The following is a 113,232-nucleotide window of genomic DNA, read 5'->3' on the forward strand; positions in this document are numbered from 1 at the left end:
GGCCGGCCCCCCCCCCCGGGGGTTGGGCCCTCTTGTGGTGGGGGTGCTGCCGCCCCCCCCCACCTCTCGTGTGCGGTTGACGCGTGCGCTAGTCAGTAGGTCTTGACGACGCTGTACGCCCCGTCGGCCACCTCGAGAACTGCGAGTCCGCCCAGTTCGACCGAGCCGTGGAACTCCGGGGTGTAGGTGTAGATCGCGTTGACGCCGACGACCGCCTGCGTGTTGTTCTCGAGCGAGTCGCGGATGGCGTCACGGGTGGCCTGGACATCCGCCGGGTCATGCTCTGCGGCGGCCTCGATGGCGTTGACGAGCAGGATGGAGCCATCCCAGCCGTTGGCGGCGTACTGGCCCGCCACCTCCCCGTAGGCCTCCTCGAAGGTGTCAACGAGAGTATTGGTCACCTCGTACTGCGGGTCGCCGGCTTCGAGCGAACTGGCCGCGAGCACGACCGAACCCTGGACGAACGTCCCGTCGGCAGCAGACCCGGCGTTCTCGATGTAGGCCTGCGAGCCCGCACCTGGGGAGTTGAAGAGCACGGGCTCGAAGTTGATCGACTCCGCGCTCTTGGCCACGACGGCGTTGGCGGGGTTCACGGCCCACACGAGCACGGCTTGCGGATTGCCCTCGCTCAGCGTCCCCAACTGGGCTGTCACATCGGTCGCCGTAGCGTCGAACGCCTCGATGCCGGTGACCTCGATACCGACCTCTGCAGCCACCGCCTCGATGTTGTTGGCCGGGTCCTGCCCATAGCCGTCGTTGGTGTGCAGCAGGCCGACGCTCGTCCAACCCTGAGCCGCCGCGAACTCCAACTGTGCCCGGAGCGACTCGTTGGTGCCGGAGTACTGCTTGAAGATGTAGCCCGCCTCCGCTGCCGGCTCGACGATGCTGCTCGAGGACGCCAAGGCGATCGTCGGGACCTGCAGGTCGCCGCTGAACGGGCGCAGGGCGATGGACTCGCCGCTCGAACTCGGTCCGAGGATGGCATGGACGTTCTCCTCGATGGCCAGCTTCCGGAACTGGTTGACCGCGTTGCTCTCATCGCTGCCACTGTCGAGCACCACAAGCTCGACAGGTCGGCCGTCGATGCCGCCGCCGTCGTTGATCTGCTCGAAGTACAGCTCGATCGCCTGCTGTTCCGGGACACCGAGCGCGGCATAGCTCCCGGTGAGACCGACCAGGACTCCGATCCTGTAGGGGTCGTCGCCGCCGTCGGTGTTGCCGGGGGTGTCGCCGCCGCAGGCCACGGTTCCGAGCATGAGGGCGGCGGCGCCCAGCATGGTGACTACTCGACGCCTGCTCGGCGTCCGGGTGCTCATCTTCATTGATCAGGCCCTTCGATGTTGTGGAGGGGTTCTTACGGTTGGTGGGGGAGGGAGCTTCGGTCGGACCGGCTGGACGAGGCGAGATGATCCATTGACATCCTGATCGCCGTCGGCATACCGTTCATCCAAGCGAACAATCGTTCGTACGTCAAGGTACGATCTGACATCCATCCACAGAACCCGTGCTCCCAGCGGTGGCCAAAGGAGGCTTCAGTTGGACGTCCTCATGCAGTCGGTGCTCACCGCACTCGCGCTCGGCGCCCTCTACGGTGCGCTGGGTATCGGATTCGTCATCGTCCACCGCCTGACGGGGATGGTGAACTTCGCCATGGGCGACATCGCCGTCGCCGGGGCGTTCGGAGCCGTCGTGGCCTCGTCCGTGCTGCCGCCCCTGGCCGCCATCGGCGTCGGCGCCCTCACCGGCGCGGTGGTGAGCGTGCTCATGTACCACCTCGCGATCCACCCGCTCCGGCACCAGAGCCTGATGGTCCAGACGATCGTGACCCTCGGCGTCGGCATTGCGATCCGGTCCGCGATCCAGCTGATCTTCGGCACCGGGCCGCGCCAGTTCGAACCGATCACCTCGGGCAGCTCGCTGACCATTCTGGGCGGGAGCATCCCCCTACAGTCCCTGTGGCTCGTCGGCCTGACCGTCGTCGGCTACCTCGGGCTCGCATTCTTCTTCGACCGCACACTCTCGGGCAAGGCGCTCAGCGCGTTCTCGGTCAACGCGTACGCCGCCGGCGTGGTGGGCATCTCACTGACCGTCATGGCCACGATCGCGTTCGCCCTCTCCGGAGCGATCGCCGGCGGCGTGCTCGCCGCGCAGGTGCCGACGTCGTTCATCACCGCCGGTGCCGGTCTCGCCCTGGGCCTCAAGGGGTTCATCGCCGCCATCCTGGGGGGCTTCGAGAAGCTCGGCCTGACCCTGGTCGGTGGCTTCATCGTGGCGCTGGTCGAAGTCCTCGTGGCCCGGAACGTCTCAGCGGCCCAGGCGTCGACGATCGTGTTCCTCCTCCTCATCGTCCTGCTCGTCGTGCGCCCGCAGGGCCTCACGCGGAAGGTGGCTGCAGACCGTGTCTGAACTCCGTTCCCCGCTCACCCTCTCCTGGCGCCACGGCGTCGCCGCCGCGGTCTGGATCGGCATCGTCCTGCTATTCGCGGGCCTCGCGAACGCCTACTACGCCGGCCTGGGCGCCACGGTGGGGATTCTCGCCCTCCTGGCCCTCGGGATGGTGCTCGTAACGGGCTACGCGGGTCAGTTCTCCCTCGCGGTCGGCGCGTTCTACGGCATCGGCGCCTACGGCTCGACCCTGCTGACCGTCAAGTACGGCTGGTACGGGCTCGTCGCGCTGGTCCTCGCCGCGACCGTCGCCGGCGTGCTGGGCTACGCCATCGCCCGTCCTCTGTTCCGTCTTCGCGGTCACTTCCTCGCGATGGCCACGTTGGCCCTGACCGAGGTCTTCTACCTCTCGGTCAACAACGCCGGCTTCACGGGCGGGTCGACCGGCATGGGTGGCATCCAGCCGCTCGACCTCTTCGGGTTCTCGCTAAGCAGCAGCGCCAGCCACGTCGTCGTCAACTGGGTCGTCGTCGGGCTCGTCGTGTGGGGCATCCTCACCCTGCGCAAAGGCCGCGAGGGCCGTGCTTTGCTGGCGATCCGTGGTCACGAGGCCGCGGCAGCCGCTGCCGGTGTCAACATCCCGTCCGCCAAGGCCCGGGTGTTCACGGCGTCCGCGGTCATCAGCGCCGTGGCCGGGTCGCTGTACGCGCACCAGTATCTGTACGTGAATCCGCCGCCGTTCGGGCTGCAGACCGCGATCGACGTGCTGATGATCGCCGTCCTCGGCGGCATGCGCAGCCCGTGGGGCGCCGTCATCGGCGCCATCGCCCTCGAAGTCATCTACCAGGGCATTGAAGCCATCCTGCCGGGCCTATTGGGCACGGGCGCGGTCGGTGCCGGGCAGCAGCTCATCATCGGACTGCTCCTCGTGGTGATCCTCGTCGTCCGTCCCGACGGCATCGCGGGCGCTCTCGGGGATCTGATCGGATTCGTCCGCCGTCGTCTGGGCGGGGACCGCGCGCCGGAGGCAGTGGCGCCGACGACCACCCAGACCAGCACCGACATGCGTGCGCTGCGCCGCCAGGAGGACGAGGCCGGCCCAGTCAGCCCGGGCTCCGTCGTGCTCTCCGCCCGCGGGCTGCTCAAGCGGTACGGCGGCGTCACCGCCGTCGACGACGTCGACCTCGACATCCACGAGGGCGAGGTCCTGGCCGTGATCGGCCCCAACGGTGCCGGCAAGTCCACGCTGGTCAACATGCTCTCGGGTAACACCCCGCCGACGGCAGGGACCGTGACGATCGGCAACGTCGAGACGACCAGCATGCGCGCCCACGAGGTGGCCCGGCACAGGCTCAGCCGCACGTTCCAGACCCCGTGCCTCTTCGAGGGGATGGACGTCGCCGCCACCGTCAAGGTCGGTGCCCACCTGCGCGGCAACGTCGGCATGCTCCGCTCCTCGATCCCGACGCCCGCCGCCGTCCGCGAGGAACGACGGCTGGCGGACGAGACACAGGCCGTTCTGACCCGGCTCGACCTGGCCCACCTCGCCGACCGCGACGCGAAGAACCTCTCGCTCGGTCAACAGAAGATCGTCGAGGTTGCCCGCGCCCTGGTCGGCCAACCGCGGCTCATACTCCTCGACGAGCCGTGCGCGGGGCTCAACAAAGCCGAGAAGGCCTCGCTGATGCAGCTGCTGCGGGCATTGGGGCGTGAGGGGCTCGCCGTGCTCGTCATCGAGCACGACATGGAGTTCGTCATGGCGAGCGCCGACCGGGTCCACGTCCTCAACTTCGGCAAAACTCTCCGGGTCGGCACGCCGGACGAGGTGCAGAACGACCACGCCGTCATCGATGCCTACCTGGGCGTCGCGACCGACGCCGACGAGGCCGCAGAGTCCGTGGAGGTGACTCACTGATGTCCGATGCCCTGGCTGTCAGCAACCTGTCCTTCTACTACGGTCGTGCCCAGGTTCTCGACGACCTCTCCTTCACGGTCGCCGCAGGGGAGATCGTCACGATCATCGGCCCGAACGGTGCCGGTAAGTCCACCCTGCTCAACGTCATCGCCCGCAGCCACCGACTGCGCCGCGGCGCGGTGGCAGTCGCCGGGACGAGCACATCCCGCATGAGCCAGAGCCAGGTGGTCCGCACCGGATGCAGCCTCGTGCCGGAGGGCCGGCAGGTCTTCTCCACGCTGTCCGTCGCGGACAACCTCCTGCTCGGCGGATACACGCGGCGCCGGGACAACACGACCAAGAAGCTCCTGCGCGAGGTCTACGACCTGTTTCCACGGTTGGAGGAACGCTCGCACCAACTGGCCGGCACGCTCTCCGGTGGCGAGCAGCAGATGCTCGCCGTCGGCCGCGCCTACATGAGCCAGCCCAAGGTCATGCTCCTGGACGAGCCGAGCCTCGGCCTGTCACCTCAGATGACCGAACTCGTCATGAAAGTACTCAAGCGGATGCGCGACGAGAACGGCCTGACGATCGTCCTCGTCGAGCAGAACGCCCGCGCCGCGCTGGCCCTCGCCGACCGCGGCTACCTCCTCAACGCCGGAAAGTTCGTCCTGGAGGGCACCGCCGCTGCCCTGCGCGGCGACCCCGCCGTCAAACACATCTACCTCGGCGGCGCGAGCTCGACCGAACAGGTCGAGGGCCCGCTGGCGGACTCGCTCGCGGCGGAGCTCGCAGAGTGAACGACGCAGCGGGCGTCGTCACCGCGACCAGCCTGGCCCAGCGGGCAGCCTGGCGACGGCGGGAGGCACCCGCGGTGGAACAGGTGCGCCCGGGGGTATGGGCCATCCCGGTGCCCGTGCCCAACCCGATCCGGTTCACATACGCCTACCTCGTGCGTGGGGCCCGCGAGAGCGTCCTGATCGACCCGGGTGCCGACACCGACACCGCGTGGGCAGCGCTCACGAACGCCTTCGCCGCAATCGGGTTCGATACGGCGAACCTCACCGGCATCGTCGTCACCCACTTCCACTTCGACCATTGGGAGATGGCGGACCGGCTCGCGGCCGCGACCGGTGCGTGGATCGCCCTCAGCCGCACGGAGCGGGACTGGATCGCCGGTATGACCGCGGCTGATCTCAGCCACGAGACCGCCTACGAGCGGTTCCGCCACTGGGGCGCTCCAGAGGCGGAGGCCACCGCGCTCGCCGGCAGTGAGGACTACGCCGAGACGCTGCGCTACACCGTGCCCACCTTGCTGCTCGAACACGACCAGCGCCTCCCGATCGCGGGCACCGACCTGAAGGTCCTGCTCACCCCCGGTCACAGCCCGGGCCATCTGTGCCTGGTGGACACCGAGCGCAACCTGCTCTTCGCCGGCGACCACGTCCTCCCGGGCATCACCCCTCATGTAGCGCTCAACCCGTTCGGCTCCGAGGACCCCCTCGGGGAGTACCTCGAGAGCCTGAACCTCCTCCTGCCACACCACGGCGCGGAGGTTCTTCCCGCGCACGAGTACCGCTTCGTCGGTGTGGCCGCGCGCGTGCGTGAGCTTCGCCGAGCGGTCGACGACCGGCTCGACGAGCTGCACGGCCTGGTCGCCGAAAACCCCACCGCGAGCGTGTGGGATCTCGCCCATGCGCTGACGTGGTCGCGTGGCTGGGACGGGCTGAACACGCTGGGGCGCCGCATGGCGATGGGCGAGACCGCCGCCCACCTGAACCACCTCGCCCGCGGATATCCCTTACCCACCGCCCAGCAGGCCAGGGCGTCCCTGCCCTGACCGTCCGCGCACCCCTCGCGGCACCCCTCAGCACCAAGGAGAATCACCCATGGCCAGCAAGGCACCGCCCCGGCTCTTCGAGCCGCTCACCCTGCGCGACCTCACCGTCGCGCACCGCCTGTGGGTGGCCGCCATGTGCCAGTACTCCGCGGTCGACGGCGTACCTCAGCCCTGGCACCTCGCCCATCTGGGATCTTTCGCGATCGGCCGCGCGGGCCTGATCCTCACTGAGGCGACCGCCGTCGCCCCGGAGGGCCGCATCTCGAGCAGCGACGCCGGCATCTGGACGGACGAACAGGCCGGGGCCTGGGCTCCGATCGTGGGGTTCGTCCACAGCCAGGACGTTCCCATCGTCGTACAGCTCGCGCACGCGGGCCGGAAAGCCTCGACCAAGCCGCCCTACCTCGGCCGCGGCTACCAGCCGCCCGAGGAAGGCGGCTGGGAGACCGTCGGCCCTTCTCCATCCGCCTACGGCCGGCTCCCCGCGCCCCGGGCATTGACGAAGCCCGAGATCGCAGTCGCCGTCGAACTGTTCGTTGCGGCGGCCCGACGGTCCGTCGCCGCGGGGTTCGACGGCGTCGAGTTGCACGCCGCGCACGGTTACCTCTTCCACCAGTTCCTCTCTCCGCGCTCCAACCAGCGCGAGGATGAGTACGGCGGGTCCTTCGAGAATCGCGCCCGGTTCCTCCTCGAGGTGGTCGACGGCGTGCGCGCGGTCCTGCCGGCGGGCATGCCGCTGTTCGTGCGACTCTCCGCCACCGACTGGGTCGAGGAGGGGTGGGACGGTGCGGACTCTGCTCGGTTGGCCCCCCTGCTCGAGGAGCGTGGCGTCGACTTCCTCAGCATCTCCTCGGCTGGTAACGACCATCGTCAGGAGATCCCGGTCGGTCCCGGATACCAGCTTCCACTTGCTCGTCAGGTGAGGGCCGCCGCCTCGGTGCCGGTCGGAGCCGCGGGCCTGATCACCTCACCGGTGCAGGCGGAAAGCGCGATCGTCGACGGCGCCACGGACGTCGTCCTGGTCGCGCGGCAGTTCCTCCGCGAGCCAGGCTTCGCCCTGCGCGCGGCCGCCGAGCTCGGCGGGGAGTTGGAGTGGCCGCGGCAGTACCGGATGGCCAAGTTCGACGGGAGCATCCCGTGACCCCCCGCGCCGATGCAGGCGAACGGACGTCTGCTCGACTAACCTCGTCTGCATATAGCGCAGCAGCCAGGACGAGCGAGGGACGGACCGTGAGGACCACGCAGAACGGGCAGCAGACCGCGGACGCCATCCGCCGGGAGGCCGCCGAACTCTTCGCGACCAAGGGCTACGACGCCACCACGCTGCGCGACGTCGCCGCCCGCGTGGGCATCAAGGTCGGTAGCCTGTACAACCACATCGCCAGCAAGGAGGAGCTCCTCCTGTCGGTGATGGGGCACACCATGGACGACCTCGCCGGCCAGATGGAGCGCGCGCTCGCGGGCCACACCGAATCGGTGGATCGGCTCATCGCGTTCCTCGAGTGCCATATCCGTTTCCACGCGGAGAACGCCCAGCAGGTCTTCATCGGCAACACCGAGTTGCGCTCGCTCCACGACGACTTCCGGCGCTCCATCACCGAGAAGCGGCGCGCCTACCGCAAGCAGCTCGAAGAGCTGATCGAGCAGGTGGGGATCGACGACAAGGGTGAGGTGCTCAACTCCCGCCTGCACGCGTTCAGCATCGTCGCCGTCGGGACGCACGTATCGGGCTGGTACCGACCCGACGGCGTCTTCTCTCTCGACGAGATCATCGAGACCTACACCAAGATCATCCTCCGGAGCCTGCAGATCGAGAACGCGGACCACCTGGTCGAGTCGGCCCTCGCGGTCTGACCGCGTGGCGTGGCACGTCTGAGTTCGCACCAGGAAAGCAAGCACGCCAACCCGACCCGAAGCACCGGCCGTACCGCTGCCCTGCACGCTGGCCTAACCACCTTCACCCTTGCCCCACGACCCTCTCTGGTCGTACTCTGACCGGAGACGAACGATCGTCCGTTCGTTTAGTACTCTGGGAGACGCGATGACGCACACCATCGGAGACTGGACCCGCATCAACGCGCGGCGCCAACCCGCCCGGGAGGCGTTCGTCGGGGTGGACGGCCGGGTCACGTTCGGCGAGGCCGCCGAGCGCGCGTCGCAACTCGGCCGAGGGCTGCGCGCCGCCGGCGTCGGTGCCGGCGACACGGTCGGCGTCCTGGGAGGCAACACCGTCTTCAACGCCGAGGCGTTCCTGGGGATCGCAGTCTCCGGCGGTCTCTACACCGCGTACAACTGGCGCTGGGCACCCGAGGAACTCGCGGCCGGCATCCGGGAGAGCCGGACGCATCTCATCCTCGTCGAGGAGCGCTTCAGGGTGCAGCTCGACACCGCGCTCAATATCCTCGCCGCCGACCCGGAGACCACCGCCCTGCCACGCGTGCTCGAGCAGGCAGAAGTCGAGTCCCTGCGAACCGGCACCGGCGCGCTGGCCGACGTCATCACCCCCGAGGACGGTCTCTGCCTCATCTACACCGGAGGGAGCACCGGCACATCGAAGGCGGTGGTGCTCTCCCACCGCGCTGCCACGGCGAACGCCATCAACGAGTACGTCGATGCCAAGGTCGGGGCGCACCCGGAGGATCGCGGCCTCATGATCACGCCGATGTTCCACTCCGCCGGCGTCATCACCTGGCTTGTCACGCACTTCTTCGCCGGCAAGACCACCATCCTCGTGGACCGCTTCGACGAGGAGAACTTCACCGAGTGGGTCGGCCGCGAACGAGCCACCAACAGCTTCATGATCCCTAACATGATGCGCCGTCTCATGCAGGCCGGTGCCTTCGCCGATGCCGGGGTCCAGCAGCACTTCCGCGCACTGCACACCGGCGCCGGGCTGCTCCGCATGCCCGACAAGCAGCGCTTCCTCGACACCCTGCCCAAGGCCGAACTCTACTTCCGCTACGGACTCACCGAGGCCGGCCCGATGGTCACCCGGCTGCTCCACCGCGACATCCTCGACCCGAGGGCAGACGGTTCCATCGGTCAGGAATACCACCTCACCGAGGCCGAGCTGTTCAGCCTCGAGGACGACGGGCGCATCGTCGAGCCCGGTGAACTCGGCGAGATCTGCGTGCGCGGCCCGAACGTGATGACCGGCTATTTCGGTCGCCCGGACGCCACCGCCCAGACGATCCGGGACGGCTGGCTGCACACCGGCGACCTCGCCACTCGGGACGAGAAGGGCTACTTCTTCTTCAAGGACCGGATGAAGGAGATGATCAAGACCGGTGGCGAGAACGTCTACTGCGTCGAGATCGAGCAGGTTCTCTACCTCCACCCCGCAGTGCTTGAGGCAGCCGTCGTCGGGGTGGACAGCGAGCAGTGGGGCGAGGAGGTCCGCGTCGTCATCTCGCTGCGGGACGGCCAGAGCACGACGGGCGCCGAGCTCGAGGCGTTCCTTCGCCAGCACATCGCCGGTTACAAGGTCCCCAAGCAGTTCGCGTTCATGAGCGCCGACCGGCTGCCGCGGTCCGGCGCCGGGAAGCTCGTGAAGCACCGACTCAAGCAGGAACTCGGGTGGGTCTGACCGCCCGTTCCGGACCCACCACCCATCCGCAGGACGCGGCACCGACGAAGGACTGAAGCATGTTCACAAAGATCCTTGTGGCCAACCGTGGCGAGATCGCCGTCCGCATCTTTCGGACGTGCGCCGATCTCGGCGTCGCCGCCGTCGCCGTGCACTCGAGCGCCGACGCCGGCGCGCTGCACGTGCGCACCGCGGACGAGGCGGTGGACCTCGGCGACGGACCGGCGTCGGAGAACTACCTCAACATCGCCAAGATCGTCCAGGCCGCCGTCGACCACGGTGCCGAGGCCGTGCACCCCGGCTACGGGTTCCTCGCCGAGAACGCCGCCTTCGCGCAGGCCGTCACGGACGCCGGCCTGGTGTTCATCGGCCCTTCGGCCCACGCCATCACCACCATGGGTGAGAAGGTCGCGGCACGCGCCGTCGCCGCTGCCGCCGCGGTGCCGCTGCTGCCCGGGTCCGCCGGTGCCGTCGCCGATGAGGACGAGGTCACTCGGTTCGGCGAGGCACACGGCTATCCATTGCTCATCAAGGCTTCCTTCGGCGGTGGCGGGCGTGGCATGCGTCAGGTGCCCGGGCCGGACGAGGTGACCGATGCCTACGCCTCCGCCGTCCGCGAGGCCACCGCGGCCTTCGGCGACGGCGAGGTCTACGTCGAGCGATTCCTCGTCGACGCCCGCCACGTCGAGGTTCAGGTCTTCGGCGACTCGTACGCCAACGCCGTCTACCTAGGCGATCGTGACTGCTCCGTCCAACGTCGCCACCAGAAACTCATCGAGGAGGCACCCGCCGCCGGCCTGAGCGACGCCATGCGCGCGGCGATGGGTGAGGCCGCGCTGCGCCTCGTGCGCGAGGTCGGCTACGTCGGCGCCGGCACGGTCGAGTTCCTCGTCGAGGGCGAGAGTTTCTACTTCCTCGAGATGAACACCCGCATCCAGGTCGAGCACCCAGTCACCGAGCTGGTCACTGGCATGGACCTCATTGCGGAACAGCTTCGCGTCGCGGCCGGTGAACCTCTCTCGCGCACCGAGTCCGGGGTGACCAACGGCGCCGCCATCGAGGCCCGCATCAACGCCGAGGACCCCGCCGGCGGGCTCTTCCGCCCCGCCCCCGGCCCGATCTACTCCATCACGGCACCCCAGGGCGAACACCTGCGCTGGGATGCCGGGTACGAGTCCGGCGACGAGGTCCTACCGCTCTACGACAGCCTCGTCGGCAAGCTCATCGCCTGGGGCCCCGACCGGGACACGGCGATCGACACCCTGCTCGTGGGTCTGGACGGGCTCAAGATCGAGGGCATCGCGACGACGGTCTCAGCCGCCGCGCACATTCTCGCCACCGAGGATTTCCGTTCGGCGAACATCAGCACCCGGTGGCTCGAGACGAGCGTGACGCTCCCCGAGCCGGAGCCCGCGGAGGAGCCACTCGGCCGGGACGAGGTGTACGTGCAGGGCCGCTACTTCCGGATCCCGGTGTTCAGCGACGGCGTCCGGTCCGGCGCCGTCGTGACGGCGGCGCACGAGGACTCGGGCAACGGTGAGCGCCGCAGTACCGCGCGCCGCGGGCCCGGCCGCACGAAGGTCGCCGGGGACGGCACCCTCAAGGCCCCCATGCAGGGCACGATCGTCGAGGTCAAGGTCGCCGCTGGCGATTCCGTCGTGGCCGGGCAGCTGCTCTTCGTACTCGAGGCCATGAAGATGGAGAACCCGATCCACGCCCCACACGACGGCGTCATCTCCACCGTCTCCGTCGCCCAGGGCGACTCGCTCCCCGCAGGCAGCCTGCTCGCCGAGTACGCCGAGGCGGTCTGACATGCGAGCCGTGCGATCGCTGCTGTTCGTGCCCGGCCATAAGGCGGACTGGATCCTGAAGGCGCTCCGGTCCGAGGCAGACGGGATCATCATCGACCTGGAGGACTCCGTCCCCGACCAGGAGAAGGGCCACGCCCGGGCCAACGCCCGCGCCGCGATCCTCGACTACCCGGGCGACAAGGCGGTACTCGTCCGCCCGAACGGGCTCGCCACCGAACACTTCGGCCGGGACCTCGCCGTCGTGACCGTCCCCGGACTGGATGCCTACCTCCTGCCGATGCTGACCGGCCGGGACGACGTCGTCGCGTTCGACGCCGTCATCACCGCGGGCGAGCTCGCGAACGGCGTTCCCCGCGGCACCGTCGGGGTGGTGCCGTCGTTCGAGACGGCGGCGGCCATCAATCGCGTGGACGAGATCGTGACCGCACCCCGCGTCGCCGGAGTGATGGCGGCGGCAGCCAAGGACGCCGACGTGTCCCGCAGCATCGGGTTTCGGTGGAGCGCCGAGGGCCTCGAGACGCTGTACCTGCGCAGCAAGATCGTCGTGGCCGCCCGCGCCGCGGGGCTCACGAACATCGTGGTGGGCCTGTGGCAGGACGTGCGGGACCTCGACGGCATGCGCACCTTCGCCCGGGACAACGCCGGCCTCGGCTACACCGGCCAGGTCCTGATCCACCCCTCGCACGCCCCGATCGCCAACGAGGAGTACGGCCTCTCGGAGGCACAGGCCGACTACTACCAGCGTCTGGTCGCGGCCTTCGAGGAGGGCCGGCGCAACGGCCACGGCGCGGTGAGTTTCGAGGGTGAACACATCGACCTCGCCCACGCCAACTACGCCCGCGAACGGCTGGCCACGGCCGGCTACGAGATGGAGGCACGATGAGCATGTACTACGAGGACTTCGTCATCGGCGAGGTCATCAAGCACGCGGTGACCCGGACGGTGACGGAAACCGACAACCTGCTTTTCACGACGCTGACGATGAACGTTCAGCCGCTGCATCTGGACGCCGAGTTCGCGGCCAAGAGTATGTATGGCGAGCGCATCGTCAACAGCGTGTTCACCCTAGGGGTCGCGACCGGCATCCCGGTGCAGGAGACGACGCTGGGTACCACTCTCGGCAACCTCGGGTTCCGGGACATCGAGTTCCCCAAGCCGGTACTCATCGGCGACACCCTGCGGGTGGAGACCGAGGCGCTCGACAAGCGCGTGTCCAAGTCGCGCCCGGAGACCGGCATCATCGGGATCGAGCACCGTGCCTTCAACCAACGCGGGGAGCTGGTGTGCCGGGTGCGCCGGACGGCGCTGATGAAGCGGCGGGAGTCCGAAGTGTCGGTGGAGGCGACGACGTGACCCCACGGAACGTGCTCGTCACGGGCGCAGCCGGCGGCATGTGTGGCGGCATCAACGCGCGCCTGGCCCGCGCGGGGCACACGCTGCTATGCGCTGATCTGAACCTGGCGGCGGCGGAGACCGCGGCCGAGACCGTGCGGGCGGTGGGCGGGACGGCGCATGCGTTTACCGTCGACGTCACGGACGCCGAGTCGATCCGTGACATGGATGCCGCAGCGGAGGACGCCGTCGGGCGGGTGGACGTGGTCGTCAACGCGGCCGGGATCCTGGATCGCAAGTACCTGGTCGACCATGACGACGCCAGTTTCGAGCGGGCGCTCGGCGTCAACCTCGTGGGCCCGTTCCGCATGATCCAACGGTTCACGCCCGGGATGGTCGAGCGCGGGTGGGGTCGCATCATCAACATCTCTTCGATCGCCGGTGTCACCGGGTATCCGTACCCGAGCTACGCGGCCTCCAAGGCCGGCCTGTCCAACCTCACGCGCTCGCTCGTGATCGACCTGTGGGGCACGGGCGTGACGGTGAACGCCATCTGTCCGGGCGTCGTCGACACCCCGATGGTGATCGAGGACGTCAGGCGGCAGGTCCCGAGGAAGGTCCCGACGGAGCGTGTGATCGACCCGGAGGAGATCGGCGCACTGGCAACATTCCTCATCTCCGACGACGCGCGCAGCATCAACGGCGCGGACCTGCTCGTCGACGGCGGGGCCACCGGGTACTTCCAGCTGTTCGATCGCCCGTGAGACCTGCCCACCCGTGGACGGACTGAGAGTGTCGAAGCGAATCACCTACCTCGAGCGCCGGGACGGCATGACCCCTGCGGACTTCTCGTCATACTGGCGCGGCCGGCACGCACCGATCGCCGTCGACCTGCCGGGCGTGGTCTGCTACCGGCAGAACCACGTCATCCCGGGGTCGGTGGCCGAGGGTGCGGCCTACGCCGTCGACGGCATCGTGGAGCTGTGGTTCGCCTCCGATCACGACGCGCAGGCGGGCCTGACCACGGACGTGTCCGACCGGCTCATCGTGGACGAACCGAACTTCCTCGCGGGGCTGACCGGCGGGCCGGTAGATGGTCCGGCTCCGGCTGCTCCGGCTCCCGCAATGCTGTGGGTGCTCGCCCGATGGCGGCACAAGAGCCCCGATCGCCAGGTGCTGGAGCGGCTGCGGACCCTTCGAATTCCGGGCACCCGCGGCCTCTCGGTCAACCTGTTGGACCAGTCGCGTCCGCTCCTCGTGCGAGACGCACTACGTCGCATGACCACAATCCCTGACCTCGCCATCAGCGCCGGCTTTGACACCCGGGACGCCGCCGTTGCGGGACGGCGCACGCTGCAGGAGTCGCTCGCACCGCTCGTCGGCGACCTCCGTGACGTCCAGACGATGCTCTCCAGCACGGTTTCGATCGTGGAGGCCGCGCGATAGGCGCTGCCCGGCGCCACGGTGACCCGGACGGCCACCACCCACTCCGCCCGGCGAGCCAGACCAGCGATGGTGACCCTCCGCCGTCGGGCCATGCCCAGGTGCCCGGGCACGAGGGTGACGCCGCCAGCTCGCCGACACCTCAGGAAGAGGTTCGCGCGCGACGGCGGGCCTCTTCGGTGAACGTCTCCAGGGCCGCGTTCGGCACCCGCTCCAGCACATCGCCGGCCGTGCGTCGAAGCTCGATCAGGCCCAGGTGGTTCCAGTGGTTGTCCACGCTGTCGGTGGCGTCGCGGTAGGCCCAGTCGATCAGGGACAGGAACGGGAACCAGGTGTAGCCGACCACCGGGATGCCGGCGTCGCGGAGCTGGTCGAGGGCTCCGAGGGACTCGGTGAGCCAGCCGATCTTGGCCTCGGGCGACTCGTTCCGGGAGGTCTCCGTGATCGCGATCGGCAGGTGGTAGCGGTCGTGGTAGGCCTGCACCAGGTCGACGAGGCCGTCCACCCCGCCTTCGCCGGGCACCTCGATGCCGTCCGCGTCGAACGAGATCGTGGTGAACCCGGGGTAGTAGTTCACCCCGATGACGTCCGGCTGCTGCGCGTTCGCCTGGAACCAGTCGAGCCGCTCGGCGCTGACCCCGTGCTCACGCAGGTAGCCGTGCATCGGATGCTCCGCCGAGACGCGCCCGAGGAGCAGGTCGGTGGCGACGAAGCGCCACTCCTCCAGGTGCTCCCGGGACAGACCCGGAAACCGGGTGCCGGACCAGCGGAACCCGGCGTCGACCAGGACGATCTCGCTCTCCGGGGCCACGCTCAGGATGGCCGCCTGCGCCCGGGACATGCCCTCGGCCACCGCGGTGACCACCTTCACGAAGCCGTCCTCGCCGGTGAGGTACGGCGGCCAGCGGCCGTCGCGGCCGCACCACTGTGCGTTCACCAGCGGTTCGTTCGCGGGCGTGTAGGAGGTGAACACGCCTCGGTACCGTTCGGCCACCGCGCCGGCGTACCGGGCGAAGACCTGCGGGTACTGGCTGTTGATGAACGAGTTCTCCAGCCAGAGCGGGGTGCCGTAGTGCAGCAGGTCCACCACGCAGTGCAGTCCGAGTGAGGTCATGTGGGCCACGACCTCGTCCACCCAGGAGAAGTCGAACCCGCCGGGGGAGGGCTCGACGCGGTACCAGGGGATGCCCCACCGGACGAACTCGGCGCCGGCCTCCGCGGCCCGCGTGAGGTCCTCGCGCCAGTGGTGGTAGTGCTGGGTGAGCTCGTACTCGTCCAGGCGCCGGTGGCCAGGGCGCTCCTGCGGGATGAAGGTGTCCTCGATCCCGACGCCCAGGGCCATCCGGTCGGTGCTGAAGAAATGTGACATGGGTGGTTGCGATGTCCTTTGGTTACTTGAGGCCGGTGGTCGCGATACCCGCGACGAACGTCCGCTGGATGAGGAGGAAGAAGAGGATCAGGGGGATAAGCGCGAGTACCGAGCCGGCCATCAGGAGGCCGTACTCCACCACGTGCTGGCCGGCGAACAGCGCCAGCCCGGCCGGCAGCGTCGCGCCGGCGATGTTGTTGGACATCACCAGGGGCCAGAGCAGGTCGTTCCAGTTGAACTGGAAGTGGAAGAGCCCCAGCGTGAGCAGGGCAGGCGTGGTTAGGGGCAGCATCACCCGGGTGAAGATCTTCCACTCGTTCGCGCCGTCGATCCGGGCGGCCTCCTCGAGGTTTCGGGGGAGCGCGAGGAAGAACTGCCGCATGAAGAACACGCCGAAGGCGTTCGCCGTGCGGGGGATGATCATCCCGGCCATGCTCTGGCCGAGACCCAGGCTGTGGACCAGGTCGTACAGCGGGATGATGACCGCCTGGTACGGGATCATCAGCATCACGATGATGGCGATGAACGCGGCGGTCCGTCCGCGGAACTCGAAGCGCGCGAGCGCGTACCCGGCCATCGTGTCGAAGGTCAGCGAGAGGACCATGACGACGCCGGCGAACAGGATGGTGTTCCCGTAGAGCTGCGCGAACGGGATCGCCGACCAGATCTCGACGAAGTTCTCGAGCGTCCACGTCTGCGGGAGCAGGGTGGGCGACGCCGACGCCGCCTCCGAGTTGGGCTTGAACGCCGTGAAGAACGACCAGACGATCGGGAAGACCATCACCAGGCCGATCGCCACCATGGCGATGGTCAGCGCGATCTTCCAGGCCTGCTGGAGGCCGTGGTCCAGCCCACGCGATCGGACTGCGGTGCGCTGCGCCATCAGTAACGCACCTGCCGACGGCCGAAGTAGAGGTACTGGGCCAGGGAGAGGATCAGGATGAGCACGAGCAGGATCACCGAGACCGCCGAGCCGTACCCGAATTCGAGGTTGTTGATCCCCACCCGGTTCACCAGCACCACGAGGGTCTCCGTGCTCATTGCCGGACCGCCATTCGTCATCACCTTGATCTGATCGAAGACCTGGAAACTCGCCGTCGCCGCAAGGATGCTGACCAACATCGTCTGGTTGCTCAGCAGCGGAAGCGTGACCGCGCGGAAGCGCTGCAGCCGGCTCGTGCCGTCCAGCTGCGCCGCCTCATACAACTCGCGCGGGATCGACTGCAGGCCGGCCAGGAACATCACCATGTAGAACCCGACGTTCTTCCAGACGCCCACCAGCATCACCGCCGCCATCGCGGTGTGCGGTTGTGCGAGGGCGCCCTGCTGCGGTGCCAGGCCGATCGCCGAGAGCCAGTGCGTGACCAGGCCGTAGTTCGGGTCCAGGAGGAACCGGAACGCGATCGAGATGACGGCGAGGGAGACCACGAACGGGACGAACACCGCTGTCCGCACGAGGGTCCGGGCGAAGAAGCGCTCGTTGAGGGCGAGGGCGAACAGCATCGCCAGGCCGATGGTCACCGGCGTCACCACGACTGCGTAGAGCAGCGTGTTGCCGAAGGCGTTCATCACCTGGGGGTCGGCCAGCAGTTCGCGGTAGTTGTCCAGGCCCACCCACTCCGGTGGGGTGAGCAGGTTGTAGTCGGTCAGGGACAGGTACACGGTGCGCAGCAACGGCCACGCCGTGAAGATCGTCAGGAGCAGCAGGCCGGGCGCCAGGAACATCCAGGCGGCGCGGGCCTGTCGGTGGTGGATGGACATGGTGGAACGTGCACTCATTTCAGTTCCCGTCTCCAGTCGGGTGCGGGCTCGCGCTCGCGGGCCCGCACCCATCGGTCAGGAGGCGTCGTCGAGGATCGCCTGCACCTGCTCGCCCGCCGGCGGGAACAGGTCCGCGACCTCGCCCGTGCCGTTCAGGGCCGACTGCAGTGCCGGGGTGAAGATGTCGTCGTTGATCTCGCCGGAGCTCGGCACACCGGTCAGGTAGGGCCGGACGCTGTCGAGGATCTCCGGCGCACCGAAGATGGCCGCCCATTCGTTGGTGACCGCGCCGTCGGGCATGTCGGTGCGTACGGCCGGGAAGCCGGTCTCGTTCGCCCAGGTGGTCTGACTCTCGACGGACTCCCAGTACGCGAAGAAGGTGAAGGCGGCATCCGTCTCGGCCTCGTCCAGGCGCTGCGAGATCGTCATCGAGACCACGTCACCGAGGATGTCGTCACCGTCCGGGCCGGCGAACGGGCGGGTGACGCCGTAGTCGAGCCCAGCCTCGGTCAGCCCGGTGGTGAGCCACGGGCCGTTGAGGGTCAGGGCGGCCAACTGGGACTGGAAGAGCTGGTCGGCGTCCGCTCCCGACATGCCGACGGGGGTGATCCGGTCCTCGCGGACCAGGTCCACCCAGTACTGCGCAGCATCCACGGTGGCCGGGTCGCCGAGCATGGACGACGTACCGTCATCGGAGACCACGCCACCGCCACCGTTCCAGAGGAACGTCGGAAAGACCGGGACCGTGGAGTGGTCGCCGACGGCGAGCGGGTATTGCTCCGGTGAGCCGTCACCGTTCTCGTCCACGGTGAGGGCCGGGAGCATCCCCTCGAACTCCTCCCAGGTGGTGGGCGGCGCCTCGGGGTCCAGACCCGCTTCGGCGAAGAGGGCCTTGTTCCAGTAGAGCAGCACGGGGCCCAGGTTGAGCGGCACCCCGTAGTTGACGCCGTCGTACATCGAAGCCTGCACCGCACCGTCGGCGAGCACGGACGTGTCCATATAGGTGGTGTCGGCGTAGAAGTCGTCCGTCGGCGCGAGGACACCCTGCTCGGCGTACTGCGCGAGGCGGGAACCGCTCATCGCGACGATGTCGGGCCCGTCGTCGGAGGTCGCCGCGGTCAGGAACTGCTGATAGAGCGAGTCCCAGGGCAGCACCTCGGTCTCGATGGTGATCTCGTCCTGGGAGTCGTTGAACTCGTCGACGACCTGCTGGAAGGCCGGGCCGTCCGGACCGGTGAGCCCGTGCCAGAACGTCAGGGTGACGGGACCATCGGTGGACCCTCCGCCGTCGCCGCAGGCCGCCGTGCCTACTGCCAACGCGAGGGCCACGACCGCTGCGCCGGTGGCGCGCGTGGTTCTGCTCATGTCTGCCTCCTCAGGTGGGAACGCTTCTTGCAACGTTGAAAGACGGTGTCACCATATACATGCATCTCAGATCATGCAACGATGCAAGAGGAGAGGGGATCCATGGCAACTCTGAAGGACGTCGCGCGCCTTGCCGGTGTCTCGGCGCGCACCGTGAGCAACGTGGTCAACGACCAGCCGTACGTGGCCGAGGCGACGCGAGCGCGGGTGGTCGCTGCGCTTGCCGCGCTGGACTATCAGCCGAACCAGGTGGCGAAGAGTCTGCGCACCGGTCGCATCGGGCTGCTCGGCTTCGTCGTTCCGGACCTGTCCCAGTCACACTTCGCCCGGCTGGCCTCCGACATCGTCGAAGCGGCCACGGCCCGCGGGTTCACGGTGGCCGTGGACCAGACCCATGGTGATCTTGAGCGCGAGCGGCGCCTGATCCAGCTCGGACCGCGTGGCGCGATGTTCGACGGCGCGATCTTCCATCCCGAGGCGCTCCGCGCGGAGGACATCGAGCACCGCGAGTCGCAGTTCCCGCTGGTGCTGATCGGCGAGCGGGTCGCCGGCGACCGTCTCGACCACGTCTATATCGACGACCGCGCCGCCGCGTACGAAGCGACCCGGCGGCTGATCGACGACGGGCACCGCAGGATCGCGGCCATCGGCCTACGTCGCGCGGCCTATGCGCGCACCGCGCACCTACGCGAGGAGGGCATGCGGCAGGCGCTCGACGAAGCCGGCGATCAGGTGCAGCAGGGCCGTCACCAGTATGTGGAGCGCTACGAGGTCAGCGACGGGTACGAGGCGATGGCCAACCTGGTCGAGTCCGCCGAACGCCCGGACGCGGTCATCTGCTTCGCGGACATGCTCGCGATCGGCGCGCTCCACCGCCTGCACGAGCTGCGGGTCGCGGTCCCCGAGGACATGGCGGTCGTCGGGTTCGATGACATCACCGAGGCGAGCTTTTCCTACCCGCCGCTGTCGACGATCGCAGCCGATCATGCGGAGATCGCCACGACTGCTGTGAACGCCCTGATCGAGCGGATCACGAATCCGGGCGCTCCGATCCGCGAGTACGTGGTGTCGCATCGCCTCGTCATTCGCCAATCGACGAGGACGGACTCGACGCCAGAGGTCCGCAACTGACGGGACGGCCGGGTTACCGCGCGGCGTGGATCGGCGACGCAGGAACGAACTGCCCATGAGGTTCATCCGCGATGAACGCTCGGTCGCGGACGACGATTCGTCCCCGAACCAGCACCGTGACCGGCAGGCCGCGGAGCGGCCTGCCCTCGTAGGGCGTGTAGTCGGTGGCCATGTGCAGGTCCGACGAACGCACGGTGGCGGTGGCCTGCGGGTCCCAGAGCACGAGGTCGGCGTCCGACCCGGGTGCGATCAGACCCTTGCGCGGGTAGAGCCCGTTCAGGCGAGCGGGGGAGGTGGCCGTCAGGTCCACGAACTGGGTGACCGGCATCAGACCCGAGGAGACAAACTCGCTGAACGCCACCGGAAGGCGCGTCTCCACGCCCGGCAAGCCGTTGGGCATCGCCCGCACGTCATGCTTCGCCGCGACCTTCTGCCCGGTGTCGTAGCAGCAGTGGTCGCTCCCGATGGTCGAGAGTGCCCCGGTCACGAGCTTCTGGCGCAGACCCTGGACCGTGTGCGCTGAACGTAGCGGGGGGCAGCAGACGAATCGCTCGGGGTGGTCCGAGGCGTACGCACCCTGGTCCAGGGTGAGGTGGTGCACCACCACCTCACCGTAGGCACGGCGCCCCTCCCGGCGTGCTCGCTCGACCAGCGCCACCGCCTCCGGGGTGGACTGGTGCACGAAGTACACGGGGGCATCGGCGTGTTCGGCCAGGGCGAGCACCGCCGCCACCGCCGCGGACTCGGAGAGCTCGGGGCGGGTCTCGTGGTGCCGGTGGGCGCTGATGTCACCGCCGGCTGCCACCACGTTCTGGGTGTCCTCGACGATCGTGTTCGACTCACAGTGGATGTAGACCATGCCGCCGAGGGTGCGCAGGTGCTTCATCGTGCGCAGGATGGTCTCCTCGTCGGCCATCGTCTCGTCGCGGTAGGTGGTGAACATCTTCACCGTGACGACACCCTCACCGGCAAGCTGATCGAGCTGGCCGCCGGTGGTCTCGTCCCAGTCCACCACGCAGGCGTGCAGCCCGCTGTCGCAGTATCCCCGCGGAGCCTGCTCACGCTGACGGTGGACCGCGTCGACCACTCGTTCGCCGGGCACCGGGATGCCGAAGTCCACGATCGTGGTCGTACCACCGTGCACCGCCGCCCTGGTGGCCGCCGGGTAGTCGTCGAGCGTGGTGAACTCGCCCGACGTGAACCCCACGTGGCAGTGCGGGTCCACCCCACCGGGCAGCACGAGCAGCCCCGTCGCGTCGACCTCGTGCTCGGCCGGTGGCGCCGCGCCCGGCTCGGTCAGTGCGCTGACCCGGCCCCGGCTCACGCAGATATCGGCGCGCACCACCGAGTCGGCGTTGACGACGTCCCCGCCCCGGATCACCAGATCCGGAGCGCTCACGCGTTCTCCCGGGCTGCCAGGTAGGCGTGCCAACCGCCGTGACCGGTGATATCGAGGGTGTCCGGCCCGCCGATCGCGTCCGCTCGCATCACCATGGACAGCGAGCCGCTCCCGTCCGCGAGCTCGATGATGCTCAACTCCAGCTCCGGTGGTTCCAGTGGCAGCAGCTGGCTACGGAGGCCGGCGTAGGACACCTCGTACAGCTCTCCGGCGATCGCGGCACCCCCGTCGGCCACCCAGGAGAGCCCTGGAAACTCCGCCCGGACGGAGTAGAACCGGTAGCTGGGAGCGGTACTCGCAGCGCCGAGGAACCGCGCACCGCGCAGTCCCGTACTGATCGAGCCGCCGGACATCGCCTGCCCGTTCACGAACATCTTCACCAGGTCCATCACAACTCCCTTTCGTGCCTCAGCGCTGGTGCGCCACGGCGTCGAGTACCAACCGATCCACACCCAGGTCCGCGACCGGTTCCAGCGGACTGTTGCCCTCCACCAGATCTCGGAGCACCAGGCCCCACAGCGGGGCCAGGGTGAACGCGTAGGTGCCGCCGGCAACGAAGAAGCCAGGGCTGGAGGGGACCTCGCCGATCACCGGCATCTCATCCGGGGTGGCTGCCAACGGGCCGGCCCAGGTGCGCAGCAGCCGCAGGTCCCGCAGCAGCGGAAGCACCGCCGCCGCCTGGTGCAGGTTGCCGCTGATGCTGTCCGTGGCGACCCGGCTGCGACCGTGAGCCCGGAACGCCTCGGCCGGCCACCCCCCGCCGATGAGGATGTTGCCGGCGCCCACCTGCTTCACGGACATCCCGGCGCCGATGTGCTGCACCAAGCAGGTCAAGGTGCCAAGAGGCATCCGCGTGGTGATGTGCATCTGGATCGCCACCGGGCTCATGTCGAGCCGGATGCCGGCCAGTGCCGCCACGTCGGCGATCCATGGACCAGCGGTGTCGATCACGACACCGGCGGACCACTCACGGTGACCCGACCGGACCACGTACGCTCCGCCGTCGTGCTCGATCCCGGTGACCGGGCTGAAAGCCTCCACCTGCGCCCCGTATCGGCGCGCGGCGCCCAGGTAGGCGGGCGTCACCAGGAGCGGGTTGGCGTAGCCGTCCTCCGCGCACCACTCGGCGGCGATCACCGTCTCCGACAGGGCCGGCATCCGCCGCCGTGCCTCGTCGCCCGAGACGATCTCGCAGGTCAGGCCGAGCTGCGTCTCCAGGTCGAACTTCTGGTGCAGCTCCTGCACCTGCTCCGGGGTCTCGGCGACCATGAAGCCGCCGTTGCGGGTGAGCTCGAGATCCGCGTCGAGCTCGTCCGGCAACTGGGACCACAGCGTCGAGGCGGTGCGCTGCAGCGGCAGGAATCTCAGGTTGTCGGCCGCGACGGCCTGCCCGGGACGCCTCGTGTGGATGCCCTGGATGTGCAGATTGCCTGCGGTGGTGCCCGAGCCCTCGCGGTTGGGTGCACCGCGTTCGAGCACGGTGACGCGGTGGCCCGCTCGGGCGAGCTGGTACGCGGTGGAGGCGCCGAGGATGCCGCCGCCGATCACCACGATGTCGGTGGTCGTCACGCGATCTCCTCCTCGAGGGCCATGGCGGCCGAGACCGGGATCGGCTTCACCGGCATCCGGGCCGGCTGGCAGCCGACCGGCTCTCCGGTGCAAGCGGACACGAGGCCCGAGACGGTGGCGGCACACTCCCGCCCCTGGCAGAGCCCCATGCCGGCGCGGGTGGCCCCCTTCACGGAGTTGCGGTCGTTCCATCCCAACCGTGCGGCTGCCCGGATCTCGCCGGCGGTGACACTCTCGCAGCGGCACACCATGGTGTGGTCGGGCATCTGTAGCAGCGCGCGCCGGTCGTGGGCATAGAGCTCGCTGCTCAGCGTGGCGAATGCGTCCAGGCGAGCGGACCGCCGTAGGTGCGCGCGCATCTGCTGGGCCGACGGCGTGGGAAGACCGAGCCTGTCCCGGATCGCCGCCGCGGCGAGCCAGCCGCGCACGCGGGCCGCCTTGTTGCCGGCGATGCCACGCGACTCGCCGACCGCGTAGACCCCGGGGACGCTGGTGGCGCCGTGGGCATCGGTGACGGGTAGCGGGACGCCCAGCGTCGCGTCGACCGTGCAGTCCACCTCGAGCAACTGCAGCAACTCGGTGGCCGGGCGGAACCCGAACGCGGTAGCGAGCGTGTCCACCTCGAACGTGCGGGTCACTTGGCCGTGGGTGATGGCAACGGCGCCGAGGTGCCCGTTCCCCTGGGCGAGTGCCTCATGCACTCGGGCGCCCTGGATGATCGGTACCCGGTGCTTGGCCAGGATGGTCAGGTAGCGGGCCAGGTCAGCGAGCATGCCCGGGTGGCGCAGTGATCCTGCTGCCCGCAGGGATGGCCGGAGTGGTCGGCCCGCTTCGACGACCGCCGCCACCTCGGTTCCGGAGGCGAGCAGCGCGCACGCCACGGGCAGCAGGAAGGGACCGCTTCCGGCCAGCAGCACCCTGTTTCCCACGCGCACGGCGTCAGTCGTGGCGAGATGCATCGCGTGCCCGGGCGTCATCACGCCGGGCAGCTGCCAGCCGGGGAACGGCACCACGTGCTCGGTCGCGCCGGCGGCCACGACGATCGCACGGGCTGAGAACCGGACCGCATCCGGGCTGGTCGTGGAGGTGGTCAGCAGCGACCGGTCCGTGGAGGTTCCCCAGACCAGTCGGTTCGTGAACACCTCGACGCCCGCGTGGCGCACCTGCGCGATGAGTGACGTCCCGTCCGGTCGGTAGTCGCCGTACTGGGCGAGCACCTGACCGCGGCGGCGCTTGTAGTACTGGCCGCCGAGCTCCGAGTTCTCCTCGATCAGCGCGACGCGGGCGCCGGCGGTGGCCAGCTCGCGGGCGGCCACCAGGCCGGACGGGCCCCCGCCGACCACGACGGCGTCGAAGTCCAGCCGGCTCGGCGCGACGGTGTCCTCAGACGCGGCCACGTGCCACCCCCTCGGTCCGGACCACAAGGCCCGGCTCCACCTCGGCCATGCATGCACGCGTCTCGGCCGAGCCCTCGACGTGCAGTTCGCACTCGTAGCACACGCCCATGCCGCAGAACGGCGCACGCGGGGAACCGTCCACCTTGTTCGCGCGCCAGGTACGGATGCCGGCGGCCTCCAAAGCGCCCGCAAGGGACTGACCGACAAGTGCGGGTACCGCCTCGCCGTCCACCATGATCGTGGTGCCGCGCGGTGCACGGTCTCGGCTCATACCAGCTGTCCGAGGAACTTGCAGGCGCGCTCGGTCTTGGGGTTGTCGAAGAAGTCCGCGGGACTGGCCTCCTCGACGATCTCGCCGGCGTCCATGAAGATGACGCGGTCGGCGGCCGCCCTGGCGAAGGACATCTCGTGGCTGACCACGATCATGGTCATGCCGTCCCTGCGCAGGTTGACGAGGGTCTCCAGGACCTCCTTGACCATCTCCGGGTCGAGCGCCGAGGTGGGCTCGTCGAACAGCATGATGTCCGGGCGCATGGCGAGGGCGCGGGCGATCGCGACCCGCTGCTGCTGACCGCCGGAGAGGTGGATGGGGTAGTTCGAGCCCTTGTCCGGCAGGCCGACCATCGCCAGCAGTTCCTTGGCGGCCGCGGTGGCCTCACGCTTGGACTTGCCCTCGACGTGGATGGGGCCGGCGGCCACGTTCTCCAGGGCGGTCATGTTGGGGAAGAGGTTGAACTGCTGGAACACCATGCCGGTCCGGCGGCGTTGCTCAGCGATGCGGCTCTCCCGAAGCGGTCGCAGGCCCTTGGCCGTGACGCGCTGGCCCATCAGCTCGTCGCTGATGGTGATCTCGCCGGAGTCGATCGTCTCCAGCACGTTCAAGGTGCGAAGCAGGGTGGACTTCCCGCTCCCGGAGGGCCCGAGGAGCAGCACGACCTCGCCCTTGTGTATCTCCAGGTTGATGTTCTTGAGGACCTGCAAGGTGCCGAAGGACTTGTTGACGTCGACGACGCGCGCCACGATCTCGGTCTGCCCCATCTGAGCCTTGGGCTTCATCGCCAGAGCGCTCATCGACTCACTCCTTCCAGTTCGGACTCCAGTTTCAGATCTGTCGCCCCGCCCTGGTCCGGCGCGGCCCGGTGGCTCTTGTTCAGCACGGACTCGATTCGGCCCTGGATCAGCGTCCAGATCGAGGTCATCAGCAGGAAGTACAGGGCCGCAGCGACCAGGCCCTCGAGAACCCGGAAGTCCACCTGGACGGCGTACTGGGTGCGCCGGAGGAGCTCTTCCACGGAGATGACCGAGACCAGGGTGGTGGTCTTGAGCATCCCGTTCAGGCTGTTGCCCAGTGGCGGGATCATGATCCGGAACGCCTGCGGCAGTACCACCACGCGCATCACCTTCACGGGGCTCATCCCCAAGGCTCGGGCCGCCTCGTACTGGCCCTTGGCCACCGACATGATGCCTCCGCGGACCACCTCGGAGAGATAGGCCGCCTCGTTCAGGGACAGGCCGATGATCGCGCACCAGATCGGGGAGAGCTTGATCCCCAGCTGCGGCAGACCGGTGTAGATGATGATGAGTTGCACCAGCACGGGGGTGCCGCGGAACAGCCAGATGTAGAAGTTGCCGAACCAGCGCAGCGGCCGGACCCGGGTTCCGCGCATGACGGCCAGCATCAGACCGAGAACGAGCCCCAGGGCCATGGTGATGACGGTCAGCCAGATGGTGGTGACGGCCCCCTCTCGCAGCGTCTCCGCGGTGAGGTAGGTGAAGAACGCATCCCAGGACCACATGTCAGGCGTCACCACCTTCGACGGTGATCGGACCGGTCGTGACTTCGTACGGACCGGGGTAGGGGGTGACCCCGTAGCTGGCGAAGAGCTCCTCGACGAAGCCGTCCTCAACCATCTCGGCGTAGGTCTGCGCCACGAGGTCGGCCAGCCCGTCGTTGTCCTGAGCGAATCCGAAGGCCAGCGGCCCGGGGTGCAGCCCGGAGATGGCCGTAGCGAACCGGCCGTCCTCCTGGTAGAAGGTCGTGACGGCCTCCACGATGGCCACGCCGTCGATCTGCCCGGCCGAGAGGGCTTGGAAGGCGTCGGCGTTGGTCAGGGAGGTGTTGATGGTGATCGCCTCGTGGCCGGCCGCGACGAGTTCGTCGTTCACGGCGTTGACTGAGTCGAACTCGTATCCGGGCGCTTCAACGCCGATGGTCAGGCCGGCGAGATCCTCCACGGACTGGATGTCGCTCTCCGAGCCGTCGCTGACCGAGATCGCCACGGCTTGCACCTCGTAGGGCACCAGGGCGAGGGTCTCGGCGCGCTCCTCGGTGTAGAACATGCCGGTGTTGATCATGTCCCAGCGGCCGCTCTGTACGCCGGGAATCTGGGTGTCGAACGGAACGTTCATGACCTCGGTCTCGAGGCAGAGCCGGGTGGCGATCTCCTCCACGAGCTCCACCCGCATGCCGACCACCTCATCGCCGTCCACGTACTGCATCGGCGGAAGGGTGGCGTTGGTGGAGAAGGTCAGGGTGCCCGGGGTGATCAGCAGGTCGTCCGAGACCGCCGGTTCGCACCCGCTCAGATCTGCGGTTTCATCCCCCTCGCTGGAACAGGAGGCGAGGACGAGAGCGGCAACGATGGCACTGACGGGCAGAAGGCGGTTGGTTCGCATGGTCACTCCTTGTGAGTGGGCTGGTGAGGCGGGAGTCCGGCACGGCCCAAGGCGTGGGCGAGGTCGGCGCGGTTCTCCTCGGCCATGGGCAGCAGCGGCGGACGGACCTCTCCGCCGGGCTGACCGAGGATGTTCATCGCGGCTTTGAGCTGCGACGTGGGTGAGGCGAACTTCGAGCTGTAGTCCGCGTTGACCAGGAGGGAGACGAGCTGCTCGTACTGCTTGCCGAAGCCCCGGGCGGCGTCGAGGTCGCCGGCGAACACGGCGTCGTAGTACGGCACCGCGAACGGGGCACCCAGACCGCCCCCGTCGATGTTCCCGTCCCCGCCGACGCCGAGCATGAACGCCATCCCACGGGGATGGATGAACCTGCCGAAGGCGCGGACCCGATCGGCCACGGCTTCCACGGTGGCCATGCACTTGAGCTCGTCGCCGGTGCTGTCCTTGATAGCCACGACGTTCGGCAGGTCCGCCAGCCGGGAAGCAGTCTCCACGGAGATGTCCACCGCGGTCCCGCGGGGCCAGTTGTAGGCCATCCACGGAATCTCGACGGCGGTCGTGACCGTCTCGTAGAAGGCGTAGATCTCCGCTTGGGACGGGTGTGCGTACGGGGGCGGCGTGGTCAGCGCCCCGTCGGCACCGATCGCCTTGACCTCCTCGGCCAGGTCGATGGTCTCGGCGGGCGTGTAGGAGGTGCAGCCGATGACCACCGGAATCCGCCCGGCCACCGTGGCGACCGCGATCTCGGCGACCGTGCGGCGCTCGGTACGGGTCTGGGAGAACCACTCGCCGGTGGTGCCGTTGATCAGCACGCCGTGGACGCCCTGGTCCACGTACATGGAGATCATCTCGGCGAGGCCATCCTGGTCGAGCCGGCCGTCAGCGGTGTACGGGGTGGGTGCGGCGGGCCAGTAGCCCCGCCACGGCACATCGTTGCGTTCCATGAGTCCTCACTGACTTTGGGATCGATCCCAGGAATCAAAGCAGCATCGACGACACGGCGTCAAGCGGTCACGTGCGGCATGCGGAGATACGCTAGTGTTCCCAGCGGAAAGTCAATGGAGTCTGGAGTCGCGACGATGGCATCGATCCCAATCCGACGGGCAACGCTCGTGGATGTGGCAGCCGCAGCGGGCGTGTCACGCAGCACCGCGAGCAGGGTGCTGAGTGGCGAGGGTGCCGTCTCGGCGGAAACGGAAGCGCGCGTGCGCGCCGCTGCCGCCGAGGTGGGTTACCTGCTCAACAGCGCAGCCAGGACGCTGCGCACCAGCCGCACCATGCTCACCGGCCTGGTGCTGAACAACTTGGTGAACGCCACCTTCCACGTTGTTGCGGAGATCGTGCAGCAGCGACTGGCCTTGGCGGGATACCGGATGATCCTCTGCGTGACCGGGGGGCAGGCCGCGGAGGAGGCGGATTACCTGCAGACCCTGGCCGAGCAGGGCGTGGACGGGATCATCGTGGCCGGCAGTGGTGCCAACATCGACCAGCTCAACACGATCCACGCCAACGGAACGGCCATCGTCAACCTGATCCGCGCCGGAAAGGGAGCGCCGGGTGACCGCGTCCTGGCCTCGGACCGAGATGGCGCCGTCCTGGCGACCCAGGAGCTGCTCGACCTCGGCCATCGCAGGATCGGCTACATCGGTGGTCCGGCGCAGACCAACTCGGGGCGCGAGCGCTTCCACGGCTATCGAAGTACGTTGCGGACGGCGGGGGCCTTCGCTGACGACCTGGTGCTCCGAGGGCCGTTCAGCCCCGACTTCGGAGCGGAGGCGATCAAGGCGATTCTGCGCGCGCCCGAGCCACCGAGTGCGGTCTACATCGCGAACCATGAGGCGTCCTTCGGTGCGCTGCCCACGCTGAGGGATCTCAAGGTCCGCCTGCCGGACGATCTATCCCTGATCGCGCACGACGAACCGTCCTGGTTCCAGTACTGGGACCCGGCGGTGAGCATCGTCGATAGCGGCGCGACAGAGTTGGCCGAACTGGCGGCGAGCCGGCTCATCGCCGCCATGCGACCGGGCGGCACCGATGACAAGCCCCGTGAGTTCCGCGTCGGAGCGCGGTTGGTGACCCGTGGGTCGAGTGCTCCGGTGACGCCCCGGGCTTAGGTCCGCGACGCCGGACTCCGACGGCCGAAGTGTGGTTGTTCGGCTCGATAGAGGATGGTTGCTGCCGCTGCAGGATGAGCCCGGGTGTCGATGTCAGCGTGTCGGCGTCAATGCGCGGACCTCGTCGACACCGGGCCAGTAGGCCACCGGGTGCCTGGTTCCGACCGCGAACTTCGGCTTGTCGACTATCAGCCCGAGGTACTTGTCCTCCCGGCCGAGGAACTGGTGCCCGTCGGGGGTGTGCACCCGGTAGGTGATCGTGTACAGGTGCCGACTGTTCACGATCCGATACCGGAACTTCCGGTCCTCGACCACGCCCTGGCCAACCGGGGCGTCCTGGTAGGGCAACGCGGCTGCGGCCTGCCTACCGCGCCGCAGGCGCAGCACCACCAGGATGATGACGACGAGTGCCGCGATCCAGATCAGGTTCGCAGCGATGAGTACGGCTGGCGACGTTGCGGCGTCTGCGGAGATCCCCTGGTCGAGCACCCGAACACCCTACGTGAGTGCCGCCACCGGCTGAGCCGGGTGTCGCTGTGAGGCGTGCGAGTCAGCGGGTCAGTTGACCGCCATCTCACCCAACTCGTGCCAGTCGTCGCCCTCCATGACGACGTTGCGTACCTTGGGGGTCTCCTGGAGCAGGGGCGGCAGGTCCTGCTGTGCCTTGACGAAGTGGGCGCTCTTGACATGGGCCTCGGCTGCGTCGTCTCGGAACGCCTCCACGAGGACGTACTCGTTGGGGTCCTCAACGTTGCGTGACCAGTCGAACCACAGGCAGCCCGGTTCGGCCCGGGTGCCGTGCGTGAACTCACGCACGTGCTCCGGCCAGGCGTCGGCGAACTCTGGTTTGACCTTGAACTTGGCGGCGATGAAGATCACGGCAGATCCTTCCGGTCGAACGAGCGGGAACTCCACCCTCGCACACGGTCCGAGTTCATCAAGCGCGAGGATCATCTTGCGGCGGAGAGTTCGACCGGTCGCCATCGAGTCCGGGGAGCGAGCGCGCCACCTCCTCCTGGTTCAAGTCCGCGATAGCTTGCTCGAATGCCTCGAGGTCGGTGGGGTTGTCGTAGATGACGGTGATCTTGGTGGTCATTGTCCGACCGGGCGCGTCAGTGTCCGAACTGGATCTGCTTGAAATCGATGAACTTCAGGGACTTCTTGGGTGCCGTGGCGTCGGTGGGGTGACTGACGGACTGGGTGGTCTCAATGGCTTCCAACCGGATCTGCGTGCTGCCCTGCGAGAGTCGGATGTGGTACTGGCTCCTGGTCGCGGTCACGATGGGGCTGACGCTGTTGGCGTGGTTCTTTGCGGCCACGATGAGTTGGTCGCCGGCCTGCACCGCGGCGATGACGTTCCTGCCCTTGGTGATCGCGGCGGAGTTGCTCTCCGGGACGAGGATCCTGGGGGAGGCGTTGGTGATGACCTGGTTGTGGGCGTCGTGGCTGTTGTAATACCTGCTCAGATCCTTGCCGTCGGCCTTCTGCCCGGGAAGTCTCAGGTTCACGGCCCGCTCGGCCAGGTCGTTCAGGGCTTCGGTGAGGTTGTCGAATCCGTCCCGAAGGTCGAGGATCCGCACATCCCTGCGCTGCAGCCGCTGATGTTCCGAGTCCAGTCCCTTGAGTTCCTGCTGGAGAGCCTTCTTCCCTTCCAGGCCCTTGGTGTCGAGGTGATCACGGATATGGATGATCGCGTCTGAGGTAGTCACGGTTCGCTTGCTGGTAGCGGACCTGAGGTTCGCGGCGGCGATCCGCTCGGCCTGGTACGTGACCGTGATGGTGTCGAACAGCTTTTCGAGTTCTGCTCTGTTCTCGAGGCACGTCTTCGTCCGGACGGCCTGCTGCAGTTTCTGGTCTGCGGTGCGGAAGGCCGCCGCCAGTCCAGGACGGTTCATCACCCCGCCGGCCAGTTGCACCCCGACGTAGGGTGCCCACTTGTCCTTCAGGTCCCGCATGGCCGCGTACTCGTGGTGTCGCTTGGCCTGCTGCTGCGCCTTTGTCTTCGTCGGGTCGACCGGGGGCGGCGCCTTCGACAGGCCCTCGGCCTCGATCCGCCGCCGCAACCGCCGACGCGCTTCGCTGACGATGCCTACCTGGGCGAGTTCCGCCGTCGTCCCCGTGATGGCGTCGAGGAGCCGCGCCAAGCGTGAGACGTTCATCAGGTCGAAGTGGTACTCCTTGCCGTTGAACCTGATGACGTCGCGCCCACCCACCGGTTGACCGCCGTCAGGCTCGGTCACGGTGCTCGAGCCGCCAGGATCCGGGTCAGGGTCCGGGCTGCCGGTACGGGTGCGACCGCCCCGGAGCGTCAACACCAGGTGCCGTGGCTCCGTCGGAGCCTCCTGCGTGATCGTCTCGGTGATTCGTTGCAGGGAACCGCGAGCGGCCATGGCGCGGGTCACGGCCGCATTCCCCAGCGCACGCTGCAGCGCCGCCAGGTCGGTCGGCGCCAGCGAGGCGGGCGCTGTGACGACCCGTTGCACGGCAAGCGCGCTTCGAGTCGGTGCGGCTGCCGGAAGGAAGTCACGATAGGCGCCGGTGCCGAGCACGTCGAGGTGACGTCGAGCGACCATGGGGACCCTCCCGCGGCGGACCAGCGTCGTGTCCGAGCCGGCTCCTCAGGCTATCGGCCGGTCGTCGGCTGGAACAAGGCTTGGGCGGGACACCCTTGGTCACGACGCGGTAGGCCGGTGGGACCTACCGGGCGCTTCGGACCGACTCCAGGTCGGAGTAGGCAGTGACCTTCGAGATGCCCAGCCGGGACGAGACGCGGTCGACGGCGCGCTTGATGTGGAACGCCCCGTGCTCCTCGAGGATCCGGAGAACCTTGATCCGGTCCGCCTTGGTCATCAGGCCGACGGGCTTGCCGACGGATCTGATCGCGGTATCGATCATGTCCTCGAGGACCATGTGGATGTCCGGTCCGACGATCTCCTGCGGTGCCGACTGGCCGTCCGCCGGCAGCAGTGCGGCCAGGATCGCCTGCGCGTTCTGGACCGCGGTCAGGTCGACGTTGATGCACAGCGAGGCGATCACCGAGCCCGCCCGGTTGCGGTAGTAGACCGACGAGCAGTGCAGGTCCCGGCCGTCGGACGTCCGACCGTGGTAGCCGAAGGCGTCATGGTTGGCCTGCTCGTCCTGGAGCATGCCGAGGCCGAGGTTCGTCGAGGGCCCGCCCACGGCCCGTCCGGTGACGTCCCCGTTCTCGATCGCGTAGATGGTGCTCTCCATCGATCGCGTCGTGAGGTCATGCAGCACCACCTCGCAGTGCGGGCCGACGGCACCGGTGATGGCCCGCATCACCGGGTGCAGCACGGCGTACAGCTCGGCGATGTCTTCGAAGGTCGGCGTGATCCCCGCTGGTCGGGGCCTCTCCACATCGGCGTCGGTCATCAGGGAGCCCCTTCTCGGTGTCTTTGACAGCATTGTCCATCGTACTGTAGAAATTCCGTTAAGTTGATAGAAGTTCCATTAGGTCGCCACGGCCGGCAGCGTCCGCCGGCCGACAACGAGGTCAGACCCCCCACCAATGGAGGAAACATGAGTATGCGGTACCGGCGTAGCTGGATGCTCGCGGCCACGGCTGCCACCGGAGCGATGGTGCTGGCAGGGTGTGCCGGCGGCGGCAATGAGGACACGATCAACATTGCCGTGGCGAACCACCCCTGGACCGACGCCGTGCTGGCCAACGTCGAGGAGTTCGAGGCCGAGACCGGCCTGAACGTCGAGGTGACCTCCTACACGGAGGACCAGCTCTCCCAGCAGCTCAACGTCCGGCTGAACGCCAACGCCGACGACATCGACGTGATGATGGTCCGACCCCTCCAGGAGATCCGTACCTTCGACCGCAACGGCTGGCTCGCGGACCTCACCGAACAGGCCACCTCGGACGAGGAGTGGGACTGGGCCGACTTCCAGGAAGGGCCGCAGGAGTCGGTCACCCTGGATGACCGGGTCCTCGGGGTGCCGCTGGCCACCGAACGCGAGGTGCTCTACTACCGCACGGACCTGCTGGAGGCGGCCGGCCTCGACGTCCCGCAGACGCTCGAGGAGCTGGAGACGGCTGCACAGACGATCCAGGATCAGAACCCGGACGTCTACGGGTTCGTCTCCCGTGGCGCACGCGCCGCCGCCGTCACCCAGTTCTCCAGCTTCCTCTACAGCTACGGGGCGGACTGGGTGGCCGAGGACGGCTCCTCGGGCATCGGCACCCCGGAGGCCCGTGAGGCCTACACGTTCTACGGCGACATGCTCCGCAACTACGGCCCGCCCGGAGTCACGAACATGAGCTGGCCCGAGGCGATGGGCATCTTCACCCAGGGCCGTGCGGCCTTCTACACCGAGGCCGACAGCCTGTACACGAACGCCACCGACCCTTCGAACTCCACCGTCAGTGACGTGGTGGGCTTCGCCCAGTTCCCGGAGGGTCCAGCCGGCTCGCGCCCGACCAACGTGCCGTCCTGGGCGCTCGCTGTCCCGGCCAGCTCCAACAACCAGGACTCCGCCTGGGAGTTCATCCGCTGGGCCACGAACCAGGAGAACACCATCGTCGCGCAGGAGAACGGGGTCATCGGCGCAAGGGCCTCGGCCTGGGAGACCGAGATGCCGGACATCCCGGCGGACCTCGCTGCCGCACAGCGCACCAGCGCCGAGGTGGGCGTCGGTTACAGCCACCCGGTGGTGCTGAACGTCAGCCGCGCTCGCGACATCGTCGGCGATCCGATCGTGACCGCGATCGAAGGCGGCGACGTCGATGCGGCGCTCGACTCGGCCGATCGGGCGTTCACCGAGTTCCTCGCCAGCGAGAACGAATGAGATCCCGGTCCCTGGTCGCCCACGGGCGGTTGCAGCGACCCGATGTGAGACGAGGAGGTGAGTTCCGATGAGCGCAGTGGCGACCGGTAAGCGAGGTTCGCTCTGGCAGGGACTCTCGGACTGGGCGAACCGGCACCGCAAATGGGTGCTCGCCGCACCGGCGATCATCTTCGTGATCGCACTGATGGTGGTGCCGCTGCTCTACACCCTGGTGCTGAGCTTCACCGACGCGCAAGGTTCCATCCAACGGGCCTTCGACTTCGTCTGGTTCGAGAACTACATCAGCATCCTCGGCGACACCGCCCGGTTCTGGCCGGCGGTCTGGCGCACGGTGATCTTCACCGCGGTGGCCGTGACCCTGGAGATGACCATCGGCATGGCCGTGGCGCTGCTGTTGCGGCGCCCGTTCATGGGGCGCGGGCTGGTGCGGGTGGTCATGCTGCTGCCCCTGGTCGCGACGCCGGTCGCGGTGGCGATGATGTGGCTGCTGATCTTCGAGCCGACGGTCGGGTTCGCCAATCAGGTACTCGGCTGGCTCGGGCTGCCCGCGCAGGGCTGGATCTCGGACCCGTCGACGGCGTTGCCGACCCTGATGCTCGTGGACGTGTGGCAATGGACACCGATGGTGATCCTGATCCTGCTGGCCGGACTCGTCGGGCTCCCGGAGGAGCAGCAGGAGGCGGCCCGCATCGACGGTGCCTCGACCTGGCAGCGTTTCTGGCACGTGACCCTGCCGATGCTGAAGACGACCGTCATCGCCGCGCTACTCCTGCGCAGCATCGACGCGATGAAGACCTTCGACCTGCTCTACGTGACGAAGGGCACCGGCGGCGGGTCCTCGCACGAGGTCGAGACCCTGAACATCTACGCGTACGCACTGAGCTTCGACTACAACGAGTACGGGATGGCGGCGGCCCTGGTGCTGATCTACTTCCTGATCATCGTCGGCGTGCTCGTGGTGCTCAACATGCGTCGGAAGGAGAACCGCCGGTGACCACGCGTTCACTCGAGTCCAGAGGTTTCGTCGGGCTTCGGGCCGTGCTCCTGATCGTGTTCGGGCTGATCTGCCTGGCCCCGATCGTCTGGATGGTGCTGGCCTCGTTCAAGACGAACATCGACATCTACGACCCGTCCAGCACGTTCTCGTTCACACCGACGCTGCAGAACTACTCGGCCGTGTTCGCGCAGGCCGACTTCCTCCAGTTCTTCATCAACAGCCTCATCATCGGCGTGGGCTCGACCGGGCTCGCCCTGCTCATCGGCGTGCCGGCCGCGTTCTCCATGCAGCGGTTCGGGATGGCGAAGTCATCCGGTCTGGTGCTGTTGTCCCGGGTGATCCCGCACGTCACCCTGCTGGTGCCGTGGTACTTCATCTTCGCCTCGTTGCAGATGGTGGGCGGCTACAGCTCGCTGGTCATCTCGCACATGTTCATCTCGGTCCCGCTGATCGTCTGGGTGATGATCGGCGTGTTCGAGGGCGTGCCCGAGGAGCTCGAGGAGGCCGCCCGCGTGGACGGCCTGACCCACATCGGGGCCTTCCGCAGGATCGTGATTCCACTGGTGGTCCCCGGTATCGCGACCTCGGCGATCCTGTCCTTCATCTTCTCGTGGAACAACTTCGTGTTCGCGCTGGTCCTGTCCGGGAACAGCACCCGCACCCTGCCGGTGGCGATCTTCAACTTCATCGGGTACGCGAGCATCGACTGGGGCGCGCTCATGGCCGCCTGCGTGAGCATCACGGCGCCGATGATCGTGATGGCGCTGCTCGGACAGAAGTACGTGGTCGCCGGAATGACGGCGGGAGCGGTCAAGGGCTGATGGCAACGCGGATGGGTGACAAGAGCACGATGAACACGGATGCAACGGCACTGCTCTCGGACCTGGTGTCCATCCCGAGCGTGAACCCACGCGGCGGTGCGGAGCCGGCCGAGACCCCGGTGGCCCGGCGAATCGCCGACTGGTGCGCCGAACAGGGAATCACCGCCGAACTCGATCAGGTGGTCGATGGCCGCTGCAACGTGGTCGCCATCGTTCCGGGACGGGACCCGAGGGCCGCCGTGCTCTTCGAGTCGCACCTGGACACGGTCGAGGTGGAGCACATGAACACCCCGCCGTTCACACCCACGGTGCGAGACGGTCGCCTCTACGGTCGTGGCGCGTGCGACGCGAAGGGACCGCTGGCCGCGTTCCTGATTGCGCTCCGCGACATCGCCCGAGCCCCGGAACCACCGGCACAGACCGTGATCGTGGCCGGAGTGGCGGACGAGGAGCACGAGTACAAGGGCGTGCTCCGCCTGCTGGAGAACCTTGCTGGTGAGGCCACTCGGACGGTGACCGGCGCCGTCGTGGGCGAACCCACGGACCTGCGGGTGGTGGTTGCCCACAAGGGCGTGATGCGGTGCCGGATCGTGGTGGCCGGACCCGGAGGGCACAGCTCGCGGCCGTGGGGCCTGGAGAACCCGATCGAGACCATCGCGCGGGTGGTGACGTTCCTCGCCGAGGAGGTCACGCCCTCGCTCACCGCCGCCGCGCATCCGCTCGTGGGTCCGGCCTCCCTCGTGCCCTCCTTGATCAGCGGCGGGACCGGGCCGAACACCGTGCCGAACGAGTGCGCAGTGAGCCTCGACCGACGCACGCTGCCCGGCGAGGACCCCGAGCAGGTGTGGCGTGAGTTGCGCGATCGGATCACGGGCCGGTTCGGCCCGAGCGTCACCGTGGAGCCGCCGTTCCTCACCGACCTGGCCCTGGACAACGACCCCGCCGATCCCTTCGTCGCGGGTGTCCGTGACGTGCTCGGCCGGGCGGGCCGCGACTCGTCGGCGATCGGCACCGGCTGGGGGAGCGACGCGAGCAAGATCGCCGCGGCGGGGATCCCCTCGGTGGTGTTGGGGCCAGGCTCGATCGGCGATGCGCACACGCCGAACGAGTCCATCGATCTGGCCGAGCTCGCCGAGGCGGTCGAGATCGCTCGCGCGCTCATGCGGCTGCCGGCGCCCGCCGGCCTGAGCTGACCGAACATCGAAGCGAACGGAGGGACCACACGCATGGACGACGACGGCGGCTTCACCGGAACGGTGTTCGAGCCCGGCTCAGGGGTCGAGTGGCCGGCGCTCCTGCTGAAGGAGTCGGCGTTGCGGCACAACGCCGACCTGATGGCACGGTTCTGTGCCGATCGCGGCGTCTCGCTGGCCCCGCACGGGAAGACGGCCGTGTCCCCGGAGCTCTGGCAGTTCCAGGCGCAGGCGGGAGCCTGGGGCGTCAGCGTCGCCACGCCGGCTCAGGCGCGCGTGTTCCGGCGAGCGGGTGCCCGGCGCATCCTGATGGCCAACCAGCTGGTCGATGCGGCGTTCGCCCGCTGGGCGCAGGACGAACTCGCCGCAGGCGTCGGGTTCGAGTTCTTCTGCTACGTGGATTCGGTGGCCGGGGTTCGGCTGCTGGAGGCGGCGCTGGACCCCGCCGGCCCGGCGCTGCCGGTGCTCCTCGAGGTGGGCCACGCCGGCGGGCGTACCGGATGCCGGACCCAACACGCCGTCGACGAGGTCGCCCGAGCGGCGGCCGCGTCGGATGCACTGGCCCTGGTGGGCCTCGCCGGCTACGAGGGCAGCGTCAGCCACTCCCGCGACGCCGAGGCGCTCGGTGCCGTGGCCGCCTACTTGAGGGACGTCGTCGGGCACTTCGAGCGGCTTGCCGCGGCAGGCCTGCTCGACGGCGGTGCTTCCGAATACCTGCTCAGTGCCGGCGGGAGTCTGTACTTCGACGTGGTCGCGGAGGTGTTCGCTCCGGTCCGCGTGGCCGGCCATGCCGTGCGCACCGTGCTGCGCAGTGGCGCGTACCTGACGCATGACCACGGCCTCTACGAGCGGCTCTCACCTCTGGGCGCCGCCGAGGGCGGCGGCTTCGTCGCCGCAGGTGAGGTGTGGGCGCAGGTGCTGTCCGTTCCGGAGCCGGGCCTGGTGATCCTCAATGCCGGACGGCGCGACCTGCCCTACGACCAGGGCCTGCCGACCCCGCTGGGGCACGGCACCGGCAATGATCTCCGGCCGCTCGAGGGTGCCGAGATCGTCGAACTCAACGACCAGCACGCCTTCATGCGCACAGCGGCGGGCGCCGAGCCCGCCGTGGGCAGCCTGGTGGTGCTGGGCACGTCCCATCCCTGCACGCTCCACGACAAGTGGCCCCGTGCTCTCCTGGTGGACGACCAGTACCGCCAGGTGGGCACCGTCCACTCGTACTTCTGAACCATCCGTTCATCCCACAATCCGGCGATCCCGTCGGAGGCAACCCATGCACGACCCACTGGAGGTTGGTCATCATCGTGAAGAAGGCGCTCTCGACTACGAAGGCACCTGCCGCAGCTCACTCCTTCTCGCAAGGAGTGCACGCGGGGGACATCGTTCAGGTCTCCGGGCAGGGCCCGCAGGATCCCGAGACGGGGCAGTACCTGCACGCCGGAGACGTCGGCAGGCAGACCACCCAGACGCTGGAGAACGTGCGGCACGTGGTCGAGGCGTCGGGCGGAACGTTCGATGACGTCGTCTCCCTTCGCGTGTTCCTGACGGACCAGTCGAACTTCGCCGGGATGAACGAGGCGTACGAGGCGTTCGTGAAGGAACACGTGCCCTCTGGCGCACTGCCCGCACGCACCACCGTGTTCGTCGGTCTGCCGTGGCCCGAGATGCTGGTCGAGATCGACGGGATGGCCGTGCTGGAGCGCTGACGCCGGCCGGACCGACACCCGCGCCGACCTACTGACGGCTGCTTGCCTCGCATCGGCGAAGGATCTCGTCGACGACCTGCTCGATCGGTGCGGTGGCATCGATGGCAACGCCGTCCGCTGGGACGTCCTCGTTCGTCTGGTGCCAGCGGATGATGAGGGCGCGTTCCGTGGGCTGTCCGCCACCCCACTCCTCGTCCGGTCGCTCGTCGAGCCGCCGAGTCAGGGTGGCGAGGTCGACGTGGAGGACGAAGACGCCGTCGAACAGGTCGATGAACTTCGGGAAGTTCCGGGAGCCGCCACAGAAGAAGGTGGCGGCGTGGTCCCGGTCGGCGACCAGGGCTCTGACCTTGCAGACGTCCCAGATGTGGTGCTCGTGCCCGAAGCCCGCCGTGGGTTCACCGGTCTCCGGGTCCCCTCGGTAGGCCAGCTCCCGGTCGCCGTGGATCGCGTGGTGTCCGCGCCGCTGCAGCTCGTCGCACACGGTGGTCTTGCCGGTGCCGGAGAGACCCTCGATCAGATAGTTCCGCCTGCCCATGGGCCGGAACGTAGCACCGGGGGCTCACCGGGGTCACCGGGAATTGCCTCGGCCGCCTCCACCCGGAGAGGCGCAACGATCCGCACCCCCGCGGGACCTAACTGCTGGGACAAGCCTGCCACTGTGCCCAGAGCGCCTTGGCGGCGCGCTCGTCGGCCCCCGCGATGATCGCGCTGCCGACGGGGTGCGGGTTGGGGTTGCCGTCGTCGTCGAGCACCGTGCCGCCCGCCTCGAGGACCACCAGCGCGGCGGCCGCGTGATCGAGCGGGCTGTATCGGTGGATGATCGCCGCGACCCCGCGACCCATCGCGATCCCGGACAGGGTTGCGGTGCCGGAGCCGGGGATCCGGACCGTGCAGTCGCGCTCGCCAAGGGCATCGATCAGGTCGTGCATCCCGGGCCACGTTCGAGCACCGTTGAGTTCGGTGATCACCAGTGCACCCGAGAGGGGGTCGGCGCCATCCGTCGGTGTCGTCGTCAGGCGTCGTCCGGCTCGCCAGGTGCCCCGGCCCTCGACGGCGAGCACCGGGACCGGCGCGGCGACGCCGTCGACCGTTCCGCCGACCGGGTCGAACACGACCCCGACCACGGGCCGACCATGCTCCACGAGCGCCAGCGAGAAGCTGGTCCAGGGGAAGCCGTTGGCCAGGTTGGCGGTGCCGTCGACCGGGTCGAGGTACCAGCACGGCCGAGTGCCGTTCGCGGACCCGCCGTACTCCTCACCGACCACGTCGTGCTCAGGGAACTGCGCGCGCAGCACGGCTTGCACCCAGCGCTCGATGCCGCGGTCGACCTCGGTGACGTGATCGGCGGGACCGGTCTTCGTCTCGACGGTCTGGATACCGTCACGGCGGGCGTGCGCAGTCATTTCGGCGGCTTGCTCGGCCAGTTCGAGTGCGATCGCGGTCTGCCGGGCGCGTTGGTCGACCGCATCCGCCTCGGTGCCGGCGCGGACCGTGAGGGCTCGGTTCGTGGTGATCGAATCCACGCCGAGCGCCGCCAGATGGGCCGCCTGCGCCGGGTCGTCGACAGTCCACACCGCGACCTCGACGCCGTGTGTGTGCACGGCGTCGACGAAAGCAGCTCCGACCAACAGGTGTTGCGCGTTGACGACGCTGACGCCGTCGAGGTCCTCCGCCGCGGGCGGCTCGGGGGAGTACCACGCCGTCCAGATCGCCGCGGCAGGGTGCTGCTCCTTGATGCGTGCCATCGCCTGTGGGTCACCGCACCACGCGATACCGGCATCGGTGGGGGTCTCGGCGACCACGCGAGCGGCCGGCCCGGCGACATCGGGGTCGTCGATGTCGATCAGCAGGGTGCAGCCGGTCCCGTGCAGCGCCCGGAGCGCGTCGGAGAGCAGCGGGATGCGCCGGTCGCCGCCGCCGAGCTCGACGACCTCGTCGAGCGTGACGTCGGTGATGGCGCGCGGATCTGACCAGAGGCGTTCCAAGGTGGCGTCGTGCAGCAGCACCACGGCGCCGTCGCGGGTGACGCGGACGTCGATCTCGATCCACGTGAGGCCGGCGCCGATCGCGGCGGCAACGGCGGCGAGCGTGTTCTCCCGCGCGCCGCCGTCGGCTTCGGCGTGCAGGCCGCGGTGGGCGACGAGGCGAGGGGAGCCGCTCACGCCGACACCGTCACGGGTGCTTCGTCCAACGTGCCGTTGCGGTAGCGGAGCGCGCGGGTGATCCGCACACCGACCTCGTCGCCCGGTGCCGGTGCCTCGCCGGTCACGAACGCGCGGAGATCGGTGCCGCGGACCTCGATGGCGACCTCGGAGTAGTGCCCGTGGGGGAGAACCCGGGTGACGACGCCGGGCATGCCCTCGGGGTCGACGCGCACGTCCTCCGGTCGCACCACCCACTCGACGCCGGGCTCACCCTCGCCGAGGTCGAGCGCGCGAACCTTGTTGCTCGAGCCGATGAAGCCGGCCACGAACTCCGTGGCCGGCGCCCGATACAGCTCGGCGGGTGTGGAGACCTGCTCGATCTTGCCTTCGCTCATCACGGCCACCCGGTCGGAGATGGACAGGGCCTCCTCCTGATCGTGCGTCACCAACACCGTGGTGATGCCCATCCGCTGCTGGATGTCCCGGATCTCCTCACGCACGCGCACGCGCAACTTGGCGTCGAGGTTGGACAGCGGCTCGTCGAGCAGGAGCAGCTTGGGGCGTTGCACGAGCGCGCGGGCCAGCGCCGCGCGCTGCTGCTCACCGCCCGAGATGTGAGCCGGGCGGGAGTCGGCGTGGTGCGACAGCCCCACGAGTTCCAGGACCTCCGCCACCCGCTCCTTGATCTGCGCTCGCGGGACTCGAGCGACCTTCAGCGGGAAGGCGACGTTCTTCGTGATCGTCATGTGGGGCCACAGTGCGTAGTTCTGGAAGACCATTGCGCTTGGTCGGCGCTCCGGTCCGAGTGAGGTGATCTCGGCGCCGTCGACCTCGACCCTGCCCTGATCGGGGAGCAGGAACCCCGCGATCAGGCGCAGTGTGGTGGTCTTGCCGCAGCCCGAGGGGCCCAGCAGCGACACCATCTCGCCGGGGGCGATGTCCAGGTTCAGGTCGTCGACGATCGTGCGTCCGCCGAGCACTTTGGAGATGCCGGACAGCCGCAGGCCGGGCACCGTGGACCCACCGGGGTCGGTGCTCACGGGTGTGGCAGCGGACGCGGCCGTGGAAGGGATCGTCACATCGGTCCTAACGGATCTGGAAGCCCTCGGCCAACTGCCCGCCCATGATGTATCGGCGGGTCAGCAGCAGCAGGACCACGGAGGGGATCGACAGCAGGAGCGCGAACACGGCCGCGACCTGCGTTGGGTAGTTGAGCACCAGCGAGTACATCTCGGTGGGCATCGTCATGTACGACGGCGCCCCCACCAGGTAGGTGCCCTGGGCCTCGTCGAAGGAGGCCAGGAAGCTCATCACGCAAGCGACGAGGATGCCGGGCAGTGCCAGCGGCAGGGTCACGGTCCTGAACACCCGGATCTTGCCGGCACCGGCATCACGGGCCGCCTCCTCGAGTGATCGCGGCACCGAGGAGAAGGCCGCCGCCGGGATCCAGGTCATGAACACCACGGTGCCGATCAGGTGCACGATCACGATGCCGAGCGTGGTCTCCATCAGGTTGAGCCCGTAGAACACGGTCGCCATCGCGACGAACAGGCCCATCTTCGGGAAGGCGTTGGTGGCGAAAAGGCCAACCAGGAAGATCCTGCGCCCGGGAAATGAGAACCGCGAGAACGCGTAGGCCGCCGGAAGGCAGACGATCGCGGACAGCAACACGGTGACCGGTGCGAAGAACAGCGTGTTCTGCATCGCCGCGAACAGCTCGGGCTCGGCGAACACCACCCGCCACCAGTCGAGCGTGAGGCCGTCGGGGAGCAGGTTCGGGTAACGCCAGCGGGTCGCGAACGCGTGCATGCCGAGCCAGATCAAGGGACCGAGGATGAACCCCGCGACCAGCACGATGAGTCCGGCGGTGAGGATCCGACCGCCCAGGTTGCGCGCCATGGTCGGCATCAGACGCGTCCTTCCTGCTTGGCGGAACGGAAGTTCGCCCACACGTACATGGCCGCCACACCGGAGGCGACCACGAACACGATCACGGCGACGGCCGCCGCCTGCTGCGGCTGGTTGAAGGACTGGAAATACTTGCTGATGTCCACACCCAGCTGTTGCGGCGCGTTCGGACCGGTGAAGTACGGCACCGTGAACTGCCCCAGCACACCGATCGCGGTGAAGGTTCCGGCGATGATCAACGGGATGGCGGCCATCGGCACCAGCACGCGGGCCACGATCGTTGCCGTGCCCGCGCCGGCATCGCGTGCGGCGTCGATGAGGGCATCGGGGACACCCTGCATCCCCGAGGCGGCCATCAGCAGCGCGAACGGCAGATTCACCCAGACCGAGGCGATGATCACGCCCGTCACGGTGAACCCGAAGATCGGAGCCTCGGCCCCGAACTGTGCGAACAGGCTGCGCACGAAGCCATCGCCCGAGTAGAAGTTCAGGATCGCCCAGGAGGCGATCACGACCGGGATGAACAACGGAATCACTCCCAGGCCGGAGAGCATCGTGGACGCCCAGCCGGCCCGCAGGCGCAGCAGCACTGCGATCCCGATCGCCATGCCCAGCACCAGCAGCGTGGTGACGACCGTGACCAGCACGGTCGCCGCCAGGTCCCGCGGGAACCGGGGGTCGGCGAACAGCATCGCGTAGGCCTCGCCGGTGATGAGGCCATCGGCCGTGAACACGTCCTGGCCGATCATGGCGGCCGTGCGGTTCAGTCCACCCGTCATGCCGAAGCTGAAGCCGACCGCCAGCAGCACCGGCACGCCGACGAACAGCAGGATCACCAGCACCGGTGGCAGCGCCATCGAGAAGCCCACCGTCGAACGGCGTCGTGACGCACGCCGCGCGGCGCTGCTCGGTCGCACCCGTTCAGGAGCCCGGGGTGCGACCGCTCCTGTTGTCTCTTCTGCTGCGGTCACGGTACGAGCTGGTCCCAGAGGTTGGACATGTCGTCGTTGTTCTCGCTGTAGTAGCCGGGACGCAGCGCACTCGGATCAGCGTCCGCGAACTGCGCGGCGACGTCCTCGGGCAGTTCGTCGAGGGCGATCACCGGGTAGCCCGAGATCTGCTCGGCGATGATGGTCTGGCCCTCGGGGCTGAGCACGAAGTTGACGAGGTCGATCGCACCCTCGGTGTTGTCGGCAGTGCGCGGGATGCCCAGGTAGGACGCGCTACCGGTGAAACTCGGGTCGCTGATCTGTGCGTAGTGCACGTCCTCGGAGATCAGGCCGGTCTCCACGGCGGTGATGAACTGGTCGCTCCACACCGGGGCCATCGAGATGGACCCGTTCCCCAGGAGCTCCAGCACCTGCGAATTGCCGTTGGGGTAGACGCCGCCCTGGTAGACCGACGCGCCAAGCTCGGCGAGCCGATCGAAGCCCGGCGTCCAGCTCTCCTGGAGCGCCTCGTCGTAACCGACGCGCAACCCGTCCTGCTCCTCCTGGGTGAGGTAGCTGTCGAGCACCGTCGTCACGAAGGCGCCTCCGGAGCCACCGGTGGAGGGTGAGTTGTAGGCGAACTGGCCCGGGTTGGCCTCGATCCAGGTGAGGAGCTCCTCGAGGGTGGCCGGCGGGTTGTCGATCACCGTGCTGTCGTAGGCGAGGAGCACTGACGAGGCGCGGTAGGGGATGCCGACGCCCTTGCCCGCGGTGATCGTGTTCTCGGGGACGGTGGCCAGGCCGCTGACCGTCGCAGGGTCGACCTCCAGCAACGTACCGGCCTCGGCCGCGCTGGAGATCACGAAGCCGGCGTCGACGAGGTCGAACCCGGGGTCGTCACCGGCTTCGGTCGCGGTGACGAGCTTGGCGACGGTCTGCTGGTCGTGCTCGCCGTGCAGGTCGAGCGTGACGTCCACCTGGACGTCCGGGTTCGCCTCCTCGTAGGCGGGGATGATGCCCTGCTCCCAGAGGTCGACCAGGTTGGTGTCACCGGAGATGAAGACGGTCACGGTCGTCGTGCCTTCGCTGCCCTCGTCGGTGCCGTCGTCTCCGGCATCGCTGGAGGAGACAGGTCCGCAGGCGGTGGCGAGCGCGACGGTGCAGATGCCGGCCAAGCCGACTGTCAGGAGACGCTTCGAGATCACGATGATGGTTCCCTTCGATGGCGATCGAGTGGCGCTGCGACTTCCATCGCAACGTTGCTATGGAAAGCCGCGCGAGTGTCGGCCGCATGAACGCTGAGCGACGGCGAACCGTAGAGCGAAGGAACTCATCGCAACGTTGCGATCGACGAATCTTCAGAAGGTATCGCATCGTTGCGATGGGCGCTAGGGTGAGCGCGTCGAAAGGGGTCATGATGGCCGGTCGGGGACGCCAGGGGCGCGCGACGATCGCCGACGTGGCGGCCGCTGCCGGTGTCTCGACGTCGACGGCGTCCCTCGTCTATCGCCGTTCGGAGCGCGTCTTGCCGGACACCCGGGCCCGGATCCTGGCCGCGGCCGAGCAACTCGGCTACCAGGGCCCTGACCCCGTGGCCTCGTCGCTACGGAGCGGCCGGAGCGGGATCATCGGGATCGTCATCGCCGAACGAGTCCGGCAGGCCTTCCAGAACCCGGTCGCGGTCGCGACGATGGATGGGCTCTCGGATGTTCTCGACGGCGAGGGGTTCGGCCAACTGTTGCTCTCGGGCGGTGCGGAGCCACCGGAGGGCCGCCCGAACCCGCTGCGGATGCTGCCGGTGGACGCCGTCGTGTTCGCCACCCGTGGTGAGGAGTTCGACCACCTGCTGCCGCTCGTGCGCGCCCGTGGCGTCCCGATCGTGGGGATCGAGGGGCCGCACGCCGAAGGAGTGATCCTGGTCGAGGTCGACGATGTCGGGGGGATGGCCGCGATGGCCGCTCACGTAGCTGAGCTGGGGCACCGCCGGGTCGGTGTCGTGATGCGCACGACCAGGCTCGGTCGTGACGGCGCACCCGGACCGGTGGAGCCGATCGGAACCCGCCTGGAGCACATCAGCAACCGGACCATCCGCGGCCGTCTCGAAGCCGTGCAGAGCGTGTTCGGCGACGCACTGCGGGTCGAGTCGGGCGGGCGTGACGTCGCCGCGGGCGCGGCCGCCGCGCTGAAACTCCTCGACCGTCCGGACCGGCCGACGGCGGTGCTCGCCCAGAACGACGCGCTCGCCGCAGGCGTCCTCCAGGCCGCAGCAACGCTCGGGCTGGAGGTCCCACGCGACCTCACGGTGACCGGTTTCGACGGCGTCGACATGGCCTGGCTCGGTCGTCACCTGACAACCGTTCGCCAGCCGCTGCACGAACGTGGCCGCCGCGCCGGAGAACTTGTCTCGGCGCTGCTCAGAGGTGAGGACGTCCCGTCCAGCACGTTGCTACCCGTCGAGCTCATCGCGGGCGAGACGGCGGGTCCGCCTCCCGTTGACCGTCGAGCACGGCCTTGACGGTCCCGCCCAGGCCATGGATCACGAGGTGGCCGAGCGAACTGGCGACACCGCTCCCGGCACGGCGACGGTGGCACCGGAATTAACGAGTGTCGGCATCCCGTGCGCCGTCCGAGGTCGGCTCGGCGAGCCCGAGCGAGAGGATGGTAGCGCCGATGTCCCGGAGCGAGGCGAGGACGGCGTGAAGGTGGGCCTGATCGGCAACCGGCCCGGTCAGGGTGCTGGTGCCGTCGCCATGCCGGGTGATGGCGAGGTTGCCAAGCAGGCCGGACCAGTGGTCGTCCAGGTGACCCTCGACCCGCAACCGGTAGGTGCTCGGCCCGGACGTACTCATGGCAGGACCCTCGCCCGAGCGACGTGACCGTGGTGGCCGGGGCGGCGCGACCGGCGCGCGGGACTGCGCCTTCGGATGACCCACTCCGCCACGGCGAGGTTGATCACCCAGCCGGCTCCCTTGGCGAGGTCGCCGCTGACCTCCCCGGCGCCGAAGACGGCGAGGCTGATGCCCTCGGTGAAGGCCTGGGTGCCGGCGGCCAGTCCGATCGAGTAGGCGCGGATCATCCAGGCGCGGTGGGCGGGGATGTCGCGGCGCCTTACGGCCGCGAACCCGAGGATGAGGAAGGCGGCCATCGCGCTGGCGAAGACCAGCCGTGACACGTACAGCAGGTCACCGGTGCCGGGCTTGGCCGCGTACAGCAGCGTCATCCAGAGCGCGGACCCGGCGACCAGCAGTCCGGCGACCGCCAGTGCCCGGCCGGCGCGCCGGTGCCACGCGAGGTGACGGCGCCGCAGCCGCGGCAGGAACTGGAAGGCACCCACGAGGGCGTACAGGGCGGCGCCGACGATGTGCACGACCAGCGGCGCGGTGGAGGCAGCGAACCGGGCGTCGGCCGCGATCACCTCCGGCCCACCGGCGAGCTGGACCAACCGGAGGGTACCGGCGACGAGCGGGATCGCGCTCAGCGCGATGAGGGCGACCGGGACCGGCCAGCCGGCCGCCCGGGTGGGCGCGCCGACCGGCCTGGCCGCGGTTGTCGCGGGGGCGTTCACGGGACCGCAGGCTCACGGACCGGGGCGACGGGCGCCGTCGGGGCGGGCGAGCGGTCAAGGCTGCGCCACAGCGAGACGCCGAGGCCGATCAGGGCGATGCCGACCGGGACGGCGAGCGGCCGGTTGAACCCTTCAGGCAGCACGGCGAGGGCGGCGGTGCCCAACGTCCCTACGGCGAGCAGGATCGCGGCCCAGCGGGCCAGGATGCCGGTGCGGAACAGGGCGATGCCGAACGTGAGCCCGCCGACCAGGTAACCGACGCCGGCGAGGTTCAGCACGGTCTGCATCCCGCCGATGTCACCGGCCGGGGTGCCGCCGGCGGCGGAGACGAGCACGTCGTTGACATACCCGGGCTGGCTCCCGACCACCGTGGGCAGGACGGTCGCGGCGATGACCTCGGTGGCGAACATGGCCAGGTATCCGGCGGCGAAGAGCAGGTAGCCGACCAGGCTGAGCCATGCGGGCCACCCGACGCGGCGGCGGGTGTGCAGGTACATGCCGGTGATGCCGGCCAGCGCGAGGGCAGCCATCACCGCCTTCGCGGTGGAACGGACCACCCACTCGGTGGTCTCGACCGAGGCCGCGACCATCGGAGGGTGGTTGATCTGGACGACGATGAAGATGGCTCCGGCGGCCGCGGCTGCGACGCCGGCGGCCTTGGTCAGGCCGGTGCTGGTGATGGTCATGGCGTGCTCCGTGTGGTCCGGGCCGGGGGAGTCCGGCGATGTTCCAGACGCTACGGAGCGAGTTGGTGAGGGGACATCACCAGATGATGTGACCAAGGTGGTGATCGTCTGCGCCGCAGAGCTGCGGCTAGAGAAGGCCTTGTTCGGCGCCCCGTCGGACGGCGGCGCGGCGGGTGTTCACGTCGAGCTTGGTGAAGATGTGCTTGGTGTGGGTGCGCAGCGTGTTGACGGAGACGAAAAGCCGCTGGGCGATCTCGGGGCCGGCCAGGTCGGTCGCGAGCAGGCGCAGCACCTCGAGCTCGCGGTCGCTGAGGCGGTCGTCGGGCGGCGCGAGGTCTGGCGCCGCTTCGCCTGCCGCGTCCTGCCCGACGGCGTCCAGTAGTTCGCGCGCGAGTGCAGCCTGCTTCGGGTCGGCGACGGCGGCCCGCAACAGTTCGAGCATCGGTTCGCCCTCGTCGAGGAACAGCCGCCGGTAGCCGGCCGGCACGCCGAGCGTCAGTGCGCGTCCGAGGTCGACGAGCGCGGCATCGAGGTCGCCGCCCGCGTGCTGGGCGAGCGCGCGAACCACCAGCGCGTCGAGCACGCTGCCGGTGCGCCCGGCCGCGTCGGCGGCCGCCGCGAGGTGACCCAACCGGTCGGTGACGTCGCCCAGGGAAGCAGCCCCGCCGTCGGGCCGGTGGTCGGCCACCTCGAGCCGGGCCAGGGTGAGCTGGTCGAACTCGGCCAGGTAGGCGGGGTCCGCGTCGGGCGTGAGGTCCCGCCGGCGGGCCCAGTCACGGGCGTCGGCGAGCCCGCCCTGCGCGATCCGGAGGCGTGCGCGGGCCGCCGGGATCGGGTGGACGTCGGGGAAGAAGCCCGGCCGGAACAGCGGCTCGGCGGCGTCGAGGCTCGCCACCGCGCCGGCGAGGTCCCCGCGCGCTCGCAGCAGGTGAGCCATCGCGGTATGCCAGCGGTGCCGGTTCTCCGGCAGCGACGCGCGGTCGCCGAGGTCACGGGCGGCTTGCAGGTGCGCCGCGGCGGCAGTTAGCTCGCCCTGCTCACGCAGCACGTCCGCGAGGCCGACGTGCAGGTCGCCGGTCGTCGACAGCGGCGGGTGGCTCTGGGCGACCTCGAGGGCGTGCTCGTAGAGCCGGCGCGCCTGGTCGGGTCGGCCGCGCGCCAGCCACATCTCGGCGAGGATGACCGTGGCGCCGAGCGCATCGGCGACGTTCCCGGCCTGATGCAGGCTGCGCACCGCCTGCTCGAAGGTACCCAGCGCCGTCGGGAGGTCGCCGGCGGCCCAGGCGGCCATGCCGAGGAATCCGGCCGCGGCGCCGCGGGACATGTGGTCCTCGCCCGCCAGGTCCAGGGCGCGCCGGGCGTGTTCGAGCGTCCCGGCGATGTCCCCGCCGGCCTGGGCGAGGGAGGCGCGGTAGGCGGCGAGCAAGGAGGGAAGGGCCGCCAGCTCGCGGTCGCGGGCCTTGGCGGCGTCCGACGGCGGGGGTTGCGTCCGCGGGCTCGGCGTCTCGTCCGTGGTGGGCTGGGTGAGCGCGGCCTCGGCCGCATCCAGCCAGTCGGCGGCGCGGTCGAGGTCGCCGTCGGACAGCAGCGACCAGGCGAAGGTCGCGGCCAGCAGGGGACGGCCTCGGACCTCGGCCTCGGGCAGAGCACGCACCCACGCGCGCAGGTCGCGGTCCTCGCGGCGCCGGCGCAGGCCGGCGACGGCCAGTTCGACCAGGTCGGCCGCCTGCCCGGCGTCGCCGCCCGCGAGAGCGTGCGGGACGCCGTCGGGCAGTTGCTCGTGCGCGGCGTACCAGGCTGCGGCCGCGCGGTGCAGGCGCCGCGCCCGCTCCGGGTCCTGCGCGCCCAACCGGGCCCTGAGCGCCTCGGCGAACAGGTGGTGGTAACGGAACCAGCGGCGCTCGTCGTCGAGAGGGACGAGGAACAGGTTGGCGCGCTCGAGCTCGGCGAGGGTGGCGGCCCCGTCGGTGCGGCCGGTGAGGGCGTCGCACAGCGAACCGGTCAGGGCGCCGAGGATGGCGGTGTCGAGCAGGAACCGGGCGTTCTGATCGGGCTGGGAGTCGAGGACCTCCTCGACGAGGTAGTCGAGGACGAAGCGGTGGCTGCCGGCGAAGTCGTCGATGAACGCGTCGAGGCTGCGGGCGTCGGAGCCGATCCGGGTGCGGGCGGACAGCGCAGCGAGCTGGAGGCCGGCGGCCCAGCCCTCCGTGCGCTCCTCGAGCGCTGCGACGTGCTCGGCCGCGAGAGGCAGGTCCATGACATCGGTGAGGAACGCCGTCGCCTCGTCCTGGGTGAACCTCAGGTCGGCGGCGCGGATCTCGACGAGCTCGCCACGTGCGCGCAGCCGCGGCAACGGCAGCGGCGGGTCCACGCGGGTGGTGATCGCGAGGGTGACCTGGGGCGGCAGGTTGTCGAGAAGGAACGTGACCGCCTCGTGCGCGGGCGCGGCGTCGAGGACGTGGAAGTCGTCCAGGGCGATCACCGTGCGGCCGGGCAGGGCGTCGAGGTCGTTGATCAGGCTGGCCAGGGCAGCCTCCGGGTCGTTCTCGAGGAGCCGCGAGGCGTCGTCGCCGGTCCCCGGGCTCGCGACCTGGACGGCGGCGATCAGGTGGGTGAGGAAGCGGTGGGCGTCCGCGTCGGTGGGGTCCAGGGACAGCCAGGCGACCCGCGCGGCGTCGGTGCCGCCGAGCCACTGGGTCATCAGGGTCGTCTTGCCGAAGCCCGCCGGCGCAGCGATCAGGACGAGGCGAGGGTTCGCCGGGCCGCGCAGGCGGTCGGTGAGGCGGGCCCGCGGGACGAGCCGGCGGCGCGAGGACGGCACGTGCAGCTTGGTGCCGAGGAGAGGCATGAGGACAGGCTAGGGCAGCGCGCCGGCGCAGGATCTGGTCCTCAGAGGGCGATGTGGCGACCGGCCAACGCGAGGACCAGCTCGGCCGCCGGCCGTTCGACGGGCCGCCCCTGGCCATGCCGCCAGTCGAGGTCGGTGGCGCTCAGCGCCAGGCCATCGATCTCGACGCCGAACATGGTCGGCGAGGTATCAGCGAGCCCGTCGAGCACGAGGTGAGTGGCCGCCGTCGGGAAGTGGCATTCGAGCCCGAGCGGCCAGGTGGCGTCGAGCCCGTGGATGACGACGTGGCTGAGCGAGCCGGCCACCCCACCGACGGGCATCGCGAACGTCGCCATCGTGTCGCTGCGCAGGTCGGCCAGGAGCGAGTCGACCGGTAGGGCGCCGTCACGCAGGGCGAGCCGGTCGGACATGGTCTGGAAGTCGAATCCGTCCGCGGCGAGCTCGGCGGTGAAGGCGGCCTCGTCGTAGCGCGCGGCCATGGTCAGGTGCGCGATCACGTTCGCGACGGTCCAGCCCGCGCACATCGACGGCTCCCGCCAGCGGGCTTCGTCGACGCTCGCGAGAGCATCGGCGAGGGCGGCGTAGGAGGTCCCGAGGACGGGCAGCATCGCGGTGTCGACGGTGCTCATTCCGGCGCCGTCACCTGGGCGAGGCGGACCTGGTTACCGGACGGATCCCGGAAGCCGCAGTCGATGCCGTACGGCCGTGACTCCGGCTTGTCGGTGAACTCCACGCCGGCGGCGACCATCGCGTTGTAGTCGCGCTGGACGTCGTCGGTGACCAGGAAGACCGCGCCGGCCAGGCCCGACGTCACGACCTTCTGGACCAGGGCGTGCTGCTCGTCCGTGACGACCGGCGCCGTCGGGATCGCCATCAGCGCGATCTCGACGTCCGGCTGGTCCCGCGGACCGACCGTGAGCCAGCGGAAGTTCGGTAGCTCGGGGAACGTCCAGTCCGAGCGGAGCTCGAAGCCGACCTTCGACGTCCAGAAGGCGAGGGCGACCTCCTGGTCGTGGACCCACAGATTCACCGTTGCGATCGTGATGCTCATTCCTCGACGTTAGCGAGGCGGATCGGCGGGGTCTTCTCGAAACGTGCGGTGTACGGGCCGGGCCTCGCGGCGCACCACGCAGTTCGGCAGACCGAACGCGCGCGGCACGGCCATCGCCTCACGGTAGGCGGTCGGGGTGCGGCCGAACATCCGCGTGAAGCTGGTGGTGAAGCTGCCGACGCTGGCCAGTCCGACCTCCATGCAGACGTCGGCGACCCGGTGGTCGGTGTTGCGCAGCAGCGCGGCGGCCCGTTCCAGCCGGCGGGTGAGGAGGTGGCCGTGCGGTGAGACGCCGAACGCGTCCCGGAACGCGCGAGTGAAGTGGCCCGGGCTCAGCCCCGCCGCCGCGGCCATGTCCGCGACGCCGATCGGCTCGGCGTACGAGCGATCGGCGAGGTCCCTGGCGCGGAGCAGGTGACGCTCGACCGGCAGGCTGGTCACCTGACCAGTGTGTCAGGCGGAGCCCGACTGGGCGCTCGCACGCAGCTGGGCGACGGTTGCCTCGGCACGGTACCCGGGCTCGACGCCGGTCAGCACCGCCAGCGCCGAACGTGAGTGCGCCGCCCGCAGGCCGAGGATCTCCTGGTACGCGGGGGAGGCGTACCAGCGGTGTGCGTCGTCCGGGCTAGGGAACTCGATCATGACGATGTTGCCGGGCACCGAGCCCTCGAGGACCTGCGGGAGCGTTCCGTGGACGAGCCATTGGCCGCCGAAGGGGGCGAACGTGGACTCGATGCGCGACATGTACTCGAGGATGTCCGGTCCGATCTCGACGTCTTCCAGATAGGCGATCGCAAAGCCGCGTGGGGTCTCGTTGGTCATGCTGTGGAGTCTGTCCGCCTCGGCCCGAGGACGCACGCTCTTTTGGACCCGGCAGCTCGCTCTCCGCGCCGGCAGCGTCCACGCGGAGGCGGATGTCAGAGCACGCGCGCAGACTGTTGGTATGGATCTCAACGAGGCACGCGAGCTCAAGAGGCAGGTGATCGCGTCCGCGAGCGAGCGTCTGGCCGGCGGGGTCGGGGCCGCGGCCACACCCGAATTGGTGCCGTTCGCCGTCGGGATCGCACCTCGGGGCGGGGCCGGCTTCGGCGTGGCGGTGCGTTACGACCACGGTGACGAGCGGACCACCGAGATGGCGCACGCGCTGACGGATGAGTTCGGTCCCGACGCTGACGTTCGGCCGGTCGGGCGCGTGCGGGCACTCGCCGGTGGGCCGATCGTGCCGACCGCGCTGACCGTGGGGGAGACGGGACGGGTGCGCCCGCTGCGGCCGGGGATCTCGGTAGCGCACGTCGCGGTGACCGCGGGTACCCTCGGCGGGTTCGTCACCCTGCCCGACGGCGTCGCGCATGTTCTCTCCAACTATCACGTCCTTGTGGGGTCGCCGTCGGGGCAGCTCGGCGACGCCGTGCTGCAGCCGGGCCCGGCTGACGGCGGGCAGGACCCGCAGGACCGGATCGGCTCACTGGCCGCCATGGTGCCGTTGTCACCCGGGCGGCCGGCGACGGTGGACGCAGCCCTCGCCTCGCTCGAGGACGTCGAGTTCGATGCCACCTACCCGGCCGGGACCCTCACCGGCACGGCGGTCGCGGAGGGAGACGAGGCGGTCCAGAAGATCGGGCGCACCACCGGCATCACCGACGGACGGGTGAGTGCCATCGAGTTGGACGGGCTCGTCATCTCCTACGGCGAGGGCCTTGGCGAGCTGCGCTTCGACGACCAGATCGAGGTCGAGTCCACCGGGGACGGACCCTTCTCCCAGGGCGGCGACAGCGGGTCGCTGGTGTACCTCGTGGACGATGTGCGCGCCGTCGGGCTGCTCTTCGCGGGCAGCGAGACAGGTGGCCCGAACGGCACCGGGCTGACCTACCTCAACCCGATCGAGACGGTGCTGGCGGCGCTCGACGCGACGCTGGTGTGAGCAGGCGATGAGCGACCTGGCCCAGGCGCGAGCGGCCAAGGAACACCTGGCCGCGGAGGTCGGCGAGCGGGACGGCGTGGTCGGCATCGGCTTGGAACGACTGCCGGACGGCTACGGCGTCCGGGTGAACGTGCGCGACGCGCACGCGGCCGAACAGGTTCCGGCGACAGTCGACGGCGTGGACGTGCGCATCGTCGTCGTCGGCACCATCCGTGCCGAGGGCTGAGCCCGGTCGGCGGAACATCCCCGCGTGGAACAGCGGCGGTCAACCGCTCAGGACACCAGGCTTGACCAGCCATCGTTCCGTGTCGGCGAGCGCCTCTTCGAGGATGCTGAGCGCGCCACCGCGCATGGCGGCATGGGACGACGTGATCGATGCCTCGAGCCGCGGTCGCACGACGTGGCCTGCCGGGAGACGCTGCCGTAGTGCCGCGTCGACCTGCTCGCCGACGAACGGCAGGATGGCGGCGAGGGTGTCGCCGAAGACGACGACTGGGGTGCTGACCAGTGTCATCATCGTCGCGACCACTTCGCCGAGGGCCGCGCCGGCGTCGGCGAGCGCCGTGTGGAGGGCGGGTTCGGTCCCGGCGTGGGCGATGTCGGTGAGCCTGTCGATGGTTGTCGTCGTCGGGAGCCCGGCGCGCCGGAGCAGCGCACGTCGTCCGACGTATTCGTCGAGGGGGTGCCGCTCGAGCGCCCGTCCACCGACGACGGTGCCTCCGACGGGGATCCAGCCGACGTTTCCGTCCCAGCCCTTCGCGTCGGTGACGAGCTGCCCGTCGACGATGATCGAGGACCCGATGCTGTTGTCGCCCGACACCCACGCGAATGAGCCGCCACCCTGAGAGGTCTCCCGGTAGCGGCTCTCGGCGAGCGCCGACATCGGGCCGACCGAGCCGAGCCGGAGCGGTCGTGCGCCCAGCCGAGAGTCCTCGCCCAGACGACCGAGGATGTCGACGTCGTGCCAGCCGAGGTTGCGTGCCACGACGATCGTTCCCTTGTTGACCGCGCCGGGCAGGGACACGTGCGAGCCCACATGCCAGCGCCCGCGAGCCGGCGGACCAGTCAGCAGTTCTTCGGCGAGCGTCATCAGTTCGGCGAGCACCGCGCACGGGTCGCTGGCGAAGTAGTCGCCGTCGACGACGCGCTCGGCCACCACGTTCCCGGCCAGGTCCACCAGACACCCGCCGAGGCTCGTCGTGTTGACCTCGAGCCCGAGCGCGACGTGCGTACCGGCCGCGGGAGCGAGCGGCCGCACCGGCCGTCCCGCGCCCCGCGTCGGCACCCGCTCTCGCTCCTCCACCACGGCAGCGGTGAGCAGCACCTCGACCAGGCGCGACACCGTGGCCCGCGTCAGCCCGCTCGTGTCGACGATCTGCGCGCGCGACACCGGCTCATCGGCCGTGAAGATGTGCGAGGCGACGAGCGCGAGGTTGGAGTGCCGCAGGCTCTGCTGCCGGACCGGTTGGCGCAGCAGGCCGGCGCCCCCGATCCGGGGTCGCTCGGGGTGGACCGCCGGCTCGGACCCCGCCCCGGCCCGAGCGCTCACGGCAGGCGTGTTCGCTGCCTAGAACCGAGGCAGCGCGAGGGTCGCGCCGCCCTGCATCGCCGACTCGTGGGCCAGCAGGCCGACCGACGTCCAGTTCGCCGCCGTTCGAGCGTCGACCGACGGTGCCCGTCCCTCAACCAGGCTCCGCACGAACTCGTGGACGAGGTGCGGGTGTGAGCCGCCATGGCCGCTGCCTTGCGCGAACGAGAGGTGCGCATTCTCGGCATCGTATACACCGCGCGTGGTGTACGCCCGGATCTCGTCGGGCAGGAGGTGGGCGTAGTCCGGCACGGTCAGCGCGGACGCCTCCTCCCCGCGGAAGAGCACCGGCTCGCTCGCCTCGGTCTGGGCCCACTCGAACGACGCGAGCGAGCCGTACACATCGAAGCTCTCCACGTATTCGCGGGCCGTCGCGAACAGTGACCGGCTCGCCTCGGCGGCGAGGTCGCTGTCCCGGACGGTGATGTGCGCGCTCTCGACCGCGAACGGTGACCCGTACCGGCCCTGCAGGTCATCCGGGATCCGTCCGGACCCGACGCACGTCACCGTGTCCGCGGGTGCGCCGGCCAGGGCCAGCAGGGGCCCGACGGCGTGCGTGGCGTAGTGCATCGGTGGCAGGCCCTCCCAGTAGTCCGGCCAGCCCGTCATATCCTGGTGGTGCGCCCCTCGCAGGAACTGCAGGCGCCCGAGTTCGCCATCGCGATAGAGCTGCTGGACGTGCAGGAACTCGCGCGAGTAGACGACGGTCTCCATCATCATGTAGCTCCGCCTGCTCGCGTCGGCGGCGGCGACCACCCGGGCGCAGTCCTCCACCGCGGTCGCCATGGGGACCGTACAGGCCACGTGCTTGCCGGCCTCCAGCGCGGCCACCGACTGATCGGCGTGCAGGGGGATGGGCGTGTTGAGATGGACGGCGTCGATCTCCTCATCGCGCAGCAGCTCCTCGTAGGAGGTGTACCGCCGCTCGACGCCGAAGGCATCCCCGATCGCGTCGAGCTTGCCCTGGTCACGCTGGCAGATCGCGACGAGTTCGGCGTCGGGGTGCGCCTGGTAGATCGGGATGAACTCGGCGCCGAACCCGAGCCCGACCAGCGCGACACGAAGCGTCATGGGATGCCCCCGAGTGCCGCCGTCGACGAACCGGAGTCGCTCATCCGAGCCTGCCGGAGAGCGCAGCGAGCCCGCCGTCGACCGACAGGCATGCTCCGGTGATGTAGGAGGCGTGGTCGCTCGCGAGGAACGCGACCGCGTGGGCGATCTCCTCGGGCCTGCCCTGACGGCGCAGCACGCCCGGACCGCCCTCGTGGGGCTCGGTGATGGTCGGGTCGATCTCGCGGCCGGCCTCGGCTGCGCGGTCCTTGTGGAAGTCGGTCAGCGTCGGCCCCGGCAGGATGGCGTTGACCCGGATGCCCTCGTCGGCATGGTCGCAGGCGAGCGAGCGGGTGAGGCCCAGCACGCCCGCCTTGGTCGCGTCGTACTGCGCCATTCCCGGTCGCCCGACGATCCCGTTCGCCGACGAGATGTTCACGATCGACGCACCGCGACCGGCCATCAGCGGGATGAGGTGCTTGCAGGTCAGCCCCGGGCCGATCAGGTTGACGTCGGTGATGAACTTCCAGGACTCGAGGGTGGCCTCGGTCACCGGCCCGTAGACCCGCGCCGCCGCGTTGTTGACGAGGACGTCGACCCCGCCGAACCGGTCCCGGCACAGCGTCGCCAGCGCGATCGCGTCCTCCTCCGACGCGATGTCGAGCTGGATTGCGGCCGCGTCCGGCGCGCCGAGTTCGAGCGCGGCCGCGCGCGCCTGCTCCGCGCGCTCGGCGTCATAGTCGGCGACGACGACGATCGCTCCTTCGGCGGCCAGGATGTTGACGGTCTGTCGGCCGATGCCGGCGCCGCCACCGGTGACGACGGCGACCTTGTTGCTGAAGCGCATGTTTCTCCTTGTGGATTGGTGGTGCTGGGTGTGAGGTCAGGCGAGCGTCGAGGCGGCCTGGTCGAAGAAGCTGTCGACCGCCGTCGGGATGTCGGTCTGACCGAAGCGGACCTCCTCGGCGATACGGCCGAGGAGTTGGTAGACGTCACGGCCGGAGCGCGGTGTCAGGTAGTCCATCGGCGAGCCGATCTCGGTGATGAGCGCGAGGTACTCCGACGGTGTCCGCAGGCCCGAGGGGTCGGGCTCGTCCTCGACCAGGGCCGCGGCCTCCGGGCTCGGCGGCACGCCGCGCGAGTTGCCGATGACCTCCACCGCTTCCGGGTCGTTGATCCAGAAGTTGAGGAACCGCGCGCACTCGGTCGGGTACGGCGTGCCGGCCCAGGCGCTCATGAAGAGGTTCGGCCGCACGAAGTTCGCCGGCTTGGAGCCGCCCGCGGTGTCGGGCATCGGCAACGCCTGGATCGACGACTCCATCAACGCTCGGACACCGGTGAGCTCGCTCGTCGTCGTGAAGTAGAGCGGCGCGCGGCCACCCACGAGCGGACTGGTCTCGTGGCTGAGGTTCTCGGCCTCGATGTCGGGGGTGACGCAGCCGCCGTCGGCACGCATCGTCGCCCACCACTCCCAGAACTCGGCGAGGTCCTCCTTCTCGAAACCGAGCGTGACCGGGCTGTCCTCGGCGTTGAAGAACCGCTTGCCGCGGCCGCGTACCCAGGGCTCGAGCAGCTCGTAGCGCCCGGAGCCGTCGGACATGCCGTACAGGTCCCCGCCACCTCCCTCGCGGATCGTCAGGGCGAGCTCGGCCAGGTCGTCCCAGGTCCAGCCCTCCTCGGGCAGTGACAGTCCGAGTTCCTCGACCTGGTCGCGATCGGCCAGCACCGTGAAGCCGTCGGTGCTGATCGGGACGCCGGCGCGGATGCCGTCGATCACGCCATAGGACTGCAGATCCGTGTTCCAGGTGCTGGTGTCGATGACGTCGCCGATGTACTCCTCGAGATCGAGCAGCGCACCGCGCTGCGCGTAGTCGACGATCATCTGGTTCGACATCTGCATCGCGTCCGGGCCGTTGTCGCCCGCGATCTGGGTCGCCATCCGGTCCCAGAAGTCATCCCAGGACGCGTTCTCGCCGGTGATGGTGACGTTCTCCGACCGGCTGTTGTAGAGCTCGATCGCCTCGGTGGTGGTGCGGTTCATCTCCTCATGCCCCCACCAGGCGAAGCGCATGTCCTTGGGTGCGTCGTCGTCCTCGGGGCCGGTGTTGCCGCCGCCTTGCCCGCAGGCGGCGGTGGCGCCGATCGCGGCGGCGCCGAACGCAACGCCGGTGGAGCGGAGCAGGAGTCTTCTGCTGATCATGGTCGTTCCTCTCGGAAGGTCGCGTCGTCGCGACCTGGTCGGGTGATGCGGGGGTGGTGTTGTGCCGCCGGCGATCAGGTCATCGGGCGACGGCTGAGGCGGACGTGGGGTGGACCGCTGGGGTGGTCCCAGGGAGATCGCAGGCGGCCAGGACCGCCTCGATGACGGCGAGCGTGCGGGCGCCGTCGGCGACGTCGACCGGGCTCGGGGCGGTGCCATGCACGGAGTCGATGAATGCCGTCATCCCGCGCCGCATCAGCTCGACGTTCTCGGCGGCCATGCATGCCGCGATGGCGTCTGCGTCGTCGGGCGCCACGGGGGAGATCACGTCCGGGACGTGTGTCCCGGTGCCGAGAGCCGTGCGGGCAGGGGTGACATGGAAGCGGAGGGTGGCAGCGTCGCCGAAGAGCTCGCCGCCCCAGCCGGTGTTCCATGGGTCGGCTTCGTGAGCGGTGAAGTCGATGGTGACGACGGTCTCGCCGATCCGCATCGTCGCGGCGAGCGCGTCCTCACCCGGACTGCTGGTGCCGGGTCGACGGACGCGGGTGGCGCGGATGTCGCTGGGCTCACCGAGCAGGTGCCGGATGACGTCGACCATGTGGCAGCCCGCCTCCATGAACGGCGTGACCACGTTGGTGCCGTCGGCGAACCAGTGCGCCATCGAGCGCCACGCCTGATGGGGGATCGCGGAGTGGAACCGAGCCAGGTAGAGCGCTCCGAGCGTGCCATCGGCGAGCGTCCGCGCGGTGCGCTCGACGGAGTCGGAGTAGCGGGCGAAATAGCCCATCTGGCTGACGAGACCGGCTTCCTGCGCACGCGCCCCGACCTCGGCGAGTTCGGCCGCGGTCCGTGCGCCCGTTTTCTCGACGAAGACCGGCAGACCGGCGTCGATAGCGGCAAGCGCATACGGGACCGCCTCGTCGTTGCGGCCGTCGACGACGACGGCGTCTACCTCGCGGAGAGCGCGGGTCATGGACGCCACGGCGGTGGCGTCATACCGGGCCGCGAAGGTGCGTCCGGCGTCGGGGTCCGCGTCATGGACGGCGGTGATCGTCGTGCGCGGGTCGGCGCGGGCGGCGTCGGCCCAGGCGGCGGCGTGGGGATGGGTCACGCCGAGGAACGCCAGGCGGATGGGGGTGGTCACGGATTCACCTCTCGGGAGGGCGGGATGGGCGTGGGGTCGGCGAGCCGGCCGGCGAGCAGGACGAGTGCGGGGCTGAAGAGCGCGGCGAGGAGCGGACTGATCAGTACGAGCCCGATACCGACGACCGCGGCGAGCGCGACCGCCACGTGCCAGCGGCCGAAGCTCAGGGCCCGGGTGGTTGCGCGGCGGATCAGGGCGGCTCGGGTGAGCATGGGTTCGTCCGCGAGTTCGCGGACGCAGGCGGCGGTCCACCAGCCACCGAGCGCGACGGCGGCCAGATTGACGGCGACGAGCGCGGCGGCGAGGTTGCTCGGCCGCTGTCCGAGGAAGAGGAGGTTGGTTGCCGCTGCGACGAGACCGAGTGCGACGGCGGCGCTGATCGGCCAGGAGGCCAACGCCGTTCGTCGAACGAGCGTGAGCGTGTCTTGGACCGGGCGGACCGGGCGACCGGCGCGGTCCTCGGCGAGCAGGCGCGACCCGGCGGCGAGGCCGGGTAGCAGCGTGACCACGCCGGCTGCGAGCGTCAGAACGGTCATGCTGACCGCAGCGAGCAGCGCAACGGTCCGGGCGCCGTCGAGCAGCCGCTCGCCGAACGGCGTGCGGGCGACGGCGGGACGGGCGGAGCGCCGCCGGCGGCGCGCGACCGTCGGCTCCGGTCTGCCACCGGTGGACCCCCGGAGCAGGTCTGCGACGGTTGCTTCACGCCAGTTCAACGGTCCGCCCCTCTCGTGCCGAGCGGTAGGCCGCGTCGAGGGTGCGCATCGAGGCGAGTGCGTCGTCGACACTGACCTGCGGGCGAACGTCGCCGGCCGCGCAGGCGAGCGCGTGGGCCAGCGAGCGGCGCACGGAACGGGCGAACCAGTCCTCCTCGACGGCGAGCACCTGGTCGGTTCCGTCACCGCCGCGCAGCCTGAGAGCGTTGCTGGCGCCGGTCTCGACCGAGAGCCGCGCCTGGTGGGAGGTGAAGACCTCCTTGCGCCAGTCCCATCCCGGCGCACCCCAGAACCCGACGAGGGTCACGACGGCGCCGTTCACGAACTGGACGACGAGGGTGGCGGTGTCCTCGCCCTTGTCGGGGTTGGCGGCCGCGAGCTGGTGGGTGGTCGCGGTCACCCGAGCAGCGGGCCCGAACCAGAAGTGGGCAAGGTCGATGAGGTGCGAGCCCGACTCGAAGAGGCAGCCGCCGCCGGTCAGGAGCGGGTCGCCGCGCCAGTGCTCGCGGGAGCGTAGGGCGGCGAGGTGGTCGCCGAGGATCTCGATGTGGGCGACCAGCCCAGTGCCGTGGGTACCCTCGGCGAGAAGATCCCGCATCCGTTCGTGGACGGGGTCGAACCGCTGGTGGTACTTGACCAGCAGTTCACCGGCCGAGGACGCGGCGACGTCGGCGAGCGCGAGCGCCTCCGTCAGGTCGAGCGCCATCGGCTTCTCACACACCACCGAGCGACCGGCCTCGAGCGCTGCCGTCGCCTGCGGGGCGTGCAGCGCGACCGGAGTGACGAGGTCGACCAGGTGGACGCCGTCGTCGGCCAGCACGTTCTCCAGATCGGAGGCAACGTTCGGGACGTCGAACTCGGCCGCCGCCCGTCGGGCTGCGTCGACGTCCGGGTCGCACACCCAGACGACGTCGGCCCGCTCGAGTTCGGCGTAGGCCCGCAGGTGGGCCTGCCCGAACGCCCCGGCGCCGACGACGGCGACGCGCACCTTCTCCGCCGCCATCACTTCAGTCCCGTGGTCGCGATGCCGCGGATGAGGTAGCGCTGACCGAAGACGAAGAAGATGAAGATCGGCAGCAGTGAGAGCACCGACATCGCGAACAGGGCGCCCCAGTCGGTTCCGCCGATGTCGGCGAACAGTCGTACCGCCAGCGGGACGGTGAACAGGCTGTTGTCGGTGAGGAAGATCAGCGGGCGGAAGAAGTCGTTCCACGTCCAGATGAAGGAGAAGATCGCCGTTGTCGCGAGCGCCGGTGTGATGAGCGGCAGCATGATGCGCGAGTAGGTCTGGAACGGGCCGCAGCCGTCGAGTGCGGCCGCCTCGTCGATGTCGCGCGGGATGCCGCGCATGAACTGCACGATGAGGAAGACGAAGAACGCTTCGGTGGCGAAGAACTTCGGCACCGTCAGGGGCAGGAACGTGTTGAGCCAGCCGAGCTCGGAGAAGAGCACGTACTGGGGCACGATCGTCACGTGCTCGGGCAGCATGATCGTGCCGAGCAGGATCGCCATGAAGAACGCCTTCAGGCGGAACGTCATCCGGGCGAAGGCATAGGCGGTCAGGGAGCAGGCGGCGATGTTCGCGACGATCGCGAGCCCGGTGATCAGGAAGCTGTTGCCGAAGTAGGTGGCGAAGGAGTTCTGCTGGGCGTCCCAGCCGCGGGCGTAGTTGTCGAGGCTGAGGTTGCGCAGGGCGAGCGAAGCGTCGCTGAAGATCGCGGAGTTGTCACGCAACGAGCTGACGATCATCCACAGCAGCGGGTAGAGCATCCCGAGGGCGAGCAGGATCAGCAGCACGTGCATCGCGACGCGGCGGACGCGCGAGGTCTGGCGCCGCGGGGCGTCGGCGAGGTCGGCGGCGCTCATCGGTCACCGTCCCCGTAGAAGACCCAGTACCTGGAGAGCAGGAAGTTGATGCCGGTGACGATCGCGATGACGACCAGCAGCACCCACGCCATCGCCGAGGCGTATCCCATCTGGAAGCTCGTGAAGCCCTGCTGGTACAGGTAGAGCGTGTAGAACAGCGTGGAGTCGGCCGGCCCACCGGAGCCGTTGCTGACGATGTAGGCGGGCACGAACGCCTGGAAGGCGTAGATCGTCTGCAGGATCAGGTTGAAGAAGACGATCGGCGTCAGCAGGGGGACCGTGATGTTGAGGAACCGCCGGATCGGGCCGGCGCCGTCGACCTCCGCGGCCTCGTAGTAGGAGCGCGGGATCTGGCGCAGGCCGGCGAGGAAGATGATCATCGGTGACCCGAAGGTCCACACGTTGAGGGCGATGATCGTCATGAGTGCGGTGTCAGGGTTGCCGACCCAGCTGCGGCTGGACTCGATCCCGAGCAACCCGAGCGCGGAGTTGACCAGGCCGTCGGCCCCGAAGACCGTGCGCCAGAGCACCGCCACCGCCACGCTCGAGCCGATCAGCGAGGGCAGGTAGAAGACCGCGCGGTAGATCGCGATGCCCGCGATGGCACGATCGAGCAGGAGCGCCAGTCCGAGGGCGAAGGCCAACTGCAGGGGTACCGAGACCAGCACGTAGACCGCTGTCACACCGACCGAGGCGAGGTAGCGAGGGTCGCTGGTGAACATCCGGACGTAGTTCTCGAAACCCACGAACGTGGGGTCCTGCAGGAAGTTGTAGTCCGTCATGGACAGATACAGCGAGACGATCATCGGCCCGACCACGAACGCGAGCAGGCCGATGAGCCAAGGTGTCAGGAAGAGGTAGGGGGCGATCGCACGTCGACCGGCCGGGCGCCGTCGTGGCGGTTCGGGCGAAGCCGTGAGTGGCCGGCCTTCCAAGGTGGTGGTGGTCATGTGGTTCCCGTTCGCGTCGTTGCTGACAGGTGAGGCGCTGGTGCGCACCCCAAGGGATTATGTGTCCCCATGAGAAAAATTACTCGGTCGGAGTATTCGGGAGGTTCACGGGATGGCTGGAGAACGTCGTCGCTGGGTGGGACTGCTGCCGTCTGTCTTCATGTTAGGGAGCGCGTGCAGGCCGTTGCGATGCGATATATAGCTGAGTTCCTTAGAGTTCTGGCATGACTGCTGGCGCTCATCCGGTGCGCCAGGTGGCGCTGCTCATCGAGACGTCGAACGCGTACGCACGTGGCCTGCTCGCCGGGATCCAGACGTATGTGCGGGCGCACCACGGTTGGTCGCTCTACCTGGCCGAACACAGCCGGAACGAGACCGACTTCTCATGGCTGGAGGGCTGGCAGGGGGATGGGCTGATCGCGCGAGTCGAGAACACCGAGACCGCGGACCTGGTGCGGCAGCTGGGGCTGCCCACAGTGGATCTCTCGGCCGCGAGGTTGGTGCCGGAGCTGCCCGGCGCCGAGACCGACGACGACGACATCGCCAGAATCGCGGTGGAGCACTTCGCCGAGCGGGGTCTGCGCGAGTTCGCGTTCTGCGGTGACGAGCGGTTCGGGTGGTCGCGCACGCGCGGGGAGCGGTTCATGCACCACGTGGCGGAGCGGGGCGCGCACGCGCACGTCTTCGCGATGCAACGGTCGGGGATGCGGTCGCGGGACCGGCAATGGCTGGCGCGCTGGCTCAAGGACCTGCCGAAGCCAGTGGGCGTGCTGGGCTGCTACGACATCGCCGGGCAGGAGATCCTCGAAGCCTGCAGACTGGCCGACATCCCGGTACCGGACGCGGTGGCCGTGCTCGGCGTGGACAACGACGAGCTGATCGCGACGCTGACATCGCCGTCACTGTCGAGCATCCAGCCGGACACCACACGTACCGGCTACCTCGCGGCGGCGATGCTCGACCGGATGATGACGGGCGAGGTACTGGAGCCTGGCCTGCGGCTCATCCCACCGGTTCGGATCGTGGCACGGCAGTCGTCGGAGATCCTCTCGGTCGACGACCCGCAGGTGGTGGCGGCCCTGCGGTTCGTCAGGGATCGAGCGCACGGCGAGGTGAGCGTGGGTGACGTGCTACGGCAGGTGGGCTCGTCGCGGCGGGCTCTCGACCAACGCTTCGTGCGGATCCTCGGTCGCACCGTCCATGCCGAGATCACCCGGGTTCGGATGGAACGAGTGGCGGACCTGCTGTCGACCACGGACCTGACACTGCCTCAGGTGGCCGAGCGGCTCGGGTTCAGGCACAGCGAGTACATGGGTGTCGCGTTCAAGCGCGTGACCGGGCGGTCGCCCGGGCAGTACCGGAAGGACGTGCGCGGGACCTCGGTGCCCGGTGTCCCGCACGGCTGATCTGACTGGGCCAAAGCAGTTGACTCTGCCGCCGCGTCAACGTCTAGCGTCGACGACATGACATTCATCGTTCTGGACAGTCTGACCGCGATGCGTGAGGTTCTCGCCCTGCCGGTCGCCGAGCGTGCCGAGGCCGCTCGTCCGTTCCTCTCGGAGGCCGCGGGCATGTACCGCTACTTCCCGGGGGAGCCGGACGTCGTCGAGCTCCACCACCTCGGCGCCGGCTTCCGGCTCGACACCGACGACGCACGCTACCTCCCGGCTCTCGACCGTATGGCCGACGCCGACGTGTGGGGACGCGTGCAGTCGGCGCTGGACGCCGCCCTCTCGCTGCAGCTCGAGGCGACGCCGGGCATCACCGTTCCGGAGGAGATCGTCGTCCTCATCGTGCTCGGCAACCCGGCCGACGAACTCTTCATGGACGTCAGCCTCGGGGTGAGTGGCAACGGGAGCGTCACCGGGTACGTGTGGCTCAACATCTGGCCCAGCGAGGAGAACCTCGCCCGGATCGAGGCGACGGCGGTGCACGAGCTCAACCACAACCTGCGCTACGCCAACCGCGTCTGGGACCCCGCCACGGTGACCGTCGGCGAGCACGTCGTCTCCGAAGGGCTCGCCGACGCCTTCGCGCGGCAGCTGTACGGCGACCTCGGCTACACCCGGATCGGGCTCGCCAGCCTGGCCGACGACGCCGTGTTCGCCAAGACCGTTACCGGTCTCGATATCACGGGCATGCAGAACTTCACCGCCTGGGTACACGGTGACGCCCACGCCCGCCGCTACGGCACCGACCCGGTCGGCCTGCCGACCGGCGCCGGCTACTCCGCCGGCAACCGGCTCGTCGACGCCTACCTCGCCGCGACCGGGAAGACGGCGGCCGAGGCGCTGCTCGCCGACCGCGAGGACGTCATCAGGACGGCGCTCGGGTCCGCGGGCTAGGTGCCCTGCCTGGGCGGCGCCGCGCTCAGCTGGTTCCGCTGACGCAGGATGCGGGTTGCGCACGGACTGATCGACACTTCGAGTCAGGGGAGTCACGAACGCGCCCGTTCGCCTGACGCAGGATGCGGGTTCCGCACGGATCGATCGACATTTCGAGCCAGGGGAACCGGGTGAGGGGCGGCGTGAGGGCGGGCGCTCAGACGGTGGGTGTGCTGGTTGCGGTGGGGCGAGTTGCTCGTAGAGCGGCCCGACGCGCCGCCCGTGCCTCGAGGAACGCCGCCATCCGCTCCCCGAACTCGGTGCCCTGCAGGGTCGCGCGAGACAGCTCGGTCAGCGCCGCGGCCGCGTCCGGCATGCCGCTCGCGAGCAGTTCGCGGTTCAGCCATCGCTTGCTCCGGGCGGTGGCGTCGGGTGCGGCCGCGCCGATGCCCGCCAGGACCCGCTCGAGCGTCGCGTCGACATCGTCGACGGCGTAGCTGACCAGGTCGTGCTGCAGCGCCTCGGCGGGGCCGATCGTGTCGCCGACGAGCGCCAGCCGGGCGGCCAGGCGCCGGGTGGAGGATGACGGGACCGCCGCGAGGAAGACCGTCGGCCACGCTCCGATCCGGGTCTCCGGCAGCCCGAACGTGGCGCCGGGGCCGGCGATCACGACGTCGCTGACCACGACGATCTCCAGTCCGCCGCCGAGGGCGGCGCCCTCGACCACAGTGATCATCGGCAGGGGAGAGGCGGCCATCGCGGCGAAAGTCGGCAGCATGCCGTCGACGAAATACTCGATCGCGGCGTCCGGGCCGGCCAGGTCGCGCATGGAGTCGATGTCGTTGCCGGCGCAGAACGAGCGGGCGTCGCCGCGGATCACCACGGCCCGGTTGGCCGCGTCGTCGGGCGCCGCCTCGATGGCCTCGCGCAGACCGGTCCACGCGTCCAGGTCCATCGAGTTGCGCTTGGCGGGACGGTCCAGGGTCACCACGACGTGGTCGGACTTGTGCTCGATGATCACGATTGCTGCTCCAGGAGGATGGGGTCGATGGGGGCGAAGGCCGCGGCGGGCATCGGGCGCACGTCCCGCATGATCGGGCGCCAGGGCAGGTGCGCGAGGATGTCGCGCTCGAGGTCGAGTCCGGGCGCGACCTCGATCAGCGCGAGGCCGTCCGGGGTCAGCTCGAAGACGCACCGCTCGGTGACGTAGAGGGCTCGCCGGCCCTCCTCGGCGGCGAGGCGCCCGGAGAAGGTGACGTCGTCGACGTCGGCGACGAACTTCGCGACCTGACCCTCCCGCACGACCCGGGCTCCGCCGTCGAGCAGCTCGATCTGGAGGCCCTTCGCGCGGAAGGCGCCGCAGAACACGGACGTGCGCGCGTACTGGCTGATGTCGACGAAGCCGCCGGGGCCCATCACCTTGCCGCCGAACGCGGACACGTTCACGTTGCCGTGACGGTCGGCCTGCGCCATGCCCAGGCAGGTCACGTCGATCAGGCCGGCCGCGAAGGAGTCGAACTGGACCGCGGAACTGACCCGGGCGGACGGCCCGACGGACATCCCGAACAGGTCACCGAGCTCGGGGGCACCGTCGTAGAGGCCCTGCTCGACGGCGAGGGTCACCTCGTGCAGGCGGCCCTCCTCCCGTAGCACTGCGCCGACGTCGGCGCTCATCCCGAAGCCGAGGTTGAGCACGTCGCCCTCGCGGACCTCCATGGCCGCCCTGCGGGCGACGACGGCGCGGATCGGGTCGGTGAAACCGGCCGGCACGCCCTCGGGCGCGGGCGGTGCCGGGTCGAAGAGGGTGTGGTCCTCCTCGGTGAGGTAGGTCTGGCGCTGCTCGGGAACGACCACCACGTAGTCCACGAGCGCGGCCGGGATGAACACCCGGCGCGGGTCCAGCGGCGCCGTGGTGCGGCGCTTGACCTGGACGATGACGATCCCGCCCGAGCCCCGGGCCGCCTGGGCGCACTCGAGCGCGTCGAGGGTCGCGGGCTCGGCGTCGGCGCCGATGTTCCCGCGCTCGTCGACCTCGGTGCCGCGGATGATCGCAACGTCGACCTGGAACGGGCGGTAGCGCAGGTACTCGGTGCCGTCCAGCTCGAGCAGTTCGACGACGTCGTCGCGGGCGCTGGCGTTCGCGCGGCAGCCCTTGAGCCGGGGATCGGCGAAGGTGTGCAGGCCGGTCCGGGTGACCAGGCCCGGGCGGCGCGCACCGGACTCGCGCAGCAGGTGCGTGATGACGCCGGCGGGCATCGTGTACGCCTCGATCTTCTCCTCGGCGGCGAGGCGCATCATGGCCGGCGACCAGGTCCAGTGCCCACCGGTGACCCGCCGGACCATCCCCTCATGGGCGAAGCCGTTGAGGCCGCGGGACGCGCGGTCGCCGGCGCCGAGGGCGTGCACGACGTGCAGGGCGCGGGGGGAGGACGTCGCCAGGAAGCGTCGCTCGATGGCACCGATCAGCTCGGTGGGCTCGAGCATCCCGCCGCCGTTGGCGGCCAGCGCCACGGTGGCGCCGTCCTTGACCAACGCCGCGGCGTCATCGACCGAGAGCAACTCTGCTCGCATGGGCTGTCCTTCCAGCTGAGGGTGTCCGTACGAATGACACCGGTTTCCATCCTGTGTGTCAAGTCGCGACCCTGCGTCACCGTGCGAACCCTAGAACTGGCACAAACCAATGGAATCGCTGGCTGAGCTCGTGTCTTGACATATGGAAACCGGTGTTAGAGAGTGTGCGAACAACGCTCTCCGAACTCCCGTGATGGAGGGCACCGGAGCATCACCGTCGCCCTTGGCGCCGATCGCGGATGCTCCGGAACCAACCCGGCAAGGAGGCCGTATGCGTAGGAAAGCCCGCTTGGTAACGACGGTGGCGATCGCGACCACCGCCGCACTCACGGCGTGTTCGGGCTCGGGCACGCCCGGCACCGACGAAGGAGACGGCAGCGCCACGATCAACCTGTGGCACACCGAGTCCACGCCCATCACCGTCGAGGCGATGCAGGAGATCATCGACGAGTACGAGGCGGCCAACCCCGGCGTCGAGATCATCCAGGAGACCGTCGGGTGGGGCGACCTGCAGGTGAAGTTCCAAGCTGCCCTGGCCGCCGGCGACCTGCCCGAGATCACCCACGTCGAGCCGATGTTCGTGCGCACTCTGTACGGCCAGGACCTGCTGCTCCCGCTCGACGAGGTCGTCGAGTCCTTCGACGGCGACTACCTGCCGCAGTTGCAGGAGATGTTCGAGCTCGAGGACGGCCACACCTACGGCGTGGTGCACGCCTGGGGCACGGACACCACGACCTACCGCGCCGACCTGTACGCGAACGCACCCGAGGCCGGCACTCCCGAGGACGTCACCACCTGGGACGAGTCGATCGCGCAGTGGTCCGCCGTGGCCGAGGCCAACCCCGGGGTCTCCCCGCTGCTGCTCGCCGGCGCCGCCGCGCACAACGTCAACGAGGAGGTGTACCTGTGGCTCGGCTCGAACGGCGGCACCCTCTTCGACGAGAACGGCCACGTCACGATCGACACCCCGGAGATGATCGAGGTACTGGAGTACTGGAAGGAACTCAAGGACACCGGCATCCTCTCCCCGCAGTGGTCCTCCGCCGCCTACGCGGACAGCCTGAGCGGCCTCGCGAACGGCGATGCGGCGACGATCTACTCCTTCGGCCGCGCGGTGTACACGTTCCAGGAGCAGGCCCCGGACCTGGTGCCCGGGGAGGACATCCGGGTCTACGGCCCGCGTCCCATCGGCCCCTCCGGCGACGACTGGATCACCCAGCTCGACGCGGAGCCGTTCGTGGTGTTCAAGGACTCACCGGACGCCGACGCGACCGTCGACTTCCTGAAGTTCTTCTACGAGCACGACAACTACCTCAGCTGGATCGGCACCGTGCCCACCCAGTTGCTGCCGGTCATGCCGTCGATGTTCGACGATCCGGAGTGGCAGGCGCTGCCCGAGGTGCAGGAGTGGGACTTCTGGATCGACGTACAGCGTGAGGCGCTGGAGTCCGGGCGCGCACACCCGCTCATGGTGACCAGTGCGGACGAGATGTCGCTGCCGTATCTGAGCGACCTGTACGGCTCGGCGATCCTCGTCGACATGGTGATGGAAGTCGTCGAGAGCGGCGCCGATCCCGCCGAGGCCGCGGCCACCGCGCAGCAGCGGGCCGACGAGCTGCTCTCCCCGCAGTACCAGGACTGAGTAACGCCGTTGCGGCCCTGGCCGGCGCCACCCGGCGCCCCGCCCGGCCAGGGCCGCAACGCCACCGTTCCCGACCCTCCCGAGGATTCCCATGCTCACAGACACCCCCGCGCGTGCCGAGACCGGCACCGGTCCGCCGCTGAAGGCGGCGCGCAAGCCCCGCATGCCCCAGTGGTTCTGGGGCGTGCTGCTGGTCATCCCGTCAGCCGTCCTGGTCCTCGGCGTCATCGCCGTGCCGATCGTGTACCTGGCGCGGCTCAGCCTGACCGACGCCCACGCGTACCTGCCCCGGATCAATGACATCGGGCTAGGCAACTTCGCCAACCTCGCGGCCTCCCCGCAGTTCTGGCAGAGCCTGCGGACGACCCTCCTCTACGCGGTCCTCACCGTGGTGATCCAACTCGTCCTCGGCGTCATCGTGGCCCTGCTGATGCACCAGAACTTCCGCGGCCGCGGCGTCGTCCGTCTCATCGCGATCGCGCCCTACATGATCCCGGCGATCATCGTCGCCCTGGTGTGGCGCTGGCTGCTCGAGCCCAACAACGGCGCCTACTCCTGGATCGTGCGGACTGTGGTGCCCGGGGCGGACGCGGTGAACCTGCTCAGCCCCACCTGGATCTTCGCGTCCCTGGTGATGGTCTCGGTCTGGATGTACACGCCGTTCGTGGTGATCAGCGTGCTGGCCCGGCTGCAGACCGTCGATCCGTCCGTGATCGAGGCCTCCACGGTCGACGGCGCCGGCCCGTGGCGCCGGTTCTGGCACATCATCCTGCCCGAGCTGAGCGCGGTGCTGCTGACCCTGGCACTGCTGCGGTTCATGTTCATGTTCACGAAGTTCGACATCGTCTATCTCTTCGCCGGGACCGGCCAGGAGGTCCGGACGCTGCCGCTGCTGACGTTCCAGACGATCTTCGGGGAGTCCCGGCTCGGCGCCGGGGCGAGCCTGGCGATGGTGATGTTCGTCCTGCTCGTCGTCTTCACGACGGTCTACCTCAAGACCCTGCACCGACGCTCGGAGGACACCGAATGAGCACCCTGAAGCGACTCACCCAGCCGCGGTACGTCCTGGCCATCGGCATCGGCATCGTGGTGGCGGTGAACCTGTTCCCGTTCTACTGGATGGTCCTGACGTCGGTGAAGCCCGGCACCGAGCTGTTCTCGAACCCGCCGCGGTTCTTCACCACGATGCCGGACTTCGGTGCCTACGTCCGGCTCATCGAGAGCACCGGATTCCTCACCTTCGCCAAGAACAGCGTGATCATCTCCATCGGCTCCACGCTGCTCTCGATCGCGGTCTCGGCGATGGCCGCCTACGGGCTCACCCGCTTCAAGTTCCCCGGCAGCAAGGCCTTTACCACCGGGATCCTGTACGCGTACACGTTCGCCCCGATCGTCGTCGTGGTGCCGCTGTACGGACTGTTCCGCGACCTGGGTCTGATCAACACCTACGGCGGCATGATCCTGGCGTACGCCTCGTTCGGGGTTCCGTTCAGCATGTGGCTGCTGCGCCCGTTCTTCAACTCCATCCCGAAGGAGCTCGAGGAGGCCGCGTTCCTGGACGGCGCGAACCGGATCAAGAGTGCCTGGTACGTCGTCCTGCCGCAGGCGACCCCCGGCATCATCGCCGTCTCGGTGTTCACCTTCCTGCTCGCCTGGGAGGACTACCTGTTCGCCCGGGTGCTCATCACGGACACGAACATGAAGACGCTGCCCGTCGCCCTGCACGATCTGCAGAACGCCAGCCTGCAGGACTGGCCGCTGTTGATGGCCGCCGCGGCCCTGGTCAGTCTGCCCGTGCTGCTCGCGTTCCTGTACCTGCAGAAGTACCTGATCGCCGGCTGGGGCGCCGGCGCGATCAAGTGAGCGTCACCGACCAAGCCCGCCACCGCCAACACGAGGAGCAGTCGCAGATGTATGTGAAGTTCGAGGTCCGGGACGATGCCGCCTGGATCATCATCGACCGGCCGGGCAAGCTCAACGCCCTGGACATGGACGGGTGGCACGGGATCACGGCGGCACTGCACCAGGCGGCGGCCGAGGCACCCGGGCCCGTGGTCCTGACCGGCACCGGCCGCGCCTTCTGCGCCGGCGACGACATCGCCACGTTCGCCCAGCACACCACCCGCGAACGAGCCCACGACTTCTTCATCGGTGGCCTGCTCGGGACAATGGAGGCCATCGCCACCCACCCCTACCCGGTCATCGCCGGGGTCAACGGGCTGGCGGTCGGCGGCGGCTGCGAGCTCGTGCTCGTCTCCGACCTGGCCATCGCGGCCGAGTCCGCGAGGTTCGCGCTGCCCGAGGGCCGCATCGGGGCCTGGCCCACCGTCCAGGTCGGCGTGGCGGCACACGAGAGCGGACGCAAGCTGGCCAACGAGATGGCGTTCGAGATGGGCTGGGTGCCCGCCGCCGAGGCGCCTCGGTTCGGGCTCGTCAACCGGGTGGTCCCCGATGAGGACCTGGAGGACGAGATCGAGCGGACCATCGCCCGGATCCGCGCCGGCTCCCCGCAGGCGCAGCGGCTGACCAAGCGGTTCCTCAACGAGGAACTCGTGGCGACCGGCCTGCCGAAGGTCCGTCGTGCGCTGGAGGCCCTCATCGACGAGACCCTGCCCACGCGCGACCTGCAGGAGGGCACCAGCGCCTTCCTCGCCAAGCGCCAGCCGACCTTCATCGACGCGTGAGGACGCCCTCCATGACGAACATCCTTCCCCTCGAGGGCATCCGCGTCCTCGACTTCGCCCACATGATGCAGGGCCCCTGGGCAGCCGAGATGCTCGCCGACCTCGGCGCCGATGTGATCAAGGTCGAGGCCGTCGACGGCGGTGAGCGGGGCCGCCAGTCCGGCACCACGTTCCTGAACGGCCACAGCTCGCAGTTCCTGGCGATGAACCGGAACAAGCGGTCGGTCGCCGTGAACCTCAAGGACCCGGACGGGCTGCGGGTCGCCCTGCGCCTGATCGAGAGCGCGGACGTGCTCGTGCAGAACTTCCGGCCCGGCGTGATGGACCGCCTCGGTCTGGGCTGGGACCGGGTCCACGACCTGAACCCCCGGCTGGTGTACTGCTCGGCCTCCGGGTACGGGCCGCACGCCGCGGACCAGCGGATGCCGGGCCAGGATCTGCTCGCCCAGGCCCGCACCGGTGCGCTCTGGCTGACCGGGACCCGCGACGCCGACCCGACGCCCGCCGGCCCGTTCGTCGCCGACGTCCACGCCGCCACCATGCTCGCCCTCGGCGCTGCCTCGGCACTCGTGGAGCGGGTCCGCACGGGCACCGGCCGGCTGATCGAGGTGGACCTGGTCGGCGCCATGCTGCACCAGACCACCCAGGAGGTCGTCACCGCGATCAACTCCGGCACGGCGCCGGTCCGGCCGACGGTGCCAGGCAGCGCATCCATCGAGGCCCCGTACGGCGTCCACGCCACTCGCGACGGCTTCGTCGCGATCTCGTTGACGACCATGGAGGCGCTGGCGGAGGGCCTCGGCCGGCCGGGCCTCCTCGCGGACTTCCCGGACAAGCAGGCCGCGACCGAGCGCCGCGAAGAACTGAATGCCCGCGTGAGCGCACTGGTCGCGACCATGGACTCCGCCCCGTGCCTGGACGCGCTGAGCGCGGCGGGCGTGTGGTGCGCCCCGGTCAACGACTATCCGGCGATGATGGCCGACCCGATGGTCGCCTGGCCGGAGCGCCGCGTCCAGGTGGACCACCCCGAGGCGGGCCGTCTCGACCTGGTCGGCAACCCGATCAGGGTCGACGGCGCCCAGCTGCCGGCCCGCCGCCCTGCCCCGCTGCTAGGCGAGCACACCGGCGAGCTGATCGCCGAGCTCGGCCTCACCGACGAGCTCGACGCACTCCTGGCGAAGGGCGCCATCGGCGCCGGAGCCGAGCAGTTGGCCGAGCGAGTGACCTCATGAGTGCCACCGGACGGCGCGACGGGCTCCCCGCCGTCGGCTCGGCCGTTGTCTTCCGCAAGACCGTCACCGAGGCGGACGTCGGCCTGTTCGCCGGGATCACCGGCGACTTCGCGCCGCAACACACCGACGAGGAGTACATGCGCGAGCGCCCCCAGGGCCGGCGGATGGCGCACGGCACCCTCGTGCTCGCGCTCACCTCCACCGCGGCGGCGCGGCTGTGCACCGAGCACGACGTCACGGCCGTCTCCTACGGCTACGACCGGGTCCGGTTCATCCGGCCGGTGTTCCTCGGGGACACGGTCCGAGTGGAGTACACGATCGCGTCCGTCGATCCCGGGCGCCGCCAGGCCGTCGCCGAGATGCGCGCGACCACCCGGCAGGGCGAGGAACTCGTCCTGGTCGGGACCCACATCCTGTACTGCTACCCGGACGAGGATGGTGCGTCATGATCAGCGGGCTGGAAGAGTTCATCCGCACCGACGTCGCCCCGCGGGCGCAGGAGATCGACCGCGACGCGACGATCCCGCCGGAGCTGGTCGGGGCGGCCGCCGCCCTCGGCCTGCAGCGGATCCTCGCCGGCCCCGGCGGTCGCCCGGACGCGACCAGGATCGAGGAGGCTTGTGAGGTGTCGCAGGCCATCGCCGCCCACTCGCCCGCGGTCGCGCTCGCCATCGCCGGGACGAGGCTGACCACCTACCTGCTCGGCAAATATGCGCCGGCGCACCTCGTCGACCGGTGGCTCGAACCCACGCTGGCCGGGCGGACGTTCGGGTCGTTCGCGATCACCGAACCGCATGCCGGCACCGACATCCGCGGGATGAGCACCGTCGCCGAGCTCGACGGGGACCGGTACATCCTGAACGGCGGCAAGTGCTGGGTCGGGTTCGCCCCGGTCGCCGACTTCGCGATCGTGCTCGCCAAGGTCGGGTCCACCGACCGGGACGCGCCGATGGTCGCGCTCGTGGTCGACATGGCAAGCGCCGGCGCGTCCGGCCGCCCGGGACCGGAACTCTCCGGCTTCCGGGGCATGCCCAACGGTGAGCTGACCTTCACCGACGTGTCCGTGCCCGCCACCGACAGGCTGGGCGTGGAGGGCTTCGCCGGCATGATGGACGGGCTCAACATGGCCCGGATCGACGCCGCCGCTTACGCGTGCGGGCTGCTCCGGGGAGCACTGGTCGCCAGCCTCGAGCGGGCGAACGGACGGGCCGCGTTCGGGCGGCCGCTGGCCGACCTGGCGATCATCCAGCGCAAGATCGGCCGCATCGCGACCGACTATCACGCGGCCCGGGCGCTGACCCAGCGGGCGGCACGCTCGTTCGCCGACGGGACCGGGGGCGACCAGGACCTCATCTCGATGGCGAAGATGTTCTCCTCCGACGCGGCCCGGCGGGCCACCGACGAGGCAATGCAGATCCACGGCGCCCTCGGCATCGTCACCGACGAGCCGGTCAACCGGATGCACCGGGACGCGAAGGTGACCCAGATCTTCGACGGCACCAGCGAGATCCACGAGACCATGCTCGGGCGACGCGCCCTGCGGGCGCAGTCCGCCGGCCGCCTTGTACCGTTCGTGGACGACGAGCCGGCCGCTGAACTCAGCGCGCCCGGAGTAGGGGGCAGGCGATGACTGACGGCGGTCGAACGGGCCCGACGGCGGAGGCGCCGCTGGGTGGGTCGGTGGCCCTGGTCACCGGTGCGGTGGGTGCGCTCGGGGCGGCCATCTGCCGCGACCTCGCCCGGGCAGGGGCCGACATCGTGGTGCACCACCTGCGTCAGGACGAGCAGGCCCGTGCCCTTTGCGGTGAGCTGGAGGCTCTCGGTGCCCGCACCGTCTCGGTGTCCGCGGACGTGACGGATCCCGATGAGGTCGCCGCCGCGCTGACGCGCGCGCAGGATCACCTGGGTCCGATCGATACCCTGGTCAACAACGCGGGGTGGATGGAGTCACGGCGACTCGTCGACACCGACCTGGCCCAGTGGCGCCGGACCATGTCCGTCGACATGGACGGGGTCTTCATCGTCACCCGCCAGGTGGTTCCGGGGATGCTGGAGCGAGGGGAGGGGCGCATCGTGAACGTGAGTTCGCAACTCGCCTTCAAGGGAGCCACCGACTTCGTCGCCTACTGCACCGCGAAGGCCGGGCTGCTCGGTTTCACCCGGGCGCTGGCCCGCGAGATCGGACCCGTCGTGCGCGTCAACGCCATCGCACCCGGGCCGATCGACACCCCGATGGTGACCCCGCACGCCACACCTGAGTGGGTACACGCGCGCACCCGCGACTCCGTCATCGGTCGGCTCGGCCTGCCCGAGGAGATCGGTCCGGCGGTCACGTTCCTGGTCGGCCCCGGCGCGTCGCTGTTCCACGGACAGACGCTGCACCTGAACGGTGGCGGGGTGCTGGGGTGAGCAGCAAGCCCACGATCAACGACGTCGCGGCGCGGGCCGGGGTGTCGAAGGCGACCGTCTCCAAGTACCTCAACGTGGCCCTGGGCTACTCGGTCGCGCCGAAGACGCGGGCGAAGATCGAGGACGCGATCCGCGACCTCGACTTCCACCCGAACCCGATCGCACGCAGCCTGACCAGGGGTTCCTCGATGACCATCGGCCTGGTCATCGCCGACATCAAGAACCCGTTCTTCCCCGACCTCGTCGCCAGCGTGCAGGAGATCGTCGAGGCCGGCGGCTACAACCTGATCCTCGGGAGCTCCGGTCGCGACACCGGCCGGGAGATCGAGATCATCCGGTCGATGGTCCAGCGGCGCGTCGACGGCCTGGTCCTGGCCTCGGTCCAGGGCGGCTCCGAGGACCTCGAGTTCGTCGAGGAACTGGGCCTGCCGACCGTGCTCGCCAGCCGCGATCTGCCCGAGCTCATCTGGGACACGGTGGTGATCGACAACGTCCAGGGCGCCGGGATCGCGGTCAAGCACCTGCGCGACCTCGGCCATACCCGGATCGGGTACGTCGGGAGCAACCCGACGGTCAAGCCGTTCCTGGACCGGCTGCACGGCTTCGAGGCGGCGACGGCGGACCTTCCGGAGGCCGTCACGGTCACCGTGGGCTCGATGATGGAGGACGGTCGGCTCGGCACCCACGAGCTGCTCGCGCGCGCACCGCGGCCCACCGCGCTGCACTTCGCCAACGACGTGATGGCCCTCGGCGGGCTCGTCGCGTGCGCCGAACTGGCGCTGAGCGTGCCCTGGGACGTGTCGATCATCGGGCATGACAACATCACCGCGGGATCGCTGCCCGGCATCGGGCTCACGACCGTCGACAGTGCCGCCGCCTGGGTGGGTGAGCGCGCCGCCGAGATGCTGCTGGAGCGGATCCGGGGCGAGAAGGCCGACAGCGAGTCCCCGCAACTCGTGGTGCGACCGGCCAAGCTGATCCTGCGGTCCTCGACGGCGCCACCCCCCGAGAGCCGCAACGGCGGGCAGGTACCCGCGCGGTAGGCCGCTACGGGCAGGTCTCGGCGGGACTGAGTCGTGCGTCGTCAGTCGTCCGCCGGTTTCGGCTTCGGCCCGGTGTTGCGCAGCGACCCCAGCCGGTTGAGAGCGTCGTACCAGAACGGTGCCCCGAGGGCGGCTGCAGCGGCCGTGATCGCCAGGCCGAGCGCCTTGAGGAGCCAGCCGGCGAACGTCGTGGGCCTGCTGTCGTCGGACCAACCGAGAGGGAGCCCGTTGCTGGAACCCAATTCCGTGAGCGTGGACCTCACACACTCGCGGGTCTCGTCGAACGATCCGTCCTGTTCGCAGAGGGTCTCGTTGGCGGCGGCCGCCACGACCGCAGCGCGCAGCGGTGCATCCTCGTAGAGGGATCGCCCAATCGAGATCGTGTCGATCCCGGCGGCGCTGACCAGGACAACGGCGATGACGACCAGCCAGCGCTTGGACCAGCGCTTGTATGAGCCGCTGATGCGGTCCATCTGGTCGTCGTACCAATCCTCGAGCGCGGAGACGAAGCTTTTCACGTCTCCCTCGGTCTGCTTGAGGATGCTGGTCAGGGCTCCCTTGAACGGGGTGGAGTCGTCCAGTTCGGCCACGTGCGCGCGGATCGCGGTGAGGGTCGTCTCGCCGTCCGTGTCGGGCACGATCAGGTCCACCAGGACTGAGGCGAACGCCCGCGCAGGAAGGTAGCTGGGGTTTCGGGTCTTCTGCCGTGTGGAGCGGGCTTCCTTGAACGGCCTGATGAGGGCGTGACCCATGACCGCCGTTGTCCACGGATTGGGCGGGCCGTCGGCGGCCGCAGAGGTGGGCGGGACGGTCGTTGCGTTGGCCGCCAGTGCCTGGCTGTAGAGCGCCTGCTCGGCCACGATCGGGGCCACCGGCGCGACGATGCTCGGCCCGGTCCCCGTGTCTCCGGGGTCGTCGAGCAGTTCGCGCAGTCCGCGCAGCAGATACTTGGCCCTCTTTCTCATCGCGTTCGCGATCGCCTCGGTGAGGGCGCTGCACAACAGGGCCATCAAGTAGAAGATCAACGCGAGTCCGATCGCGGTCTCCAGGACGATGGAGAGCATGGCAACCTCCACGGGCTCGCGGGCGACGGTGCCCGACGATCAGCGGATTTTACCGGCGAGGGGCCGCCACCGTCCCTAGATTCGCGGCGCTGGTCGGCACGGCAACCAGGTGGTCTACCCGTGGCAGCGCCGCGTCACGACGATGCTGCGTGCGTTCAGGGCGCATAGTGTCGATGACGGACCCGACCGGTCCGCGCGCACGGGACGCACTCAGCACCTCGTGATCACGCGGACGAGACAAGGAAGACCATGACATCGATCGCGATCATCGGCGCCGGCCCCGGCCTGGGCTTCGCCGCCGCTCACCGGTTCGGACGCGAGGGGTTCGCGGTCGCCCTCATCTCCCGCACCAAGGACAAGGTCGACGAGATGGCCCGCGCCCTGGCCGTGGACGGGATCGAGGCCGGCGGTTACGCCGCCGACGTCCGGGACCGGGGTGCGCTGACGAGCGCACTTGAGTCGGCGGCGGCGGAGCTGGGGACGATCGAGGTGTTGCAGTACAGTCCGGTACCCAGCCGGGAGTTCCTCCGGCCCGTGCTGGAGACGACCGTCGAGGACCTCGCTGCCGCAACCGAGTTCTCGATCCTCGCGCCGGCGGCGGCGGTCAGCCAGGTGCTGCCCGGCATGGCCGAGCTGGGCCGGGGCACGATCCTGCTCGTCAACGGCTCCAGCGCCGCAAACCCGAACGGCAACGTCGCGGGTACCTCCACCGCGTTCGCCGCCGAGTCCGCCTACGGGACGATGCTCCACGAGGCGCTGGCACCGCAGGGCATCCACGTCGGGCAGTTGATCATTCCCGGTGCCATCGGTGGTGGCGACCCGCTCTTCGCCCCCGACGCGCTCGCCGACCGGCTGTGGTCCATCCACTCCGGCCGTGGCCCGTTCCGGACCACCGTCACAGACCCAAGTGCCGGCTGAGGGGGCCTCAGCGAGTCGGAGCGACAGCGCTGGGTATCAGCGCCCGGGACCTCGGCGGGGGTTTCATGACGTGAGGACGCGGTGTCCACGTCACCGTGGCTCCTCCCGAGCGGTGTCGCCACGCTCTGGCGGGGCCACCTCGGCGACGAAGTCATCGAGGATCGCCGCCAACCGTGCCGGCTGGTCCAGGGGCACGAGAGTGTAGGAGTCGGCCACTTCGATCAGCCGGCCCTGCGGGAACAGGTCCGCCAGCGCAGGCCCATGCTGGCGGGGCATCATCCGGTCCTCGGTCGCCCAAACCACCAGGGCCGGGCGGTCGAAGCGGCGAAGTCCGTCGGTCAGCTCGCGCAGTTCTTCCGGGGCCGGCGTGGACAGCGCGAACGTCCGCAGGTCCCGGCGCACGAGCCGGTCGCTGCGCGAGGGCTCGAACCATCGGTCCATCAGTGCGTTGTCGACGGGTCGCTTGCTCATCCAGCCCCACCCGCCCGGGGCGCGCCGGAACCAGGTGAACCGCTGCAGCTGCATGACCAGCCAGAGCAGCGCCGGTACCCGCGCGGAGGTCGCGATGGCCTTGCCGGGCTGCCCCGGTGGGAAGTTGTCGAAGGCCTCGCACGCCACCAGCACCGCGGACCCGATCCGCGACGAGTCATCACCCACGAGGAGGAACTGGGCACCGCCCCAGTCGTTGAGGACCAGCGTCACATCGCGGAGGTCGAGCTCCTCGAGCAGTTCACCGACCAACGCGGCGACGCCCCGATGGGTCACGAGCTCGGGACGGTCCATCGGGCGGCGGTGGCTGCCCAGCGGCAGCGTCGGGCTGATGCACCGGTACCGCGGGGCGAGGTGCTCCACCACGCCGTGCCACAGGCTCGCGTCCATGTTCACGCCGTGTAGCAGCACGAGGGTGGGGCCGTCCCCGCCGGTGTCCTCGTAGTCGATCGTGCCGGCAGTCAGGCTCGCGCGGGGCATCAGCCCTCCCGGGAGGGCTCGCCGGCCTCGAGCACCGCGAGGTCGCGTACCGCATAGCGGTGATGCTCCGCCTCTTCCTTCAGCACCACCCTGAGGCAGCGGCGTACGACGTACTCCCGGTCGGGATAGGGCTCAGCCGGCTTGCGAGCGCAGACCCGATCGAGCTCGGCCTCGGTGAGCCCGTCTACGACATTGCGCATCGTGGCCATGCGGGCGAGCCGCGGCGCGAGCACGTCGTCGAACGTCGGGGCGGCTTCGAGGGTGAGTCCGAGTTTCGCCGTCGCGTCCGGCGGTGTGCCGCCGGCAGGAAAGCCCAACGGGTGAAACGGCGCCTCCTCCTCTAGCACGGCACTGCCCAGCCAGGCATCGGCGGCGAACAGCAGGTGCCGTTGGGTCTCGACGAAGGACCACTCGCCGCCCACCTGCTCGTGCAGCGCAGCCTCGGGCAGCAGCCTGGCGCGGTCGAGCGTCGCCGCCCACTGCGCCTCGATGGCATGCCAAGCAGCCCGGTAGTCGTCCGGGGACACGGCATCACGCGCCAGCACGCGCTTGGGGTGCTGCCGGTCGAGCTCGGCGTCGACGTAGGCAGTCACGTCGACGTCGTTCACGACGACACGCTCGAATTCGCCGCCCAGGTAGACGTCGCTCCCGGAGCAGTCGACGATCTTCAGACCGCTGACCGCGCAGTCGCGGATCTCGAGGCCGGTCAGGTCGGACAGGTGGATGCGGGCACCACGGAACTGGTCACTCTGGGCGAGGTCGGCAGCCATCGCGGCAGCCTCCCACACCGGTCCCGGCCCGCGCCACGCTGGAGTGGTCCGGCGCGCGCCCAGGCGACCCGCCGACGTGCGCAGCGAACGAGAGTGACCTGCGAACGGCAAGGCTCCGGCGTCGGGCAGGGTCTTCGCCTGCCGCGAGCACCGGAGCTTGCCCCGAAAGTGCGCGAGCGCCTACCCCTTCACGGCGCCGCGCATCAGGCCGGCAACCAGGTAGCGGCCGAAGAACACCACGAGCAACAGGATCGGCACGAGCGCCAGGACGGCGCTCGCCGTCAGCGGTCCCCACTGCCGCCCGAAGGCGCTGATGAACTGGTACACCGCCACCTGCACCGGCCGGTAGGCGGAGGTGTTCACCATGACCGATCCGGCGACGAACTCGTTCCAGGCGCCGATGAAGACGAACATGCTCGCCGCGGCCAGACTCGGCTTGCACAGCGGGAGGATCACCGAGCGGAACGTCCGCAGGCGGGACGCCCCGTCGATCTTGGCGGCCTCGTCGAGCTCGGTCGGGATGCCCTCCATGGCGCCCTTGAGGATCCAGACCGCCATCGGCAGGTTGTAGCCGAGGTACAGCAGCGGGAGGATCACGGGCGTGTCGAGCAGGCCGAGTGCGGCGAAGTACAGGTAGTTCGGGATCACCAGCACCGCGGCACCCATGGACAGCGGGATGCACGCGACGATGACCCCGAACAGCGGGCGCCGCATCGGGAACCGGAACCTGTCAAACGCGTACGCCGCGATCGCGCCCAGCAGGACCGCCGCCACCGTCGCCACCGTCGAGTAGATCAGGCTGTTCGCCAGGTTCCGGGTGAACGAGCCACTGAGCACCTGCGCGTAGTGCTCACCGGTGAGGTCGCCCGGGAGGAACGACGGCGGGAACGCGAAGATCTCCGCCGCCGGCCGTACGGACGTGGCGACGCCCCACAGCACCGGGGCGATGTTGATCAGGGCGACCACGGCGGCCGCCAGCACGATCACGATGCGCACCACGTGGCGACGACCGCCGATGCGGTGACTAGAGGTATCTCCCATCACACGCTCCACTTCGCGAGCCGGAGGTAGGCGAACACCAGGCCGACGTTCAATAGCAGGGCGACGGCCGCGAGGGCCGCCCCGCCGGAGAAGTCGAAGTGGGTGAACGCCTGCTGGTAGATCGTCAGCGGCAGGATCTGGGTGGCGTCCCCGGGTCCGCCGCCGGTGGTCACCAGCGGTGCCTCGACGTTGTTCAGGTTGCTCATCGTGAGGACCACCGTGGTGATGGTCAGCGGGGTCTTGATCATCGGCAGCGTGATCAGCCGGAACTGCTGGCGGGAGGTGGCGCCGTCGATCTTGGCGGCCTCGTAGAACTCCGCCGGGACGGCCTTGATCCCGGCGAGCAGCAGCAGCACTGCGAACCCGAGGGTGCGCCACATCGCCACCAGGATCAGGGTCATCATCGCCAGGGTCGGGTCGGTCAGGGGTTTGACGTGGATCCCGACCAGACTCAGGAAGTAGACGCCCGGGCTGATGTCGGTGACGAAGAACCAGCGGAACAGCAGCGCACCGACGATGGTCGAGATGACCCACGGCAGGATCACGAGGATCTGCACGAAGGTGGCCCGCCCCGTGGTCAGCCGATCCAGGAAGACCGCCACGGCGAGCGCAACGGTCAGAGTGAGGGCCACGGTGACCACGGCGAAGCCGAGGGTCCGCAGCACGACCTCCACCATCTGTGGATCGCTGAAAACCCGCCGGTAGTTGTCCAGACCGGCGAACCCGATCGGCCGCACGGACTGCAGTTCCAACAGGCTGTAGTAGACGGCGAAGATCGCCGGCAGGATCAGGACGACGAGCAGGACCAGCATGACCGGGGCGACGTAGGCGAGGCCCACCAGGTCACGCCGGTCCCGCTTCATCGCGCCCTTTCGAACGGGCGAGAGCTGGGACTCAGCCATTGGCGCCGGCACCGAACTCCTGCTGCGCGGCCTCCATCGCCTCGGCCGGCGTGGCCTCGTTGAGGAGGACCTGCTGGACCGCTTCGTTGAGCGTCTCCCGCCAGCCGGCGGTCGGCACGTCCGTCGGTGGCAGCCAGCCGTAGTCCTGGGAACCCTCGAGGACGACGGACAGGAACGCGTTCTCCGGCTGCGCCAGGAAATCGGCGTTGTTCTCGGCGGTCGAGGCGTACAGCGGGGGCTGCTGGGCGTCGACCATCCACTGCTCGTCCGCCTCCGGGCTGGACATGTAGGCCACGAAGTCGGCGGCCTGTTCGGTCACCTCGCTGCCGCTCCACACGCCCACGGACCAGCCGGCGAGGTTGCCCGGTGCGTAGCCCTCGCCGTCCTCCGACGGGTAGTGCATGAAGCCGACGTTCTCGGTGCCGACCTGTTCCTGCATCGCGGGTACACGGACGCTGGCGGCGTTGATCATCGCCACCTGACCGGCCGAGAAGAGTTCGTAGAGGTCCTCGGCGGTGAGCCGGACCGCGTCCGGGGGCGTGACCTGGGACTCGGTCACGAACGCGGCCTGGAACTCGATGGCCTCGACCGCCTCGTCCGTGCCCCACATGGGCACGCCGTCGTCGCCGAACATCGACCCCTGGGTCTCGACCAGGCGTGCGGACAGGATCTGCGGGTCCGCGAACGACGTGCCGAACGCCTGACCCAGGCCCCACCGGTTCTCGTCCGGCGCCGTCAGCTGTTGCGCGGCCGCGGTCAGGTCGTCCCAGGTGCGGATCTGCGCCGGGTCCACGCCGGCCTCGGCGAGCAGGTCCGTCCGGTACATGATCCCGAAGTGGTTACGGGAGTGCACCACCCCGTAGATGGAACCGTCATCGGCCTCCATGGTTTCCCAGTAGACGTCGCGCAGGTCCGCCAGCTGGTCCTCGGGCAGGTCCCCGAAGGCGAGCGAGTTGAGGTCCGCCAGCGCGCCCTGCTCGACGGCGTTGGACACCTGGTCCAGTGCCACCCACATCACGTCCGGTGCGGAACCCGAGACGTCAGCGGCGAGGAACTGCTGGGTCATCGTGTCCCATTGCTGCACCTCGACGTTCACGTGGACGCCGGACTCCTCCTCGTAGGACTCGATCAGGCTCGCGAGCACCTGCTCGCGTCCGCTCGACCCCTCCGGGTCGAGGAACGTCCACATGGTGATCTCGTCCGGGGTGTCCCCGCCGCCGTTCCCGCAGGCCGCGACCATGCCAAGGGTCAGGGCCGCGGCGGTGATGGTGAGCATGCGGCGCTTGGTGTGACTTCTTCGTGTCGACATCGTCGTCTCCTCTCTCGAGCTGCCCAGGGCCTCGTGCCCCGGGCAGCGTGCATTCATCGGTTGATTCAGTGGGTGGTGACGGCGATGGCCGCCGGCCGGACGGTGCCGGGCAGGATGGCGCCGCGGGCGGCGAGTTCCTGCCGCAGTTCGGCGACGTCGACGTCCTTCGGGGTGGTGCCGGCGCGAACGGCCATGGCCGCGGCCAGGCCCGCGGCCTCACCGATCGCCATGCAGGTGCCCATCACCCGGGCCGCCGCGAACACGGTGGAGTCCACCGAGATCGTCCGGCCGCTGAGCAGCAGGCCGTTCACCTGCTGCGGGAGGAGGCTGCCGAACGGGATCCCGAACGGCTCTTCGATCACGCGCAGTTCGATGCCGTCGCCGGTGCCGGAGTGGATGTCGATGTTGTACGCGGAGAGGGCGATGGCCTGCTCCGTGGTGGCCTCGCTGTACAGGGTGTCCATCGTGAGCCGCTGCTCCCCGACGAAGTGCCTGGTCTCCCGGACCCCGAGCGCAGGTGCGATCTGTGCGATCTCCACGTCCTCGAAGCCGGGCATGTTGGCCCGCATGAACTCGACCAGCTCCCACACCTGGGCGTAACCGGTCTCCAGGCCCTTCGACAGCTGGACCGGGTCGGACGCGTCGATCCGGGTCACCCGGGACGTGTTGATCGCCAGCAGCCGCTCGGACGCGGTGCTGATGTAGATGAACTGGTTGCGGGGGATGTTGAACTTCCCCGCCGCCCGGGCGTCCTTGACGTGCTCGGTGAGGCCGATGTAGCAGTGCCCGCGGGTCCGGCGCAGGAAGTCCACGTCGTAGCCCGCGGCGTAGTCCTCCTTGATGCCCATCTCCTCGGGGTTCTCGTCGAGGAAGGCCCAGAACCGCGGCAGGTCGTAGTTGGTGACCGTGAACATCAGGGTGCTCGGCTGCATCGTCTGCGTGCCGTCCTGACCCAGCAGGTGCGGGACCCCGGCGAGGTAGGCGAGGTCGCCGTCGCCGGTGCCGTCGATGAACACCTTCGCATCGATGCGGGTCTTGGCGAGTTTGCCGTACACGGTCACGGACCGCACGGTGTCGGTGTCGTCGACACCCACGTCGAGCAGTTCGTGGTCGAAGAGGATGTCGACGCCGGCCTCCTGGCACATCTGCACCGCGACGATCTTGACGAGGTCGGGGGAGACCGGGGTGATCGAGTTGTGCACCGGGCAGCGGAAGTGCCCCGGCGAGCCATCGATCGCGACCAGGCGGTCGATCAGTTCCTGCGCGATGCCGCCCAGCGCCTTGTTCCCGGACCGGTCGAGGTACCCGAGGACGCCGAGCCCGGAGGCGGCCGCGCCGCCGAGCGCGGACGTCCGCTCGACCAGCACCGTGCGGGCGCCGGACCGAGCCGCGGCGATCGCCGCCGGGAGTCCGCCGGGGCCGCCGCCGATCACAGCGACGTCGTAGGTGACCGCGTTCTCGCGCAGTGTGGGTCTCATGTCTATCTTCCGTTCAAGGCGTTCGGGCAGGGCGAAGCCCCGCCTGGGTGGGCGTGCGACAGCAGCGCAGGATGGCCGTGTCGCCGATCTGCTCCCCGTGCATACGGTGCAGGGAAACCGGCTGAACAATCGATTTCTCAGGAACTTAATGGCATGATGTACCGGTGTCAACTCCACCGCCTCGATATCGTTCCGGCATGTCCGCTGGTGCCCGCCCGACGTTGCGCGACGTCGCCACCCAGGCGGGCGTCTCCCCGGCGATCGCCTCCCGGGTCCTGAACGCCGATCCCACGGTCCGAGTACGCGAGGAGACACGCGAACGGATCCAGGGCGTCGCGAAGGACATGGGTTATGTGCCGCACAGCGTCGCCCGGTCACTGCGGGGTGCACGCACCGGCGCCATCGGGCTGGTCATGCACGGGTTGGACAGCCCGATCAACGTCGATGTGCTCGCCGGGGCGCAGGCCGCCTGCGCGCGAGCCGGCTACGTCACCCTGCTCGCGGACGCGGAGCAGCTCGCCGGGGACCACAGCCAGCTCAGCGCGTTCCTGGCACGGGGCCGCCTCGATGGGGTGATCCTGCACAGCGGCTACGGCGAGGAGGACCGTCTCCTGGAGGCGATCACCAGTTCGGTACCTGCCGTCCTGGTGAACTCCGAGGACGGCCGGCCGGTGCCGACGGTCCGGGTCGACGACGCCGCAGCGGCGCGGCTGGCCACCGAGCACCTCATCGAGCTCGGTCACCGCGAGATCGCCTACATCGCGGGGCCTGAGGGCTCGCAGACCTCGGACCGTCGCGAGGCGGGCTATCGGGACACGCTCGCCCGCCATGACCTCGGCGGCGCGGTCGACGTGGTCCACGCCGGTTGGTCTGCAGGCGCGGGGACGACGGCGGTCCACGAGCTTCTTCGTCGGCCCACCCTTCCGACCGGGTTGGTGGTGGCGAACGCCGTCGCGGCGTCCGGGGTGCTCAGCGCCTTCCGGGACGCCGGGCTCGCGGTGCCCGGGCAAGTCTCGGTGATCACGATCCACGACTCGTGGTTCCTGCAGCATCTGTCCGTCGCGCTGACCGCCGTCCGGCTGCCGCTCCAGGTGCTCGGGGCGACCGCCGCGGACCTGCTGATCGACACGATCGAGGGGCGGAGCCCCGTCCGCGACGTGGCCATCACCGAACCCGCACCGGAGCTGGTCCTGCGAAGGTCCACAGGGCCGACGTCGCGGCGCTGACGCAGCGCCGGGAGAGGTGAGGCGCAGACGGAAGGCAAGCTCCGGCGTCGGGCAGGCAGATGCCTTGCCTCGAGCACCGGAGCTTGCCTCCGACGGGTCTGCCTACTCGAAGAGACGGATCGAGTTGATCGGGGTGAGGTAGACGTCGCGGTAGCTGCCGGCGTACAACTCGGACCCGCACAACGTCCCGTTGGTGGCCGAGCACATGCTGGCCCCGGCGCCGCCGGTCTGGTTGTTGTAGACGCGGTGCACGCCGTACTGGTTGTAGATCTTGTGCGCACCGTAGGAGTAGAAGACGTACGTGGGGTTGCCGCCGTTCCAGTCGGTGCCGGGGTACACGCACACCGCGCCGGACGGGCAGCCGGGGTCCTCGCCGCCGGGCGGGTCGGGCTCGGAAGCCTGGGCGGCGCCGGAGACTCCGGCGACGGCGGTCAGCGCGAGCGCCAGGACCGCGAGCATGCGGAGGCTGCGCTGACGAAGATTGGCCATGGTCATCGGGTGTTGCTCCTCATTGATCGGGTGTTCGGTCGCGACCACCCTGAGGGCGCTGGGTTTCACCCCGCTTACATGGCCCTTACACCGCGCCGGCGGCCGCCCAGGACTGGCGCACCGAGCCGAGCCGGCGTCGCCGGGCGTACCGGAGCTGGACGACGATGCCGACCACGGCAAGCACGAGCTGGCCGAGGTACCACAGCGGCTGGTCGCCGATGCGAAGCTCGGTATCGGCCAGGGTGTTGAGATCAAGGCCGTTGATCAGCAGCAGCAGCCCGGCGACGGCCACGCCGGCGCCGGCGAGAGCGCTGACCACGATGAGCACCAACTCGGGCAGGTTCGTCGCTATCGCGAGCAGTCCCAGCACGATGCCGCCGACGAGCCCGACGACGACGAGCAGCCACGGCTGCGAGACACCGAGCGCCGAGGCGATCGTCTGGCCGAGCACGAACCCCATCGAGGCGAACGCGAGCACGATGGCGACGGCGAAGAAGAAGTAGGCGAGCGCCGCGAACACCACCGCCAGGACGATCGCGGCGATCCAGCCCGCGGCAGTGGCCAGGTATCCCTGATCGGCGAGCGCGGCGACCAGCACTGCGCCGAGTCCGAATCCGATGAAGGCGCCCCAGAGGGCGAGCAGGACCCGCATCGCTCCGCTTCCGCGGAAGCACAACAGCAGGCCGATCACGAGGGCGAGCACACCCACGACGACGTCGGTCATGTGGTCTCCGTCCTTGTCCGAAGGGTGCGGCACCGACTCCGGGGACGGTCCGCACCTCCGATTGTGCCGCGCCGGCCCGGGGAACGGGCAGTGAGCGGTGGGGGAGCCGCAGGAGCCTGCCGCCGAGAACCGTCCCGCGGTCGTCATGGTGGGCGCCGGCACGGCAGGATACGACCCATGACTCTCAGCGACGACGAGCTCGCCGTCAACGCGATCGGGCAGGCCGTGCGGGCCGGACGCAAGCGGCTCGGGCTGTCCGTGCAGCAGTTCGCGGACCGCGCGGACGTGAGCCTTGGCCTGGTCAGCACGCTGGAGCGGGGGCGCGGGAACCCGTCGCTGCATACGCTGCGCCAGCTCGCGGCGGTGCTCGGCGTGGGCGTGGCGGACCTGCTGGAACCGGCGCTGGAGGACGTCGGCGTGGTGCGGGCGGACGAGCGGCACCTGCTCCCGGTGCCCGACGGCGCGGAGCCCCAGCGGGTTGTCCGCGAACTGCTCACCCCGCGCGGCGAGACGCGCCTCCAGGTGATCCGCTCCACCCTGCCGGTCGGATTCTCGAACGAGGCGCAGCCGTTCCGGCACCTGGCCACCGAGTCCATCACGGTGGAGAGCGGACGTCTGCTGCTCGCGCACGGGGACCGACGCGAGACCCTCGAGCCGGGCGACTCGGCCACCTACGGCTGCGAGAAGCCGCACTGGTGGGCGAACGTCGCGGACACGCCCACGGTCGTGATCGGGGCGGTCACGGCGTCGGAGCGGTGACCACCGCCCGCAGCCGCACCAGGTCCGCGAGGCGCGCGAGCGGGTCGGTGTCGTCGTCGACGCGCAGGTCGTAGGTCGGCGCGTCGGCCCCGACCTCGGCGGCGATCAGGGCCGCGCTCTGCCGGCCACGAGCGTCGCCGCCCGCGTCCTGCCCGGCCACGAGCGAACGCAACATCGCCTGCGCGAGCGAGTGGACGCCGTCGGGCTCGGCGGGGTGGCTGAACGAGGCGAGCATCGCCTCGAGCACCTCGGCACCGGTGAGCACATTTCCCAGGGCGACGACGCCGTCGTGCAGCAGGTGCCCACGCCACGCGGTGGTGGCCCGCCCCGTGTGCGCGGCCCCACGCCCGTCCAGCGCGAGCACCGCGGCCTGCCGCAGCTCCGGCTCGTCGTCCCAGTCGCCGACGGCGGCGATCGCCTGCTCGGGGGAGCGTCCGGTCCGCACGGCGTCCAGCAGCAGGGCACGCAGGCGCGGGTTCGTCCACGCCTGGCTGGCGGCCGCGCCGACCGCTGGATCGAGCGCCGGCACGGTCGCGCCGACGGCGAGGGACCGGCTCGCAGTGGCGACGCCGATGGCGGTGCGGTCGCGGTCGAGCGCGATCACCGTGTAGGTCATGGTTTCCCGTGTGTTTCGTTTGGTGACGGTTGTGCCGGCGTCTTGCCTCATTCCGAAGTCTCGCACATACTGATCAAATCATCATTAGAGTGATCGAAGGAGTCCTCATGCGCCGCGCCGCATCCCTGATCGCAGGCCTGGCAAGCCTCGCGCTGTTGGCCGCATGCTCGGCCGGCGAACCCGTCGACCTGGACGACGACTCCGGTACCGGCCCCGGGCAGTCCGCCGGCGAGATCCTGAGCGTCGCGATCGGCGGTGAGCCCGATCAGCTCGACCCGAACAAGACCTCCTCCTACTTCTCCTTCCAGGTCCTCGAGAACGTCTACGACACCCTCGTGGAGACCGACGCGAACCTCGAGATGCAACCCGCCCTCGCGCAGACGTGGGAGACCAGTGACGACCAGCTCACCTGGACCTTCCACCTCCGCGAGGGGGTGACGTTCCACGACGGGTCCGAGTTCACCAGCGAGGACGTGCTCTACAGCTACAACCGCATCATCGACGAGGAACTCTCCAACGCGTGGAAGTTCGCGGCCATCAGCGCCATCCAGGCGCCGGACGAGTACACGGTCGAGATCAGCCTCTCCCAGCCCACCCCGAACCTGTTGTCCAACCTCGGCGGCTTCAAGGGCATGGCCATCGTGAGCCAGGAGAACGTGGAGTCCGGGGAGATCACCACCGCGCCGATCGGCACCGGGCCGTTCTCGATGACCGAGTATGTCTCCGGTGACCACATCAGCCTCACCGCGAACCCCGACTACTGGGGCGGCGCCCCGTCCATCGGCGGCGTGGAGTTCCAGTTCATCTCGGAGCCGTCCACGGCCCTGGCCGCGCTGCGCTCGGGGGAGATCGCCTGGACCGACGTGGTGCCGCCGCAGCAGGTCGAAGAGCTCGAGGGTGACGACGCGGTCGAACTCGGCGTCGCGCCGTCGAGCGACTACTGGTACCTCGCCCTGAACGAGGCCAACGAGCCGTGGAACGACCCGCGGGCCCGGCAGGCGATCGCCTATGCGATCGACCGGGACGCGATCATCCAGGCCGTCAGCTACGGCACCGCCACCGCGAACCAGCTCGCGATCCCCGAGCAGAGCATCTGGTACACCGAGTACGACACCTACGCCACGGACCTCGACCGGGCCCAGGAACTCCTCGACGAGGTCGGCTACAGCGGCGGCACCCTCGACCTGCTCGTCACCACCGACTACCCGGAGACGGTCACGGCCGCGCAGATCATCGCCGCGAACCTGGATCCGCTCGGCATCGAGGTCTCGATCCGGCAGCCGGACTTCTCCACCTGGCTCGACGAACAGAACACCGGCAACTTCGACATGCTCATGATGGGCTGGCTCGGCAACATCGACCCGGACGACTTCTACTACGCCCAGCACCACTCCGCCGGCGCCTCGAACGCGCAGGGCTACGCCAACACCGAGGTGGACGAGCTCCTCGATGCGGGCCGGGTGGAGACCGACCAGGCCGCCCGCGCCGACCTGTACGCCCGCGCCGCGACGATCATCGCCGACGAAGCCAGCTACATCTATCTCTACAACCCTTCGGTGACCCAGGCGTGGAGCCCGGACCTGACCGGCTACGAGGTGCTGCCGGACCGGGCCATCCGGTTCCGTTCCGTGGAGCTCGCAGCGTCGTGAGGTCGGGCTCGCCCCGGGCGCTCGTGGTCTTCCTGGGCGGGCGGCTGCTGTATTCGGCGGTCGTCCTGTTCGGGGTGCTCGTGCTGACGTTCGCGATCGTGCAACTGGTGCCCGGTGACCCGATCCGGCTCGCGCTGGGCACCCGGTTCAACCAGGAGGCCTACGACGCGCTCCGGGCCGCCAGCGGGCTCGACCGGCCCCTGTCCGAACAGTTCTTCTCCTACGTCACCGGCGCGCTCACCGGGGACCTCGGAGTGAGCTTCCGCAGCGGGCAGCCGGTCACTTTGCTCCTGCTCGAGCGGCTGCCCGCGACGATCTCACTCGCCGTGGTCGGGCTGCTGATCGCGCTGCTGATCTCCGTGCCCGCCGGGATCTGGGCGGGCCTGCGGGAGGGCCGCCTGGCCGACGGCATCGTGCGGGTCACGTCCCAGTTCGGCGTGTCCATCCCCGACTTCTGGATGGGACTGTTGCTGATCACCCTGTTCGCCGGGGTGCTCGGCTGGCTGCCCTCCAGCGGGTACGCCCCGCTTGCCGAGGACCCGGCCGGGTGGGCCCGGCGGGTGATCCTGCCCGCCCTCACCGTCGGGCTCGTGGCCGCCGCGATCCTGACCCGCTACATCCGCGCCGCCGTGCTCGAGGTGGCGCATGCCGGCTTCGTGCGGACCGCGCGCTCGAAGGGGCTCGCGCCGAGCGTGGTCACCGGGCGCCACATCGTGCGCAACGCGCTCGTGCCGGTGCTGACCATCGTCGGGATCCAGCTCGCCACGATCCTGTCCGGCGTGATCGTGGTGGAGGTCGTCTTCGCCTGGCCCGGGCTCGGCCGGCTCGTCTACGACGCCGTGGCCGCCCGCGACTACGCCCTCATCCAGGGCGCGGTGCTGCTGATCGCGGTTCTGTTCCTGTTCGTGAACCTGATCGTGGACGTGCTGTCCGCGATCGTCGATCCGCGGATCCGGCTCTCATGAGCAACGAGCAACGCCCGACGGCGGAGCCTGGGTCGGGTGGGGTGGGACCCATTGGTGGGGTGGACCGTCTGGGTGGACCCGGCCGTGCCGGGCCGGCCGGGCTGGACGGCTCCGCGCCCGAGCGCCGAGTCGCCTCGTGGCGGCTGCTCGCGGCCAACCCGGTCACCGTCGCGGCGGCGGTGGTGCTCGCGGTCGTGGCGTTCGTCGCGCTGTTCGCCCCGTGGCTCGCGCCGTACGGGGTGAACGAGGTGGACGTCGCCGGTGCGCTGCAGTCGCCGAGCTGGGCGCACCCGTTCGGCACCGACGACCTCGGCCGCGACATCCTGTCCCGGGTGATGCTCGCCGCCGGCACCTCGCTGCAGGTCGCCGTCGTCTCCGTGACCTTCGCGTTCTGCATCGGCGTGCCGGTCGGGATCATCTCCGGCTACGTCGGCGGCTGGCTCGACACCGTCTCGATGCGCGTGGTGGACGTCATGTTCGCGTTCCCGGTGCTGCTCCTCGCGCTCGCCATCGTGGCCATCCTGCAGCCCGGCATCGCGACCACGATGCTGGCCATCGGGATCGTCTACACGCCGATCTTCGCCCGGGTGGCCCGGGCCTCGACGCTCTCGGTGCGCACCGAGCCGTACGTGCAGGTGGCCCAGACCATGGGCACCCCGTGGTCGCGCATCTTGCGCCGGCACGTGCTGCCGAACATCACCGGGCCGCTGATCGTGCAGACGTCGCTGTCGCTGGCGTTCGCGATCCTGTCCGAGGCGGCGTTGTCCTTCCTCGGCCTGGGCATCCAGCCGCCGCAGCCGTCCTGGGGCGGCATGCTGTTCGCCGCCCAGGGGTTCGTCACCCAGGCGTGGTGGATGAGCGTGTTCCCGGGCCTGGCGATCTTCGTGACCGTGCTCGCGTTCAATCTGCTCGGCGACGGCCTCCGGGACGTCCTCGACCCCAAGCAGCGCACCCGGATGGAGGCCCGGCACCGATGAACGTCCTCGAGGTCGCCGACCTGCACGTGTCCATCGGCCGCACCGACATCGTCCGCGGTGTGTCCTTCGCGCTGGAGCCGGAGCAGACCCTCGGGATCGTGGGGGAGTCCGGCTCCGGCAAGTCCATGACCGTGCTCGCCGCCACCGGGCTGCTCGATGCCCCCGGTGCCCGGGTCAGCGGCTCCTCGTTCCTGCACGACGAGCGGCTCGGCGACTCCCAACTCATCGGGCAGACCCCGAAGGCGCTGCGCCGGGTGCACGGGGATGCGATCGGGTTCGTGTTCCAGGACCCGTCCACCTCGCTGAACCCGCTGCTCACCCTCGAGCGGCAGATCACCGAGTCCCTCGAGGCCCATCGCAACATGACCCGCCGCGCGGCCCGCGTCCGCGCGCTCGACCTGCTCACCGCCGTCGGGATCCCCAGTCCTGAGAACCGGCTCGACGCCTACCCGCACCAGCTCTCCGGCGGGCAGCGCCAGCGCGTCATGATCGCGATCGCCCTCGCGTGCGACCCCGCCCTGCTGATCGCCGACGAGCCGACCACGGCCCTGGATGTGACCACGCAGGCACAGATCATCAGCCTGGTCCGGGACCTGCAGGAACAGCGCGGTACCGCCGTGGTCTGGATCAGTCACGACCTCGGTGTGATCGGGCAGGTGGCCGACTCCTGCCTCGTGCTGCAGGAGGGCCGGGTGGTCGAGCACCGGCCGATCGTGGACCTCGTGGACGCGCCGGCGCACCCGTACACGCAGGTGCTGCTCGCGGCCCGGCCGCGGCTGGGCGGCTCGCCCCCGCCGCCGGTGGACGACTCCGGGGCGGTGCTGCTGGACGTGGCGAACCTGGACGTGCGGTTCCCCGTCTCCACGCCCACGGGCCGCACCCACGTGCACGCCGTGCAGGACGTCTCGTTCCAGGTCCGGCGCGGCACCACGCTCGGGCTGGTGGGGGAGTCAGGCTCCGGCAAGTCCACGATCGCGAACGCCCTCACCGGGCTGGTGCGGGCGAACGGGGACGCCTGGCTGGACGGGCAGGTGCTGCTCGGCAAGGTGCCGCGGGACCGACGGCGGCGCCTCGCCATGGTCTTCCAGGATCCGTTCTCCTCGCTCGACCCGCGTATCAGCGCCGGCGGCGCCGTCGCCGAGCCGTTGCGGGTGCACCGGCTGCGGCCCGGCCGGCACCGCGAGCGGGTGGCCGAACTGTTCGACCTGGTGCGCCTGCCCGGGGCGTTCGCGTCCCGGTTCCCGCACGAGCTCTCCGGCGGCCAGCGCCAGCGGGTCTCGATCGCGCGCGCCCTCGCGCTCGAGCCGGACCTGCTCATCCTCGACGAGGCCACCGCATCCCTGGACGCCTCGATCCAGGCGCAGGTCCTTCAGCTGCTGCGCGACCTCCAGCAGGAACTGGCCCTGACCTATCTGTTCATCGCCCACGACCTGGCGATCGTGCAGGACATGAGCCACGACGTGCTGGTCATGCGCGAGGGCGTCGCCGTCGAGTACCGGCCCGCCGCGGACCTCTTCGCCGACCCGCGCGAGCAGTACACGCAGCGGCTGCTTGCGGCGATCCCGCCGGAGCGGCCACGGGCGGCGCTGGAGCGGTAAGGTCCGGTCCGGTTCGGTGGCAGACACAGCGGTGCTCACCGCCGCTGTGTCTGCCGCGGCGTGCCGCCACGACGCCCAAGAGAAGCGCTGTTGCAAGTCTGTTAACAAAAAATATTTGTGCGATCGACAGTTAATCTCTAACCTGTGGACTGTGGCGGCAGCCAGCCCGTCGTACGGATGTGATCGAAGGAGATGACCTGAGCAGGTTCCACAGCTCTGGAGTGCAGTCGCGATGGGCCAACCCAGGTGTATCGCGTCGAGGGTTCCTCGGACTAGGTGGTGCTGCCGCTGCAGGGACGTTGCTCGCCGGTTGCGGCGGCGGCAGCGGTGGTGGCGGCGGTGAAGCGGATGACGACACGTTGGTGATCTCGTCATCGGGCCTGTCCGCCGAGTCGCTGGAGTTCCTCCAGGAGTACGTCGGCGACAAGATCGGGATGAAGCTCGAGCTGCTGACCCTCCAGGACGAGACCTACGCCTCGCAGCTCGCCACGGTCCAGCAGGCGGGCAATGGCCCCGACCTCGTGCAGTGGACCTCCGAGGGCATGCACTACCTGCGGGCCAGTGGCATCAACCTGGCACCTCTCGACGACTACGTGACGGACGACATGCGCGCGGCGGGGTATGACGCCGACTTCGCCTCGGGACGTCCGAGGGCAGCGTGTATGCGCTGGCGTCCGGGGTGAACTGCCGCGCGATCGTGTACCGCAGGGACTGGGCCGAGACGCCGGTCGAGGGCTGGGGCGTCCAGGAGTTCGGCGAGTGGGCCGCCTCGATGGTGGGCCCCAACCGCTACGCCTTCGGATTCGAGGCGAAGACCGGCGATGGCCGTGGCTCCTCGAACGTCCTGCCGATGTTGTGGTCGGCCGGCGGCAATACGGTCGTCGGTGAGCCCGGCGCGTTCGAGCTCGGATTCGACGCCGAGGTCCTCACCACGATGTACCAGTTCTACTACGACATGGTGCACACCTACGGGGCGACGACGACCGACGTGGCCACGTGGGGCTGGGAGGAGACCGACGGCGGCTTCTCCGAGGGCATCCTCGGTGCCTATTCGGTCGGGCCATGGATCAAGTCCGTCGCCGAGCAGTACCCGGAGGTGCACGAGAACATCGGGGTGGCGCCGTTGCCGAACCTCGGTACTCCGAGCACGTTCTGGGAGTGCTCGTCCTACATGATCCACGCCGACTCCAAGAAGCAGGAGAAGGCCTGGGAGTTCCTCCTCGTCCGGGGCGAGGAATACCAGAGCGAGGTGACCGTGGCTCGGGGCGGTCTGAGTCCGCTCAAGGCGCTCAACCAGGGAACCATCGAGAGCGACCCGGAGTATCTCGGCGTGTTCGCGCAGCAGTTGGAGATCGCTGGAGAGCCTGCGCCCGTTCCGGCGCAGCCGTTCATGAACAACCTGTTCTACCCGGCCATGCAGGAGCTCGTGCTGCGCGGCACCGACCCGGCGGAGATGGCCGAGACCACGATGACGCAGGCGGAGGCCGTCCTTGCGGAGGTGAACGGCTGAGATGGCAGCGGCTGGTGGGGTCCGAAGCTCGGTCCCGGATACCTCGATCGACACAGCGGATCCCGCCGGCCGGGCATCCGACGCCAGGTCACGGCGTCGGGCCCCGGGCCCGGCCGGAACGGGCGGCACGGTGGTGACCAGGAAGCGCAAGGGGATGCGGCGATCGTCGCTCGTCTACGCCGCCTTCCTGGTGCCGGCGGTGCTGCTCGTGCTCGGCCTGGTCGCCTACCCCCTGATCTACAGCTTCGTGATCTCGATGCACAGCGGGAGCACCTTCAACATCGAGAACAGCGAGTACGTCGGCTTCGCGAACTACAAGGCATTCTTCGCCGACCCGAACGCCCTCCTGTACACGAGGAACTCATTCATCCGTGGCTTCGGCGGGGTGATCCCGAGCTACATCATCGGGTTCCTCGCTGCCTTGGCACTCAACCGCGCCACCCGGGGCATGCGCGGTCTCCAGGTCGTGGTGCTGCTGCCGTTCGTGATCTCGGGCCCGATCGCGATCAACACCTGGAAGCTGGTGTTCGACCCGATCACCGGGGTCCCGGCCGCGCTCGGACTGGACTGGGGCAACCTGTTCGCGAACGAGCAGACGGTCTGGCCCACGCTGTTGTTCATGAACGCGTGGGGGTCGTTCCAGTTCTACTCGATCCTGTTGCTGGCGGGACTGCAGCGGATCCCCACCGAGCAGTACGAGGCGGTCGAGGTCGACGGCGGTGGCCGGCTCGCGAAGTTCCGCAACGTCACGATGCCTGCCCTGCTGCCGATCAGCGCCGCCATCTGCGTCTTCCACTTCATGGGCAGCTTCCAGGAGTTCAACCTCATCTATCTGGCCACCGGCGGTGGCCCACTCAACGCCACCCAGACCCTCGCGACGTACGCCTACCAGCTCGGCTTCGGTGGCGGCTTCAGCGTGGGCCTGGCCGCGGCCACCACCTTCATCGCCGCCGTCATCATGGCGTTGACCATCGGCATCATGGGCCTGGTGGGCTGGCTCGTGATCCGGGCCGTCGGCGTCGCCCGGGTGAAGGCACGTGTCACGGCGGTGGCGTCGAAGGCAGGGGACTCGTTCGATCTCCTCCTGGCCCCGGTCACCCGGCGTCGTGCGTTCGGGTCGGCGAAGCTGCGCCCCAAGCGGAACCGGGTGATCCCGGTGGCCGCGCTGGCCTTCGCGATCTTCTCCTCGATCCCGACGCTCTACCTGCTCAGCCAGTCGTTCGACGGCCGGCCACCCGGGCCCGGCACGGCACGCATCTTCCCGGCGGAGTTCACCCTCGACAACTGGATCTCGGTGTTGACGAGTGACGCGATCTGGCGCGGTACCGCAACGGCGCCGGCGCTGATCAGGAACTTCGGCAACAGCGTCCTGCTGGTGATCGTCGTGACGACGGGCTCGGTGCTGGTGGCCTCGCTCGGCGGTTACGCGCTGGCGCGCTGGCGGGGCTCGGTCGGCAGGCTCGTCGTCAACGGGTTCTCCGGGCTGCTGCTGTTCGTGCAGATGATTCCGGGCATGATCCTGATCTTCCCGCTGTACCTGATGGCTGCGAAGTTCGGACTGCTCAACCCCGCCGGCCTGATGATCATTCTGATCGCCGGGGGACTACCGATGGCGCTGTTGTACTTCCGCGTCTACTTCGCCGGGTCCTCGCGGGAGATCGAGGAGGCAGCGGCGATCGACGGCGCCGGCGCGCTCCGGACGTTCTTCACCATCGTGGTTCCGAACGCGGCCAGTGCGATCGCCGCGATCGCCGCGTTCTCGCTGATCGGCACGTGGAACGAGTTCCTGCTCTCGCTGACCCTCGTCCAGGACCCGGCGTCGCGGACGTTCCCGCCGGCGATCGCACAGTTCATGCGCGGCAACGAGTTCATGCAGAACACACCGCCGGGCGGCATCGCGGTGCTGCTGCTCATTCCGATCATCATCTCGGCGGTCCTGCTCGCGCTCATGCTGAAACAGTTCACCACCGCGATGGCCGGCGGCGGAACGAAGGGGTGAGGTCCATGGGTTCCGGCGGAATGCGTAGCGTACGCCCTACACTGATCGATGTGCGAAGGATGAATCGATGACGCCAGGGGACAGCACAGTGACGTTCGGCCCAGCTCAGCGACGAGTGCTCGCCGACGACGTCACCGACCAGTTGCGCGCAGCCATCGTCTCCGGCTCGCTGCCGCCGGGCGAGCGGTTGCGTGAGGACGAACTCGCCACGCAGATGAGCGTGAGCCGAGGGCCGATCCGCGAGGCGTTCGTCAAACTCGAACGCGAGGGCCTGATCGTCATCGAGCGCTACAAGGGCGCCCGGGTGGTCGAGCTCTACCGAGACGACATCGACCAGATCTTCAGCCTCCGCACGGTACTGGAGGCGCTCGGTGCCGAGTGGGCCTGCCAGCACGCGACCGAGGCGGACATCGAGGAACTCGGACGGGTGCTGGACCGGTTCCTCGAGGCGACCCCGGACACCCTGACGCCGGAACTCATCGCCGAGCTGGACATCGCCTTCCACGACGGCATCATGCAGGCGTCGCGGCACGATCGGTTGATCCGTGCCTGGGACGGACTCAAGGCCCAGATCTCGTCATTCCTGATCACGCGCCTGGCGCTTCGCAAGGACTACGGCGAGAGCTGGGAGCCGGACCACCGGGAACTGCTCGGCCACATCGCGAACAAGAGGGTGGACGAAGCGGTCGCGCACATCCGGGGGCACGTCAATGCCTCCTACCAGCGCGTCGTCGACGCCATGGAGAACCGGGACTGACCCGTCGCACCCTGCTGAGCCCCCTCGCTTGGAGCATGCATGGAACCGGCAGCAACGTCGGCCTGCCCAACCACCCAGGAACTTGGTGGCGCATGGTCGCTCGCCATGGATCCGGACGACGCCGGACGAGCCTCGGGCTGGGCCACTTCGCCCGACCGCGCCGCCCGCTCGGCACCGGTACCCGGCGCGATCCAGCAGGTCTTTCCGGACCAGCACGGGATCGCCTGGTACTGGCACCGGTTCGTCGCGGAGGTGTCGGCCGATCCTGACCGACAGCTGTTTCTCGAGTTCGAGTTCGTGGACTACCGAGCCGACGTCTGGCTCAACGGGACACCGCTCGGCACGCATGACGGCGGGGAGCTGCCTTTCCACTTCGAGGTCACGCATCTGGTGAAGCGCGCCGAGGAGAACCTGGTCGCGGTGCGGGTCGTGAACCCCTCCGACGAACCCGTGGACGGGCTTGTCATCGGCGAGATCCCCCACCGCAACAAGGTGCCACGTGGGGTGCGTTCGGGCTGGCAGTACAACTACGGCGGCATCTTCCGGCCGGTTCGGCTCACCTCCGTCCCGCGGCTGCGCATCACCGATCTCGTGGCCAGCCCGCGATGGCCCTCCGGCGACCTGCCGGTGACGGTCACCGTGTGCAACGACACGGGTGTGTCCAGGACGGGAACTCTGACGGTGTTGGTGAGCCACGGCGCCGGCGGCGAGCCGGTCACGGAGGCAACCGCTGAGGGCGAGTTCCGGCCGGGCGAATCGGAGCATCGGCTGGCTCTGTCAGTCACTGCCCCGAGATCCTGGAGTCCCGAGGACCCCACGCTGTACCGCCTCGACGCCACCGTGCGCGCCGGCGATGTCCCGGACGCGTCCGAGCATCGTCTCTCGGTCCGCTGCGGCTTCCGGGACTTCCGGGTGGAGCGTGGCTTCTTCCGCCTGAACGGTCGCCGCGTGCTGGTGCGTTCGACCCACTCGGGCAATCAGTTCCCGGCGGGTGCCATCACGCCACAGGACCCCGACCTGATGCGCCGGGACTTCGTGCTCGCGAAGGCGGCCGGGTTCAACATGGTGCGTTTCATCGCCGGCCTACCGTTCCAGGAGCAACTGGACTTCTGCGACGAGATCGGCCTCATGGTCTACGACGAGTGCGCCGCCGCGTGGTGCCTCGAGGATTCCCCGCGGATGGCCGAGCGGTTCGACGCCGCGACCCTCGGCATGGTGCGCCGCGACCGCAACCATCCGAGCGTCGTCATCTGGGGCCTGCTCAACGAGACGCGGGACGGCGCCGTCTGCCGACATGCGGCCGACCTGCTGTCTCGCCTGCGCGAGGTCGACGACGATCGCCTCGTGCTGCTGGGCAGCGGTCGCTGGGACGCTCAACTCGACACCGGTTCGGTGAGCAACCCCGGATCGCGCGAGTGGCAGTTCGAGTGGGGTGCCGAGGAACCCGGAGTGCCTCCCGCGGGCGGACTCATCCCGGACGCCCACGCCCGTGGCCTGCCCGGCGGATACGTCGAGGGCATGGGAGACGTCCACCTCTACCCGGTTGAACCGCGCACTGCTGCCGAGAGCGAGCGGATCCGGACGATCGGTGCCGGTACCAAGCCGGTGTTCGTCTCCGAGTTCGGCGTGGGAAGCCTGCTGGACGTGTGGACCCTGACCCGACGCTACGAGCAGGAGGGCTGGCCCGAGGATCTGCCGGACGGTGCCTTCTTCCGCGGGCTCGCCGAGCGGCTCGAGTCGGACTGGGAGCGCCTCGGGCTCGCGGGCATCCACGCCACGCCCGAGGAGTTCTTCAGGGACAGTCATCTCAAGCAGTCGAGGCAGCGAGCGCACTCCTTCAGTGAGCTCCGTGCCAATCCGAACCTGTGCGGCTACAGCCTCACCGGCATGCTCGATCACGGCGAGGCCGAACGCGGTGCGGCGGATTCTCACGATGATCCTCCTTGAGCGATTGGTGGACGTTCTACGCTCGCGCGTCCGAGCACCGGCCAGGTACCGCGAGCCGCGACACTTCGGCTACGTCGTGTGACGTACATCGATGCGGCCAGGTCGAGAAACCGCACGGTTGCGGCACTACCGAGGAGAGGCTGATCGCGGGACGATCACCTGGTGCAGTCGGTACGTCGGTCGACGTAGCGACGCTTACGTTCATCGGCCGACGCGAGCCCGCCGACCGGCTCATATCGTCAACGGATCTTCGCTAACTCCGCGCTCCTGTCGAAAGGTGTGGCATGTCGATCGAGAGCGTTCACCGTGGTTCGGACTCGCCCTATGTGGACCGGGTCTGGCGCGGCCGCACCTACGGCGCCGGGACCATGACCTCGGTCGCGACGTCGACCTGGGAACTGGTGTTCTGGGAGGACGAAGGCGTCGCCCATGCCGCGGTCCGGGGACCGGAGACGACGGCCTCCACGGTACCGATCACCGGTGACTCGGAGGCGTTCGGTATCACGTTCGCGCACGGAACGTCCATGCCGCACCTGCCGAACGCCGGCCTCGTCGACAGCGAGTTGGAGAGCCCGCGCGTCACCGGGCGTACGTTCGAGCTGCGGGACGAGCAGTGGGAGATCCCCGACCTCGATGACGCGGAACTCCTGGTCCGCAAGCTCGTCGACGCCGGCGTGCTCGTCCGAGACCCGCTGGTTGACGAGGTGGTGTGGGGCGGCATCGCGAAGGTGGGCTCGCGGTCGGTGCAACGGCGAGTGGCCGCGGCGACCGGCCTCACCCAGGGCGCGATCCGACAGATCCACCGGGCGCGGGAAGCGGCGGTGCTGCTCGGTGAAGGCGCCGCACCACTCGACGCCGTACACAGGCTCGGCTACTACGACCAGCCACATCTGGCGCGGTCGCTCCAGCGGTTCATCGGCCGCACCGCGACACAGCTCCAGCGGCGCGACGACGCCGCCGAGCCGATGTCGCTCCTGTACAAGCCAGGCGACCCGGTCAATTCCTAACGTCATCTCATCGCGGTGATCGACACCGCATCCGAGAATGAGGAGAAACGTCAATGTCCGACGGCACTGTCACCTCGGTCGACGGCACCACCATCGCCTACACGGCGTGGGGTGACGGCGACCCGATCGTCATCATCGACGGCGCGACCGCGTACCGCGCCAGTACCCCCGAGAACGCGCGGACGGCGGACCTGCTCGCCGACGAGTTCCTCGTCATCAACTACGACCGCCGCGGACGCGGCGAGAGCGGCGACAACCTGCCCTACGCCGTCGGGCGTGAGTTCGAGGACCTGGCCGCGATCATCGACCAGGCCGGCCACGGCGGTCCGGCGACGGTGTTCGGCTGGTCCTCCGGAGGGAACCTTGCCCTGAACGCCGCCCAGGCCGGCGTCCCGATCGCGCGGCTGGCCGTGTTCGAGGCGAACGCCGTGACCGACGACTCGCGTCCGCCGCTGCCTCACGACTACGTCGAGCAACTCGAGGCGGCCGTGGCCGCGGGCCGGCCGGGCGATGCCGTCGCCCTGTTCATGACCGCCGCCGTCATGATGCCGGAGGAGATGGTGGCCGGGATGCGGGGCGAGGACTTCTGGCCCGGCCTCGAGGCGATCGCCCCGACGATCGCCTACGACGGCCGCCAGGTCGGCGACGCGATGTCCGGCAGGCCGTTGCGGGCCGACCTCTGGGACCGGGTGGAGGTACCCGTGCTGGCCATGCACGGCATCGACACCTGGCCGTTCCTCGCCGATGCGGCACGGGCCATCGCCGGGCACCTGCCGACCGCGACCCTCAAGCCGGTACCCGGTGAGGAGCACAGCACCACCCCCGAGGTGCTCGCTGACGCCCTGCGCACCTTCATCAGGGAGAACTGACGTGGGCAGAATCGTCGTCGCAGGAGCAACCGGCCGCGTCGGATCCGCCACGGCACGAAGCCTGCTCGCCGCGGGTGCGGACGTTCGAGTCCTGGTTCGCCGTCAGGCCGATGCCCATGCCTGGGAGGCACGGAGGTCCGAGGCGCGTGTGGTCGCGCTCGACGACCGGGCCGGACTCGGCGAAGCGCTCGAAGGCTGCACCGGGTTCTTCGTGCTGTTGCCGTTCGACCTCACCGTCGATGACCTCGACGCGCACGCCGACAGGTTGATCGGCTCGATCGCGGGTGCGGTCGCCGACCGACAGGTTCCGCACGTGGTCATGCTCTCCTCCGGCGGGGCCGATCTGGCCGAAGGAACTGGGCCCATCACCGGACTGCACCGGTTGGAGCAGGCGCTACTGGCCACCGGAACGACCCTGACGGCACTGCGCTCGGGCCACTTCCAGGAGAAGGTCACCGACCTGGTCGAGGTCGCACGCGAGAGCGGTGTCTACCCGGTGTTCGCGGCCTCCGCCGACGTTCCGCAGCCGATGGTCGCCACCGAGGACCTCGGGGCCGTCGCCGCCGACGCTCTCCTCTCGCCCCCCGCCGCCAGTGAAGCGGTCGACATCATCGGGCCTGCGTACTCCGAGAGGGCGGTCGCCGTCGCGCTCGGTGACGCGCTCGGCCGGCAACTCCATGTCGCCACGCTTCCCGACGAGGCATGGGCCGGTGCGCTGGAGGACGCGGGCTTCCGCCCGCACATCGCAACGAGCGTCGCCGAGCTCTACCGCGCCGACGAGCAGGGGCTGCTGGCGCCGCGCGGCGACCGGAGCATCCACGTGCACACCAGCTTCGACGTCACCCTCGACCGGCTTCTCGACGTGGTGGGTTCCGGCAACCGGATCAAGGAGAACTGACATGGGCAAGATCGTGATCACAGAGTTCATCTCCATCGACGGCGTCGTGGAGGCGCCGGGTGGCGAGGACTTCAAGTACCCGGACTGGAGCTTCGAGGTCGACCGCGGACCCGACGGCGAGCGGTTCAAGGAGGTCGAAGCGCTCCGATCCGCGGCACTGCTCCTCGGCCGCAAGACCTACGAGGGGTTCGCCGAGGCCTGGCCACAGTACGAAGGTGAGCTCGCCGACAAGTACAACAGCATGCCGAAGTACGTCGTCTCGCGCACGCTCGCCGACCCGAAGTGGACCAACACCACCGTGCTCTCCGGAGACCTCGTGGAGGACGTGTCCCGACTCAAGAGCGAGGTCGACGGCGAGATCTCCGTCGCCGGGAGCATCCAGCTCGCCCAGGGCCTCCTCGCGCACGACCTGGTGGACGAGATCCACCTGATGGTCTCTCCCGTCATCCTCGGGTACGGCCGGAGCCTGTGGGCGCAGACACCCGACAGGAGCACCTGGACGCTGACCGAGGCGACGACGTACGGCGACGGCGTGCTGGTCACCATCCACCAGCGCACCAGGTGAGCGCCATGCCCGCGCTCGACCTGCAGACCGCGACGCTCGATCTCACCGACACCGGCGGAGACGGACCTGCCCTGGTGCTCCTGCACGGGCCACTCCTGGACCGCACCATCTGGGATGGCGTGATCGACCGGTTGCCCGACATGCGCTGCATCGCCCCCACCCTGCCGCTCGGTGCGCACCGTCATCCGGCGCCCGAGAACGAGCTGACCAACGAGTCACTGACCCGGCTCGTGGCGGACCTGCTCGTCGCGCTCGACCTGCGTGAGGTGACGCTGGTGCTCAACGACTGGGGTGGGGCGCAGATCATCGTCGAACTCGGCCTTGCCGATCGGGTCACCCGGCTCGCCCTCGTCGCCTGTGAGGCGTTCGACAACGTGCCCGCCGGACAACCGGGGCGCATGCTGGCGCGCATGTCCAGGATCCCCGGTGGGCTCGCCGTTCAGGCGCAGCTGACGAAGCTGCGGGCGGTGCGGCGCCGGCTCGCAGCCTCGATGGCCGCCCATCCCATCCCGGACGAACGCATGCGTCGATGGTTCGAACCCTCACGCGAGGCGAGCATTCGCGAGGACCTGCGCCGGTTCAGCGCCCGCTTCCCGATCCCAGCCACTCGTGACTGGTCCAGCGGACTCGCCGCGTTCACCGGTCCCGCGCTCGTGGCGTGGGCCGAGGACGACCGCATGATGCCCGCCGAGCACGGCCCGCGCCTCGCGGACCTGTTGCCCGACGCCGAACTCGTGCGGATCCCGGATGCGGCGACCCTCGTGCCGCTCGATCAGCCGGACCTGCTGGCCCGTCACCTGAGAGAGCTTGTCCAGCGCCCCGTGCGGCCCGCGGCGTGAGAGACCGCCACGGTCCGGAGGGTGGTCAGGAATCGAGAAGCAGCTACCGGTGGGGCGGTCCTAGCGTGGAGGACACGCCAGATCGCCGCCCCGTGGGCCGATTCGGCGCTCCATCCCAGTCGATCAGAACAGGTGATTCCGATGAGTGCCATCACGTCCTTGACCCTTGAGTCCTCCGACCCGGCCGCCACTGCCGCCGTGTGCGACGCCCTCGGCGTGAGCGACCGGATCGGCGTGCGCGCCGGTGGCGCGCCGAGCCAGGGCTTCCGTGGGTACTCCATCTCGCTGGTCACGGGCCAGCCGGGCAACGTCGACGCGCTCGTGGCGGCCGCCGTCGACGCCGGTGCGAGCGTGCTCAAGCCTGCCGAGAAGTCGTTCTGGGGCTACGGCGGCGTGGTCCAGTCACCCGACGGCGCGATCTGGAAGATCGCGAGCTCGTCGAAGAAGGACTCCGGCCCGGCCACACGCGAGTTCGACGACCTCGTCCTGCTGCTCGGGGTCGCCGACGTGAAGGCGAGCAAGACCGCCTACGTCGAGCGCGGCTTCGAGGTCGCGCGCAGCTTCGGCGGCAAGTACGCCGAGTTCACCGCCGGGCCGGGCGACGTGAAGCTCGCGTTGTACCCGCGCAAGGGCGCCGCGAAGGACGCCGGACTCTCGCCCGAGGGCTCGGGGTCGCACCGGCTGGTGATCGGGACCGACGCGGACCCGTTCACCGACGCGGACGGCTACGCGTGGGAGGCCGCGCCGCAACGGGTGGGCTGACCCTGTCGCGCTGAGCGTACGGTGCTAGCGTCCGCCGGCGAGGTTGCGGTGGCGTTGCCGTGTGCCTGGCGCGCCGTAGGGGTAGTCCTCGATTTCCGGGGCACTGGCGGCGGTGAGCCGGTCGAGTTGCTCGGCCGTCAGCGTCAGGGTGGCTGCGGCCAAGTTGTCCCGAAGCTGTTCGAGCGTCCGGACGCCGAGGATGACGGAGGTGACCGCGGGCTGCGCGGCCACCCAGGCCAACGCCACCTGCGCCGGTGTCACCCCGTGCTCATCGGCGACGGCAGAGACCGCGTCGACGACCCGCCAGGTGCGCTCGTCCGCGTTGCGCTTGTCCCAGGCTTCCATCCCGCGGTTCGGATTCTCGCCGAGACGCGTCGCACCGCTCGGAGCTTGATCGCGGCGGTATTTCCCGCTGAGCCAGCCACCGCCCAGTGGCGACCACGGCAGCAGTCCGATACCGGCGTCGAGGGCGGCCGGGACGATTTCGAGTTCGATCCCTCGGACGAGGAGGTTGTACTGCGGTTGGAGGGTCACGGGTGGCGCCCAGCCCTGTTCTCGGGCGAGGTGGACGGCCTTGGTGAGTTGCCAGCCGGTGAAGTTCGAGAATCCGTAGTAGCCGATCTTGCCGGCCGTGACCGCGTCGTCGAGGAACCGCAGAGTCTCGTCCAGCGGGGTGATCGCGTCCCATGCGTGTAGTTGGTACAGGTCGATGTGTTCGACCCCGAGCCGATGCAGGGAGGCGTCGAGGGCAGCGCGAAGGTGGCGCCGGGAGGTACCGAGGTCGTTGGGCCCCTCGCCCATCGGGAAGCGTCCCTTGGTCGCGAGCACGAGCTGGTTGGCCTCGGTGGGATGCGCGGCGAGCCACCGGCCGATGATCTCCTCGCTGACACCGGCACTGTAGACGTCGGCGGTGTCGATGAAGTTGCCGCCCGCGGCGACGTAGGCGTCAAGCAGTGCATGCGACGTGGCCTCGTCGGCCTCGGCGCCGAAAGTCATCGTGCCGAGCGCATGGGTTGAGACGGCAGCACCGCTGCGGCCGAGGGTGCGGTATGCGACAGAGTCCTGAGTCATGACACGTTCTCCTGGAACTGGATGATGGGTGGTGCTCGCCTACGACCGGCGCGACGGGCACCTTGGCGTGGGACTACCGCTACGGAACGAGGTGCCCGGAGGTGCGGAACAACTCGTACCACTCGGCACGGGTCAGCGGAATCTCGGAACCTTGCGCCGCGCCCGCGACACGCTCGGGGTTCGTTGTCCCGAGCACGACCTGCATCTGGGCCGGGTGGCGGGTGATCCACGCGGTCGCGATCGCGATCGGTGGCACGTCGTAATGGGTGGCGAGCCGGTCGATCACGGCGTTGAGTTCCGGGTAGTCGGGGGAGCCGAGGTACACACCGTTGAAGAAGCCTGCCTGGAAAGGCGACCACGCCTGGATCGTGATGTCGTGGAGGCGGCAGTAGTCGACGATGCCGCCGCCGTCGCGGTTGACGGATTGCTGCTCGTCGAGCATATTCGCGGAGACGCCCTGGGCGATGATGGGTTCGTGGGTGATCGACAGTTGCAGTTGGTTGGCGACGATCGGCTGTCGGACGTGCTTGCGTAGCAGGTCGATCTGCCGCGGCGTCTGGTTCGACACACCGAAGGCGCGCACCTTGCCGGAGGACTGAAGGTCGTCGAACGCTCGGGCGACCTCTTCCGGTTCGACGAGCGCATCGGGACGGTGCAGCAGCAGGATGTCGATGCGGTCCGTCTGAAGCGCCGTGAGGGACCCCTCGACGGACCCCACGAGATGTTCGTAGGAGAAGTCGAAGTACGGGCCCTCCCGCACGATTCCCGCCTTCGTCTGGATGGTGATCTCGTCGCGCTGTGATGGCGTCAGGTGCATCGCCGCCGCGAAGCGGCGCTCGCACCCGTGCAGGTCGTTGCCGTAGACATCGGCGTGGTCGAAGAAGTCGATACCGGCGTCGCGGGCGGCACCGACCAGGTCACGCACCTCGTCATCGGTCTTGTCGGCGATGCGCATCAGGCCGAGCACGACATTGGGAGCGACGATCTCGGTTCCCGGCAGAGTGAACGTCTTCACGACTGTTGTCCTTTCAGAGGGTTGTGCGGCGGCGCGGCGAGGAGGTCAGCCGACACTCGACAGGGCGGCACGTTCGCCGGCGTTCAGCACCAGCTCGGTGGCCCGCACCGAGTCGTTGATGCTGGCGGGGCGGGACGCGCCAGGGATGGGGATGACGACCGGCGCCAGGGACAGCTCCCATGCGAGCGCGACCTGCTGGGGGCTCACGCCGTGTGCGTCGGCAACGGCTTGGACCGCCGTGTGGTGCTCGCCCACCGCGCCCGCGCGGCTGATGCCGCCCAGCGGCGACCACGGCAGGAACGCGACGCCGAGAGCAGCGCAGTGGTCAAGCTCATCAAGGCTCGAGCGGAAAGCCGGCGAGAACTGGTTCTGGACCGAGGCCAGTCGTCCACCGAGCACCTCGTTGGCCTCGTCGATCTGAGCGATGGTCGCGTTCGAGATGCCGGCCATGATGATCACGCCCTCATCGAGGAGATCGCGAAGTGCGCCGATCGAGTCCGCGTAGGGGACGTCGGGGTCGGGGCGGTGGAACTGGTACAGGCCGATCGCCTCGACGCCAAGCCGGCGTGCGGATGCCTTGGCCGCCTCCTTCAGGTAGTCGGGCCGACCGTTCACGGTCCACGAGCCGTCGCCGGGACGCAGGTGCCCGCCCTTGGTGGCAACGAGCACGTCATCGGCTGTTCCGGAGTAGGTGCGCAGGACTCCGGCGATGAGATCCTCGTTGTGGCCGACCTCGCCGGCGTCGCGGTGGTAGGCGTCGGCGGTGTCGATAAGGGTGACGCCGGCATCGAGGGCTGCGTGGATCGTAGCGATCGACCGCTTCTCATCAGGCCGCCCTTCGATCGACATGGGCATGCCGCCGAGTCCGATCGCGCCGACGGAACGCGTGCCCAGGTTTCGTTGCTGCAAGACGTGCCCTTCGTTCGATGACGTGTGCATCTACGCTAAGGAGCGCCAGGAAAGAAGTAAAACAACTAATTGTGATGCGATTGAGAAGGGTCGTCGATCAATGGATCTTCGTCAGATGGAGTACGTCGTCGCCCTCGCGGATGAGCAGCAGTTCACCCGCGCCGCGGCGCTCTGCCGAGTCTCGCAGTCGGGTCTGTCCGCCGCGATCCGCAACCTCGAGGACGAACTCGGCACACCGCTGTTCACGCGGACCACCCGCCGCGTGGACGTCACCGATGCCGGGCTTGCCCTTCTGCCGTTTGCGCGGGCCACACTCGCCCAGGCGGCCGCGGGCCGCGATGCAGTCGTGCGCGCGACCCATTCGCTGTCCGGCAGGCTGCACGTCGGCGCCGAGCAGTGCCTCGGCATCGTCGACGTGCCGCCGCTGCTCGAGCGGTTCCATCGCCGGTATCCGCTCGTCGACATCAACTTCACCCAGGCCGGCTCGCATGACCTCGTCGCGCAGGTCCGCGCGGGCGACCTCGATGTGGCGTTCGTTGCCACGACCGAACACCTGGCCACCGCCCGCAGTACGGAGCTCGGGCGGCGGCCGGTGGTGCTGCTCGTGCCGCCGGGGCATCCTCTCGGGGGCGCCGCGGGTGTGGAATGGGCCGAGCTACGCGATCACGAGTTCATCGACTTCCGTGAGTCGTGGGGGGTGCGCTCCCTCAACGACGCGGCCTGCTCGGCGCGGGGGGTGTCGAGAAGAGTCCGGTGCACCGTCGATGACATCCATACGCTCCTCGATCTGATCCATCGTGGTCTCGGAATTGCGCTCGTCCCGGAGCATGTGGCGGAGAAGGCCCAAGCCGCTGGTCTCGCGACGATCAGCCTTCCACGCGAGTCGACCCCTGAATGGGTCGTCTCCGTCGTCTCCGCCAATCAGGCCGATGCCTCAGCGGCACGGCTGCTCGAACTGCTCGACCCTCCCAAGGGCCCGCCGCAGGTGTCTCCGGAGCCAGCCCAACTGCGCGCTGACGGCACCTGACCGCTCGGGTGGCGGCAGGTCGAGACGACGGCGGCCGATCCAGGCATCGGTGAGTCGCGCCTGCGCGGGCGGACGGGTCCCGGTGATCGGAACCGACGCTGACCCGTTCACGGACACGGACGGTTATGCGTGGGAGGTCGCTCCGCACCGGGTGGGCGGCGCGGCAGGGACGGGTGGGCGTCCCGCAGGCATGAGCAATGGTCGACGGCGAGGGCCGAGTTCCAGCTGTGGCGCGACTTCCCGGAAGAGCCTGTGGTCCATCAGGCGAAGGTCGTCGCTGACCAGCAGGTCGCAGTCGGCGCGGTCGAGGACGTCCCGCCGGAGGTCGATGCCGGGGGCGATCTCGGTGACCTCGAGTCCTGCGGGGGTCAGGCGCAGGACTGCGCGCTCGGTCACGACCGTCACCTGCTGCCCACGGTCGAGGGCATTGCGCGCAGCGAAACTGATCTGCGCGACGTCGGTGACGAACTTCGCGACGTCACCGTCCTGGCGGATGGTCAGGCGCCCGTCGCCGACCTCGATGTCCCGGCTGCCGGCGGTGAAGTATCCGGAGAGGACGACGTGCGGCGCGAATGTCGTGATGTCGGCGAAGCCGCCGATACCGACCGTGACGTGCGACCGACTCGGCAGGTGGGAGACGTTGACATCGCCGGTTCCAGATATCTGGAGGAAGGACAGCATGGCGACGTCGATGCCGCCGCCGGCCAGCAGGGTGAACTGGTCGATGCTCGGCATCAGCGCATGCGGGTTCATTGCGGAGCCGAACGCGAAGCCGGTGAGCGGGAAGCCCCCGATCGGTCCCTGCTCGATGACCCAGGTCACCTCGTCCTCGTGACCGGCCTCGAGCAGCACCCGCGGCACCCCAGCGGACAGGCCGAAACCGAGGTTGACGATGTCGTCGTGGTGCAGCGCTGCGGCGGCCCGCCGGGCGATGACCTTCTCGGGTCCCCACGGCAGTGGCTCGATCTCGGCCAGCGACCGGGACGCCTCGCCGGAGATCGTCGGGTCATAGGAGATCTGGGTCGTCTGCATCTGCTCGGGGACCACGACCACGACGTCCACCACGATCCCAGGGACGCGCACCGTCGACGGCGGCAATCTGTCCGGGCTAGTCCGCTTCACCTGGGCGATCACGATGCCGCCGTTGTTGTGGGCGGCATACGCCTGATCGAGTGCCCCGAGGGTGCCGCCCTCCTGCTCGAAGCTGAGGTTGCCGAACGGGTCCGCCGTGGTTGCCCGGATGATCGCGACGTCCACACTGAGCGCGGGATAGAACAGCCAGTCCTTGCCCGCCAGGTGCTCGATCCGCACGAACTCCTCGGTGGCGGCGTTCATCCGTGCCCCGTCCTGTCTCGGGTCGGCGAAGGTGCCTGCACCGACCTCGGTCAGGACGCCGGGCTGCCGCGTGGCCGCGGCGCGATGCATCTGGAAGAGCACCCCTGAGGGGATGTTGTAGGCCTGCACGCCACCGCTCTCGATGAGTGCGCGCACCGCGGGGGGACCGAAGTCGGACGGACCCGACGGCAGGCTCCCCGCGAACAGCCGGCTCAGCTGCCCGGGTTGCTCGGCGAGATGGTCGATGCCCTTGATGCCGTACATGTCGCCGGCGGCGATCGGATGGATCAGAGTGAGTCCGCCCGGGGCTGAGGTGTCCCGGTATCGACGGCCCAGCGCTGCCAGCACGGCATCGGGGCAGCCGAGGCCGGACGAGGAGGAGACGGTGACGGTCGCGCCGTCGGCAATGAGGCCGACGGCCTCGTCGGCGGTGACGATCGGTGGGGTGCGCATGGTGCTCCTTCGGGCCATTGGACCGGCTGAGCGTAGATCGGTCTACCGATTCTTGCAACCTGGATGATCAATTGAGCGGGCTCCGGCTAGGCCGCTAGAACGTGCGGAGACTGTGGTCCTGTCGACAGGTTCGCGACCGTGATGTCACGCTGGTCCTTGCGGGTTGACTGTGTTGGGTGACTATTCTAATGTGATCGATCTACCGGGTCGAAAAGACCCGGACTCCCGGCCGACCGTCACCCGTCGTGACGGCGTCAACGAAGACTGAGAGGGTCCACCACCATGCGAACCACCACGAGTGCACGGCGCCGCGCGGGCGTCCTGCTGGTCGCTGCCGCGCTGACGGCGAGCGTCGCCGCCTGCGACCAGGACGCCATCAACGGGGAGGGCGGCGAGGCCGAGGGCGAGCCCCATGTGCTCGTCGCGGGCCACCAGCTTGCCGCGGACACCCCGTTCGACCTCGGCCTGGACGAGTTCGCCCGGCTGGTCGAGGAGAAGACCGACGGCCAAGTGACCGTCGAGGTCCACCCGAACGCCGAACTCGGCACTGAGACGGACATGTTCCAGGCCATGCAGTCCGGAACGATGGACATCGCGATCGTGGCGCCAGGCTCGATCGCCGAGTTCGTGCCACAGGTCTCCATCCTGTCGATGCCGTTCCTGGTCACGAGCCGGGAGCAGCGGGACGAGATCATCAACGGACCGATCGCCGAGGATCTCGCCACCAGCATCGAGGAGGCCTCCGGGGTCGTCCCGATGACGTACTTCGGCGGCGGCATCCGGCAGATGTTCTTCACCGAGCCCGCGGAGAGCATCGATGACATCAACGGTCGGCTCTTCCGGGTGCAGCCCAGCGAGGTGCTGACCGACTCCTTCTCCGCCATCGGGCTCGAGCCCACCGTGGTCGCCTACAACGAGCTCTACAACGCGCTGCAGACCGGCGTCGTCGGCGGGGCCGAGAACGAGTCCGTGTTCATCGAGAGCCAGAAGTTCTACGAGCCGGCCTCGAACATCCTGATCACGAACCACGAGGTCACGATCCGGCCGGTGATGATCGCGGCGTCGACACTCGAGGAACTCCCCGAGGACCTACGGGCCGCCGTGCTCGAGGCGGCCGATGAGGCCGGAGCCTACGAGCGTGACCTCGAGGCGACGACGGACGACGAGCAGCTCGCCGGCCTGGCCGCACTGGACGGCGTGACCGTGGTCGAGGCAGACACGTCCGGCGCGTTCGACATGGTTCAGCCGGTCTGGGAGCAGTACGCGGCCGAGTGGGGCATGGAAGACACGCTGCAGCAGATCATCGACCTGCGGGACTGACATGGTCACCGCTGCAGATCGGCTCTACCGAGCCCTCCTCGTGGCCGTGACGGTGCTCCTCGCAGCGCTGACCGTCGTGGTCTCGTACCAGGTGATCGGCCGCTACGTGCCGTTCATCCCCCGCGCGATCTGGACCGAAGAGATCTCCAGGCTCTGCCTGGAGTGGCTGGTCTTCCTGGGCGCGGCCCTCGCCATCCGGCGCAACGAGCACTTCATCATCGACGTCATCCCGTCGAAGGTTGCAACGAGGTTCCGCGTCCCGATCCAGCTGGTCATCCTCGTCCTGCTCGCCGTGGCCTCCATCGCGATCATCGTCGGCGGGTTCGCGTTCGCTGAGACCGGGCTGGGCCGGACGTCGACGACCTCTGGCATCACCCTCAGCTGGGCGTTCGCCTCCCTGCCGGTCGCCGGGCTCTGCATGCT

113 protein-coding genes (1 of these 113 only partly in view) are annotated in these 113,232 nt (G+C 69.4%); 55 read left to right on the forward strand and 58 right to left on the reverse strand.

Annotation, left to right across the window (positions count from 1 at the left end; translation table 11 throughout):
• Positions 1–92 precede the first annotated feature (92 nt).
• Entirely contained in the window at positions 93–1,322 is a 1,230-nt protein-coding gene (locus KCQ71_RS04755) for an ABC transporter substrate-binding protein (protein ID WP_223403401.1), read from the reverse strand.
• Positions 1,323–1,536: 214 nt separating this feature from the next.
• Between KCQ71_RS04755 and KCQ71_RS04760 the strand changes: the two genes are divergently transcribed.
• The 12 genes from KCQ71_RS04760 to KCQ71_RS04820 all read left to right on the forward strand — a co-directional run bounded on the left by KCQ71_RS04760 (position 1,537) and on the right by KCQ71_RS04820 (position 14,294).
• Positions 1,537–2,406 carry a branched-chain amino acid ABC transporter permease gene (locus KCQ71_RS04760; protein ID WP_223403403.1) on the forward strand — a complete coding sequence of 290 codons (870 nt, stop codon included), beginning with the start codon at positions 1,537–1,539 and terminating at the stop codon, positions 2,404–2,406.
• On the forward strand, positions 2,399–4,300 hold the full coding sequence (locus KCQ71_RS04765) for a branched-chain amino acid ABC transporter ATP-binding protein/permease (protein ID WP_223403405.1): 1,902 nt from the start codon (positions 2,399–2,401) through the stop codon (positions 4,298–4,300). The genes KCQ71_RS04760 and KCQ71_RS04765 overlap by 8 nt, the downstream gene beginning before the upstream one ends.
• Complete coding sequence (locus KCQ71_RS04770) at positions 4,300–5,079, forward strand: ABC transporter ATP-binding protein (RefSeq protein ID WP_223403407.1); 780 nt, start codon at positions 4,300–4,302, stop codon at positions 5,077–5,079. The genes KCQ71_RS04765 and KCQ71_RS04770 overlap by 1 nt, the downstream gene beginning before the upstream one ends.
• Positions 5,076–6,119 carry an MBL fold metallo-hydrolase gene (locus KCQ71_RS04775; RefSeq protein ID WP_223403409.1) on the forward strand — a complete coding sequence of 348 codons (1,044 nt, stop codon included), beginning with the start codon at positions 5,076–5,078 and terminating at the stop codon, positions 6,117–6,119. The genes KCQ71_RS04770 and KCQ71_RS04775 overlap by 4 nt, the downstream gene beginning before the upstream one ends.
• Before the next feature lie 49 nt (positions 6,120–6,168).
• The gene (locus tag KCQ71_RS04780) at positions 6,169–7,260 is read left to right on the forward strand and encodes an NADH:flavin oxidoreductase/NADH oxidase (protein WP_223403411.1); all 1,092 of its coding nucleotides are present in this window, start codon (positions 6,169–6,171) and stop codon (positions 7,258–7,260) included.
• A gap of 89 nt (positions 7,261–7,349) precedes the next feature.
• Positions 7,350–7,973 carry a TetR-type transcription factor C-terminal domain-containing protein gene (locus KCQ71_RS04790; protein WP_308116606.1) on the forward strand — a complete coding sequence of 208 codons (624 nt, stop codon included), beginning with the start codon at positions 7,350–7,352 and terminating at the stop codon, positions 7,971–7,973.
• 187 nt (positions 7,974–8,160) lie between these two features.
• The gene (locus KCQ71_RS04795; protein ID WP_223403413.1) at positions 8,161–9,705 is read left to right on the forward strand and encodes a class I adenylate-forming enzyme family protein; all 1,545 of its coding nucleotides are present in this window, start codon (positions 8,161–8,163) and stop codon (positions 9,703–9,705) included.
• A gap of 59 nt (positions 9,706–9,764) precedes the next feature.
• Positions 9,765–11,516, forward strand: a complete 1,752-nt coding sequence (locus KCQ71_RS04800) for an acetyl/propionyl/methylcrotonyl-CoA carboxylase subunit alpha (RefSeq protein WP_223403415.1) — start codon at positions 9,765–9,767, stop codon at positions 11,514–11,516.
• A gap of 1 nt (position 11,517) precedes the next feature.
• A complete protein-coding gene (locus KCQ71_RS04805; RefSeq protein ID WP_223403417.1) occupies positions 11,518–12,399 on the forward strand; it encodes an HpcH/HpaI aldolase/citrate lyase family protein in 882 nt (293 codons plus the stop codon).
• A gap of 2 nt (positions 12,400–12,401) precedes the next feature.
• A complete protein-coding gene (locus KCQ71_RS04810) occupies positions 12,402–12,869 on the forward strand; it encodes a MaoC family dehydratase (protein WP_223403419.1) in 468 nt (155 codons plus the stop codon).
• Positions 12,866–13,612 carry an SDR family NAD(P)-dependent oxidoreductase gene (locus KCQ71_RS04815; RefSeq protein WP_223403420.1) on the forward strand — a complete coding sequence of 249 codons (747 nt, stop codon included), beginning with the start codon at positions 12,866–12,868 and terminating at the stop codon, positions 13,610–13,612. Before KCQ71_RS04810 ends, KCQ71_RS04815 begins: the two co-directional genes overlap by 4 nt.
• Positions 13,613–13,640: 28 nt before the next feature.
• A complete protein-coding gene (locus tag KCQ71_RS04820) occupies positions 13,641–14,294 on the forward strand; it encodes an EthD domain-containing protein (RefSeq protein WP_223403422.1) in 654 nt (217 codons plus the stop codon).
• A 139-nt stretch (positions 14,295–14,433) separates the two neighbouring features.
• Here the strand turns inward: KCQ71_RS04820 and KCQ71_RS04825 are convergent, their stop codons facing one another.
• Genes KCQ71_RS04825 through KCQ71_RS04840 form a run of 4 tightly spaced genes read right to left on the reverse strand, consistent with a single transcriptional unit; the run spans position 14,434 to position 18,786 of the window.
• Positions 14,434–15,660, reverse strand: a complete 1,227-nt coding sequence (locus KCQ71_RS04825) for a family 1 glycosylhydrolase (RefSeq protein ID WP_223403424.1) — start codon at positions 15,658–15,660, stop codon at positions 14,434–14,436.
• A 22-nt stretch (positions 15,661–15,682) separates the two neighbouring features.
• Entirely contained in the window at positions 15,683–16,543 is an 861-nt protein-coding gene (locus KCQ71_RS04830) for a carbohydrate ABC transporter permease (RefSeq protein ID WP_223403426.1), read from the reverse strand.
• Entirely contained in the window at positions 16,543–17,439 is an 897-nt protein-coding gene (locus KCQ71_RS04835; RefSeq protein ID WP_223403428.1) for a carbohydrate ABC transporter permease, read from the reverse strand. Before KCQ71_RS04835 ends, KCQ71_RS04830 begins: the two co-directional genes overlap by 1 nt.
• A gap of 57 nt (positions 17,440–17,496) precedes the next feature.
• Positions 17,497–18,786 carry an ABC transporter substrate-binding protein gene (locus tag KCQ71_RS04840; protein WP_223403430.1) on the reverse strand — a complete coding sequence of 430 codons (1,290 nt, stop codon included), beginning with the start codon at positions 18,784–18,786 and terminating at the stop codon, positions 17,497–17,499.
• A gap of 102 nt (positions 18,787–18,888) precedes the next feature.
• Between KCQ71_RS04840 and KCQ71_RS04845 the strand changes: the two genes are divergently transcribed.
• A complete protein-coding gene (locus KCQ71_RS04845; protein WP_223403432.1) occupies positions 18,889–19,917 on the forward strand; it encodes a LacI family DNA-binding transcriptional regulator in 1,029 nt (342 codons plus the stop codon).
• Between the two features lie 13 nt (positions 19,918–19,930).
• Here KCQ71_RS04845 and hydA read toward each other — a convergent pair whose 3' ends face one another.
• Genes hydA through KCQ71_RS04890 form a run of 9 tightly spaced genes read right to left on the reverse strand, consistent with a single transcriptional unit; the run spans position 19,931 to position 27,902 of the window.
• The gene (hydA, locus tag KCQ71_RS04850; RefSeq protein ID WP_223403434.1) at positions 19,931–21,316 is read right to left on the reverse strand and encodes a dihydropyrimidinase; all 1,386 of its coding nucleotides are present in this window, start codon (positions 21,314–21,316) and stop codon (positions 19,931–19,933) included.
• A complete protein-coding gene (locus tag KCQ71_RS04855) occupies positions 21,313–21,705 on the reverse strand; it encodes an allophanate hydrolase-related protein (protein WP_223403436.1) in 393 nt (130 codons plus the stop codon). The genes hydA and KCQ71_RS04855 overlap by 4 nt, the downstream gene beginning before the upstream one ends.
• A 19-nt stretch (positions 21,706–21,724) precedes the next feature.
• A complete protein-coding gene (locus tag KCQ71_RS04860) occupies positions 21,725–22,885 on the reverse strand; it encodes an NAD(P)/FAD-dependent oxidoreductase (RefSeq protein ID WP_223403438.1) in 1,161 nt (386 codons plus the stop codon).
• Positions 22,882–24,282, reverse strand: coding sequence for an NAD(P)/FAD-dependent oxidoreductase (locus KCQ71_RS04865; RefSeq protein ID WP_223403440.1), 1,401 nt, complete (start codon positions 24,280–24,282; stop codon positions 22,882–22,884). Before KCQ71_RS04865 ends, KCQ71_RS04860 begins: the two co-directional genes overlap by 4 nt.
• A complete protein-coding gene (locus tag KCQ71_RS04870) occupies positions 24,269–24,553 on the reverse strand; it encodes a (2Fe-2S)-binding protein (protein WP_223403442.1) in 285 nt (94 codons plus the stop codon). Before KCQ71_RS04870 ends, KCQ71_RS04865 begins: the two co-directional genes overlap by 14 nt.
• Positions 24,550–25,353 carry an amino acid ABC transporter ATP-binding protein gene (locus KCQ71_RS04875; RefSeq protein ID WP_283248607.1) on the reverse strand — a complete coding sequence of 268 codons (804 nt, stop codon included), beginning with the start codon at positions 25,351–25,353 and terminating at the stop codon, positions 24,550–24,552. The genes KCQ71_RS04870 and KCQ71_RS04875 overlap by 4 nt, the downstream gene beginning before the upstream one ends.
• Entirely contained in the window at positions 25,350–26,090 is a 741-nt protein-coding gene (locus KCQ71_RS04880) for an amino acid ABC transporter permease (RefSeq protein WP_223403444.1), read from the reverse strand. Before KCQ71_RS04880 ends, KCQ71_RS04875 begins: the two co-directional genes overlap by 4 nt.
• Positions 26,080–26,958 carry an ABC transporter substrate-binding protein gene (locus KCQ71_RS04885; protein WP_223403446.1) on the reverse strand — a complete coding sequence of 293 codons (879 nt, stop codon included), beginning with the start codon at positions 26,956–26,958 and terminating at the stop codon, positions 26,080–26,082. Before KCQ71_RS04885 ends, KCQ71_RS04880 begins: the two co-directional genes overlap by 11 nt.
• A 2-nt stretch (positions 26,959–26,960) precedes the next feature.
• The gene (locus tag KCQ71_RS04890) at positions 26,961–27,902 is read right to left on the reverse strand and encodes a dihydrodipicolinate synthase family protein (RefSeq protein ID WP_223403448.1); all 942 of its coding nucleotides are present in this window, start codon (positions 27,900–27,902) and stop codon (positions 26,961–26,963) included.
• 135 nt (positions 27,903–28,037) lie between these two features.
• Between KCQ71_RS04890 and KCQ71_RS04895 the strand changes: the two genes are divergently transcribed.
• Positions 28,038–29,072: a LacI family DNA-binding transcriptional regulator gene (locus KCQ71_RS04895; RefSeq protein WP_223403449.1), complete on the forward strand. Its 1,035-nt coding sequence runs from the start codon at positions 28,038–28,040 to the stop codon at positions 29,070–29,072.
• A gap of 93 nt (positions 29,073–29,165) precedes the next feature.
• Here KCQ71_RS04895 and KCQ71_RS04900 read toward each other — a convergent pair whose 3' ends face one another.
• The 5 genes from KCQ71_RS04900 to KCQ71_RS04920 form a co-directional block, all read right to left on the reverse strand.
• Positions 29,166–29,561 (reverse strand): hypothetical protein, encoded by a 396-nt coding sequence (locus tag KCQ71_RS04900; RefSeq protein WP_223403451.1) that lies wholly within the window; start codon positions 29,559–29,561, stop codon positions 29,166–29,168.
• A 69-nt stretch (positions 29,562–29,630) separates the two neighbouring features.
• On the reverse strand, positions 29,631–29,951 hold the full coding sequence (locus KCQ71_RS04905; RefSeq protein ID WP_223403453.1) for a putative quinol monooxygenase: 321 nt from the start codon (positions 29,949–29,951) through the stop codon (positions 29,631–29,633).
• 58 nt (positions 29,952–30,009) lie between these two features.
• Positions 30,010–30,168, reverse strand: a complete 159-nt coding sequence (locus KCQ71_RS04910) for a hypothetical protein (RefSeq protein WP_223403455.1) — start codon at positions 30,166–30,168, stop codon at positions 30,010–30,012.
• Positions 30,169–30,184: 16 nt separating this feature from the next.
• A complete protein-coding gene (locus tag KCQ71_RS04915) occupies positions 30,185–31,312 on the reverse strand; it encodes a hypothetical protein (protein ID WP_223403457.1) in 1,128 nt (375 codons plus the stop codon).
• Positions 31,313–31,769: 457 nt separating this feature from the next.
• Complete coding sequence (locus KCQ71_RS04920) at positions 31,770–32,465, reverse strand: helix-turn-helix transcriptional regulator (protein ID WP_223403459.1); 696 nt, start codon at positions 32,463–32,465, stop codon at positions 31,770–31,772.
• Positions 32,466–32,612: 147 nt separating this feature from the next.
• Here KCQ71_RS04920 and KCQ71_RS04925 point away from each other — a divergent pair, with 147 nt between their 5' ends.
• From KCQ71_RS04925 to KCQ71_RS04950, 6 genes are all read left to right on the forward strand, one after another.
• Positions 32,613–33,887 carry an ABC transporter substrate-binding protein gene (locus tag KCQ71_RS04925; protein ID WP_223403461.1) on the forward strand — a complete coding sequence of 425 codons (1,275 nt, stop codon included), beginning with the start codon at positions 32,613–32,615 and terminating at the stop codon, positions 33,885–33,887.
• A gap of 67 nt (positions 33,888–33,954) precedes the next feature.
• Complete coding sequence (locus KCQ71_RS04930) at positions 33,955–34,881, forward strand: carbohydrate ABC transporter permease (protein WP_223403463.1); 927 nt, start codon at positions 33,955–33,957, stop codon at positions 34,879–34,881.
• Positions 34,878–35,705 (forward strand): carbohydrate ABC transporter permease, encoded by an 828-nt coding sequence (locus tag KCQ71_RS04935; protein ID WP_223403465.1) that lies wholly within the window; start codon positions 34,878–34,880, stop codon positions 35,703–35,705. The genes KCQ71_RS04930 and KCQ71_RS04935 overlap by 4 nt, the downstream gene beginning before the upstream one ends.
• Before the next feature lie 29 nt (positions 35,706–35,734).
• Positions 35,735–36,898 carry a M20 family metallopeptidase gene (locus KCQ71_RS04940; protein WP_223403467.1) on the forward strand — a complete coding sequence of 388 codons (1,164 nt, stop codon included), beginning with the start codon at positions 35,735–35,737 and terminating at the stop codon, positions 36,896–36,898.
• A 33-nt stretch (positions 36,899–36,931) separates the two neighbouring features.
• The gene (locus KCQ71_RS04945) at positions 36,932–38,125 is read left to right on the forward strand and encodes an alanine racemase (RefSeq protein WP_223403469.1); all 1,194 of its coding nucleotides are present in this window, start codon (positions 36,932–36,934) and stop codon (positions 38,123–38,125) included.
• A gap of 71 nt (positions 38,126–38,196) precedes the next feature.
• Entirely contained in the window at positions 38,197–38,604 is a 408-nt protein-coding gene (locus tag KCQ71_RS04950) for a RidA family protein (RefSeq protein ID WP_223403951.1), read from the forward strand.
• Between the two features lie 28 nt (positions 38,605–38,632).
• On the opposite strand, the gene KCQ71_RS04955 is transcribed toward KCQ71_RS04950, so the two are convergent.
• From KCQ71_RS04955 to KCQ71_RS04980, 6 genes are all read right to left on the reverse strand, one after another.
• Positions 38,633–39,139 carry an AAA family ATPase gene (locus KCQ71_RS04955; protein WP_223403471.1) on the reverse strand — a complete coding sequence of 169 codons (507 nt, stop codon included), beginning with the start codon at positions 39,137–39,139 and terminating at the stop codon, positions 38,633–38,635.
• Between the two features lie 97 nt (positions 39,140–39,236).
• Positions 39,237–40,766 (reverse strand): inositol monophosphatase family protein, encoded by a 1,530-nt coding sequence (locus KCQ71_RS04960; protein ID WP_223403473.1) that lies wholly within the window; start codon positions 40,764–40,766, stop codon positions 39,237–39,239.
• A complete protein-coding gene (locus tag KCQ71_RS04965; RefSeq protein ID WP_223403475.1) occupies positions 40,763–41,788 on the reverse strand; it encodes an ABC transporter ATP-binding protein in 1,026 nt (341 codons plus the stop codon). The genes KCQ71_RS04960 and KCQ71_RS04965 overlap by 4 nt, the downstream gene beginning before the upstream one ends.
• 46 nt (positions 41,789–41,834) lie before the next feature.
• Positions 41,835–42,656, reverse strand: a complete 822-nt coding sequence (locus tag KCQ71_RS04970; RefSeq protein ID WP_223403477.1) for an ABC transporter permease — start codon at positions 42,654–42,656, stop codon at positions 41,835–41,837.
• A complete protein-coding gene (locus KCQ71_RS04975) occupies positions 42,656–43,513 on the reverse strand; it encodes an ABC transporter permease (protein WP_223403479.1) in 858 nt (285 codons plus the stop codon). Before KCQ71_RS04975 ends, KCQ71_RS04970 begins: the two co-directional genes overlap by 1 nt.
• 110 nt (positions 43,514–43,623) lie before the next feature.
• The gene (locus KCQ71_RS04980; RefSeq protein WP_223403481.1) at positions 43,624–44,790 is read right to left on the reverse strand and encodes an extracellular solute-binding protein; all 1,167 of its coding nucleotides are present in this window, start codon (positions 44,788–44,790) and stop codon (positions 43,624–43,626) included.
• Positions 44,791–44,978: 188 nt separating this feature from the next.
• Between KCQ71_RS04980 and KCQ71_RS04985 the strand changes: the two genes are divergently transcribed.
• Positions 44,979–46,100 (forward strand): LacI family DNA-binding transcriptional regulator, encoded by a 1,122-nt coding sequence (locus KCQ71_RS04985; protein ID WP_223403482.1) that lies wholly within the window; start codon positions 44,979–44,981, stop codon positions 46,098–46,100.
• An 82-nt stretch (positions 46,101–46,182) separates the two neighbouring features.
• On the opposite strand, the gene KCQ71_RS04990 is transcribed toward KCQ71_RS04985, so the two are convergent.
• The 8 genes from KCQ71_RS04990 to KCQ71_RS05025 all read right to left on the reverse strand — a co-directional run bounded on the left by KCQ71_RS04990 (position 46,183) and on the right by KCQ71_RS05025 (position 52,557).
• Positions 46,183–46,434 (reverse strand): DUF8691 family protein, encoded by a 252-nt coding sequence (locus tag KCQ71_RS04990; RefSeq protein ID WP_223403484.1) that lies wholly within the window; start codon positions 46,432–46,434, stop codon positions 46,183–46,185.
• A complete protein-coding gene (locus KCQ71_RS04995; RefSeq protein WP_223403486.1) occupies positions 46,431–47,150 on the reverse strand; it encodes a DUF2306 domain-containing protein in 720 nt (239 codons plus the stop codon). Before KCQ71_RS04995 ends, KCQ71_RS04990 begins: the two co-directional genes overlap by 4 nt.
• The gene (locus KCQ71_RS05000; protein ID WP_223403488.1) at positions 47,147–47,836 is read right to left on the reverse strand and encodes a hypothetical protein; all 690 of its coding nucleotides are present in this window, start codon (positions 47,834–47,836) and stop codon (positions 47,147–47,149) included. Before KCQ71_RS05000 ends, KCQ71_RS04995 begins: the two co-directional genes overlap by 4 nt.
• A 127-nt stretch (positions 47,837–47,963) precedes the next feature.
• Positions 47,964–50,684 carry a winged helix-turn-helix domain-containing protein gene (locus KCQ71_RS05005; protein ID WP_223403490.1) on the reverse strand — a complete coding sequence of 907 codons (2,721 nt, stop codon included), beginning with the start codon at positions 50,682–50,684 and terminating at the stop codon, positions 47,964–47,966.
• 41 nt (positions 50,685–50,725) lie between these two features.
• On the reverse strand, positions 50,726–51,313 hold the full coding sequence (locus tag KCQ71_RS05010; protein ID WP_223403492.1) for a maleylpyruvate isomerase family mycothiol-dependent enzyme: 588 nt from the start codon (positions 51,311–51,313) through the stop codon (positions 50,726–50,728).
• The gene (locus KCQ71_RS05015) at positions 51,310–51,735 is read right to left on the reverse strand and encodes a VOC family protein (RefSeq protein WP_223403494.1); all 426 of its coding nucleotides are present in this window, start codon (positions 51,733–51,735) and stop codon (positions 51,310–51,312) included. The genes KCQ71_RS05010 and KCQ71_RS05015 overlap by 4 nt, the downstream gene beginning before the upstream one ends.
• 9 nt (positions 51,736–51,744) lie before the next feature.
• Positions 51,745–52,176 carry a helix-turn-helix transcriptional regulator gene (locus KCQ71_RS05020; protein ID WP_223403496.1) on the reverse strand — a complete coding sequence of 144 codons (432 nt, stop codon included), beginning with the start codon at positions 52,174–52,176 and terminating at the stop codon, positions 51,745–51,747.
• Positions 52,177–52,188: 12 nt separating this feature from the next.
• Complete coding sequence (locus KCQ71_RS05025) at positions 52,189–52,557, reverse strand: DUF1330 domain-containing protein (protein WP_223403498.1); 369 nt, start codon at positions 52,555–52,557, stop codon at positions 52,189–52,191.
• 121 nt (positions 52,558–52,678) lie between these two features.
• Between KCQ71_RS05025 and KCQ71_RS05030 the strand changes: the two genes are divergently transcribed.
• The gene (locus tag KCQ71_RS05030) at positions 52,679–53,656 is read left to right on the forward strand and encodes a chymotrypsin family serine protease (protein WP_223403501.1); all 978 of its coding nucleotides are present in this window, start codon (positions 52,679–52,681) and stop codon (positions 53,654–53,656) included.
• A 7-nt stretch (positions 53,657–53,663) separates the two neighbouring features.
• On the forward strand, positions 53,664–53,882 hold the full coding sequence (locus KCQ71_RS05035; protein ID WP_223403503.1) for a hypothetical protein: 219 nt from the start codon (positions 53,664–53,666) through the stop codon (positions 53,880–53,882).
• 39 nt (positions 53,883–53,921) lie between these two features.
• Here KCQ71_RS05035 and KCQ71_RS05040 read toward each other — a convergent pair whose 3' ends face one another.
• The 9 genes from KCQ71_RS05040 to KCQ71_RS05080 all read right to left on the reverse strand — a co-directional run bounded on the left by KCQ71_RS05040 (position 53,922) and on the right by KCQ71_RS05080 (position 63,167).
• The gene (locus KCQ71_RS05040) at positions 53,922–55,205 is read right to left on the reverse strand and encodes an ROK family protein (RefSeq protein WP_223403505.1); all 1,284 of its coding nucleotides are present in this window, start codon (positions 55,203–55,205) and stop codon (positions 53,922–53,924) included.
• A gap of 18 nt (positions 55,206–55,223) precedes the next feature.
• Complete coding sequence (locus KCQ71_RS05045) at positions 55,224–56,315, reverse strand: Gfo/Idh/MocA family protein (RefSeq protein ID WP_223403507.1); 1,092 nt, start codon at positions 56,313–56,315, stop codon at positions 55,224–55,226.
• Between the two features lie 40 nt (positions 56,316–56,355).
• Positions 56,356–57,141, reverse strand: a complete 786-nt coding sequence (locus KCQ71_RS05050; protein WP_223403509.1) for an SDR family NAD(P)-dependent oxidoreductase — start codon at positions 57,139–57,141, stop codon at positions 56,356–56,358.
• 36 nt (positions 57,142–57,177) lie between these two features.
• Positions 57,178–58,494, reverse strand: a complete 1,317-nt coding sequence (locus KCQ71_RS05055) for an ABC transporter substrate-binding protein (RefSeq protein WP_223403512.1) — start codon at positions 58,492–58,494, stop codon at positions 57,178–57,180.
• Between the two features lie 79 nt (positions 58,495–58,573).
• Positions 58,574–59,638 carry a Gfo/Idh/MocA family protein gene (locus KCQ71_RS05060; protein WP_223403514.1) on the reverse strand — a complete coding sequence of 355 codons (1,065 nt, stop codon included), beginning with the start codon at positions 59,636–59,638 and terminating at the stop codon, positions 58,574–58,576.
• A complete protein-coding gene (locus tag KCQ71_RS05065; protein WP_223403516.1) occupies positions 59,635–60,351 on the reverse strand; it encodes a hypothetical protein in 717 nt (238 codons plus the stop codon). The genes KCQ71_RS05060 and KCQ71_RS05065 overlap by 4 nt, the downstream gene beginning before the upstream one ends.
• On the reverse strand, positions 60,338–61,354 hold the full coding sequence (locus KCQ71_RS05070; protein ID WP_223403518.1) for a Gfo/Idh/MocA family protein: 1,017 nt from the start codon (positions 61,352–61,354) through the stop codon (positions 60,338–60,340). The genes KCQ71_RS05065 and KCQ71_RS05070 overlap by 14 nt, the downstream gene beginning before the upstream one ends.
• The gene (locus KCQ71_RS05075; protein ID WP_223403520.1) at positions 61,354–62,217 is read right to left on the reverse strand and encodes a carbohydrate ABC transporter permease; all 864 of its coding nucleotides are present in this window, start codon (positions 62,215–62,217) and stop codon (positions 61,354–61,356) included. The genes KCQ71_RS05070 and KCQ71_RS05075 overlap by 1 nt, the downstream gene beginning before the upstream one ends.
• Positions 62,214–63,167, reverse strand: coding sequence for a carbohydrate ABC transporter permease (locus tag KCQ71_RS05080; RefSeq protein WP_223403523.1), 954 nt, complete (start codon positions 63,165–63,167; stop codon positions 62,214–62,216). Before KCQ71_RS05080 ends, KCQ71_RS05075 begins: the two co-directional genes overlap by 4 nt.
• Before the next feature lie 224 nt (positions 63,168–63,391).
• Between KCQ71_RS05080 and KCQ71_RS05085 the strand changes: the two genes are divergently transcribed.
• Positions 63,392–64,573, forward strand: coding sequence for a XylR family transcriptional regulator (locus tag KCQ71_RS05085; RefSeq protein ID WP_223403525.1), 1,182 nt, complete (start codon positions 63,392–63,394; stop codon positions 64,571–64,573).
• A 57-nt stretch (positions 64,574–64,630) separates the two neighbouring features.
• Complete coding sequence (locus tag KCQ71_RS05090; protein WP_223403526.1) at positions 64,631–65,512, forward strand: DUF2268 domain-containing putative Zn-dependent protease; 882 nt, start codon at positions 64,631–64,633, stop codon at positions 65,510–65,512.
• A 196-nt stretch (positions 65,513–65,708) separates the two neighbouring features.
• Here the strand turns inward: KCQ71_RS05090 and KCQ71_RS05095 are convergent, their stop codons facing one another.
• Positions 65,709–66,512, reverse strand: coding sequence for an enoyl-CoA hydratase/isomerase family protein (locus KCQ71_RS05095; protein WP_223403528.1), 804 nt, complete (start codon positions 66,510–66,512; stop codon positions 65,709–65,711).
• Entirely contained in the window at positions 66,509–68,062 is a 1,554-nt protein-coding gene (locus KCQ71_RS05100; RefSeq protein WP_223403530.1) for an acyl CoA:acetate/3-ketoacid CoA transferase, read from the reverse strand. Before KCQ71_RS05100 ends, KCQ71_RS05095 begins: the two co-directional genes overlap by 4 nt.
• A 271-nt stretch (positions 68,063–68,333) precedes the next feature.
• Between KCQ71_RS05100 and KCQ71_RS05105 the strand changes: the two genes are divergently transcribed.
• From KCQ71_RS05105 to KCQ71_RS05145, 9 genes are all read left to right on the forward strand, one after another.
• A complete protein-coding gene (locus KCQ71_RS05105) occupies positions 68,334–69,704 on the forward strand; it encodes an ABC transporter substrate-binding protein (RefSeq protein ID WP_223403532.1) in 1,371 nt (456 codons plus the stop codon).
• Between the two features lie 91 nt (positions 69,705–69,795).
• The gene (locus tag KCQ71_RS05110; protein ID WP_223403534.1) at positions 69,796–70,734 is read left to right on the forward strand and encodes a carbohydrate ABC transporter permease; all 939 of its coding nucleotides are present in this window, start codon (positions 69,796–69,798) and stop codon (positions 70,732–70,734) included.
• On the forward strand, positions 70,731–71,567 hold the full coding sequence (locus tag KCQ71_RS05115) for a carbohydrate ABC transporter permease (RefSeq protein WP_223403536.1): 837 nt from the start codon (positions 70,731–70,733) through the stop codon (positions 71,565–71,567). The genes KCQ71_RS05110 and KCQ71_RS05115 overlap by 4 nt, the downstream gene beginning before the upstream one ends.
• A 47-nt stretch (positions 71,568–71,614) precedes the next feature.
• Complete coding sequence (locus KCQ71_RS05120; protein ID WP_223403538.1) at positions 71,615–72,388, forward strand: enoyl-CoA hydratase/isomerase family protein; 774 nt, start codon at positions 71,615–71,617, stop codon at positions 72,386–72,388.
• Between the two features lie 11 nt (positions 72,389–72,399).
• Positions 72,400–73,620, forward strand: coding sequence for a CaiB/BaiF CoA transferase family protein (locus KCQ71_RS05125; protein WP_223403540.1), 1,221 nt, complete (start codon positions 72,400–72,402; stop codon positions 73,618–73,620).
• A complete protein-coding gene (locus tag KCQ71_RS05130; protein ID WP_223403542.1) occupies positions 73,617–74,069 on the forward strand; it encodes a MaoC family dehydratase in 453 nt (150 codons plus the stop codon). The genes KCQ71_RS05125 and KCQ71_RS05130 overlap by 4 nt, the downstream gene beginning before the upstream one ends.
• The gene (locus KCQ71_RS05135) at positions 74,066–75,250 is read left to right on the forward strand and encodes an acyl-CoA dehydrogenase family protein (protein WP_223403544.1); all 1,185 of its coding nucleotides are present in this window, start codon (positions 74,066–74,068) and stop codon (positions 75,248–75,250) included. The genes KCQ71_RS05130 and KCQ71_RS05135 overlap by 4 nt, the downstream gene beginning before the upstream one ends.
• The gene (locus tag KCQ71_RS05140; RefSeq protein WP_223403546.1) at positions 75,247–76,029 is read left to right on the forward strand and encodes an SDR family NAD(P)-dependent oxidoreductase; all 783 of its coding nucleotides are present in this window, start codon (positions 75,247–75,249) and stop codon (positions 76,027–76,029) included. Before KCQ71_RS05135 ends, KCQ71_RS05140 begins: the two co-directional genes overlap by 4 nt.
• Complete coding sequence (locus KCQ71_RS05145) at positions 76,026–77,072, forward strand: LacI family DNA-binding transcriptional regulator (protein ID WP_223403548.1); 1,047 nt, start codon at positions 76,026–76,028, stop codon at positions 77,070–77,072. The genes KCQ71_RS05140 and KCQ71_RS05145 overlap by 4 nt, the downstream gene beginning before the upstream one ends.
• 41 nt (positions 77,073–77,113) lie before the next feature.
• Here the strand turns inward: KCQ71_RS05145 and KCQ71_RS05150 are convergent, their stop codons facing one another.
• Positions 77,114–78,136: a hypothetical protein gene (locus KCQ71_RS05150; protein ID WP_223403550.1), complete on the reverse strand. Its 1,023-nt coding sequence runs from the start codon at positions 78,134–78,136 to the stop codon at positions 77,114–77,116.
• A gap of 249 nt (positions 78,137–78,385) precedes the next feature.
• Here KCQ71_RS05150 and KCQ71_RS05155 point away from each other — a divergent pair, with 249 nt between their 5' ends.
• Positions 78,386–79,054 (forward strand): SDR family NAD(P)-dependent oxidoreductase, encoded by a 669-nt coding sequence (locus KCQ71_RS05155; protein ID WP_223403552.1) that lies wholly within the window; start codon positions 78,386–78,388, stop codon positions 79,052–79,054.
• Positions 79,055–79,144: 90 nt separating this feature from the next.
• Here KCQ71_RS05155 and KCQ71_RS05160 read toward each other — a convergent pair whose 3' ends face one another.
• From KCQ71_RS05160 to KCQ71_RS05185, 6 genes are all read right to left on the reverse strand, one after another.
• The gene (locus tag KCQ71_RS05160; protein ID WP_223403554.1) at positions 79,145–80,023 is read right to left on the reverse strand and encodes an alpha/beta fold hydrolase; all 879 of its coding nucleotides are present in this window, start codon (positions 80,021–80,023) and stop codon (positions 79,145–79,147) included.
• Positions 80,023–80,793 (reverse strand): DinB family protein, encoded by a 771-nt coding sequence (locus KCQ71_RS05165; protein WP_223403556.1) that lies wholly within the window; start codon positions 80,791–80,793, stop codon positions 80,023–80,025. Before KCQ71_RS05165 ends, KCQ71_RS05160 begins: the two co-directional genes overlap by 1 nt.
• A 180-nt stretch (positions 80,794–80,973) precedes the next feature.
• A complete protein-coding gene (locus KCQ71_RS05170; protein WP_223403558.1) occupies positions 80,974–81,834 on the reverse strand; it encodes a carbohydrate ABC transporter permease in 861 nt (286 codons plus the stop codon).
• Entirely contained in the window at positions 81,834–82,736 is a 903-nt protein-coding gene (locus KCQ71_RS05175) for a carbohydrate ABC transporter permease (RefSeq protein ID WP_223403560.1), read from the reverse strand. The genes KCQ71_RS05170 and KCQ71_RS05175 overlap by 1 nt, the downstream gene beginning before the upstream one ends.
• On the reverse strand, positions 82,729–84,045 hold the full coding sequence (locus KCQ71_RS05180) for an ABC transporter substrate-binding protein (protein WP_223403562.1): 1,317 nt from the start codon (positions 84,043–84,045) through the stop codon (positions 82,729–82,731). The genes KCQ71_RS05175 and KCQ71_RS05180 overlap by 8 nt, the downstream gene beginning before the upstream one ends.
• A 65-nt stretch (positions 84,046–84,110) precedes the next feature.
• Positions 84,111–85,523, reverse strand: a complete 1,413-nt coding sequence (locus tag KCQ71_RS05185) for an FAD-dependent oxidoreductase (RefSeq protein WP_223403564.1) — start codon at positions 85,521–85,523, stop codon at positions 84,111–84,113.
• A gap of 197 nt (positions 85,524–85,720) precedes the next feature.
• On the opposite strand from KCQ71_RS05185, the gene KCQ71_RS05190 reads away from it, so the two are divergent.
• On the forward strand, positions 85,721–86,749 hold the full coding sequence (locus KCQ71_RS05190) for a LacI family DNA-binding transcriptional regulator (RefSeq protein ID WP_223403566.1): 1,029 nt from the start codon (positions 85,721–85,723) through the stop codon (positions 86,747–86,749).
• Between the two features lie 102 nt (positions 86,750–86,851).
• Here the strand turns inward: KCQ71_RS05190 and KCQ71_RS05195 are convergent, their stop codons facing one another.
• Positions 86,852–87,244: a hypothetical protein gene (locus KCQ71_RS05195; protein WP_223403567.1), complete on the reverse strand. Its 393-nt coding sequence runs from the start codon at positions 87,242–87,244 to the stop codon at positions 86,852–86,854.
• A 79-nt stretch (positions 87,245–87,323) separates the two neighbouring features.
• Entirely contained in the window at positions 87,324–87,962 is a 639-nt protein-coding gene (locus KCQ71_RS05200) for a TM7S3/TM198-like domain-containing protein (RefSeq protein ID WP_223403569.1), read from the reverse strand.
• A gap of 177 nt (positions 87,963–88,139) precedes the next feature.
• On the opposite strand from KCQ71_RS05200, the gene KCQ71_RS05205 reads away from it, so the two are divergent.
• Positions 88,140–88,721 carry a helix-turn-helix domain-containing protein gene (locus KCQ71_RS05205; protein ID WP_223403571.1) on the forward strand — a complete coding sequence of 194 codons (582 nt, stop codon included), beginning with the start codon at positions 88,140–88,142 and terminating at the stop codon, positions 88,719–88,721.
• Here the strand turns inward: KCQ71_RS05205 and KCQ71_RS05210 are convergent.
• Complete coding sequence (locus KCQ71_RS05210; RefSeq protein WP_223403573.1) at positions 88,702–89,337, reverse strand: DUF1028 domain-containing protein; 636 nt, start codon at positions 89,335–89,337, stop codon at positions 88,702–88,704. The two genes, KCQ71_RS05205 and KCQ71_RS05210, sit on opposite strands and share 20 nt — an antisense overlap.
• Before the next feature lie 107 nt (positions 89,338–89,444).
• Here KCQ71_RS05210 and KCQ71_RS05215 point away from each other — a divergent pair, with 107 nt between their 5' ends.
• The 15 genes from KCQ71_RS05215 to KCQ71_RS05285 all read left to right on the forward strand — a co-directional run bounded on the left by KCQ71_RS05215 (position 89,445) and on the right by KCQ71_RS05285 (position 105,679).
• Complete coding sequence (locus tag KCQ71_RS05215) at positions 89,445–90,986, forward strand: ABC transporter substrate-binding protein (RefSeq protein ID WP_223403575.1); 1,542 nt, start codon at positions 89,445–89,447, stop codon at positions 90,984–90,986.
• Complete coding sequence (locus KCQ71_RS05220; protein WP_223403577.1) at positions 90,983–91,951, forward strand: ABC transporter permease; 969 nt, start codon at positions 90,983–90,985, stop codon at positions 91,949–91,951. The genes KCQ71_RS05215 and KCQ71_RS05220 overlap by 4 nt, the downstream gene beginning before the upstream one ends.
• Positions 91,948–92,928 carry an ABC transporter permease gene (locus KCQ71_RS05225; RefSeq protein WP_223403579.1) on the forward strand — a complete coding sequence of 327 codons (981 nt, stop codon included), beginning with the start codon at positions 91,948–91,950 and terminating at the stop codon, positions 92,926–92,928. Before KCQ71_RS05220 ends, KCQ71_RS05225 begins: the two co-directional genes overlap by 4 nt.
• Positions 92,925–94,526: a dipeptide ABC transporter ATP-binding protein gene (locus KCQ71_RS05230; RefSeq protein WP_223403581.1), complete on the forward strand. Its 1,602-nt coding sequence runs from the start codon at positions 92,925–92,927 to the stop codon at positions 94,524–94,526. Before KCQ71_RS05225 ends, KCQ71_RS05230 begins: the two co-directional genes overlap by 4 nt.
• A 362-nt stretch (positions 94,527–94,888) precedes the next feature.
• Positions 94,889–95,209 (forward strand): hypothetical protein, encoded by a 321-nt coding sequence (locus tag KCQ71_RS05235; RefSeq protein ID WP_223403583.1) that lies wholly within the window; start codon positions 94,889–94,891, stop codon positions 95,207–95,209.
• Positions 95,185–96,036, forward strand: a complete 852-nt coding sequence (locus KCQ71_RS05240) for an extracellular solute-binding protein (protein WP_223403585.1) — start codon at positions 95,185–95,187, stop codon at positions 96,034–96,036. Before KCQ71_RS05235 ends, KCQ71_RS05240 begins: the two co-directional genes overlap by 25 nt.
• Positions 96,037–96,190: 154 nt before the next feature.
• Positions 96,191–98,035, forward strand: a complete 1,845-nt coding sequence (locus tag KCQ71_RS05245; RefSeq protein WP_223403587.1) for an ABC transporter permease — start codon at positions 96,191–96,193, stop codon at positions 98,033–98,035.
• A gap of 67 nt (positions 98,036–98,102) precedes the next feature.
• A complete protein-coding gene (locus KCQ71_RS05250; RefSeq protein ID WP_223403589.1) occupies positions 98,103–98,792 on the forward strand; it encodes a GntR family transcriptional regulator in 690 nt (229 codons plus the stop codon).
• A 39-nt stretch (positions 98,793–98,831) separates the two neighbouring features.
• Positions 98,832–100,739, forward strand: coding sequence for a glycoside hydrolase family 2 protein (locus KCQ71_RS05255; RefSeq protein WP_223403591.1), 1,908 nt, complete (start codon positions 98,832–98,834; stop codon positions 100,737–100,739).
• A 284-nt stretch (positions 100,740–101,023) separates the two neighbouring features.
• On the forward strand, positions 101,024–101,746 hold the full coding sequence (locus KCQ71_RS05260) for a helix-turn-helix domain-containing protein (protein ID WP_223403593.1): 723 nt from the start codon (positions 101,024–101,026) through the stop codon (positions 101,744–101,746).
• Positions 101,747–101,799: 53 nt separating this feature from the next.
• A complete protein-coding gene (locus KCQ71_RS05265; RefSeq protein WP_223403595.1) occupies positions 101,800–102,615 on the forward strand; it encodes an alpha/beta fold hydrolase in 816 nt (271 codons plus the stop codon).
• Between the two features lies 1 nt (position 102,616).
• Positions 102,617–103,513, forward strand: coding sequence for an NmrA family NAD(P)-binding protein (locus KCQ71_RS05270; RefSeq protein ID WP_223403597.1), 897 nt, complete (start codon positions 102,617–102,619; stop codon positions 103,511–103,513).
• Position 103,514: 1 nt separating this feature from the next.
• Positions 103,515–104,078, forward strand: coding sequence for a dihydrofolate reductase family protein (locus KCQ71_RS05275; protein WP_223403599.1), 564 nt, complete (start codon positions 103,515–103,517; stop codon positions 104,076–104,078).
• A gap of 5 nt (positions 104,079–104,083) precedes the next feature.
• A complete protein-coding gene (locus KCQ71_RS05280) occupies positions 104,084–104,917 on the forward strand; it encodes an alpha/beta fold hydrolase (RefSeq protein ID WP_223403600.1) in 834 nt (277 codons plus the stop codon).
• A 141-nt stretch (positions 104,918–105,058) separates the two neighbouring features.
• Positions 105,059–105,679: a VOC family protein gene (locus KCQ71_RS05285; RefSeq protein WP_223403602.1), complete on the forward strand. Its 621-nt coding sequence runs from the start codon at positions 105,059–105,061 to the stop codon at positions 105,677–105,679.
• A 24-nt stretch (positions 105,680–105,703) separates the two neighbouring features.
• Here the strand turns inward: KCQ71_RS05285 and KCQ71_RS05290 are convergent, their stop codons facing one another.
• The 3 genes from KCQ71_RS05290 to KCQ71_RS05300 all read right to left on the reverse strand — a co-directional run bounded on the left by KCQ71_RS05290 (position 105,704) and on the right by KCQ71_RS05300 (position 108,674).
• Positions 105,704–106,750, reverse strand: a complete 1,047-nt coding sequence (locus KCQ71_RS05290) for an aldo/keto reductase (RefSeq protein ID WP_223403604.1) — start codon at positions 106,748–106,750, stop codon at positions 105,704–105,706.
• Positions 106,751–106,829: 79 nt separating this feature from the next.
• Entirely contained in the window at positions 106,830–107,765 is a 936-nt protein-coding gene (locus KCQ71_RS05295) for an aldo/keto reductase (protein ID WP_223403606.1), read from the reverse strand.
• 45 nt (positions 107,766–107,810) lie between these two features.
• Positions 107,811–108,674, reverse strand: a complete 864-nt coding sequence (locus KCQ71_RS05300) for an aldo/keto reductase (protein ID WP_223403608.1) — start codon at positions 108,672–108,674, stop codon at positions 107,811–107,813.
• A gap of 115 nt (positions 108,675–108,789) precedes the next feature.
• Here KCQ71_RS05300 and KCQ71_RS05305 point away from each other — a divergent pair, with 115 nt between their 5' ends.
• On the forward strand, positions 108,790–109,701 hold the full coding sequence (locus KCQ71_RS05305; protein ID WP_223403610.1) for a LysR family transcriptional regulator: 912 nt from the start codon (positions 108,790–108,792) through the stop codon (positions 109,699–109,701).
• Positions 109,702–109,824: 123 nt separating this feature from the next.
• Here the strand turns inward: KCQ71_RS05305 and KCQ71_RS05310 are convergent, their stop codons facing one another.
• The gene (locus tag KCQ71_RS05310; RefSeq protein WP_223403612.1) at positions 109,825–111,489 is read right to left on the reverse strand and encodes an acyl CoA:acetate/3-ketoacid CoA transferase; all 1,665 of its coding nucleotides are present in this window, start codon (positions 111,487–111,489) and stop codon (positions 109,825–109,827) included.
• A gap of 282 nt (positions 111,490–111,771) precedes the next feature.
• Here KCQ71_RS05310 and KCQ71_RS05315 point away from each other — a divergent pair, with 282 nt between their 5' ends.
• Positions 111,772–112,809, forward strand: coding sequence for a TRAP transporter substrate-binding protein (locus KCQ71_RS05315; RefSeq protein ID WP_223403613.1), 1,038 nt, complete (start codon positions 111,772–111,774; stop codon positions 112,807–112,809).
• Between the two features lies 1 nt (position 112,810).
• Positions 112,811–113,232 carry the 5' portion of a TRAP transporter small permease gene (locus KCQ71_RS05320; protein ID WP_223403614.1) on the forward strand. 127 nt of this gene lie beyond the right edge of the window, so 422 of the gene's 549 nt are visible here — the first part of the coding sequence; the start codon lies at positions 112,811–112,813; its stop codon lies off the right edge, out of view.

This window comes from Occultella gossypii (assembly GCF_019947135.1).
Lineage (GTDB): Bacteria > Actinomycetota > Actinomycetes > Actinomycetales > Beutenbergiaceae > Occultella > Occultella gossypii.

Coding starts and splice junctions, on each gene's coding strand:
- KCQ71_RS05035 (WP_223403503.1), top strand. CDS start 53,664: ATGAGCGACCTGGCCCAGGCGCGAGCGGCCAAGGAACACCTGGCCGCG.
- KCQ71_RS04895 (WP_223403449.1), top strand. CDS start 28,038: ATGGCATCGATCCCAATCCGACGGGCAACGCTCGTGGATGTGGCAGCC.
- KCQ71_RS04825 (WP_223403424.1), bottom strand. CDS start 15,660: ATGTCACATTTCTTCAGCACCGACCGGATGGCCCTGGGCGTCGGGATC.
- KCQ71_RS04755 (WP_223403401.1), bottom strand. CDS start 1,322: ATGAAGATGAGCACCCGGACGCCGAGCAGGCGTCGAGTAGTCACCATG.
- KCQ71_RS05190 (WP_223403566.1), top strand. CDS start 85,721: ATGTCCGCTGGTGCCCGCCCGACGTTGCGCGACGTCGCCACCCAGGCG.
- KCQ71_RS05310 (WP_223403612.1), bottom strand. CDS start 111,489: ATGCGCACCCCACCGATCGTCACCGCCGACGAGGCCGTCGGCCTCATT.
- KCQ71_RS04840 (WP_223403430.1), bottom strand. CDS start 18,786: ATGAGCAGAACCACGCGCGCCACCGGCGCAGCGGTCGTGGCCCTCGCG.
- KCQ71_RS04830 (WP_223403426.1), bottom strand. CDS start 16,543: ATGGCGCAGCGCACCGCAGTCCGATCGCGTGGGCTGGACCACGGCCTC.
- KCQ71_RS05255 (WP_223403591.1), top strand. CDS start 98,832: ATGGAACCGGCAGCAACGTCGGCCTGCCCAACCACCCAGGAACTTGGT.
- KCQ71_RS05115 (WP_223403536.1), top strand. CDS start 70,731: ATGAGCACCCTGAAGCGACTCACCCAGCCGCGGTACGTCCTGGCCATC.
- KCQ71_RS05135 (WP_223403544.1), top strand. CDS start 74,066: ATGATCAGCGGGCTGGAAGAGTTCATCCGCACCGACGTCGCCCCGCGG.
- KCQ71_RS05005 (WP_223403490.1), bottom strand. CDS start 50,684: ATGCCTCTCCTCGGCACCAAGCTGCACGTGCCGTCCTCGCGCCGCCGG.
- KCQ71_RS05155 (WP_223403552.1), top strand. CDS start 78,386: ATGACATCGATCGCGATCATCGGCGCCGGCCCCGGCCTGGGCTTCGCC.
- KCQ71_RS05150 (WP_223403550.1), bottom strand. CDS start 78,136: ATGCTCTCCATCGTCCTGGAGACCGCGATCGGACTCGCGTTGATCTTC.
- KCQ71_RS04845 (WP_223403432.1), top strand. CDS start 18,889: ATGGCAACTCTGAAGGACGTCGCGCGCCTTGCCGGTGTCTCGGCGCGC.
- KCQ71_RS05000 (WP_223403488.1), bottom strand. CDS start 47,836: ATGACCATCACCAGCACCGGCCTGACCAAGGCCGCCGGCGTCGCAGCC.
- KCQ71_RS05260 (WP_223403593.1), top strand. CDS start 101,024: ATGTCGATCGAGAGCGTTCACCGTGGTTCGGACTCGCCCTATGTGGAC.
- KCQ71_RS05250 (WP_223403589.1), top strand. CDS start 98,103: ATGACGCCAGGGGACAGCACAGTGACGTTCGGCCCAGCTCAGCGACGA.
- KCQ71_RS04835 (WP_223403428.1), bottom strand. CDS start 17,439: ATGAGTGCACGTTCCACCATGTCCATCCACCACCGACAGGCCCGCGCC.
- KCQ71_RS05200 (WP_223403569.1), bottom strand. CDS start 87,962: ATGACCGACGTCGTCGTGGGTGTGCTCGCCCTCGTGATCGGCCTGCTG.
- KCQ71_RS05085 (WP_223403525.1), top strand. CDS start 63,392: ATGACTGCTGGCGCTCATCCGGTGCGCCAGGTGGCGCTGCTCATCGAG.
- KCQ71_RS05185 (WP_223403564.1), bottom strand. CDS start 85,523: ATGAGACCCACACTGCGCGAGAACGCGGTCACCTACGACGTCGCTGTG.
- KCQ71_RS05030 (WP_223403501.1), top strand. CDS start 52,679: ATGGATCTCAACGAGGCACGCGAGCTCAAGAGGCAGGTGATCGCGTCC.
- KCQ71_RS05080 (WP_223403523.1), bottom strand. CDS start 63,167: ATGACCACCACCACCTTGGAAGGCCGGCCACTCACGGCTTCGCCCGAA.
- KCQ71_RS04970 (WP_223403477.1), bottom strand. CDS start 42,656: ATGCCGACCATGGCGCGCAACCTGGGCGGTCGGATCCTCACCGCCGGA.
- KCQ71_RS04810 (WP_223403419.1), top strand. CDS start 12,402: ATGTACTACGAGGACTTCGTCATCGGCGAGGTCATCAAGCACGCGGTG.
- KCQ71_RS04925 (WP_223403461.1), top strand. CDS start 32,613: ATGAGTATGCGGTACCGGCGTAGCTGGATGCTCGCGGCCACGGCTGCC.
- KCQ71_RS04920 (WP_223403459.1), bottom strand. CDS start 32,465: ATGACCGACGCCGATGTGGAGAGGCCCCGACCAGCGGGGATCACGCCG.
- KCQ71_RS04955 (WP_223403471.1), bottom strand. CDS start 39,139: ATGGGCAGGCGGAACTATCTGATCGAGGGTCTCTCCGGCACCGGCAAG.
- KCQ71_RS04795 (WP_223403413.1), top strand. CDS start 8,161: ATGACGCACACCATCGGAGACTGGACCCGCATCAACGCGCGGCGCCAA.
- KCQ71_RS04875 (WP_283248607.1), bottom strand. CDS start 25,353: ATGAGCGCTCTGGCGATGAAGCCCAAGGCTCAGATGGGGCAGACCGAG.
- KCQ71_RS05225 (WP_223403579.1), top strand. CDS start 91,948: ATGAGCAACGAGCAACGCCCGACGGCGGAGCCTGGGTCGGGTGGGGTG.
- KCQ71_RS05205 (WP_223403571.1), top strand. CDS start 88,140: ATGACTCTCAGCGACGACGAGCTCGCCGTCAACGCGATCGGGCAGGCC.
- KCQ71_RS04800 (WP_223403415.1), top strand. CDS start 9,765: ATGTTCACAAAGATCCTTGTGGCCAACCGTGGCGAGATCGCCGTCCGC.
- KCQ71_RS05245 (WP_223403587.1), top strand. CDS start 96,191: ATGCGGCGATCGTCGCTCGTCTACGCCGCCTTCCTGGTGCCGGCGGTG.
- KCQ71_RS05265 (WP_223403595.1), top strand. CDS start 101,800: ATGTCCGACGGCACTGTCACCTCGGTCGACGGCACCACCATCGCCTAC.
- KCQ71_RS05175 (WP_223403560.1), bottom strand. CDS start 82,736: ATGGCTGAGTCCCAGCTCTCGCCCGTTCGAAAGGGCGCGATGAAGCGG.
- KCQ71_RS05305 (WP_223403610.1), top strand. CDS start 108,790: ATGGAGTACGTCGTCGCCCTCGCGGATGAGCAGCAGTTCACCCGCGCC.
- KCQ71_RS05070 (WP_223403518.1), bottom strand. CDS start 61,354: ATGGCGGCGGAGAAGGTGCGCGTCGCCGTCGTCGGCGCCGGGGCGTTC.
- KCQ71_RS05170 (WP_223403558.1), bottom strand. CDS start 81,834: ATGGGAGATACCTCTAGTCACCGCATCGGCGGTCGTCGCCACGTGGTG.
- KCQ71_RS05050 (WP_223403509.1), bottom strand. CDS start 57,141: ATGCGCTTCAGCAACAAGGTCGCCGTCGTCACCGGTGGCGGCGCCGGC.
- KCQ71_RS05010 (WP_223403492.1), bottom strand. CDS start 51,313: ATGAGCACCGTCGACACCGCGATGCTGCCCGTCCTCGGGACCTCCTAC.
- KCQ71_RS04940 (WP_223403467.1), top strand. CDS start 35,735: ATGAACACGGATGCAACGGCACTGCTCTCGGACCTGGTGTCCATCCCG.
- KCQ71_RS05165 (WP_223403556.1), bottom strand. CDS start 80,793: ATGGCTGCCGACCTCGCCCAGAGTGACCAGTTCCGTGGTGCCCGCATC.
- KCQ71_RS04805 (WP_223403417.1), top strand. CDS start 11,518: ATGCGAGCCGTGCGATCGCTGCTGTTCGTGCCCGGCCATAAGGCGGAC.
- KCQ71_RS05045 (WP_223403507.1), bottom strand. CDS start 56,315: ATGACGCTTCGTGTCGCGCTGGTCGGGCTCGGGTTCGGCGCCGAGTTC.
- KCQ71_RS05160 (WP_223403554.1), bottom strand. CDS start 80,023: ATGCCCCGCGCGAGCCTGACTGCCGGCACGATCGACTACGAGGACACC.
- KCQ71_RS05075 (WP_223403520.1), bottom strand. CDS start 62,217: ATGAGCGCCGCCGACCTCGCCGACGCCCCGCGGCGCCAGACCTCGCGC.
- KCQ71_RS05195 (WP_223403567.1), bottom strand. CDS start 87,244: ATGACCATGGCCAATCTTCGTCAGCGCAGCCTCCGCATGCTCGCGGTC.
- KCQ71_RS04885 (WP_223403446.1), bottom strand. CDS start 26,958: ATGCGAACCAACCGCCTTCTGCCCGTCAGTGCCATCGTTGCCGCTCTC.
- KCQ71_RS04855 (WP_223403436.1), bottom strand. CDS start 21,705: ATGGACCTGGTGAAGATGTTCGTGAACGGGCAGGCGATGTCCGGCGGC.
- KCQ71_RS05280 (WP_223403600.1), top strand. CDS start 104,084: ATGCCCGCGCTCGACCTGCAGACCGCGACGCTCGATCTCACCGACACC.
- KCQ71_RS05100 (WP_223403530.1), bottom strand. CDS start 68,062: ATGCGAGCAGAGTTGCTCTCGGTCGATGACGCCGCGGCGTTGGTCAAG.
- KCQ71_RS05110 (WP_223403534.1), top strand. CDS start 69,796: ATGCTCACAGACACCCCCGCGCGTGCCGAGACCGGCACCGGTCCGCCG.
- KCQ71_RS05015 (WP_223403494.1), bottom strand. CDS start 51,735: ATGAGCATCACGATCGCAACGGTGAATCTGTGGGTCCACGACCAGGAG.
- KCQ71_RS04890 (WP_223403448.1), bottom strand. CDS start 27,902: ATGGAACGCAACGATGTGCCGTGGCGGGGCTACTGGCCCGCCGCACCC.
- KCQ71_RS04870 (WP_223403442.1), bottom strand. CDS start 24,553: ATGAGCCGAGACCGTGCACCGCGCGGCACCACGATCATGGTGGACGGC.
- KCQ71_RS05230 (WP_223403581.1), top strand. CDS start 92,925: ATGAACGTCCTCGAGGTCGCCGACCTGCACGTGTCCATCGGCCGCACC.
- KCQ71_RS04770 (WP_223403407.1), top strand. CDS start 4,300: ATGTCCGATGCCCTGGCTGTCAGCAACCTGTCCTTCTACTACGGTCGT.
- KCQ71_RS05285 (WP_223403602.1), top strand. CDS start 105,059: ATGAGTGCCATCACGTCCTTGACCCTTGAGTCCTCCGACCCGGCCGCC.
- KCQ71_RS05025 (WP_223403498.1), bottom strand. CDS start 52,557: ATGACCAACGAGACCCCACGCGGCTTTGCGATCGCCTATCTGGAAGAC.
- KCQ71_RS05215 (WP_223403575.1), top strand. CDS start 89,445: ATGCGCCGCGCCGCATCCCTGATCGCAGGCCTGGCAAGCCTCGCGCTG.
- KCQ71_RS05130 (WP_223403542.1), top strand. CDS start 73,617: ATGAGTGCCACCGGACGGCGCGACGGGCTCCCCGCCGTCGGCTCGGCC.
- KCQ71_RS05125 (WP_223403540.1), top strand. CDS start 72,400: ATGACGAACATCCTTCCCCTCGAGGGCATCCGCGTCCTCGACTTCGCC.
- KCQ71_RS05120 (WP_223403538.1), top strand. CDS start 71,615: ATGTATGTGAAGTTCGAGGTCCGGGACGATGCCGCCTGGATCATCATC.
- KCQ71_RS05290 (WP_223403604.1), bottom strand. CDS start 106,750: ATGACTCAGGACTCTGTCGCATACCGCACCCTCGGCCGCAGCGGTGCT.
- KCQ71_RS05180 (WP_223403562.1), bottom strand. CDS start 84,045: ATGTCGACACGAAGAAGTCACACCAAGCGCCGCATGCTCACCATCACC.
- KCQ71_RS05105 (WP_223403532.1), top strand. CDS start 68,334: ATGCGTAGGAAAGCCCGCTTGGTAACGACGGTGGCGATCGCGACCACC.
- KCQ71_RS04945 (WP_223403469.1), top strand. CDS start 36,932: ATGGACGACGACGGCGGCTTCACCGGAACGGTGTTCGAGCCCGGCTCA.
- KCQ71_RS05055 (WP_223403512.1), bottom strand. CDS start 58,494: ATGATCAGCAGAAGACTCCTGCTCCGCTCCACCGGCGTTGCGTTCGGC.
- KCQ71_RS04975 (WP_223403479.1), bottom strand. CDS start 43,513: ATGGCGCTGCCACCGGTGCTGGTGATCCTGCTGTTCGTCGGCGTGCCG.
- KCQ71_RS04910 (WP_223403455.1), bottom strand. CDS start 30,168: ATGACCACCAAGATCACCGTCATCTACGACAACCCCACCGACCTCGAG.
- KCQ71_RS04780 (WP_223403411.1), top strand. CDS start 6,169: ATGGCCAGCAAGGCACCGCCCCGGCTCTTCGAGCCGCTCACCCTGCGC.
- KCQ71_RS05315 (WP_223403613.1), top strand. CDS start 111,772: ATGCGAACCACCACGAGTGCACGGCGCCGCGCGGGCGTCCTGCTGGTC.
- KCQ71_RS04930 (WP_223403463.1), top strand. CDS start 33,955: ATGAGCGCAGTGGCGACCGGTAAGCGAGGTTCGCTCTGGCAGGGACTC.
- KCQ71_RS04990 (WP_223403484.1), bottom strand. CDS start 46,434: ATGAGTACGTCCGGGCCGAGCACCTACCGGTTGCGGGTCGAGGGTCAC.
- KCQ71_RS05275 (WP_223403599.1), top strand. CDS start 103,515: ATGGGCAAGATCGTGATCACAGAGTTCATCTCCATCGACGGCGTCGTG.
- KCQ71_RS05210 (WP_223403573.1), bottom strand. CDS start 89,337: ATGACCTACACGGTGATCGCGCTCGACCGCGACCGCACCGCCATCGGC.
- KCQ71_RS05090 (WP_223403526.1), top strand. CDS start 64,631: ATGACATTCATCGTTCTGGACAGTCTGACCGCGATGCGTGAGGTTCTC.
- KCQ71_RS05140 (WP_223403546.1), top strand. CDS start 75,247: ATGACTGACGGCGGTCGAACGGGCCCGACGGCGGAGGCGCCGCTGGGT.